This is a genomic window from Halobacterium yunchengense (assembly GCF_037031165.1).
Taxonomy (GTDB): Archaea; Halobacteriota; Halobacteria; order Halobacteriales; family Halobacteriaceae; genus Halobacterium; species Halobacterium yunchengense.
Window position 1 is genome coordinate 278,391 of sequence record NZ_JAYEZL010000001.1, and the last position, 109,790, is coordinate 388,180.

118 protein-coding genes (1 of these 118 only partly in view) are annotated in these 109,790 nt (G+C 72.2%); 60 read left to right on the forward strand and 58 right to left on the reverse strand.

All coding sequences use genetic code 11. From position 1 onward, the window contains the following. The first annotated feature begins 36 nt into the window (after positions 1-36). Positions 37-369: an uS10/mL48 family ribosomal protein gene (locus U5911_RS01340; RefSeq protein ID WP_336034624.1), complete on the forward strand. Its 333-nt coding sequence runs from the start codon at positions 37-39 to the stop codon at positions 367-369. A 111-nt stretch (positions 370-480) separates the two neighbouring features. Here U5911_RS01340 and U5911_RS01345 read toward each other — a convergent pair whose 3' ends face one another. Next, on the reverse strand, positions 481-747 hold the full coding sequence (locus U5911_RS01345) for a DUF7513 family protein (protein ID WP_336034625.1): 267 nt from the start codon (positions 745-747) through the stop codon (positions 481-483). Further along, on the reverse strand, positions 744-2,300 hold the full coding sequence (locus U5911_RS01350; RefSeq protein ID WP_336034627.1) for a Na+/H+ antiporter NhaC family protein: 1,557 nt from the start codon (positions 2,298-2,300) through the stop codon (positions 744-746). The genes U5911_RS01345 and U5911_RS01350 overlap by 4 nt, the downstream gene beginning before the upstream one ends. Before the next feature lie 227 nt (positions 2,301-2,527). Between U5911_RS01350 and U5911_RS01355 the strand changes: the two genes are divergently transcribed. Continuing rightward, positions 2,528-3,805 carry an amidohydrolase gene (locus U5911_RS01355; RefSeq protein ID WP_336034628.1) on the forward strand — a complete coding sequence of 426 codons (1,278 nt, stop codon included), beginning with the start codon at positions 2,528-2,530 and terminating at the stop codon, positions 3,803-3,805. 200 nt (positions 3,806-4,005) lie between these two features. Continuing rightward, entirely contained in the window at positions 4,006-4,575 is a 570-nt protein-coding gene (locus U5911_RS01360) for a plastocyanin/azurin family copper-binding protein (protein ID WP_336034630.1), read from the forward strand. A 265-nt stretch (positions 4,576-4,840) separates the two neighbouring features. On the opposite strand, the gene U5911_RS01365 is transcribed toward U5911_RS01360, so the two are convergent. Then, positions 4,841-6,211, reverse strand: coding sequence for a geranylgeranyl reductase family protein (locus U5911_RS01365; RefSeq protein WP_336034632.1), 1,371 nt, complete (start codon positions 6,209-6,211; stop codon positions 4,841-4,843). Between the two features lie 160 nt (positions 6,212-6,371). On the opposite strand from U5911_RS01365, the gene U5911_RS01370 reads away from it, so the two are divergent. After that, a complete protein-coding gene (locus U5911_RS01370) occupies positions 6,372-6,704 on the forward strand; it encodes a 2Fe-2S iron-sulfur cluster-binding protein (protein ID WP_336034634.1) in 333 nt (110 codons plus the stop codon). A gap of 64 nt (positions 6,705-6,768) precedes the next feature. Here the strand turns inward: U5911_RS01370 and U5911_RS01375 are convergent, their stop codons facing one another. Continuing rightward, positions 6,769-7,899, reverse strand: a complete 1,131-nt coding sequence (locus U5911_RS01375; protein ID WP_336034636.1) for an MBL fold metallo-hydrolase — start codon at positions 7,897-7,899, stop codon at positions 6,769-6,771. 60 nt (positions 7,900-7,959) lie between these two features. Between U5911_RS01375 and U5911_RS01380 the strand changes: the two genes are divergently transcribed. Beyond that, the gene (locus tag U5911_RS01380; protein ID WP_336034638.1) at positions 7,960-8,583 is read left to right on the forward strand and encodes a rubrerythrin family protein; all 624 of its coding nucleotides are present in this window, start codon (positions 7,960-7,962) and stop codon (positions 8,581-8,583) included. 44 nt (positions 8,584-8,627) lie between these two features. Here the strand turns inward: U5911_RS01380 and U5911_RS01385 are convergent, their stop codons facing one another. After that, positions 8,628-9,596: an NDP-sugar synthase gene (locus U5911_RS01385; RefSeq protein ID WP_336034640.1), complete on the reverse strand. Its 969-nt coding sequence runs from the start codon at positions 9,594-9,596 to the stop codon at positions 8,628-8,630. A 58-nt stretch (positions 9,597-9,654) separates the two neighbouring features. Here U5911_RS01385 and U5911_RS01390 point away from each other — a divergent pair, with 58 nt between their 5' ends. Continuing rightward, a complete protein-coding gene (locus U5911_RS01390) occupies positions 9,655-9,948 on the forward strand; it encodes a transcriptional regulator (protein ID WP_336034642.1) in 294 nt (97 codons plus the stop codon). A 45-nt stretch (positions 9,949-9,993) separates the two neighbouring features. On the opposite strand, the gene U5911_RS01395 is transcribed toward U5911_RS01390, so the two are convergent. From U5911_RS01395 to U5911_RS01420, 6 genes are all read right to left on the reverse strand, one after another. Further along, on the reverse strand, positions 9,994-10,416 hold the full coding sequence (locus tag U5911_RS01395; RefSeq protein WP_336034644.1) for a Rieske (2Fe-2S) protein: 423 nt from the start codon (positions 10,414-10,416) through the stop codon (positions 9,994-9,996). Between the two features lie 125 nt (positions 10,417-10,541). Continuing rightward, on the reverse strand, positions 10,542-11,396 hold the full coding sequence (locus U5911_RS01400; protein ID WP_336034646.1) for an aminotransferase class IV: 855 nt from the start codon (positions 11,394-11,396) through the stop codon (positions 10,542-10,544). Next, positions 11,381-12,001 carry an anthranilate synthase component II gene (locus U5911_RS01405; protein ID WP_336034648.1) on the reverse strand — a complete coding sequence of 207 codons (621 nt, stop codon included), beginning with the start codon at positions 11,999-12,001 and terminating at the stop codon, positions 11,381-11,383. Before U5911_RS01405 ends, U5911_RS01400 begins: the two co-directional genes overlap by 16 nt. Continuing rightward, the gene (pabB, locus tag U5911_RS01410; protein ID WP_336034650.1) at positions 11,998-13,488 is read right to left on the reverse strand and encodes an aminodeoxychorismate synthase, component I; all 1,491 of its coding nucleotides are present in this window, start codon (positions 13,486-13,488) and stop codon (positions 11,998-12,000) included. Before pabB ends, U5911_RS01405 begins: the two co-directional genes overlap by 4 nt. A gap of 48 nt (positions 13,489-13,536) precedes the next feature. Continuing rightward, positions 13,537-14,202 carry a helix-hairpin-helix domain-containing protein gene (locus tag U5911_RS01415; protein ID WP_336034652.1) on the reverse strand — a complete coding sequence of 222 codons (666 nt, stop codon included), beginning with the start codon at positions 14,200-14,202 and terminating at the stop codon, positions 13,537-13,539. Positions 14,203-14,340: 138 nt separating this feature from the next. Continuing rightward, entirely contained in the window at positions 14,341-15,144 is an 804-nt protein-coding gene (locus U5911_RS01420) for a shikimate dehydrogenase (protein WP_336034654.1), read from the reverse strand. Positions 15,145-15,222: 78 nt separating this feature from the next. On the opposite strand from U5911_RS01420, the gene U5911_RS01425 reads away from it, so the two are divergent. The 5 genes from U5911_RS01425 to U5911_RS01445 all read left to right on the forward strand — a co-directional run bounded on the left by U5911_RS01425 (position 15,223) and on the right by U5911_RS01445 (position 19,502). Beyond that, complete coding sequence (locus U5911_RS01425; RefSeq protein WP_336034655.1) at positions 15,223-16,176, forward strand: calcium/sodium antiporter; 954 nt, start codon at positions 15,223-15,225, stop codon at positions 16,174-16,176. A gap of 88 nt (positions 16,177-16,264) precedes the next feature. Continuing rightward, a complete protein-coding gene (locus tag U5911_RS01430) occupies positions 16,265-17,626 on the forward strand; it encodes a D-aminoacyl-tRNA deacylase (RefSeq protein WP_336034657.1) in 1,362 nt (453 codons plus the stop codon). A 27-nt stretch (positions 17,627-17,653) separates the two neighbouring features. Beyond that, entirely contained in the window at positions 17,654-18,820 is a 1,167-nt protein-coding gene (gene ftsZ / locus U5911_RS01435; RefSeq protein WP_336034658.1) for a cell division protein FtsZ, read from the forward strand. A 70-nt stretch (positions 18,821-18,890) separates the two neighbouring features. Beyond that, positions 18,891-19,064, forward strand: coding sequence for a protein translocase SEC61 complex subunit gamma (locus tag U5911_RS01440; protein WP_336034659.1), 174 nt, complete (start codon positions 18,891-18,893; stop codon positions 19,062-19,064). Beyond that, on the forward strand, positions 19,065-19,502 hold the full coding sequence (locus U5911_RS01445; protein ID WP_336034661.1) for a transcription elongation factor Spt5: 438 nt from the start codon (positions 19,065-19,067) through the stop codon (positions 19,500-19,502). Between the two features lie 28 nt (positions 19,503-19,530). Here U5911_RS01445 and U5911_RS01450 read toward each other — a convergent pair whose 3' ends face one another. The 3 genes from U5911_RS01450 to U5911_RS01460 form a co-directional block, all read right to left on the reverse strand. Then, positions 19,531-20,256, reverse strand: coding sequence for a fumarylacetoacetate hydrolase family protein (locus U5911_RS01450; protein WP_336034663.1), 726 nt, complete (start codon positions 20,254-20,256; stop codon positions 19,531-19,533). A gap of 58 nt (positions 20,257-20,314) precedes the next feature. Next, positions 20,315-20,656, reverse strand: a complete 342-nt coding sequence (locus tag U5911_RS01455) for a DUF7565 family protein (protein WP_336034665.1) — start codon at positions 20,654-20,656, stop codon at positions 20,315-20,317. A gap of 335 nt (positions 20,657-20,991) precedes the next feature. After that, the gene (locus tag U5911_RS01460) at positions 20,992-22,149 is read right to left on the reverse strand and encodes an acyl-CoA dehydrogenase family protein (RefSeq protein WP_336034667.1); all 1,158 of its coding nucleotides are present in this window, start codon (positions 22,147-22,149) and stop codon (positions 20,992-20,994) included. A gap of 116 nt (positions 22,150-22,265) precedes the next feature. On the opposite strand from U5911_RS01460, the gene U5911_RS01465 reads away from it, so the two are divergent. Further along, entirely contained in the window at positions 22,266-23,021 is a 756-nt protein-coding gene (locus tag U5911_RS01465) for a PHP-associated domain-containing protein (protein WP_336034668.1), read from the forward strand. Here U5911_RS01465 and U5911_RS01470 read toward each other — a convergent pair. After that, the gene (locus U5911_RS01470) at positions 23,018-23,521 is read right to left on the reverse strand and encodes a metal-dependent hydrolase (RefSeq protein ID WP_336034670.1); all 504 of its coding nucleotides are present in this window, start codon (positions 23,519-23,521) and stop codon (positions 23,018-23,020) included. The genes U5911_RS01465 and U5911_RS01470 overlap by 4 nt on opposite strands. A 175-nt stretch (positions 23,522-23,696) precedes the next feature. After that, positions 23,697-24,215 (reverse strand): CinA family protein, encoded by a 519-nt coding sequence (locus U5911_RS01475; RefSeq protein ID WP_336034672.1) that lies wholly within the window; start codon positions 24,213-24,215, stop codon positions 23,697-23,699. Between the two features lie 87 nt (positions 24,216-24,302). Here U5911_RS01475 and U5911_RS01480 point away from each other — a divergent pair, with 87 nt between their 5' ends. Beyond that, entirely contained in the window at positions 24,303-25,409 is a 1,107-nt protein-coding gene (locus U5911_RS01480; RefSeq protein WP_336034673.1) for a pyridoxal phosphate-dependent aminotransferase, read from the forward strand. Between the two features lie 46 nt (positions 25,410-25,455). Here U5911_RS01480 and U5911_RS01485 read toward each other — a convergent pair whose 3' ends face one another. Beyond that, positions 25,456-25,650 carry a hypothetical protein gene (locus tag U5911_RS01485; protein ID WP_336034675.1) on the reverse strand — a complete coding sequence of 65 codons (195 nt, stop codon included), beginning with the start codon at positions 25,648-25,650 and terminating at the stop codon, positions 25,456-25,458. Positions 25,651-25,789: 139 nt separating this feature from the next. Between U5911_RS01485 and U5911_RS01490 the strand changes: the two genes are divergently transcribed. Further along, complete coding sequence (locus tag U5911_RS01490) at positions 25,790-26,821, forward strand: ArsA family ATPase (RefSeq protein ID WP_336034677.1); 1,032 nt, start codon at positions 25,790-25,792, stop codon at positions 26,819-26,821. On the opposite strand, the gene U5911_RS01495 is transcribed toward U5911_RS01490, so the two are convergent. Genes U5911_RS01495 through U5911_RS01505 form a run of 3 tightly spaced genes read right to left on the reverse strand, consistent with a single transcriptional unit; the run spans position 26,822 to position 29,481 of the window. After that, entirely contained in the window at positions 26,822-27,640 is an 819-nt protein-coding gene (locus U5911_RS01495) for an SDR family oxidoreductase (RefSeq protein ID WP_336034679.1), read from the reverse strand. A 25-nt stretch (positions 27,641-27,665) separates the two neighbouring features. Further along, positions 27,666-28,520: an endonuclease V gene (locus U5911_RS01500; protein ID WP_336034681.1), complete on the reverse strand. Its 855-nt coding sequence runs from the start codon at positions 28,518-28,520 to the stop codon at positions 27,666-27,668. 1 nt (position 28,521) lies between these two features. Then, positions 28,522-29,481, reverse strand: a complete 960-nt coding sequence (locus U5911_RS01505; protein WP_336034683.1) for a rhomboid family intramembrane serine protease — start codon at positions 29,479-29,481, stop codon at positions 28,522-28,524. A gap of 193 nt (positions 29,482-29,674) precedes the next feature. Here U5911_RS01505 and U5911_RS01510 point away from each other — a divergent pair, with 193 nt between their 5' ends. Genes U5911_RS01510 through U5911_RS01520 form a run of 3 tightly spaced genes read left to right on the forward strand, consistent with a single transcriptional unit; the run spans position 29,675 to position 32,332 of the window. Further along, complete coding sequence (locus tag U5911_RS01510) at positions 29,675-30,109, forward strand: DUF5788 family protein (RefSeq protein WP_336034685.1); 435 nt, start codon at positions 29,675-29,677, stop codon at positions 30,107-30,109. Positions 30,110-30,146: 37 nt separating this feature from the next. After that, a complete protein-coding gene (polX, locus tag U5911_RS01515) occupies positions 30,147-31,898 on the forward strand; it encodes a DNA polymerase/3'-5' exonuclease PolX (RefSeq protein ID WP_336034687.1) in 1,752 nt (583 codons plus the stop codon). Further along, on the forward strand, positions 31,895-32,332 hold the full coding sequence (locus U5911_RS01520) for a Mut7-C RNAse domain-containing protein (protein ID WP_336034689.1): 438 nt from the start codon (positions 31,895-31,897) through the stop codon (positions 32,330-32,332). Before polX ends, U5911_RS01520 begins: the two co-directional genes overlap by 4 nt. A 23-nt stretch (positions 32,333-32,355) precedes the next feature. Here the strand turns inward: U5911_RS01520 and U5911_RS01525 are convergent, their stop codons facing one another. After that, entirely contained in the window at positions 32,356-33,327 is a 972-nt protein-coding gene (locus U5911_RS01525; RefSeq protein ID WP_336034691.1) for a cell division protein CdpA domain-containing protein, read from the reverse strand. Between the two features lie 293 nt (positions 33,328-33,620). Here U5911_RS01525 and U5911_RS01530 point away from each other — a divergent pair, with 293 nt between their 5' ends. Then, positions 33,621-33,908, forward strand: coding sequence for a DUF5789 family protein (locus U5911_RS01530; protein WP_336034693.1), 288 nt, complete (start codon positions 33,621-33,623; stop codon positions 33,906-33,908). Between the two features lie 89 nt (positions 33,909-33,997). Then, positions 33,998-35,815: a methyl-accepting chemotaxis protein gene (locus tag U5911_RS01535; RefSeq protein WP_336034695.1), complete on the forward strand. Its 1,818-nt coding sequence runs from the start codon at positions 33,998-34,000 to the stop codon at positions 35,813-35,815. A gap of 133 nt (positions 35,816-35,948) precedes the next feature. Here the strand turns inward: U5911_RS01535 and U5911_RS01540 are convergent, their stop codons facing one another. The 4 genes from U5911_RS01540 to nreA form a co-directional block, all read right to left on the reverse strand. Further along, positions 35,949-36,341 carry a hypothetical protein gene (locus U5911_RS01540; protein WP_336034698.1) on the reverse strand — a complete coding sequence of 131 codons (393 nt, stop codon included), beginning with the start codon at positions 36,339-36,341 and terminating at the stop codon, positions 35,949-35,951. Between the two features lie 46 nt (positions 36,342-36,387). Further along, positions 36,388-37,179: a CPBP family intramembrane glutamic endopeptidase gene (locus tag U5911_RS01545; RefSeq protein WP_336034700.1), complete on the reverse strand. Its 792-nt coding sequence runs from the start codon at positions 37,177-37,179 to the stop codon at positions 36,388-36,390. A gap of 160 nt (positions 37,180-37,339) precedes the next feature. Then, a complete protein-coding gene (locus tag U5911_RS01550; protein WP_336034702.1) occupies positions 37,340-37,558 on the reverse strand; it encodes a hypothetical protein in 219 nt (72 codons plus the stop codon). A gap of 30 nt (positions 37,559-37,588) precedes the next feature. Beyond that, positions 37,589-38,854, reverse strand: a complete 1,266-nt coding sequence (gene nreA / locus U5911_RS01555; protein ID WP_336034704.1) for a DNA repair protein NreA — start codon at positions 38,852-38,854, stop codon at positions 37,589-37,591. Between the two features lie 320 nt (positions 38,855-39,174). Here nreA and U5911_RS01560 point away from each other — a divergent pair, with 320 nt between their 5' ends. Then, a complete protein-coding gene (locus tag U5911_RS01560) occupies positions 39,175-39,315 on the forward strand; it encodes a hypothetical protein (protein ID WP_336034706.1) in 141 nt (46 codons plus the stop codon). 3 nt (positions 39,316-39,318) lie between these two features. Here the strand turns inward: U5911_RS01560 and U5911_RS01565 are convergent, their stop codons facing one another. Further along, entirely contained in the window at positions 39,319-41,802 is a 2,484-nt protein-coding gene (locus U5911_RS01565; RefSeq protein WP_336034708.1) for a DNA topoisomerase I, read from the reverse strand. A gap of 218 nt (positions 41,803-42,020) precedes the next feature. Between U5911_RS01565 and U5911_RS01570 the strand changes: the two genes are divergently transcribed. Beyond that, on the forward strand, positions 42,021-42,377 hold the full coding sequence (locus U5911_RS01570; protein ID WP_336034710.1) for a DUF7994 family protein: 357 nt from the start codon (positions 42,021-42,023) through the stop codon (positions 42,375-42,377). A gap of 3 nt (positions 42,378-42,380) precedes the next feature. On the opposite strand, the gene U5911_RS01575 is transcribed toward U5911_RS01570, so the two are convergent. Both U5911_RS01575 and gatB read right to left on the reverse strand, forming a co-directional pair. Continuing rightward, complete coding sequence (locus U5911_RS01575; RefSeq protein WP_418771517.1) at positions 42,381-42,788, reverse strand: GNAT family N-acetyltransferase; 408 nt, start codon at positions 42,786-42,788, stop codon at positions 42,381-42,383. Positions 42,789-42,804: 16 nt separating this feature from the next. Beyond that, positions 42,805-44,286: an Asp-tRNA(Asn)/Glu-tRNA(Gln) amidotransferase subunit GatB gene (gene gatB / locus U5911_RS01580; protein ID WP_336034714.1), complete on the reverse strand. Its 1,482-nt coding sequence runs from the start codon at positions 44,284-44,286 to the stop codon at positions 42,805-42,807. Positions 44,287-44,409: 123 nt separating this feature from the next. Here gatB and U5911_RS01585 point away from each other — a divergent pair, with 123 nt between their 5' ends. The 3 genes from U5911_RS01585 to U5911_RS01595 are packed head-to-tail and all read left to right on the forward strand — an operon-like array spanning position 44,410 to position 49,342. Continuing rightward, positions 44,410-44,700, forward strand: coding sequence for a DUF7518 family protein (locus tag U5911_RS01585; protein ID WP_336034716.1), 291 nt, complete (start codon positions 44,410-44,412; stop codon positions 44,698-44,700). A gap of 31 nt (positions 44,701-44,731) precedes the next feature. Then, complete coding sequence (smc, locus tag U5911_RS01590) at positions 44,732-48,304, forward strand: chromosome segregation protein SMC (RefSeq protein ID WP_336034717.1); 3,573 nt, start codon at positions 44,732-44,734, stop codon at positions 48,302-48,304. A gap of 12 nt (positions 48,305-48,316) precedes the next feature. Then, positions 48,317-49,342, forward strand: a complete 1,026-nt coding sequence (locus tag U5911_RS01595; RefSeq protein WP_336034718.1) for a ScpA family protein — start codon at positions 48,317-48,319, stop codon at positions 49,340-49,342. Here the strand turns inward: U5911_RS01595 and U5911_RS01600 are convergent. The 3 genes from U5911_RS01600 to U5911_RS01610 all read right to left on the reverse strand — a co-directional run bounded on the left by U5911_RS01600 (position 49,339) and on the right by U5911_RS01610 (position 51,868). Further along, positions 49,339-50,055, reverse strand: coding sequence for a DUF7504 family protein (locus U5911_RS01600; protein WP_336034720.1), 717 nt, complete (start codon positions 50,053-50,055; stop codon positions 49,339-49,341). The genes U5911_RS01595 and U5911_RS01600 overlap by 4 nt on opposite strands. A 117-nt stretch (positions 50,056-50,172) precedes the next feature. Beyond that, positions 50,173-51,027 carry an S-methyl-5'-thioadenosine phosphorylase gene (mtnP, locus tag U5911_RS01605; protein ID WP_336034722.1) on the reverse strand — a complete coding sequence of 285 codons (855 nt, stop codon included), beginning with the start codon at positions 51,025-51,027 and terminating at the stop codon, positions 50,173-50,175. Between the two features lie 139 nt (positions 51,028-51,166). Next, complete coding sequence (locus U5911_RS01610; protein ID WP_336034724.1) at positions 51,167-51,868, reverse strand: phosphoribosyltransferase; 702 nt, start codon at positions 51,866-51,868, stop codon at positions 51,167-51,169. 104 nt (positions 51,869-51,972) lie between these two features. On the opposite strand from U5911_RS01610, the gene U5911_RS01615 reads away from it, so the two are divergent. After that, positions 51,973-52,839 carry a universal stress protein gene (locus tag U5911_RS01615; RefSeq protein WP_336034726.1) on the forward strand — a complete coding sequence of 289 codons (867 nt, stop codon included), beginning with the start codon at positions 51,973-51,975 and terminating at the stop codon, positions 52,837-52,839. A gap of 57 nt (positions 52,840-52,896) precedes the next feature. Continuing rightward, positions 52,897-53,805, forward strand: a complete 909-nt coding sequence (locus tag U5911_RS01620) for a PhzF family phenazine biosynthesis protein (RefSeq protein ID WP_336034728.1) — start codon at positions 52,897-52,899, stop codon at positions 53,803-53,805. Between the two features lie 53 nt (positions 53,806-53,858). Here U5911_RS01620 and U5911_RS01625 read toward each other — a convergent pair whose 3' ends face one another. Beyond that, positions 53,859-54,461: a hypothetical protein gene (locus U5911_RS01625; protein WP_336034730.1), complete on the reverse strand. Its 603-nt coding sequence runs from the start codon at positions 54,459-54,461 to the stop codon at positions 53,859-53,861. Positions 54,462-54,615: 154 nt separating this feature from the next. Between U5911_RS01625 and ppsA the strand changes: the two genes are divergently transcribed. The 6 genes from ppsA (at position 54,616) to metG (ending at position 62,816) form a co-directional block, all read left to right on the forward strand. After that, positions 54,616-56,865 carry a pyruvate, water dikinase gene (gene ppsA, locus U5911_RS01630; protein ID WP_336034732.1) on the forward strand — a complete coding sequence of 750 codons (2,250 nt, stop codon included), beginning with the start codon at positions 54,616-54,618 and terminating at the stop codon, positions 56,863-56,865. A 136-nt stretch (positions 56,866-57,001) separates the two neighbouring features. Continuing rightward, positions 57,002-58,240 carry a M48 family metallopeptidase gene (locus tag U5911_RS01635; RefSeq protein ID WP_336034734.1) on the forward strand — a complete coding sequence of 413 codons (1,239 nt, stop codon included), beginning with the start codon at positions 57,002-57,004 and terminating at the stop codon, positions 58,238-58,240. Positions 58,241-58,285: 45 nt separating this feature from the next. Beyond that, entirely contained in the window at positions 58,286-59,356 is a 1,071-nt protein-coding gene (mfnA, locus tag U5911_RS01640; RefSeq protein WP_336034736.1) for a tyrosine decarboxylase MfnA, read from the forward strand. Between the two features lie 25 nt (positions 59,357-59,381). Next, positions 59,382-59,954, forward strand: coding sequence for a VTT domain-containing protein (locus U5911_RS01645; protein WP_336034738.1), 573 nt, complete (start codon positions 59,382-59,384; stop codon positions 59,952-59,954). 45 nt (positions 59,955-59,999) lie between these two features. Next, the gene (locus U5911_RS01650) at positions 60,000-60,695 is read left to right on the forward strand and encodes a LiaF transmembrane domain-containing protein (RefSeq protein WP_336034740.1); all 696 of its coding nucleotides are present in this window, start codon (positions 60,000-60,002) and stop codon (positions 60,693-60,695) included. Positions 60,696-60,764: 69 nt separating this feature from the next. After that, the gene (gene metG / locus U5911_RS01655) at positions 60,765-62,816 is read left to right on the forward strand and encodes a methionine--tRNA ligase (RefSeq protein ID WP_336034741.1); all 2,052 of its coding nucleotides are present in this window, start codon (positions 60,765-60,767) and stop codon (positions 62,814-62,816) included. Positions 62,817-63,107: 291 nt separating this feature from the next. On the opposite strand, the gene U5911_RS01660 is transcribed toward metG, so the two are convergent. Then, a complete protein-coding gene (locus tag U5911_RS01660; RefSeq protein WP_336034743.1) occupies positions 63,108-63,398 on the reverse strand; it encodes a GYD domain-containing protein in 291 nt (96 codons plus the stop codon). A gap of 104 nt (positions 63,399-63,502) precedes the next feature. Here U5911_RS01660 and pyk point away from each other — a divergent pair, with 104 nt between their 5' ends. The 5 genes from pyk to U5911_RS01685 all read left to right on the forward strand — a co-directional run bounded on the left by pyk (position 63,503) and on the right by U5911_RS01685 (position 67,969). Beyond that, positions 63,503-65,236: a pyruvate kinase gene (pyk, locus tag U5911_RS01665; protein WP_336034746.1), complete on the forward strand. Its 1,734-nt coding sequence runs from the start codon at positions 63,503-63,505 to the stop codon at positions 65,234-65,236. A 66-nt stretch (positions 65,237-65,302) separates the two neighbouring features. Next, a complete protein-coding gene (locus tag U5911_RS01670; protein ID WP_336034748.1) occupies positions 65,303-65,482 on the forward strand; it encodes a DUF7312 domain-containing protein in 180 nt (59 codons plus the stop codon). A gap of 73 nt (positions 65,483-65,555) precedes the next feature. Beyond that, positions 65,556-66,077, forward strand: coding sequence for an NfeD family protein (locus tag U5911_RS01675; protein WP_336034750.1), 522 nt, complete (start codon positions 65,556-65,558; stop codon positions 66,075-66,077). A gap of 61 nt (positions 66,078-66,138) precedes the next feature. Beyond that, a complete protein-coding gene (locus U5911_RS01680) occupies positions 66,139-67,275 on the forward strand; it encodes an SPFH domain-containing protein (RefSeq protein WP_336034752.1) in 1,137 nt (378 codons plus the stop codon). An 82-nt stretch (positions 67,276-67,357) separates the two neighbouring features. Then, entirely contained in the window at positions 67,358-67,969 is a 612-nt protein-coding gene (locus U5911_RS01685; protein ID WP_336034754.1) for a winged helix-turn-helix transcriptional regulator, read from the forward strand. 282 nt (positions 67,970-68,251) lie between these two features. Here U5911_RS01685 and U5911_RS01690 read toward each other — a convergent pair whose 3' ends face one another. Continuing rightward, complete coding sequence (locus U5911_RS01690; protein ID WP_336034756.1) at positions 68,252-68,491, reverse strand: DUF7123 family protein; 240 nt, start codon at positions 68,489-68,491, stop codon at positions 68,252-68,254. 278 nt (positions 68,492-68,769) lie between these two features. On the opposite strand from U5911_RS01690, the gene U5911_RS01695 reads away from it, so the two are divergent. Continuing rightward, complete coding sequence (locus U5911_RS01695; protein ID WP_336034759.1) at positions 68,770-70,611, forward strand: flippase-like domain-containing protein; 1,842 nt, start codon at positions 68,770-68,772, stop codon at positions 70,609-70,611. A gap of 47 nt (positions 70,612-70,658) precedes the next feature. Here the strand turns inward: U5911_RS01695 and U5911_RS01700 are convergent, their stop codons facing one another. Together U5911_RS01700 and U5911_RS01705 are read right to left on the reverse strand one after the other, a co-directional pair. Next, positions 70,659-71,159, reverse strand: a complete 501-nt coding sequence (locus tag U5911_RS01700) for an inosine/xanthosine triphosphatase (RefSeq protein WP_336034761.1) — start codon at positions 71,157-71,159, stop codon at positions 70,659-70,661. A 25-nt stretch (positions 71,160-71,184) separates the two neighbouring features. Next, positions 71,185-71,895 (reverse strand): cobalamin-binding protein, encoded by a 711-nt coding sequence (locus U5911_RS01705; protein ID WP_336034763.1) that lies wholly within the window; start codon positions 71,893-71,895, stop codon positions 71,185-71,187. Positions 71,896-72,076: 181 nt separating this feature from the next. Between U5911_RS01705 and U5911_RS01710 the strand changes: the two genes are divergently transcribed. From U5911_RS01710 to U5911_RS01720, 3 genes are all read left to right on the forward strand, one after another. Beyond that, positions 72,077-73,030 carry a transcription initiation factor IIB gene (locus U5911_RS01710; RefSeq protein ID WP_336034765.1) on the forward strand — a complete coding sequence of 318 codons (954 nt, stop codon included), beginning with the start codon at positions 72,077-72,079 and terminating at the stop codon, positions 73,028-73,030. A gap of 36 nt (positions 73,031-73,066) precedes the next feature. Further along, positions 73,067-73,765 carry a type I 3-dehydroquinate dehydratase gene (locus U5911_RS01715; RefSeq protein WP_336034767.1) on the forward strand — a complete coding sequence of 233 codons (699 nt, stop codon included), beginning with the start codon at positions 73,067-73,069 and terminating at the stop codon, positions 73,763-73,765. A gap of 79 nt (positions 73,766-73,844) precedes the next feature. Then, on the forward strand, positions 73,845-74,318 hold the full coding sequence (locus U5911_RS01720) for a zinc ribbon domain-containing protein (RefSeq protein ID WP_336034769.1): 474 nt from the start codon (positions 73,845-73,847) through the stop codon (positions 74,316-74,318). A 107-nt stretch (positions 74,319-74,425) separates the two neighbouring features. On the opposite strand, the gene U5911_RS01725 is transcribed toward U5911_RS01720, so the two are convergent. Then, entirely contained in the window at positions 74,426-75,592 is a 1,167-nt protein-coding gene (locus U5911_RS01725; protein ID WP_336034771.1) for a 3-dehydroquinate synthase II, read from the reverse strand. Between the two features lie 161 nt (positions 75,593-75,753). Here U5911_RS01725 and U5911_RS01730 point away from each other — a divergent pair, with 161 nt between their 5' ends. From U5911_RS01730 to U5911_RS01740, 3 genes are all read left to right on the forward strand, one after another. Beyond that, positions 75,754-76,290 carry a hypothetical protein gene (locus U5911_RS01730; protein ID WP_336034773.1) on the forward strand — a complete coding sequence of 179 codons (537 nt, stop codon included), beginning with the start codon at positions 75,754-75,756 and terminating at the stop codon, positions 76,288-76,290. Continuing rightward, positions 76,287-78,170 carry a S9 family peptidase gene (locus tag U5911_RS01735; protein WP_336034775.1) on the forward strand — a complete coding sequence of 628 codons (1,884 nt, stop codon included), beginning with the start codon at positions 76,287-76,289 and terminating at the stop codon, positions 78,168-78,170. The genes U5911_RS01730 and U5911_RS01735 overlap by 4 nt, the downstream gene beginning before the upstream one ends. Positions 78,171-78,259: 89 nt before the next feature. Then, positions 78,260-78,562, forward strand: a complete 303-nt coding sequence (locus U5911_RS01740; protein WP_336034777.1) for a hypothetical protein — start codon at positions 78,260-78,262, stop codon at positions 78,560-78,562. A gap of 41 nt (positions 78,563-78,603) precedes the next feature. Here the strand turns inward: U5911_RS01740 and U5911_RS01745 are convergent, their stop codons facing one another. Genes U5911_RS01745 through trpC form a run of 4 tightly spaced genes read right to left on the reverse strand, consistent with a single transcriptional unit; the run spans position 78,604 to position 82,333 of the window. After that, positions 78,604-79,398: a 2-amino-3,7-dideoxy-D-threo-hept-6-ulosonate synthase gene (locus U5911_RS01745; RefSeq protein ID WP_336034778.1), complete on the reverse strand. Its 795-nt coding sequence runs from the start codon at positions 79,396-79,398 to the stop codon at positions 78,604-78,606. Positions 79,399-79,422: 24 nt separating this feature from the next. Continuing rightward, positions 79,423-80,280, reverse strand: coding sequence for a tryptophan synthase subunit alpha (gene trpA, locus U5911_RS01750; RefSeq protein ID WP_336034779.1), 858 nt, complete (start codon positions 80,278-80,280; stop codon positions 79,423-79,425). Next, positions 80,277-81,581 (reverse strand): tryptophan synthase subunit beta, encoded by a 1,305-nt coding sequence (trpB, locus tag U5911_RS01755; protein WP_336034780.1) that lies wholly within the window; start codon positions 81,579-81,581, stop codon positions 80,277-80,279. Before trpB ends, trpA begins: the two co-directional genes overlap by 4 nt. Continuing rightward, positions 81,578-82,333, reverse strand: coding sequence for an indole-3-glycerol phosphate synthase (gene trpC, locus U5911_RS01760; protein WP_336034781.1), 756 nt, complete (start codon positions 82,331-82,333; stop codon positions 81,578-81,580). The genes trpB and trpC overlap by 4 nt, the downstream gene beginning before the upstream one ends. 119 nt (positions 82,334-82,452) lie before the next feature. Here trpC and U5911_RS01765 point away from each other — a divergent pair, with 119 nt between their 5' ends. Then, positions 82,453-82,908, forward strand: a complete 456-nt coding sequence (locus tag U5911_RS01765) for an MGMT family protein (protein WP_336034782.1) — start codon at positions 82,453-82,455, stop codon at positions 82,906-82,908. 24 nt (positions 82,909-82,932) lie between these two features. Here the strand turns inward: U5911_RS01765 and U5911_RS01770 are convergent, their stop codons facing one another. Then, entirely contained in the window at positions 82,933-83,607 is a 675-nt protein-coding gene (locus tag U5911_RS01770; RefSeq protein WP_336034783.1) for a CPBP family intramembrane glutamic endopeptidase, read from the reverse strand. Positions 83,608-83,752: 145 nt separating this feature from the next. Here U5911_RS01770 and U5911_RS01775 point away from each other — a divergent pair, with 145 nt between their 5' ends. Then, positions 83,753-84,181 carry a hypothetical protein gene (locus U5911_RS01775; protein ID WP_336034784.1) on the forward strand — a complete coding sequence of 143 codons (429 nt, stop codon included), beginning with the start codon at positions 83,753-83,755 and terminating at the stop codon, positions 84,179-84,181. A 208-nt stretch (positions 84,182-84,389) separates the two neighbouring features. Here U5911_RS01775 and lonB read toward each other — a convergent pair whose 3' ends face one another. Next, positions 84,390-86,606, reverse strand: a complete 2,217-nt coding sequence (gene lonB / locus U5911_RS01780; RefSeq protein WP_336034785.1) for an ATP-dependent protease LonB — start codon at positions 86,604-86,606, stop codon at positions 84,390-84,392. Positions 86,607-86,822: 216 nt separating this feature from the next. Between lonB and U5911_RS01785 the strand changes: the two genes are divergently transcribed. Both U5911_RS01785 and U5911_RS01790 read left to right on the forward strand, forming a co-directional pair. After that, complete coding sequence (locus U5911_RS01785; protein ID WP_336034787.1) at positions 86,823-87,356, forward strand: nicotinamide-nucleotide adenylyltransferase; 534 nt, start codon at positions 86,823-86,825, stop codon at positions 87,354-87,356. A gap of 62 nt (positions 87,357-87,418) precedes the next feature. After that, positions 87,419-88,180 (forward strand): SAM hydrolase/SAM-dependent halogenase family protein, encoded by a 762-nt coding sequence (locus U5911_RS01790; protein WP_336034789.1) that lies wholly within the window; start codon positions 87,419-87,421, stop codon positions 88,178-88,180. 15 nt (positions 88,181-88,195) lie between these two features. On the opposite strand, the gene U5911_RS01795 is transcribed toward U5911_RS01790, so the two are convergent. Both U5911_RS01795 and thsA read right to left on the reverse strand, forming a co-directional pair. After that, positions 88,196-89,542 carry an APC family permease gene (locus U5911_RS01795; protein ID WP_336034791.1) on the reverse strand — a complete coding sequence of 449 codons (1,347 nt, stop codon included), beginning with the start codon at positions 89,540-89,542 and terminating at the stop codon, positions 88,196-88,198. Between the two features lie 92 nt (positions 89,543-89,634). Beyond that, positions 89,635-91,203, reverse strand: coding sequence for a thermosome subunit alpha (gene thsA, locus U5911_RS01800; protein WP_336034793.1), 1,569 nt, complete (start codon positions 91,201-91,203; stop codon positions 89,635-89,637). Positions 91,204-91,362: 159 nt separating this feature from the next. Here thsA and U5911_RS01805 point away from each other — a divergent pair, with 159 nt between their 5' ends. Further along, complete coding sequence (locus tag U5911_RS01805) at positions 91,363-92,181, forward strand: amidohydrolase family protein (RefSeq protein ID WP_336034795.1); 819 nt, start codon at positions 91,363-91,365, stop codon at positions 92,179-92,181. An 84-nt stretch (positions 92,182-92,265) separates the two neighbouring features. Here the strand turns inward: U5911_RS01805 and U5911_RS01810 are convergent, their stop codons facing one another. Then, positions 92,266-93,195, reverse strand: a complete 930-nt coding sequence (locus U5911_RS01810) for a glycosyltransferase family 2 protein (protein ID WP_336034797.1) — start codon at positions 93,193-93,195, stop codon at positions 92,266-92,268. 119 nt (positions 93,196-93,314) lie between these two features. Further along, the gene (locus tag U5911_RS01815) at positions 93,315-94,019 is read right to left on the reverse strand and encodes a class I SAM-dependent methyltransferase (RefSeq protein WP_336034799.1); all 705 of its coding nucleotides are present in this window, start codon (positions 94,017-94,019) and stop codon (positions 93,315-93,317) included. A gap of 133 nt (positions 94,020-94,152) precedes the next feature. On the opposite strand from U5911_RS01815, the gene U5911_RS01820 reads away from it, so the two are divergent. After that, entirely contained in the window at positions 94,153-94,287 is a 135-nt protein-coding gene (locus U5911_RS01820; protein WP_336034801.1) for a hypothetical protein, read from the forward strand. Positions 94,288-94,303: 16 nt separating this feature from the next. Here the strand turns inward: U5911_RS01820 and U5911_RS01825 are convergent, their stop codons facing one another. Further along, positions 94,304-94,702, reverse strand: a complete 399-nt coding sequence (locus U5911_RS01825; protein WP_336034803.1) for a PPOX class F420-dependent oxidoreductase — start codon at positions 94,700-94,702, stop codon at positions 94,304-94,306. 130 nt (positions 94,703-94,832) lie between these two features. Here U5911_RS01825 and U5911_RS01830 point away from each other — a divergent pair, with 130 nt between their 5' ends. Together U5911_RS01830 and U5911_RS01835 are read left to right on the forward strand one after the other, a co-directional pair. Beyond that, positions 94,833-95,132 carry a MarR family transcriptional regulator gene (locus U5911_RS01830; protein ID WP_336034804.1) on the forward strand — a complete coding sequence of 100 codons (300 nt, stop codon included), beginning with the start codon at positions 94,833-94,835 and terminating at the stop codon, positions 95,130-95,132. 59 nt (positions 95,133-95,191) lie between these two features. Further along, positions 95,192-96,001 carry an MBL fold metallo-hydrolase gene (locus U5911_RS01835; RefSeq protein ID WP_336034805.1) on the forward strand — a complete coding sequence of 270 codons (810 nt, stop codon included), beginning with the start codon at positions 95,192-95,194 and terminating at the stop codon, positions 95,999-96,001. Between the two features lie 80 nt (positions 96,002-96,081). Here U5911_RS01835 and U5911_RS01840 read toward each other — a convergent pair whose 3' ends face one another. Then, positions 96,082-96,294, reverse strand: coding sequence for a hypothetical protein (locus tag U5911_RS01840; protein WP_336034807.1), 213 nt, complete (start codon positions 96,292-96,294; stop codon positions 96,082-96,084). Positions 96,295-96,432: 138 nt separating this feature from the next. Between U5911_RS01840 and U5911_RS01845 the strand changes: the two genes are divergently transcribed. The 4 genes from U5911_RS01845 to U5911_RS01860 all read left to right on the forward strand — a co-directional run bounded on the left by U5911_RS01845 (position 96,433) and on the right by U5911_RS01860 (position 98,929). Beyond that, positions 96,433-96,885: a hypothetical protein gene (locus U5911_RS01845; protein ID WP_336034809.1), complete on the forward strand. Its 453-nt coding sequence runs from the start codon at positions 96,433-96,435 to the stop codon at positions 96,883-96,885. A gap of 131 nt (positions 96,886-97,016) precedes the next feature. Then, entirely contained in the window at positions 97,017-97,649 is a 633-nt protein-coding gene (locus tag U5911_RS01850; RefSeq protein ID WP_336034810.1) for a helix-turn-helix domain-containing protein, read from the forward strand. Positions 97,650-97,706: 57 nt separating this feature from the next. Continuing rightward, positions 97,707-98,408, forward strand: a complete 702-nt coding sequence (locus U5911_RS01855) for a YkgJ family cysteine cluster protein (RefSeq protein ID WP_336034811.1) — start codon at positions 97,707-97,709, stop codon at positions 98,406-98,408. Positions 98,409-98,530: 122 nt separating this feature from the next. Further along, the gene (locus tag U5911_RS01860) at positions 98,531-98,929 is read left to right on the forward strand and encodes a TRAM domain-containing protein (RefSeq protein ID WP_336034813.1); all 399 of its coding nucleotides are present in this window, start codon (positions 98,531-98,533) and stop codon (positions 98,927-98,929) included. 84 nt (positions 98,930-99,013) lie between these two features. Here U5911_RS01860 and U5911_RS01865 read toward each other — a convergent pair whose 3' ends face one another. Together U5911_RS01865 and U5911_RS01870 are read right to left on the reverse strand one after the other, a co-directional pair. Then, positions 99,014-100,708, reverse strand: coding sequence for a radical SAM protein (locus U5911_RS01865; RefSeq protein WP_336034814.1), 1,695 nt, complete (start codon positions 100,706-100,708; stop codon positions 99,014-99,016). A 58-nt stretch (positions 100,709-100,766) separates the two neighbouring features. Beyond that, complete coding sequence (locus U5911_RS01870) at positions 100,767-101,987, reverse strand: glycosyltransferase family 87 protein (protein ID WP_336034817.1); 1,221 nt, start codon at positions 101,985-101,987, stop codon at positions 100,767-100,769. A gap of 139 nt (positions 101,988-102,126) precedes the next feature. Between U5911_RS01870 and U5911_RS01875 the strand changes: the two genes are divergently transcribed. Both U5911_RS01875 and U5911_RS01880 read left to right on the forward strand, forming a co-directional pair. Further along, a complete protein-coding gene (locus tag U5911_RS01875; protein ID WP_336034818.1) occupies positions 102,127-102,285 on the forward strand; it encodes a DUF7559 family protein in 159 nt (52 codons plus the stop codon). Further along, positions 102,282-102,806: an Hsp20/alpha crystallin family protein gene (locus U5911_RS01880; protein WP_336034820.1), complete on the forward strand. Its 525-nt coding sequence runs from the start codon at positions 102,282-102,284 to the stop codon at positions 102,804-102,806. Before U5911_RS01875 ends, U5911_RS01880 begins: the two co-directional genes overlap by 4 nt. A gap of 12 nt (positions 102,807-102,818) precedes the next feature. Here U5911_RS01880 and U5911_RS01885 read toward each other — a convergent pair whose 3' ends face one another. Next, the gene (locus U5911_RS01885; protein ID WP_336034821.1) at positions 102,819-104,021 is read right to left on the reverse strand and encodes an NAD(P)/FAD-dependent oxidoreductase; all 1,203 of its coding nucleotides are present in this window, start codon (positions 104,019-104,021) and stop codon (positions 102,819-102,821) included. 148 nt (positions 104,022-104,169) lie between these two features. Between U5911_RS01885 and U5911_RS01890 the strand changes: the two genes are divergently transcribed. After that, positions 104,170-104,340 (forward strand): hypothetical protein, encoded by a 171-nt coding sequence (locus U5911_RS01890; RefSeq protein WP_336034822.1) that lies wholly within the window; start codon positions 104,170-104,172, stop codon positions 104,338-104,340. Between the two features lie 36 nt (positions 104,341-104,376). On the opposite strand, the gene U5911_RS01895 is transcribed toward U5911_RS01890, so the two are convergent. From U5911_RS01895 to U5911_RS01915, 5 genes are all read right to left on the reverse strand, one after another. Next, positions 104,377-105,165, reverse strand: a complete 789-nt coding sequence (locus U5911_RS01895; protein WP_336034823.1) for a DUF7388 family protein — start codon at positions 105,163-105,165, stop codon at positions 104,377-104,379. 147 nt (positions 105,166-105,312) lie between these two features. Further along, the gene (locus tag U5911_RS01900) at positions 105,313-105,906 is read right to left on the reverse strand and encodes an NUDIX hydrolase (protein WP_336034824.1); all 594 of its coding nucleotides are present in this window, start codon (positions 105,904-105,906) and stop codon (positions 105,313-105,315) included. 56 nt (positions 105,907-105,962) lie between these two features. Then, complete coding sequence (locus U5911_RS01905; protein ID WP_336034826.1) at positions 105,963-106,409, reverse strand: DUF7109 family protein; 447 nt, start codon at positions 106,407-106,409, stop codon at positions 105,963-105,965. Next, complete coding sequence (locus U5911_RS01910; protein WP_336034827.1) at positions 106,406-107,563, reverse strand: glycosyltransferase family protein; 1,158 nt, start codon at positions 107,561-107,563, stop codon at positions 106,406-106,408. Before U5911_RS01910 ends, U5911_RS01905 begins: the two co-directional genes overlap by 4 nt. A gap of 27 nt (positions 107,564-107,590) precedes the next feature. Then, the gene (locus tag U5911_RS01915) at positions 107,591-108,790 is read right to left on the reverse strand and encodes an MFS transporter (RefSeq protein ID WP_336034829.1); all 1,200 of its coding nucleotides are present in this window, start codon (positions 108,788-108,790) and stop codon (positions 107,591-107,593) included. Between the two features lie 129 nt (positions 108,791-108,919). On the opposite strand from U5911_RS01915, the gene U5911_RS01920 reads away from it, so the two are divergent. Then, entirely contained in the window at positions 108,920-109,087 is a 168-nt protein-coding gene (locus tag U5911_RS01920; protein ID WP_336034831.1) for an HVO_0758 family zinc finger protein, read from the forward strand. An 88-nt stretch (positions 109,088-109,175) separates the two neighbouring features. Here the strand turns inward: U5911_RS01920 and U5911_RS01925 are convergent, their stop codons facing one another. Next, positions 109,176-109,790, reverse strand: the 3' portion of a protein-coding gene (locus tag U5911_RS01925) for an aldo/keto reductase (RefSeq protein ID WP_336034833.1). 474 nt of this gene lie beyond the right edge of the window; 615 of the gene's 1,089 nt are visible here — the last part of the coding sequence; the start codon falls outside the window, past its right edge; its stop codon occupies positions 109,176-109,178.

The following is a 109,790-nucleotide window of genomic DNA, read 5'->3' on the forward strand; positions in this document are numbered from 1 at the left end:
CACGGTGGAACGCGTCACTACGCACAGCACCCAGCCATGACCTTCGTGACCAAACTCTCCCTGGAGAGCGGCGACCGCGCCGCCCTCGACGGCGTCGTCTCCGACATCAAGGAGACGTGCCGACGCAAGGGCGCGGAGCTGAAGGGGCCACACTCGGACACGCCCGCCGAGTACGCGGTCCCGCTGTACGCCCGCCTCGGCGGCGAGCAGACCGCCAGGACGGGGACGTGGGAGTACACCGTCTACCGGCGCCGCCTCGAACTGCACGGCCACGACGACCTCGCGCGCTCCATCATGGAGCGGGAGTTCCCTGACAGCGTCCGCGTCGAGGCCGAACTCGAGCAGGTCAAGCCGCTGGGCTCCTCGTAGCGGCCGTCGAGCCGACGGAGGGTTCTCTCCCGCCGGTCGCTGACCGCGTCGCTGCCGCTGCTCGTTCTCGCGGCGACCGCGCGAAAAAGTATGGTCGCGTCGGCGACGGCGCTAGTACGCGCTCTCGCCGACGGTCTCCAGGTACTCGGCTTTGCCGACGTGTGCGTCCTCGTCGAAGCTCGTCACGCGCAACAGCACGCGCTTGTCGACGAGGCCGTCGGGCGCGTCGACGAGGCGCAGCTTCGAGTCGCCGATGCGCGCCACCGGCGTGCCGTCCTCGACGCCCGTGACGAAGACGGAGACCTCCTCGTCGACGTCGAAGCTCGGTTTGTTCGTGCGGAACGTCCAGCCCTTCGTGTACTTGCTGATGAGACTCATAGGCGTTCGACCTCCTCGCTCTCGCGGTCGCTGGTGTACTCGAGTCCGAAGCCGGTCAGCGCCGCCAGCAGGAACACGGCGACGAGGAGCCAGCCGTGGAACACGAACGGCACGACGTCGGCGGGGTTGACGACCATCGACTGGTCGAACCACTCGTACTCACCGGGGAGGTCCTGGATGACCGCGTACCCGACGAGCACGCCGCCCGACCACGGGAAGATGTAGCCGAGCGCGGACGTGTTCGCGTCGAGGATGTTCGCGCGCCGGTAGCCGTTGATGTTGAAGCGCTCGCCGAGCCGCGCGATGTACGGCCCGATGGCGATCTCTGCGGCGGTGTTGATGGTGATCATCGCGTTCACGAGCGCGGTGCCGAACACCATCGTGGTCTCGGCGCGGCGGACGCTCGTCGCGACGGACTCCAGCAGCCAGTCCTGCAGCGCCTGGAAGCCGCCGCCCCGGATCATCACCTGCGCACCGGCGACGATGAGCAACACGAGCACGATGAGCGGGAAGAACCCGGCGGCGCCCGCGTAGAGGCTGCCGCCGACGCCCGTCGACCCCGCGTCGACGAGTTCGACGAACGGCAGCCCGGACAGCGACTGGGCGATGGCGAGCTCCTCGCTCGCCTGGAAGACGACCATGTCCGAGACCGACGCCAGCCCGAACGTGAGGTTGAAGATGGCGGCGACGATGATGCCCCAGGAGATGGCCTCGACGATGTGTCGTCCGGCGACCGCGGTGCCGATGACGACGAGCATCGAGAGCAGGTGCAGGAGGCCGGCGGGCTGGCTGTTCTCGACGAAGATCTCCTGTGCCTGCCCGGGCACGTCCAGCCCGGTCATCGCGGACCCAGCGACGACGTACGCGGCGAACGCGATGACGGCCGCCAGTATCGCGTACTTGAACCGGGACGCGACGACGCCGCCGATGTCGGAGTCCTGCGTGACCGCGGACACGATGGTCGTGTCGCTGACGGGCGCGAGGTTGTCCCCGAAGACGGCCCCCGAGAGGATGGCCCCGAACAGCAACACGGGGTTCGCGCCGAGCAGCACGCCGGCCGGGAAGAACAGCGTCGTGAACGCGACGGTCGTCCCGTAGCCGGTGCCGATGCCGGTCGCGAGCAGCGCCGCGAGGATGAACGTCGCGGCCGGGAACAGCGACGCGCCGAGCCCGGCGGCGTTCGCCGCCCACACGAGGCCGTCGACGAACCCGCCGACCTGTATCGTCTCGGCGAACATCCCCGCCCACAGCCACGCGACGACCGCGGTGGCGGCGACCCGGCGGGTCATCCCCTCGAAGATTGTGTTCGCGTAGCTCTTCCACGACCCCTTGACGAAGAGCATCCCGACGATGAGCGCCACGAGCATGCCCGCGACGAGCCCCGTGGTGTCGCCGATGCGCAGGAGACCGCTCTGCACGATGGCCCACACCACGAAGAACGCCAGCGGGAAGCCGCTCATCCACTTGCCGCCGTGGAACTCGATGCTCGGCGCCTCGCCGCCGGCGCCGAAGTCGTCGGCGATGTCTTCGGTTTCGTCGTCTCCGCCACTCATGTTACCACGTATCGTCCCTCTTTTTACTGGTATAAATAAGTTGGCGGCGAGCGGCTCCAGAAGGTGACGGCGGACGGGTCCGCCCAGGCGGTGACGGTGACGCCCTCGCTGCCGGCGGTGACAGCGGGCGGTCCCCGTCCGCACGGTGACGGTGGCGTCTTCGCTGCCGGCGGTGACGGCGGACGGCTCCGGACACCTTTATCCGTGCTGGCGGCCCGAGTCCGCGTATGGACACGCGGACCGACCACCTCGTCGACCTGCGGCGCGACCTCCACCGCCACCCGGAGCCGGCGTGGTGTGAGTTCTACACGACGGCGCGCGTCGTCGAGGAGTGCGAGCGGATCGGCGTCGACGACCTGTCCGTCGGCCGGGACGCCGTCGACCCGGACGCGCGGATGGCGGTGCCGGACGACGAGACCCTCGAGGAGTGGCGCCAGCGGGCGCGCGAGGCGGGCGCCGACGAGGACGTCCTGGCGCGCACGGAAGGCGGCTGTACGGGCGCCGTCGCCGTCCTCGAGCGCGGCGACGGGCCGACGGTCGCCCTGCGCGTGGACGTCGACGCGCTCCAGATCACGGAGGCAGACGGCGACGACCACCACCCCGCTCGCGAGGGGTTCCGCTCCGAGCACGAGGGGTTCATGCACGCCTGCGGCCACGACGGCCACGCCACCATCGGCGTCGGCGTCCTGGAAGCGGTCGCCGACAGCGACTTCTCCGGGACGCTGAAGGTCGTCTTCCAGCCGGCCGAGGAGCGCGTCGGCGGCGGGAAGGCGGTCGCGGAGAGCGGTCACCTCGACGACGTCGACTACCTGTACGCCGTCCACCTCGGCCTCGACCACCCATCGGGGGAGGTGGTGGCGGGCGTCGACGTCTTCCTCGCGGTGAGCCACGTGCTCGCGGAGTTCGCGGGCGAGTCCGCGCACGCCGGCGCCCACCCCGAGCAGGGCCGCAACGCCGTGCAGGCGATGGCGACGGCGATCCAGAACCTCTACGCGATCCCCCGCCACGACGGCGGCGCGACGCGCGTGAACGCGGGGCGCGCGGGCGGCGGCACCGCGACGAACGTCGTCCCCGAGGACGCGTTCGTCGAGGGCGAGGTGCGCGGCGAGACCACCGAGCTCATGGAGTACATGAAGGAGAAGGCCCACCGCGTGCTGCGGTCCGCGGCCGAGATGCACGACTGCGAGGTCGCCGTCTCCACGGAGGGCGAGGCGCCGAGCGCGACCAGCGACCAGGCGCTCGTGGACGTGTTCGCGCGCGAGGCGGGGGGCGTCGACGGCGTCGACCGCGTGGTCGAACGGGACGCCCTCGGCGGCAGCGAGGACGCCACGTACCTGATGCGTCGCGTCCAGGAGAGCGGCGGGGAGGCCTGTTACGTCTGCGTCGGCACCGACCACCCCGGCGGCCACCACACGCCGACGTTCGACGTCGACGAGGACTCCCTGTGGGTCGGCATCGACGGGCTCTCGCGGTCTGTGCTGTCGGTCGCGGCCGAACGGCCGTAGCGTCACCAACACAAGCGCGCCGAACGGCCGTCGCGCCTCACCGGGACGCGGCCGCCCAGCCGTCGCGTGGACGCCCAACAGTCGCTTGGACGCCCAGCAGTCCCCTGGACGCCCGGCCGTCGCGTGGACGCTCCCGTCCGGTTCCGGCGACGCCGGAACCACCACAATCCCCTTGTAGATAGTTGGCGAACAGATGTTACATGGACGACACGCTGACTCGTCGCGGATTCCTCGCAGCGGCGGCCACGGCCGGCGGCCTGGCGGCGGCGGACGACGCGGCCGCCCAGGCGGACACGGTCACCATCGACATGACCGACGACCTCGTGTTCGACCCGGACGAGGAGGCCGTCGCACCCGGCACGACGGTCGTCTGGGAGAACGTCGGCAACGTCGGTCACTCGGTCACCGCCTACGAGGACGACATCCCCGAGGACGCGGAGTTCTTCGCGAGCGGCGGCCTGGAGTCGGAGTCGGCCGCGCGGAACGCCTACCCCGAACAGGGCGACGTCGTCGGCGGCGATTCCTACGAGCACACCTTCGACGTCGAGGGCACGTACGAGTACTTCTGCATCCCCCACGAGTCCGTCGGGATGGTCGCGACCCTCGAGGTCACGACCGACCCCGGCGAGGACGGCGGGTTCGTGTCCATCGTGCCCGCGCAGGCACAGCGGCTGGCGGTCTGGGCGGTGGCGGCGCTCGTCGGCGTCCTCGCGCTGGCGTGGGCGCTCCTGAAGTACGGCGGCGAGTACGGCGAGTCGGGCAACGAGTGAGCAGAGAACCCGGGGCCCGTCGGAACGGGGCCACCGGAACGGGAAAGTCGGAGGGGGGTGGGCGCAGCGACCGCCCCGTCGCTGCCGCCCACGCGACTGCAGCGGGAACGCCCACAAAAACGTTTCCGGGCGAGTATCAGCACCGAGAATCGCGGCACGCGGCGACAGCACGCGGCGACAGCACACGGCGACAGCACACGGCGGCGACGCGCGTCGAGCTGCCAGTACTTGCGGTCCGCGCCGGCCGCGGCCCGCGTCGACGGAGTCAGTACTTCGGGTCCGCGCCGGTGACGGCGTAGACGTCCTCCATGATGTCGTCGCGGCGGGCCTGCCAGTCGGCGAGGGCGTCCGGGCTCGAGGGGTAGTCCTCGTAGTGGTCGAGGAGTCGGTCGGCCTGCTGTTTGGTCTTGTAGAAGTTCCAGATGTTCGACCAGTAGCCGAACGACTTCAGCGCCGTGACGAGCTTCAGCCGGAGGCCGAACTGCGCGCTGCCGCCGTAGAGGGCCTCGGCGAGCTTCTCCCCGGGGAGCGCCGCGAGCAGCCCCATCAGGTCGTCGACGTCCACCGCGGTCGAGAGGACGTTGTAGACGTCGAGGGCGGCGTACCGCGCGCCGTAGTGGTCCATCACGCGCTCGTTGTACGCCCAGAGCGCGTCCTCGGAGACGTCGCCGGCCTCGATGGCCTCGATGGCCTGCTCGCCGGCGTACTTCCCCGCGTACGCCGCGCCCGCGATGCCGCCGCCCGTGGTGGGGTTGACGTGGCCGGCGGCGTCGCCGACCGCGACGAACCCGGGCGCGGTCGCGGAGTCGTACGGCCTGCGCGTCGGCAGCGCCGCGCCGAGCTTGTCCCGCACCTCGGCGCCCTCGAACTCCGGCCGGTGCCGGAGGTCCCGCTTCAGGTCGTCGACGAGCTGCATCGGCTCCTCGTTCATCTGGAAGCCCAGGCCCGCGTTGATCTCCGTGCTCGTCCGCGGGAAGTACCAGAGGTAGCCGGCCGCGCGCTCGGTCGGCTTGAACACGAGCGCGTCGTCCCACTCGACCGGCTCCGGGACCTCCACGATCTCGCGGTACGCCGAGCAGAACTGCGAGTACGAGACGTTGGTGTCGAACGTGGCGCCCGAGAGGTCGGCCTTGTCCTGGAGGATGGAGAGCGCGCCCGCCGCGTCCACGACGACGTCCGCCTGGAACTCGTGGACGTCGCCGTTGCGCTTCCCCGTGATGCCGGTGACCGTGCCGTCGTCGGCCTGCAGGACGTCCTGGACGACGACGCCGTAGTGGAAGTCCGCGCCCGCGTCGCCGGCGCCGTCGATGATGCAGCGGCCGTACTCCCAGCGGTCGATGACCGCCAGCTCGCCGGGCACCGGGATCTCGAGGACGGTGTCCTCCTGGGGAATCTCGAAGCGACCGTGGTCGACGCCCGTGTTCGTGAACGCCGGCTCCAGCCGGGACTTCGGGATGGCCTCCGGGAACGCGTCCGCGCCCTTCAGCGCGTCCCCGCAGGCGATGTGGCCCGCCTCCGCCTCGGACTTCCGGTCGACGACGGCGACGTCGTAGCCGGCGTCCGCCACCGTCGCGGCGGTGTAACAGCCCGCCGTGCCGGCCCCGACGACGGCGACGTCGTACTCGTGGGTGGTCATACACCCGGGTTCGCACCCGCGAGGAAAACTCTTTATGCACCGTTCCGTCGCCCGCTCGGCGACAGGTCCCGCGCCCGGGGCCCGCTCCGCCGCTATCTGTCGGCTCGCCGGGGACAGCGCGGAGTAAAGAGTTTTCCCGGCGCCCGAACAACCCCGAGCCATGACCGACTACACCGTCGAGTTCGTCGGCACCGGCGACGAGATCGAGGTGGCCGACACGCAGACGATCCTGAAGGCGTGCCTGGAGGCGGGCATCGCCCAGGAGTACTCCTGCCGCGTCGGCATGTGCCTGGCGTGCTCCGCGGAGATCGTCGAGGGCGAGGTCACCCAGCCGGCGGCCCGCGGCCTCACCGACGAGGAGGCCGAGGAGTACGCGCTCACGTGCATGGCCCGCCCCCAGTCGGACCTGAAACTCGACCGCGGGAAGTACCCGCCGAGCATCGAGGCCGACGTCGACGCCACCGCCGAGCAGGCGGCGGCCGACGACGACTGACGGCCGCGAACGCGCCCCGTCGCTCTACTCCGCCGCCGACCACTGGCGGTCGCCGTGCGTCGCTCTACTCCGCCGACGACACCGCGCAGTTGTTCGGACCGCGCTCCAGTTCCAGCGTGTCCTCGTCGACGGCGCGCTCGCCGAGGTTGACCGCGACGACCGCCTCGAAGTTCGCGGGCCGCGGCGGCAGGTCCGTGGTGAGCCGGTCGACGAACGCGTCCCGGTCGAGGGCCGCGAGGTCGAGTCGCTCGCGGACGTCGCCGAGCGACCGCGCGAACCCGCCGTCCGGTCCGCCGCGGTCGGTGTCGGCCTCGACGTGCCCGGGGAGCACGCGCGTCCCTTCGGGGAACGCGAACACGACGTCGTGCAGCGAGTCGTACTGGCGGGCGGCGAGGTCGCGGGCGCGGTCCGCGTCCTCCAGGTCGGGGCGGCCGACGCCGTCCAGGAACAGGCAGTCCGCCGTGAGGAGGTCCCCACCCCACTCGAGGACGACGAGCTCCGTGGTGTGGCCGGGCGCGCGGTGGACGCGGACGTCGCGGTCGCCGACCGCGAGGGCGTCGCCGTCCGCGACCAGGGTCGCGTCGTAGCCGAGGCCGCGGTCGGCGGCGCCCTCGGGGAGCACGCGCTCCGCACCGGTCTCGTCGGCGAGCGCCCGGACGCCCGAGACGTGGTCGGCGTGGACGTGCGTGTCGACGGCGGCCGCGACGGCGAGACCGCGCTCCTCGGCCGCGGCGGCGTACGCGCCGGTCGCCGCCGCGAGCGGGTCGACGACCGCGGCGTCGCCGCCGTCGTGGAGGAGGTACGAGAGACACCCCGACGACGGGCGTTCGAACTGCAGGACGCCGTCGCCGAGGTCGTGGACGACAACGAGGTCCGCCCACGCGTCCATGCCGCCCTCGAGGTTGACGGCGTCCACGCCCGCCTCGCGGAGCGCCGCGGCGACCTCGTCGCTCGCCTCGCCGACCGCGCACACGGCGACGACCGGTTCCTCGAGGTCCTCGGGCACGAGGTCGGCGGGGTCGCCGCCGACGCCCGCCGCCACGAACTCGGCGTAGGGGACCTGGCGCGCGGTCACGCCCGGGCCGTCGACGTGCCACGCCTCGAACTCGTCGCGGTCGCGGACGTCCAGCACGGAGACGCGGCCCTCGCGGACGCGGTCGTACAGCTCTCGCGGAGCGACGGATGGCGCCGACATGCCGCCGACTACGCGGGCCGCGGGCAAAAACTCACGTCCACCGCGCGCCAAGCCGGTCGCATGGACGCCGACGACTTCCCGGCGCGCGTCGAGACCGAGCGACAGACGGAACTGGACCGGCTCGGCTCCTCGAAGCGCCTCGTCGCGCTCACCGCCGCGACCCTCGACGACGAGACGGTGCTGTGCACCGCGGCCGCCAGCGAGGCCGCCGCGGCGAGCGTCTTCGCGGACTGGGCGGCCGACGCCGACGGCGACGCCGCCGACGCGTTCGCGGCGATGGCCGACACCGAACGCGACCACTACGGGCGCGTCGCGGGCGAACTCGGCGCGGACGTCGACGCCGAGGAGGGCGCCGTCCACGAGTTCCTCCGCGACCTCGACGCGACCGTCGAGCGCGCGGGCGGCGTCGTCGGGCGCGGCCTCGTCGCGGACCGCACGCTCACGCAGTTCGTGAGCTACTTCGTGAACCAGGCCGACGAGGCCCGGGCCGACCTCTTCCGCGACCTGACCGCCGAGACGGCCGCCGACACCGAGCGCGCCGTCGACCTGCTCGCCGCGGCGGCGGACAGCGACGAGGACTGGGAGCGCGCGCTCGAGGCCGCGGTCGGCGCCGTCGACGCCGCCTACGAGGAGTACGTCGACGCCCTCGAGGCCGTCGGCGTCGACGCGAAGTCCGTCTGCTGAGGGCGGCCTCGCTGGCGGCTGCTACCTGCCCCTGGACGCGGCCGCTACTTGCCGTTCGAGATGGTCGTGTGCGCGCCGATGAGCGCGCCCGAGAAGTCGATGTTCTCCAGGCGGGTCTGCTCGTCGATGATGGAGTCCCGGACGTCGCAGTCCCGCAGCGTCGCGTCCGGGAAGACGACGGTGTTGTCGACGCTGGAGTTCACGAGCTCCGCGTTCCCCATGACGTGGACGTTCTCGCCGATGGTGGTGTTCTCGACGGTGGCGTCGTCGCTGACGAGGTTCTCGCCGCCGAGCTTCCAGCGCACCGCCTCGAGGTACGACTCCGGCGTGCCGATGTCGAACCACGCGCCCTCGAACGTGAACGCGTACACCGACTGGCGGGCCTGGAGCCACTGCACGAACCAGCCCGGCTCGTCGGGGTTGCCGTCCTCGGCGAGGTAGGTCTCGATGTCGTCGACGACCTCACGGGGGTACGCGTAGCACGCGATGGAGACGAGCGTGCTCCGCGGGTCGTCGGGTTTCTCCTGGAAGTCGACGACCTCGTCGCCCTCGAGCTCGACGAGGCCGTAGGACTTCGCGCGCTCGAGGCTGCCGACGTCGTAGGCGGCGATGGTCGGCGCGTCCCGCTCGGCGAAGAAGTCCACGAACTCCGCGATGTCGAAGGAGATGAGGTTGTCGCCGGCGACCACGACCAGGTCGTCGTCGACGTCCTCGCGGTCGACGAGCTGGGCGAGCGCGCCCATCACGCCGAACTTCTCGTTCTCCGCGGTGGTGTCCTCCACCGTGAGCGTGGGCTTCTCGAACTCGCTGTCCGCGAGGTACGCCTCGAAGTCGTCGGCGAACCGCTCGTTCGTGGAGACGTACACCTCGTCGATGCGGTCGTCCGCCTCGAGGTCCGCGAAGATCTCGTCGACGACGGTCGACTCCCCGACCGGGAGGAACATCTTCGGCCGGTGTTTCGTGATCGGCCAGAGGCGCGTCGCGTACCCGCCGGCGAGGACGACGGCTTTCATGCACGGACGGTTCTTCGCGTCCGATAAGTCCTTTTTCATCCAGCCTGAGGCTTCGAGTATGGACGACCAGACGACGCGCCGACGGATGCTGGACGCGCTCCGCGACCGCCCGGACACGCCCAGCGGCCTCGCGGAGGCGTTCGGCGTGTCCCGCGGCACCGCCCTGACCCACGTCCGCCACCTCTCGGAGACCCTCGACGGCACCGACGAGCAACTGCTCGTGAAGCCCCCGGAGTGCCGCGAGTGCGGTTTCAGCGACTTCGACGACCCCGTGAACGTGCCGTCGCGGTGCCCCGAGTGCAAAAGCGAGAGCGTCGAGGAGCCAGCGTTCACCGTCGAACCCGTCGAGTAGCAGCGGCGTCGTCCGACCGGAGACAGCGACGTCGCCGTCCCGCCGTCAGAAGCCGAGGCGAGCGCCCGGGTCCGTCGAGAGGTCGGCGGGGTCGCCGGCGTCGGCGCCCGTCCGCACGAACTCGTAGTCGTCGTCGACGAGGTAGACGTCGCCGTCCCTGACGTCGACGGCGACGGGGTCGAGTTCCGCGCCCTCGCAGGGGCCGTGCGTGCAGACGCCCGTGTCCGCCTCGAACGTCGCGGCGTGCTTCCGGCAGACGACGTCGCCGTTCCGCAGCGGCGCGCCGTCGCCGGTGTCGAGTTTCACGTCCGTCCAGTGCATGCAGTAGTTCAGGAACGACGACACCGTCCCGTCCGAGAGCGACAGGAGAATCGCCTCCCGGTGCTCGCCCGCGTCGTCGGCGACCGTGTACAGGAACGTGTCGTCGGCCGGCACCTCGTCGACGGCGGCGATGCGCTCGGCTCCCATCGCCGCCGAGTATCCGGTCCGCGGCTTTCAGCGTATCGGAACCGGGCGGCGGCCGCGAGTCGGCGACGGCGAGACGACGGTGGGAGTGTCCCGCTCGACGGTCGCCTCGAGGTCGCTCGAGACGGTCAGTAGTGACGCCCCTCGACTTCCTCCGCGAACGCGCGCGCGAGTCGCGCGCCGACCTTGCACGTCGAGTACGTGGTGTCGTCGTAGGCGGCGACCGGACGGACCTCCCACGTGGTGTTCGTGAGGAAGACCTCGTCGGCGCTCCGGAGGTCGGCGGGCGCGTAGTGGCCCTCCTCGACGGGGACGCCGAGGTCGTCGGCGAGTTCGAGGACCGCCCAGCGCGTGACCCCGGGGAGGACGTCGAGGTCGAGACTCGGCGTGTGCACGACGCCGTCGTCGACGAAGAAGACGTTGCTCGTGGCGCCCTCGGTGACGCGGCCGCGGCTGTCGAGCAGGACCGCCTCGTCGGCGTCGCCGGCGTCGATGCGCGCGAGCACGCCGTTGAGGTAGTTGTGGGTCTTCGCCGTGGCGGGGACGGCCTCGTGGCGCACGCGCTCGACGTCGACGGTCGCCGCGGTCGCGGGCTCGTCCCAGACGCGCTCGCCGTCCACGCCGCCCCGGGGGAGCGGTTCGGTGACGACGACGACCGTCGGGTCGACGTCGTCGCTCGGCGCGAGTTTGCCGGGCTGGACGCCGCGCGTGACCGCGAGACGGATGTAGGCGTCCGCGAGGTCGTTCGCGGCGAGCGTGCCGTGGACGCGCCCCCGGAGCTTGCTCTCCGTGAGCCCGTGGTCGAGGGAGAGGGCCTCGCAGGTGGCGCGCAGCCGCTTGTAGTGGGCCGCCCACGCGAACACCTGGCCGCCGTACGCGCGCAGCGTCTCGAAGGCGGCGTCCCCGTACTGGAAGCCGCGGTCGCGGACGCTCACCGACGCGTCCTCCGCTGCCACCAGGTCGCCGTCTACGTTGTACAGCATGTGTCGATGAACCCTCGCAGGAGTCGGTCGCCGGTCGGCGTGAGGATGCTCTCCGGGTGGAACTGGACGCCCGCGTGCGGTCGGCTGCGGTGCCGGACCGCCATCACCACTGACTCGCCGGGGTCGTCGCCGGCGCCGCTGTCGCCCGCGCCGCCGCGGTCCTCGACGGTCCAGGCGGTCGGCACCAGCGAGTCCGGCAGCTCGCGCTCCGGGACCGCAAGCGAATGGTAGCGGCCGGCGCGGATGCGCTCGGGGAGCCCGGCGAAGACGCCCTCGCCGTCGTGGCGGACCACCGAGGGCTTGCCGTGGACGACCGACGGCGCGTGCTCGACGGTGGCGCCGTTCGCCGCGCACAGCGCCTGGTGGCCGAGGCAGACGCCGAGCGTCGGGTACTCGAGGTCGCGGAAGACGGGGACGGAGACGCCCGCGTCGGCCGGCGTGCCCGGTCCCGGCGAGACGACGACGCCGTCCGGGTCGAGCGCGCGGACGCCGTCGACGTCGACCTCGTCGTTCCGGCGAACGACGACGTCGACGTGCTCGCCGACTGACTGCACGAGGTTGTACGCGAACGAGTCGTAGTTGTCCACGACGAGCAGTTCCGTCACGGGTCTCCCTCCGCGGCGGCGTCGCCGACCGCGAGTTCGTCGTCGGCGCCGAGCGCGTCGTCGACGGCGTTCACGAGCGCGCGGGCCTTGTCGAGGGTCTCCTCGTACTCCGCACCGGGGTCGGAGTCGTGGACGACGCCGGCGCCGACGCGCAGGTGGTACTCCTCGCGGTGGCGGACGAGCGTCCGGATGACGATGTTGAGCGTGGCGTCGCCGTCGAACCCGACGGCCGCCATGCTCCCCGTGTAGGGGCCACGCCGGGTGGCCTCCACCTCGTCGATGATCTCCATCGTCCGTGGCTTGGGCGCACCGGTGATAGTTCCACCGGGGAACACGGCGCCGACGACGTCGGCGAGCGAGCAGTCCGCGCGGCGGCGCGCCGTGACGTCGCTGACGAGGTGCATCACCTCGCTGTACCGGTCGACGCGGCGGTACTCGGCGACCTCGACGCTGCCGTACTCCGCGACCTTCCCGAGGTCGTTGCGCTCGAGGTCGACGAGCATCGCGTGCTCGGCGCGCTCTTTCTCGTCGCTCGTCAGGTCCGCCTCCAGGTCGTCGTCGGCGGCCGCGGTGTCCCCGCGGGGTCGCGTGCCGGCGATCGGCTCCGTGCGGAGGTCGCGGCCGCGGACCTCCAGGAGGAGCTCCGGGCTGGCGGACACGAGGTCGACGCCCGGGAACTCCACGAGCCCCGAGTACGGCGCCGGGTTCGCCTCGCGGAGCGCCGCGTACGCGTCGACGGGGTGGACGCTCGCCGGCGCCTCGAGGCGCTGGCTGACGTTCGCCTGGAACGTGTCGCCGTCCCTGACGTACTCCTTGACGGTGCGGACGCGGTCCTCGAACGCCGACCGACCGCACGCGCTCTCGAAGCGCGCGCGGTCGTCGGTCGGCGGCGCGCCCACGCCCGGGTCGCCGTCGCGGACGCGCGCCGCGAGCCCGCGGACGGCCGCCTCGCCGGCGTCGAACGCGTCGTCCGCGCTGTCGTGGTCGGCGATGGCGACGTTCGCGACGACCCGGAGGTCCTCGCCCGGTTCGAACGGCTCGCGCCACGCCGCGACCACGGGGTAGACGCCGAGCTGGAGGCGCGGCAGGCCGCGGTCGTCGACGGCGTCGCTCGGCAGGGCCTCGAGTTCCCGGGCGACGTCGTAGGACAGCCAGCCGAACAGCCCGCCGGGGTGGGGGACGTCGCAGCCCGCGCGGACCACCTCTGCGCCCGTCTCGTCGTCGAGCACGTCGAGGGCGCCCGACTCCTCGGGGCCGACGGCACGGAGGGCGGTCGGCGCGACGCCGAAGTACCCCCAGCCGTCGCTCCCGCCGGTCGTCTCGTAGTAGAACGACGGGTCGTCGCCGCGAGCGCGGCGGTACGCCGCGAACGGGTCCTCGACCGGCTGCCGGCCCTCGACGACGACGCGCGCCCCGTCGGCGGCCTCGCCCGCGGCTGTCAGGACGTCCGCGCGGTCCGTCGCCAGGCGGAGCGTGCGCTCACCCATGCGTCGCTGGTGCGCCCCGCCCGGCCGCGTCCGGACGTCGTGGAGCCATCAGTTCCGGTCCCGGGCGGACTCCACCCAGCGACCGACGCGCTTCGCGGACAGGTCCGTCGCCTCGGCGACCTCCTCGGGGTCCGCCGCCGCGAGGTCGGCGACGGTCTCGACGCCCGCGTCGGCCAGGCGCTCGGCGTACGCCGGCCCGATGCCCTTCACGCTGCTGACCGGTTCGGCCTCGCCGCCCGAGGGTTCCGCGTCCGCCTCGTCGTCCTCGCCGCCGGACGGTTCGGCCTCCGCGTCGGCTTCCCCGTCCTCGCCGCCGGACGGTTCCGCGGCCGTCTCGTCGTCCTCGCCGCCGGTCACGGCTGCCTCGGCGGGTTCTGCGGCGCGCGTCGGGTCCTCGGCGTGGTCCTCGTCGACGAGCGACTCCGTCGACGCGGCCGCGTCCGTCTCCGCGGCGACCGGGTCCTCCTCGCCCGCGTCCTCGTCGGCGGGCGCGTCCGCTTCCGCTGCGGCCGCGTCCGCCTCCGCGGCGCCCGAGTCCGCCTCGTCAGTCGCCTCGGTTCCGGCCTCGTCGTCGCCGCCGGTGTCCGCGTCCTCGACGGCGCGCTCGGAGTCGGCCGACGGTTCGCGCTCGACCGTCACGTCGACGCCGCTGCCCCGGGACTCGCCGTCTCCGTCCGCGCCGAGCAGCGACTTGAGTTTCGAGAGCAGTCCCATCGTCAGGCTATATCCCCCGCCCGTACTTAAACGTGCCCGCGGCGAGACGGCCGTCGCGGGTCACCCGGGCTCCTCGCGCTCCCTGGTCACTCGGCCGCGTGGCGCCCCGCAGTCACAGCCGCTCGCGCAACACCGCAGTCACAGCCGCTCGCGCAGCGCCGCGTTCATCGCGGCGACCGGCGCGTCCAGCCCCGTCCACAGCTCGAACGCCTCGACCCCCTGGAACAGCAGCATCCACGCGCCGTCGATGGTCGTCGCGCCGGCGTCGGCGGCGTCCCGGAGGAGGCGCGTCTCCAGGGGCGCGTACACCGCGTCCAGCACCGCGAGGTCCGCGTGGAGCGCGGTCGCCGGCACGGGCGACTCGTCCGCCTCCATGCCGACGCTGGTCGCGTTCACGAGGACGTCGGCGTCCGGGACGAGGTCCGGGAGCGCGTCGAGGCCGTGGGCGGACGCCGCGTCGCCGACGTCCGCCGCCAGCGCCGCCGCGGTCTCGACGGTCCGGTTCGCCACGCTGACCGACGCGCCGGCGTCCGCGAGCGCGAACGCCGCCGCGCGCCCGGCGCCGCCGGCCCCCACGACGACCGCGTCCCGGTCGGCGAGCGCGACGTCGTGGTGGCTGAACGACCGTCGCACGCCCGCCGCGTCCGTGTTGTGTCCCGTCGGCGCGTCCCCGGCGAAGTCGACCGTGTTCACGGCGCCGACGCGCGCCGCGAGGTCGTCCGGCTCCACCAGCGACAGCACGTCCTGCTTGAACGGGATGGTGACGTTGAGGCCGGCGACGCCGAGCGCGTCCGCGCCGTGGACGGCCGCCGCGAGGTCGTCCGGCGACGGCTCGAAGGTCACGTACCGCGCGTCCAGGCCCAGTTCCGCGTACGCCGCCTCGTGCATCGGCGGCGACAGCGAGTGCTCGACCGGGTTCCCGAGGAGACCGAATACCTGCACGCGCCGACCGAGGGGCCGCGAGCTTATAACTGATTGCGACACCGAACGGTTTTTGCCCGGGCGCGATTTCCCGGCGGTATGGCCGGCACACTCGCCGTCGACGCCACGGTCCTGGTCGTCGGCATCCTCCTGCTCTACGTCGGCGCGGAGCTGCTCGTCTCCGCCGCCTCCGCGCTCGCGCTCTCCCACGGCGTCCGCGCCGCGACGGTCGGCGTCACCGTCGTCGCGTTCGCCACCACGGCGCCGGAGCTGTTCGTCAGCTCCATCGGGGCGCTCACGGCCTCCGACGGCATCGCGCTCGGGAACATCGTCGGGTCGAACATCGCGAACATCGGGCTCGTGCTCGGCGCGTCAGCGCTCGTCCGCCCGATGGAAGTCGACGACGCGACGCTGTACCAGCACGGCCCGTTCATGTTCGCGGCCGCCGTCGCGCTCGTCGCCCTCGGCCTCGACGGCAGCATCGGCACCCTCGACGGCCTCGCGCTGCTCGCGCTGCTCGCCGCGTTCACCGGCTACCTCTACTACAAGGCGAGGGAGGGCGACGCCGCGCTCCCCGAGGAGATGGAAGTCGACGACGCCTCGATGACCGCCGGCGCCCGCGAGTACCTCACGCTGGCCGCGGCCATCGTCCTCCTGCTCGCCGGGTCGCGGGCGCTCATCGACGGCGGGCGCGGCGTCCTCCTCGCGTGGGGGTTCGGCGACCTCTTCATCGGCCTCACCATCATCGCGTTCGGCACGTCCGTCCCCGAGCTGGCGACGTCGCTGGTGAGCGCGTACCGCGGCGAGTCCGGGTTCTCCGTCGGGAACGTCGTCGGGTCGAACATCTACAACGTCCTCGCGGTCATCGGCGTCGTCGCCGTCGCGGTCCCCATCTCCGTCGAGCAGTCCACCGTCAGCTACGAGTTCCCCGTGCTGCTCGCGTTCACCGTCGCCGCGCTCGCCATCATGGCGCTCGGCGACCGCATCACGCGCGTCGAGGGCGTCGGCCTCCTCGCGGGCTACGTCGGCTTCCTCTACTTCCTCCTGCCGTAGCCCGGCGTCGCGGCGCGCCGTCGCTCGCCGACCGGCGAACCGGGCCGGGAACGGCAGTCGTTTTACCGGCGACTCCCTACGCCCGGCCGTGATCGGAATCGTCGTGAGCGAGGCCGACGAGGCGTCCGCCCACATCGGCGAGCTCCTCCTCGACGTCGGCGACTTCCGGCGGGTGGGCGACGGCGTCTACCGGACCGAGGGGTTCGAGCTCCGGGAGTTCGGCGAGCGCCACATCGACATCGAGGACCCGGCGGCGGCGTTCGACGACCCCGGGTTCGTCGTCGTCGTGTCGCGGCACGCCGGCGACACCGGCCCGCTGCTGACCGCCCACCACACGGGGAACTTCGGCGACGCCGAGTACGGCGGCGAGGACCGCTCGCTCGCCGAGGCGTGCCCGAACGCCCACAAGCGCGTCGTCGCGGCGCTCGCCGAGCACGCGCCCGAGGGCTACCAGGTCGGCATGGAGTGCACGCACCACGGCCCGACCGAGGTGAGCGCGCCGTCGATGTTCGTGGAGGTCGGGAGCGCCGCGGAGCAGTGGCGCGACCCCGAGGGGGCGCGAGCGGTCGCGGAGGCAGTCCTCGACCTCCGCGGCGTCGACCCCCACACGGAGCGGTCGCTGGTGGCGTTCGGCGGCGGGCACTACGCGCCCCGGCCGACGCGCATCGTCGAGGAGACCGACTGGGCGGTCGGCCACGTCGCCGCCGACTGGTGTCTCGAGGACCTCGGCGACCCGCGCGAGCACCGCGACGTCGTCGAGCGGGCGTTCGACGCGAGCGGCGCCGAACGCGCGGTCGTCGACGGCGACAGGCCCGCGGTGGAGGCGGTCGTCGACGACCTCGGCTACCGCGTCGTCAGCGAGACGTGGGTGCGCGAGACAGACGGCGTCGACCTCGGCCTCGTCGACAGCCTCGAGCGCCACGTCGCTACCGTGGACGACGGCCTCCGGTTCGGTGACGCCGCCGTCGGCGCCGACCCGGCCGAGTACGTCGTCGTCGCCCTCCCCGGGACGGTGCTCGACGCCGCGCACGCGGCGGACCCGGACGCCGCGGTCGCCGCCGCGAGCGAGACGGCGCTGGCGTACCGCACCGAGGAGAACGGCAACCGCCTCACCGGGACGGCGGCGTTCGCGGACGAGGCCGCCTACGAGTCCTTCTGCGACCTGCTCGCCGACGTCCTCCGCGAGGACTACGACGACGTGGCCCGCGAGGACGGCAGACTGACGGCGCGACGCGAGGCGTTCGACCCGGTCGCCGCCACGGAACTCGGCGTCCCGGAGGGCCCGAAGTTCGGCCGCCTGGCGTCCGGCCGGTCGGTCGAGGTCGACGGCCACGAGGTGCGGCCGTCGGACGTCGCGAAGACCGAGACGGTGACGGTTTCGCTGGGGCTCCGCGAGCGGGCGCGTGAGCGCGTGCGACGCCCGTCCGACGCCGAGGGGAAAGGTAATTAAGCCTCACACGCTACCCGTTACGCAACAATGGACTCGATTGTACAGGACGCCATCGACGAAGCCGAGGGCGAGGACTCGGCTTCGGACTCGGGTGACGTCCAGTCGACGGGGGCGTCCCCGGGGTCGAGCGTCCCCACGGGCGAGATGACCGACGACGAACTCGAGGACGTCCTCCAGGAGCTCCAGACGAACATCACGGTGGTCGGCTGCGGGGGCGCCGGCTCGAACACCGTCAACCGCATGTCCGAGGAGGGCATCCACGGGGCGTCGCTGGTCGCCGCGAACACGGACGTCCAGCACCTCGTGGAGATCGACGCCGACACGAAGATCCTCATGGGCCAGCAGAAGACCCAGGGCCGCGGCGCGGGGTCGCTCCCCCAGGTCGGCGAGGAGGCCGCCCTGGAGTCCCAGGACGAGATCCGGGACTCCATCGACGGCTCGGACATGGTGTTCGTCACCGCCGGGCTCGGCGGCGGCACCGGCACCGGCTCGGCGCCCGTCGTCGCGAAGGCCGCCCGCGAGGCCGGCGCGCTCACCATCGCCATCGTCACCACGCCGTTCACCGCCGAGGGCGAGGTCCGGCGCACGAACGCCGAGGCGGGCCTCGAGCGGCTCCGCGACGTCGCCGACACGGTCATCGTCGTCCCGAACGACCGCCTGCTGGACTCGGTCGGGAAGCTCCCCGTCCGCGAGGCGTTCAAGGTCTCCGACGAGGTGCTGATGCGCTCGGTGAAGGGCATCACGGAGCTCATCACGAAACCCGGGCTCGTCAACCTCGACTTCGCCGACGTCCGCACCGTCATGGAGAAGGGCGGCGTCGCGATGATCGGCCTCGGGGAGGCGGACTCCGACGCGAAGGCCGCCGACTCCGTGAAGTCGGCGCTGCGCTCGCCGCTGCTCGACGTCGACATCTCCTCGGCGAACTCCGCGCTCGTGAACGTCACCGGCGGCCCCGACATGTCCATCGAGGAGGCCGAGGGCGTCGTCGAACAGCTCTACGACCGCATCGACCCCGACGCCCGCATCATCTGGGGCACCAGCATCGACGAGGACCTCGACGGCGAGATGCGCACGATGGTCGTCGTCACCGGCGTCGACTCCCCCCAGATCTACGGTCGCAACGAGGCCGCCCAGCCCGAACCCGAGCCGGACGGCGGCAACAGCGACATCGAGGACATCGACTACGTCGAGTAGCGGGCCGTCGGCCCGGCGCCGACCGTCCAGCATCAATAGATAAAAGAGCGCTCGCCGATTCTACTCGGGCATGGACGTTCCCCTAGAGCTTTCCGCGTACACGCGCGTGCTCCGCCTCGCCAGCACGCCGTCCTGGGAGGAGTTCTCCCAGATCGCGAAGATCGCCGGTGCGGGCATCCTGCTGGTCGGCCTGCTCGGCTTCATGATCTTCCTCCTGATGGAGGGCGTCACGTCGGTGATATAGATGGGTATCTACGCCGTCAAGACGACCGCCAGCCAGGAGCAGACCGTCGCGAGCATGATCGCGAACCGCGAGGAGGACGAGATCCACGCGGTGCTCGCGCCGGACGCGCTCACCAGCTACGTGATGGTGGAGGCCGACGACTCCGCGGTCATCGAGCGCGTGATGGACGAGATTCCGCACGCCCGCAGCCTCGTGCCCGGCGAGTCCGGCATCGGCGAGGTCGAGCACTTCCTCTCCCCGAAGCCGGACGTCGAGGGCATCGCGGAGGGCGACATCGTCGAGCTCATCGCCGGCCCGTTCAAGGGCGAGAAAGCCCAGGTGCAGCGCATCGACGAGGGCAAAGACCAGGTCACCGTCGAGCTGTACGAGGCGACGGTCCCGATTCCCGTGACGGTGCGCGGCGACCAGATCCGCGTGCTCGACAGCGAGGAGCGCTGAGGAGTTTTCGACGTCCCGTTCCCGTCGCTCACTCGGTCTGCGGTTCCACGATCGTGTTCTCGAGGGTGCCGACGCCCTCGTAGGTGATCTCGACGGTGTCGCCGGGTTCGACGAGCCCCGGGTTCGCGGGGCTGCCGAACGCGACGACGTCGCCCGGCCGGAGGATGAACCGCTCGGAGAGGAACGAGACGACCTCGGAGGGGTCGAACAGCATCTGTGCCGTGTTCGCCTCCTGGCGGCGGTCGCCACCGACGTCGGTGTGCATGTCGATGCCCGTCGGGTCGACGTCCGTCTCGATCCAGGGGCCGAGCGGGCCGGAGGCGTCGAAGGCCTTCCGCGCGGTGCGGCCGGGCTGGTCGAGCGCGTCCAGGTCGTTCAGGACGGTGAAGCCCCGGAGGACGTCCGGGACGTCGGCCGCGGCGACGTCGCGGCATCGCTCGCCGACGACGGCGGCGAGCTCGCCCGCGTACGTGAGTTCGTCCGTCCACGACGGGTACGGAATCTCGGCGCCGTGGCCGACCACCGACACCGGTGGTTTCACGAAGAAGTCGGGCTGGTCGGGGCGGTCGTAGTCCATCTGGTCGAGGGTCGCGGCGTAGTTCCGGCCGACGCAGTACACCGCCGAGGGCTCGCAGGGCGGCGCGAGGTGGCCGTCCTCGCCGACCGCGTACTCAGTGCCGTCCGCGACGACGACGCCGTCGCGGTACTCGCCGTCGACGACGCCGTCGCCGGTCCGGAGTCGCGCGAGTCGCATACGTGGCCGTCGCGGCCGCTGGCCAAGTCGATTACGGACTCCACGCGGCGGAGACGGTTCAGCTGGTGGTGGCGGGCGCGACGTCGCTGGCGTCGACAGCGTCGGGGGTGTCCTCGCCGAGGAGGTCCGCGAGGACGTCCGGGTCGAGGGCGTCGCCGACCTCCTCGAGGACGCGCTCGCGTTCGCGGATCGCGGCGGCGTCGCCGTCGTAGAAGCGGACGTACTCGGCGCGAGTGTGCTCGTCGAGGCCGTGCTCGATGGCGAAGTAGCCCTCGGGGACGGACTCGCCGCAGACCTCGCACTCGTGGGGGTCGTGGTCGGCGACCTGGTGGGCGAGCAGCGCCTCGACGCGCTCGAACGTGGACCCACAGCCGACGATTGCACACTCCCACCCGGTCATGGGCGCGTATACCCCGAGCGTGCAGATAAAGTTTGTGTCGGTATTCCGGGAACTGAACCGCCGCCGTCGGCCAGATGTCAGCCGCCCGTCAGACGAATTCTCGATACTGACACCGACTTAGGCCGCCGTTAACGCCCGCGATTCCTGGCCCGAGAGCGCGTCCAGCCGACGCCCGGAGCCGGACCTACGCCCCTTCAGTGTCCCCGAACGCAGCGCGTTCCGGCGAACGACCCGCTACTGCTCGCCAGACTGCCGGAACTCGGAGAGCTCCGACGACTGGCTCGGTTCACTCGCCAGACTGCCGGAACTCGGAGAGCTCCGACGACTGGCTCGGTTCACTCGCCAGACTGCCGGTAGATGAGGTTCCGCTGGATCTCGTTGGCGCCCTCGTAGACGACCGGGATGCGGACGTCCCGGTAGACGCGCGCGATGCGGCGGTCCGCGAGGACCGAGCGGCCGCCGTGGAACTGCATGCCGCGCTCGGCGTTCTGGACGGCGACCTCCGTGGACTTCGTCTTCGCCATCGCCGCCCAGAGGCCGGGGTTGTCGTAGTGTTTCACCTTCTCGGCGGCGCGGTAGTTCAGCGCGCGCGCCGCCTCGAACTCCGTCCGCATGTCCGCGAGGCCGTGCTGGACCGCCTGGAAGTCCGCGACGTGGCGGCCGAACTCCTCGCGCTCGTGGACGAACGCCCAGGCCTCCTCGAGGGCCGCCGCGGCGAGCCCGAGGCCGTGGCCGCCGACGACGACGCGGCCGTGGTTGAAGAAGTCCGCGAGCATCATGAAGCCGGCTCCCTCGCTGCCGATCAGGTTCTCCCCGGGGACGCGGCAGTCGTCGAGGACGACGTGGGCCTGCTTGGACGCGCGCATCCCCATCTTCTCGGGGATGTGCTCGGCGTCGTAGCCGTCGGCGTCCGTCGGCACGGCGAACAGCGAGTAGTTCATGTAGCGGTCGTCGGTGTCGCCGGTCTTCGCGTACACCGTCACCCAGTCGGCCTCCACGCCGTTCCCGATCCAGTACTTCTCGCCGTTGAGCACGTACCCGTCGCCGTCCTCCTCGGCGGTCGTCTGCATGCCGGCGAGGTCCGAGCCGACGTCGGGTTCGGAGACCGCGAGGCCCGTGAGCTGGTCGTTCTCGGCGACCGGCCGGAGGAACCGCTCCTTCTGGTCGTCGGTGCCGTACTGCTCGAGGATCTCGGCGCCGAAGCTCGCGAGCTGGAGGGTCAACGCGATGCCGGCGTCCGCGCGGTAGAACTCCTCCGCGACCGCGAGAATCTGGGCGAGGTCGAGGCCGCGGCCGCCGTACTCCTCGCCGACGTCCTGCGCGACGAGCCCGGCGTCCATCCCGGCCTCCAGCACCTCCCAGGGGTACTCGCCGGACCGGAAGTACGCCTCGGCGTTCGGGGCGATGTGCTCGGCTGCGAACTCGCGGGCCTCCCGCTTGACGCCGCGGGCGTGCTCGGGGACCACGTCCTCGGACAGCAACTCGAGGCTCATACGGGAGCGTGGGGACGCGGACGGATAAGCGCCGCCGAACGCCCGACCGCGCGGGCGGAGTTTACTCGGCGGTCGAACCGTAAACCGCTAAACCTCGGCCCGCCAAGCGTGCGCTCGTGCCGACGACACGGGTCGACCTCCACGTGAAGGTGCTCGACGACCGGGTGGTCCGCCGCGCGAAGGCCGCTGGCGTCGACGTGCTCGTGTACGCGCCGCACTTCACGCGGCTGCCCGACGTCCGGGAGCGCGCGGCGGCGTTCTCCGACGACGACCTGCTGGTGGTGCCCGCGCGGGAGGTGTTCACGGGGTCGTGGCGGGACCGCAAGCACGTGCTCGCGGTCGGCCTCGACGACCCGGTGCCGGACTTCGTGACCCTGGACGGCGCGTTCGCCGAGTTCCGCCGACAGGACGCCGCGGTGCTCGCGCCCCACCCGGGGTTCCTGAACGTCAGCCTCGACGCCGCGGACGTCGAGCGGTTCCGCGACGACCTCGACGCGGTGGAGACGTACAACCCGAAGCTTCTGGGGTACCACGCCGAGCGCTCGCGGTCGCTCGCGGACGCCTACGACGTCCCGGCGTTCGCGTCCTCGTACGCGCACCGCCGCGAGACGGTCGGCGGCGTCTGGACGGAGTTCGACGCCGCCGTCGACGACGAGGCCGACCTGGTGGACGCCCTGAAATCGGGCGTCGACCGCCGGACGTACGTCGGCCGGTCGCCGCGCCACCGGACGCGCGCGCTCGTGGAGAAACTCCACCTCGCCTACGAGAACACCTGGGAGAAGGTCGACCGGATTCTGCTGTCCGGGATGGAGCCCACCCACCCCCGCCACATCGCGTACGGCGGCGACTTCGACGACGTCGCCGTCTACTAGACGAGGCCGACGGCGACGCCGAGGACGTTCCGGACGGCGTCTGTCGGGAGGTACTGGGGGGCGACGTGGACGGCGGCGGCGAGCACCGCGAGTTCGAGCAGCGTGATGGCGACGGTGACGGTGCTTGCGTACTTCGAGACGGTGGTGACGCCGACGGGGAGGCCGTACTCGCGGTCGGACAGCGGGTAGAACAGCGCGATGCCGCGCTTGCTCCCGACGACGTCGAGGACGTAGTGGGTGGCGACGCCGATCCAGACGTACTGGAGGTTCCCGAAGTACGCCGGGAAGACGTACAGCAGCGCGAGCACGGGGAGGTTGTGGAGGGTCTTGCGGTGCTTCCCGAAGTCGGTGTCGACGTCGGGGAACAGCGCGCCGAGCACGACCGGGATGAGGACGGCGGCGACGGTCTCGATGGTCTCGACGCCGCCGGAGGGGTAGAGGACGTAGCCGAGACCGATGGCGAGCAGGATGCCGTTGAGGACGTGGTCGCCCTTGTTCATCGGCGGAACCCAGCACCCCGGGTCACGTCACGGTTTTGGTCCCCGACGGGGAGCGGGTGGCGTGACGCACGCGCGGCCGGACGGCGGGCGTGGCGCACGAACGCTCGAACGACTAGCGTCGCGCACGCGCGGCCGAACGACGGGCGCGGCGCACGGCCGAACGACGGTCGGACTCTCAGTCGCCGCGTGCGGCCAGCTCCTCGCGGAGCTTCCGGAGCGCGCGCCGCGCGATCTGTTCTTTGACGGCGCGGCGGCCGCCGTCGAACTCGCGGCGCTCGACCGTCGCGTAGCTCGCTCCCGTCCCCCAGTCGCCGGCGTACGCGACGCCGACGAAGACGGTGCCGACGGGCTTCTCGTCGGTGCCGCCGGACGGCCCGGCGATGCCCGTGGTGGCGACGCCCCACGTGGTCCCGGCGACGTCCCTGGCGGCGCGTGCCATCTGCCGCGCGACCGGTTCGCTGACCGCGCCGTGTTCGTCCAGGGCCTCCCGGGAGACGCCGAGTTCGAGTTTCGCGTCGTACGTGTACGTCACCAGCGACCGGTCGAAGTAGTCGCTGGAGCCCGGGACGTCGGTGAGCAGCGACCCGACGAGCCCGCCCGTGCAGGACTCGGCGGTGGCGACGGTGTGGCCGGCCGCGGCCAGTTCGTCGTTCAGCACTTCCTCGATGGGCGGGTCGGCGGCGTACTCGCGCATACGCGCCGCTACCGCGCCGCCACGCATGAAGGTGGTGGCGTCGTCGGCGACGAAAGACACTCCCGGCCGGCGCGCGAACCGGCCCGCATGGAGTACGAGGAGCCGCTGTTCTTCCGCGTGATGGAGTACGCGGCCGGCGCGGACCGGGACGTCGTCGACATGGTCTCGGGGAACCCCGACTGGGGGTCGCCGCCGGCGCTCGCGGCGGGCCTCCGCGACTACGCCGACGCGGGCGGCGAGGCCTTCCAGTACCCACCGAGCGAGGGGCTGCGGGCGCTCCGCGAGGAGATCGCGGCGCGCCGCGGCGTCGACCGCGAGCAGGTCGTCGTGACGAACGGCGCGGGCGAGGCGAACTACCTCGCGATGGGGCGCGCGCTCGAGCGCGACGCCGGCAGCGAGGTCGTGATGGCCGACCCCGTCTATCCCTACTACCCGGGGAAGGTCGACATGCTGGGCGGCGAGCAGGTGTTCGTGGAAGCGGACGCCGACGGCGGCCTCGACCCGGGGGACGTCCGCGACGCCGCGAGCGAGGACACCGCGTGCATCGTGGCGACGACGCCGAACAACCCGACGGGCGCGGTGTACGGCGAGGCGACGATGCGCGAACTCGTCGCGGTCGCCGAGGAGTACGACGCGCTCCTGGTCAGCGACGAGGTGTACGACCACTTCGACTTCTCCGGGCGGTTCACGTCCGCGCTCGCGTTCGACTCGCCGAACCGCGTGGTGGTGAACTCCTTCTCGAAGTCGCTGGCCGTCACGGGGTTCCGCGTGGGGTACTGCGTCGCGCCCGAGGCGCACGTCGACGCGATGAAGTCCCGGCACATGCTCACGAACGTCGCCACGACGCGGCCGGGACAGGCGGCGGTGCTGCACGCGCTCCGGAACACCGGCCCGGACTACTACCGGGAGAACCGCGAGCGGCTGGCGGCCCGCGTGGCGACGTTCACGGACGCCCTCGACGACGCCGGCGCGGAGTACACGGAGCCGGACGGCGGCTTCTACGTGCTCGCGCGGTTCCCGGACTTCCCGGGGACCCTGGCGAACACCTTCGAGCTCGTCGACGAGGCCGGCGTCGCCGGCATGCCGGGCTCGGGGTTCGGGCGCAGCCGCGGGGACTGGCTGCGGTTCGCGCTCGTGACGCCGCGCGTCGAGGAGGCCGCCGAGCGCCTCGCGGACTACTTCGCCGGGCGGTAGCTCGGCGGGGCCAGGCGCCGCCACGAGTCGCGGGGTCGGCGGCCCGTCAGTAGCCGCCGGCGTCGGAGAAACACCGGCCGCAGCGGTGGGCGTCGAAGTCCTCGACGGCGCGCTCGACGCGCACCGCCCGGATCTGGTCGTGGGAGACGCCCTTCGTGGCGCCGCACTTCGAACGGCTGTGGGGGTTCTCCACGCCCTTCTTGTGTACCGTTCGAGTGCGTTCGTTCAGCACGCCCTCCATGCGTGTCACTCACAGGCGCCCCCGGGTTAACTGCTCTGGCCAACCACTTCGGGATGCGCGCGGCGTGGCGACCAGCGAGTTCCCAGATTCGGCCGCCGCGACCGACGGATTCACCCCGCTGGGACGCCGAAGGACCCGCATGGACGACATCGAGGTCGAGGCCGTCGACTCCCTCGACCCCGGCGTGGCGACCGGCACCGCGGAGTACGTGCTGTACGGCGGGAAGGGCGGCGTCGGGAAGACGACGATGGCGGCGGCGACCGCGCTGGCGTCAGCGAACGAGGGCACGGCGACCCTGGTCGTCTCCACGGACCCCGCGCACTCGCTGTCCGACACGCTGGAGTTCGACGTGCCGGGCCGTCCCGCGAGGGTCCGCGACGACGTGCCGCTGTGGGCGGTCGAGATCGACCCCGACGACGCGCTCTCGCAGGCGGGGGTGTTCGGCCAGGACGGCGGGTTCGCGGGCGGCCTCGACGAACTGCTCGGCGGCGCGGCGGGCGGCGCGGGCGGCGATCCGGCGATGCTGCCGGGCGCCGACGAGGCCGCCGCGATGCAGCTGCTGCTGGAGTACATGGACGACGAGCGCTTCGACCGCGTCGTCGTCGACACCGCGCCGACCGGCCACACGCTCCGCCTGCTCGAGCTCCCCGAGGTGATGGACTCGCTGGTCGGCCGCCTCGTGCAGTTCCGCGAGCGACTCGGCGGCGTGCTGGACGGCCTCACGGGGATGGTCGGCGGCGACGACCAGCACTCCGAGGCGGGGCTCGGCGACCTCGACGACGTGAGAGAACGCGTCGAGCGCCTGCGCGCGGTGCTCACGGACCCGACGCGGACGGACTTCCGCGTCGTGCTCGTGCCCGAGGAGATGAGCGTCCTCGAGGCCCAGCGGCTCGCGGCCCGCCTCGACGAGTTCGGCGTGCCCGTCGGCACCGTCGTCGTGAACCGCGTGATGGAGCCGCTGGCGGACGTCGCCGACGTCCCCGCGGAGGCGTTCGTCGAGCCGAACCACGAGGACTGCGCGTTCTGCGCGCGCCGCTGGGACGTCCAGCAGCGGGCGCTCGCGCGAGCACAGGACCTCTTCCGCGAGTACGACGTCAAGCGCGTCCCCCTGCTCGCCGAGGAGGTCCGCGGCGAGCGGCCGCTGCGCGTCGTCGCCGCCTGCCTCGACTAGCTACCCGCTGAACCGGCGGGCCAGCGCGTACCCGGCGTCCAGCCAGCGCTCGGGGAGGAACCGCGCCATGACGCCGACCTTCCCCGCGCGGCCGACCGGGTACCGCGCCCTCGGGTCGGGGCTGACCGCGGCCTCGGTGATCACCTCCGCGACCGCCTCGGGGGACACCGCGCCGAACCCGTTCACGGCGCTGGCGTCCTCGAAGAACGCGTACAGGGACTCGTAGGCGCCGCTGTGGTCGAGGCCGTCGACCTCGTCCTCGGCGCGCTCCTGGAAGGACGTCTCCACGGGCCCGGGTTCCACGACCGCGACGTCGACGCCGTACTCGTCGACCTCGCCGCGGAGCGCGTCGCTCATCCCCTCGAGCGCGAACTTCGAGCCGTTGTACGCGCCCATGCCGGGCGTCGCGACGCGGCCGGCGACGCTGGAGACGTTCACGATGGTGCCGTCCTCGCGCTCGCGCATGTGGGGGAGCGCGGCGCGGATCAGCCGGTGGGGGCCGTAGACGTTCACGTCGAACTGCCGGTGGAGTTCCCGGGTCGGCACGTCCTCCAGCGGCCCGAGCTGGGCGTAGCCCGCGTTGTTCACGAGGCAGTCCAGGCGGCCGTGCTCGTCGACCACGCCGTCGACGACGTTCTTGCACTGCGCGGGCTTCGTCACGTCGAGTGCCGCGGTCTCGCAGCCGGCGTCCGCGAGCGCCTGCACGTCGTCGGTGTCGCGCGCGGTGGCGACGACCGTCCACTCCTCGGCGAGCAGCGAGCGCGCCGTCGCGGCGCCGATGCCCGACGAACACCCGGTGATGAGCGCGACCTTCTCCATGCACGTGGCGTCGCGCGCGCCGCAGTTAAAGGGTCGAGTCGTCGAGCGACGACCGGCGGTCCCGCTTCAGGTCGTCGGCCATCGCGTCCGCGAGCCGCGTCGGCGCCGGGAGCTTGTAGCCCGTGCAGGTCGCCTCAACGACGTCGACGGTCGTCTCCGCGCCGACGCGGTGGCCGGGACTCACGAGTAGCGGGTTCACGTGCCGTCGCTCCGGGTTCGGGTACTGCCGGGACTGGAAGGCGTGCCCGATGACCGTGCCGTCCGGCGCGTCCACGCTGTCGTCGGCCTCGACGGGGACGCGCGCGCCCTCCGGGAGAGGGGCCTCGAGGGGGTCGCGTGGCGTCCCGCAGAGGAGGTTCTTCGCGACGCCGACCGCCGGCACGTCGAAGAGCACGCCGACGTGCGTCGCGATGCCGGCCTGCCGGAAGTGGATGCGGCCGCTGCCGTCCAGCACCAGGACGTCCGGCTCGACGGCCAGCGACTCGAGTGCGTCGACGATGGCGCCGCCCTCGCGGAACGCCAGCAGGCCGGGGACGTACGGCAGGTCGAGGTCGGCGCGGCCGGCCGCGCGCTCGACGACGACGCCGTCACGGACCGCGACCGCGGCGCTCACCGAGTCGTCGTCGCCGACGAACGCCTGGTCGACGCCCACCACGACCGGCGCGTCGCCGTCGGCGCCGTCCAGCGTCGCCTGCTGGCCGGGTTCGGTCGTCGCGTCGCCGGTCGCGTCCACCGGCGTCTCGTCGAGCGCGAGCGCCGCTACGTCGAAGCCGTGGTCGTCCGCGAACGCGGCGTCGGCGGCGATGTCGCGCTGCAGGGCCTCCATCTCCGCCCGCGACCGGCCGGGGTCCGGGAGGTACTCCGGGCGGACGACGTCCATGTCAGGGGCCGCGGCGCCGCCCCGGGCCGCCGGGGCCGCCCGGACCGCCGCCGCCGAACTTGAGCTGGCGGGGCGCGCGCTCGCCCTCGCGTTTCAGCTTCGCGCCGTACAGCAGGCCGATGCCGAGCCCGGCGAGGTGCGCGAGCTGCGCGACGCCGCCCGCGCCGATGCCGCCGACGGAGGAGACGAAGATGCTGTAGCCGGCGAACAGCAGCGTCGCGAGCCACAGCGGCATCGGCAACACGAAGTAGAGGTAGATGCGGAGGTTCGGGTTCAGCACCGTCAGCACGCCCATGAGCGCGGCGATGGCGCCGCTCGCGCCGAGCACCGCCGAGCCCGTCGCGCCCGTCAGCGGCTCCCCGTACCACGCTGGGTGCGTGAGGAGCGCGGCGCCGACCTGCGCGAGGCCGGCGAGCGCGCCCGCGGCGACGAACAGCCCGACGAGCTTCGCGGAGCCGATGCGCTTCTCGACCACCGGCCCGAAGAAGTACAGCACGATGCTGTTCAGGACGATGTGGCCGAAGCCGCCGTGCGCGAACACCGAGGTCACCCACGTCCAGACCGCCAGCGGCTCGTGCGTGTTGATGGTGAAGAGGTCGAACCACTGCTGGCTGTAGGCCGGGAAGCCGAGCGCGGGCGCGACGAGGTACTGCAGGAGGAACGTCAGCCACATCAGCGCGAGCAGCGTGAACGCGACGTTCCCGCGGAAGTACCCGAAGAAACCGCCCGGACCGGTGTCCACGGGCACCTTGTCGGCGAGGCCGCTCGACCCCGCGCGTCCAGTCTGGTCGACGCTGTCGTCGAACCCGCTGTCGAAGACGCCGCCGGGGTCGTTCCAGTTCTCCAGGCCCGGACAGTCGTGGTTCTCCGGGAGCCTGTGTTTCGAGCAGTACGTGCCGCCGCAGAGCCGACACTGGTACGGCATCGACTCCTGCTCGCCACACCGGTCACACTTCGCCATTGACGTGGGCTTGGGGAGGCCCGTGGTTATCAGTTTGGGTCGCCGACGGACCGGCCGGAACGCGGCGTCAGCGGTCGACGGCCGCGTTCGGGCACGGACTGCGGCGACGCGGTCGAGGAGGCGCGGACCCGCGACGACGAACGCCGACCGCGACAGCCGGGGGGCTTTTGCGGGTGCCGCCGGTAGGTCGCGTATGCGCGAGTTCGAGCGGAAGCGGCTCCTGGAGCGCGTCGACCGGGAGGCCGCGACGGTGGGGGCGTCCATCCCGGAGACCATCGAGGTGCAGGGCGAGGAGCTCGACCTGCAGTCGTTCGTCTTCGAGGTGAAACGCGCCGACAGCGTGCCGGCGGACCGCCACGAGGAGGTCGAACGCGCGAAGAAGCTGCTGCGCCGCGAGCGCATCGAGCGCCGCGAGCGACTCGAGGACGGCGACGTCACGCGCGAGGCGGGCGAGGAACTCGCGGACGCCATCGTCGGCATCGACCGCGCGCTGAACGCCCTGGAGTCGCTGGGGCCGACGGACATCGAGGCCGAGATCGAGGCCCGGGAGCGCGCGGACTCGAAGCGGTGGTTCTCGTTCCTGAAGGAGGCCCTCGGCCACGACAACGACGAGGGGATCAGGCGATGACGGGCGGCGCGCGCCGGGCGTCCCGGGAGGGCCGGCGATGAGCCGGAACAACGAGGTGGCGGCCGTCCTCGAGGAGTACGCGGACCTCCTGGAGGCCCGGGGCGTCGACTACAAGCCGAACTCGTACCGGCGCGCGGCGTCGAACGTCCGGGACTACCCGGAGGCCGTCGAGGACCTCGCCGCCGAGGGCGAGGACGCCGTCCAGCGCATCGACGCGGTCGGCGAGTCCATCGCGTCGAAGATCGCGGAGTACCTCGAGACCGGCGAGATCGCGGAGCTGGAGGCGGAACGCGAGGAGCTCCCCGTGGAGATGGCGGAGCTGACCGCCGTAGAGGGCGTCGGCCCGAAGACCGTCAAGAAGCTCTACGACGCGCTCGGCGTGCGGACTCTCGACGACCTCGAGGAGGCCGCCGAGGCCGGCGAGGTCCGCGAGGTCTCGGGGTTCGGCCCGAAGACCGAGCAGAACATCCTCGACCACCTCTCGTTCGCGCGGGAGGCCCAGGAGCGAGAGCTCCTCGGCGACGCCCGGCCGGTCGCCGAGGACGTGCGGTCGTTCCTCGCTGGCGTCGACGGCGTCGAGCACGTCGAGATCGCGGGGTCGACGCGGCGCTGGCTGGCGACCATCGGCGACGTCGACGTGCTCGCGGCCAGCGACGCCGGTGAGGCCGTCGGGAAGGCGCTCGCGGACTGGGACCGCGTCGACGAGACCACGGACCTCGGCCCGACGAAGACGAGCGTCCGCATGCGCGACCTCCGCGTCGACCTCCGGGTCGTCGTCGACGAGGAGTTCGGGTCGGCGCTCCAGTACTTCACGGGCAGCAAGGCCCACAACGTCACGCTGCGCACCTACGCCATCGAGCAGGGCAAGAAGGTCAACGAGTACGGCGTCTTCGACGTCTCCGACGTCGACGACCCGGACTCGGGCCAGCGCGTCGGCGAACTGCTCGCCAGCGAGACCGAGGCGGACGTCTACGAGGCGCTCGGCCTGCCGTGGATCCCGCCGGAGCTCCGCGAGGACCGCGGCGAGGTCGCGGCCGCCGCCGACGACGCCCTCCCCGACCTCGTCGACGTCGGGGACGTGCGCGGGGACCTGCACGCGCACACCGAGTGGTCGGACGGCGAGCTCTCCGTCCGCGAGCTCGTGGCGGCCGCCGCGGAGTTCGGCCACGACTACCTCTGCGTCTCCGACCACGCCGAGGGCCCGGGCGTGTTCGGCGACAACGGCCTCTCCGACGACGGCCTCCGCGAGCAGGCCGACGAGGTCGCGGCCGCGCGCGAGGACGCCGACATCGAGGTGTTCCACGGCGTCGAGGCGAACGTCGCCGCGGACGGGACCGTCGCGGCGACCAGCGACGACGTGCTCGCCGACCTCGACCTCGTGGTCGCCAGCCCGCACACCGCCCTCGGCGACGACGGCGGCGACCAGACCGACCGCCTCGTCCGCGCGGTCGAACACCCGCACGTCGACGTCCTCGGCCACCCCTCCGGGCGCCTCATCAACGACCGCCCCGCGATGGAGTTCGACCCGGCGGCGCTCGGCGAGGCCGCCGCGGCCGCCGGCACCGCGCTCGAGGTCAACAGCAACCCACGGCGGCTCGACCTCTGGGGGAGCGCCGTGCAGGCCGCCGTCGACGCGGGCGCGACGGTCGCCGTGAACACGGACGCGCACTCGGCCCGCGAGTTCGAGTTCGTCGAGTACGGCGTCCACACCGCGCGCCGCGGCTGGGCCGAGGCCGGCGACGTGCTGAACGCCCGCGACGCCGACGGCGTCCGCGAGTTCGTGTCGTGAAGCTCCTGGTGGACGCGATGCTCGGCGACGTCGCGCGCCTCCTCCGGATGTGCGGCCACGACGCCGCCTACGCGCTCGACCGCGGCGTCGAGTCCGACGAGGAACTCCGCGACCTCGCCGCGCGCGAGGCGCGCACGCTCGTCACGCGCGACCGCCGGCTCGCCGCCAGCGTCGACGGCGCCGTTCTCGTCGACGCGACGGACGCCGACGGACAGCTCCGCGACCTGGCCGCCGCGGGCGTCGACCTCACGCTCGCGCCGGGCGAGCGCTGCGGGGCGTGCAACGGCCGGCTGGAGCGCGCGGACGCCGACGCGGACGTCCCGGCGTACGTCAGCGACGACGCCGACCCACTCTGGCGGTGCGCCGACTGCGGCCAGTACTTCTGGTGTGGGAGTCACTGGCGGGACGTCGAACGCCGGCTGGCGGACCGCTGACCGCGACGGAGAACAGCGAGCAGTTACTGGTCGTTGCGCTCCCACCACTCGCAGGCTTCCATGTCGGCCATCTCCTCCTCGTAGAGCCCGCAGTACGGCTGCATGCCGTCGCCCGTGTCCGTGTACTCGAAGTGCGTGCAGTTCCCGCAGTACTTATCGGGCGTCGGGCCGCCCGCGGACGGCCGCTCGTCGTCCAGCGGCGACGTGATGTCCCGGGACGCCGCGCCGCCGTCCGAGACGGACGCGGTCGGCCCCGACCCTCCGGAACGCGACCCCGACCCTCCGGAACGCGAACCCCCGGAACGCGACGTCGACCGCGAGGACGTCGTCTCCGACGTCGACCGCGTGGCCGGTTCGGGCTCGCTGGCGTTCGCGCGCGTCTCCTGGTCGGGGTCCTCGACGCCGCCGAACACGCCGACGCCGCCGAAGCTCCCGGACGCGAGCTTCTCGCGAGCGCTCGCGACGTCGTCGGCGGGCACCTCGACGGTGTGGGTCTCGCCGTCTTTCGTCACCGTCAGCGTCACCGTGCCGCCCGGGTCGTTGCGCGTCTTGAACGTCGCCACCGCCGTGAACAGACACCAGAACGTCACGATGACGCCCGCCGCGTACACGAGGATGAACGCCAGCGTCGACGTCGTCGGCACGCCGTCCGACCCCGGCACGTACAGGTAGGGGTAGGTCGCGCGGAACAGCATCACGCCGAGGATGCTCAGGCCCGCGCCGACCGCGGCCGCCGCGCGCTGCAGGCGGTTCGCCGGCAGCACCGTGAAGATGCCGACGAACACCGCCGGGACGCCCAGTCCCGCGAGGATGCCCGCGATCTCCCGGCTCTCGTACTGCCCGAACCCGTTGTTGATGAGGACGCCGGTCCCGCCCGCGAGGATGCCGCCGACCACGAGCAGCGCGCCCGCCGCGAACAGGCCGGTCCCCAGGTAGACGCGCTGCTGGCTGGCCTCGCCGGCGCGCCGGTCGTAGGTCTCCCCCAGGCTAGTCATGGGAGCCGCTTGCACGTCCAGGGTAAAAACAGTACGTCAGACGTTCCACCGTCTGGCGACCGGCTCGCCGCGCGAGTAAGCCGAGCCTACTCGCAAACCGTGGCTCGCACGAACCGCGGCGCGGAGCGCCCACGCGGGTCGCGGCTCGCTACGCTCGCCGCTCCCTCGTACCGTGGCCTCGCTTCGCTCGGCCACGCTGCTCACGGCTCGCTACGCTCGCCGCTCGCACGAACCGCGGCGCGGACCGCCGCGTGTTCGAAAGCTTGAATCCGCGCCCCCACCAAGCCCCGCGCATGGCTGACGACAACGACGACGAAGAGGAGGCGCCCGCCGTCGAGCTCGGCGACGGCGAACCCGTCGAGGGGGCGCCCCTGCCGCGCGTCTCGGCGCGATTCACGTGGGCCCAGCAGAAGAGCGAGGTCGTCCGCAAGGAGGGCGACACGGTCGTCCGCACGCCGGACGGCCCACGGACCCTCGAGTCCATCCTCGAGGACGTCGACGTGCCGTACTTCGAGACGCGCCGGGAGTTCGAGGACGCCGTCCGCGACGCCATCGGCACCGGCCCCGTCCCCACCGAGTAACGGCGTCGCTCCCGCCGACGCGGCCGCGTTCTCCAAGCTTCTGGGAATCACCGCCCCTCCCTTTCTGTCGAGTCCGCGAAGCCGGGGGCATGACGCAGTCGACGTACGAGCGCCTCCTCTGGCGGTCCATCGAGCTCGTCGGCGCCGACGGGTCCATCGAGCGGAAGATGCTCACCGCGGTCGGCCTGCAGTTCCTCGGCGCGGCCGCGATGGCGGCGTTCGCGCTGTTCGCGTCCGGGACGCTGCAGGTCGCTGGCGTCGCCGCGACGCTCGCCCTGTCCGTGGTGGCGTTCTACAACACGTACCTGGTCGCCGAACGCGACTTCGTGGCGCCGCTGGTGGGACTGGACGACGCCGCGTCGGCCATCGCCGCCGGCGAGTTCGAGGACGTCAGCGTGCCGGACAGCGACCGGAGCGACGAGATCGCGAGCCTCGTGGCGTCCTTCGAGGCGATGCAGGCGAACCTCGCGGCGGCGGCCCGACAGGCGGACGCGCTCGCCCGCCAGGACTTCGACGACCCGGCGCTCGACGCGGACGTCCCGGGCGCGTTCGGCGCGAGCCTCGCGGCGATGGCCGACAGCCTCGAGTCGTACACGCGCGAGCTCGAGGCGAAGACCGACGAACTGGCGGCCCAGTCCGCGCAGCTACAGCGGCTCGTCGAGGAGCTCTCGGCGGCGACCGAGGCCGCCCGGAACGGCGACCTGACGGCGTCCGTGGACGCGGACGCCCTCGACGTCGGCGCGGAGTACCGCGAGGTCGCGGCGGACTTCGACGCGCTCGTCGGGACCCTGGCGGACACGGTCGCCGACATCCAGGCGTTCGGCGAGGCCGTCCTGGACGCGTCGGAGGCGACCGACGAGCGCGTCGCGGACGTCGCCGACCGCAGCGCCGCCGTCAGCGGCTCCGTGAACGAGATCGCGGCCGGCGCCGCCCAGCAGACCGAGCGGTTGAACGACATCGCGGCGGAGATGGACACCCTGTCGGCGTCCGTCGAGGAGATCGCGGCGGAGGCCGACACGGTCGCGGACACCGCGCAGGCGGCCGCGGACCGCGGCGAGGCCGGTCAGGAGGCCGTCGAGGCGACCATCGCGGAGCTGCGGGACCTCCGCGAGCAGAGCGAGGCGGTCGCGGAGACGGTGGCGTCGCTCGCCGAGGCGGTCGACCGCATCGACGGCATCACGGCCGTCATCGAGGACATCGCCGAGGAGACGAACATGCTCGCGCTGAACGCGAGCATCGAGGCGGCGCGCACGGGCGGCGACGGCGACGGGTTCGCGGTGGTCGCCGACGAAGTGAAGAGCCTCGCCGCGGAGACCAGCGACCAGGCCGGCGACATCTCCGAGCTCGTCGCCGCGGTCACCGAGCAGGCCGACGAGGCGGCCGCGGCCATCGACGACGTCAACGACGAGGTCGACCGGAAGATCGAGAACGCGGAGGGGGTGTTGCGGGACTTCGAGGCAATCGTCGACGAGGTCGCGGACGTCAACGTCGCCGTCCAGGAGATCTCGACGGCGACCGACCAGGGCGCGGCGTCCACGACGGAGGTCGCGCGCATGGTCGACGAGGTCGGCAGCGTCAGCGAGGAGACCGCGGCGGAGGCGGAGACGGTCGCCGACGCGGCCGATGACCAGACCGCGGCCGCCGACGACGTCGCCGGCCAGATGTCGGCGCTCGCGGACCGGACCGCGGCGCTGGCGGCGATGCTCGACGAGTTCGAGGTGCCCGAAGGCGCCGGGACCGAGGGCGGCTTCGACGCCGACGGCGGTCCCGCCGACGGCCCGACCGATCGGGGCGGAGACACTCCCGTCGTCGGCGCCGAGGACGCGACTGCGGCCGTCGACGCCGCCGGTCGGTCGAGCGCGGCGACGGACGGCGGCGCGGCCGACGAGTTCGACTGGCGGTCGTGAGCGGCGACGGTACGGTCGACGCGTTCGACTGGCGGTCGTGAGCGGCGGCGCGGCCGAGGGCCGGCTTCCGTCGTGAACGGCGGCGCGGTCGAAAGAGAGCGTCTGGTCCTGAGCGACGCCGCAGACGCGCCGGTTACGGGTCGGCGCGCCGCTCGGCCTCGAGGCGCTGGCAGCCGAGCGCCAGCGAGTCGGGGACGTCGGCCGCCCAGTCGTGGAGCGCCTCGAAGACGACGGCGACCTCCTCGAACCGCGGTCCGCGGGACGCGACGAGCGGGTCGACGTCCCACGCCACGAACTCGAGGTCCGCGAGCAGCGGCAGGTGGTGGTGGTAGAGGAGGGCGCGCAGCGAGTCCGGGTCGTCCGGGAGCCGGGGGTTCGCGGCGCTCGCCGGGAGGGCGACGGTGTCGTCGGGGGACTCGTCGAGGAGCGCGACGATCAGCTGTCGCCGCGGTTCGGAGGCCACCGCCCGGAACACGTCGTCCCAGCGGTCGACGACCTTCCCGGCGTCGCGTGAGGAGGCAGCCATACCCCGTAACGTAATTCGATTTTCAAAAGTGTTGTCCCTGGCCGGGTCACGGCACCGCCAAAAGCGCCGTCGCGGACTCCGGGCCGAACGCCACGACCACCCACATCAGGGCGAACAGCGTCGCGTTGTAGAGGCCGTGCGTGAGCGCCGGGACGACGATGTTCCCCGTCTGCTCGTAGATGTAGCCGAACGCGATGCTCGGCACGAACAGGATGCCGATGGTGACCGCCGCGGCCGAGAGGCTCCCGGACAGCGCGAAGATGTGCAGCGGCGCGAACGCCATCGACGCCAGCAGGATGGCGGGCCACGCCGAGAACCGCTCCCGGAGGCGGCGCTGGAGGACGCCCCGGAACAGCAGCTCCTCCCCGGGACCGATGAGCAGGAGGTTCAGCGGGATCATGTAGGGGATGATCTCGGGGTTCTCGAGGGCGGTCGTCGCGCCGGTGTTCGACGCGGCCTCCGTGGACGTGACCGCGAGCACGGCGCTGATGGCGTACAGCGCGGCGAACGCCCCGACGTACGCGCCGACCACGTACTTCAGGTCCGAGCGGTCCGGCACCGACGCGGGGACGTAGTCCCAGCCGACGCCCCGGTACCGGACGTACAGCCACGCCGTCAGCGGGAACGCGATGCCCTGCAGCGACACCAGGCTGAGGCCGAGCAACGCCACGTCCCCCAGTTCGCTCCCCGTCGCGGCGACGTACGCGTTCGCGACGACGACCCCCACTGGGATGGCGAGCGCGAACCCGAGGACCGCGAGCCCGAACGCCACGACGACCGCGCGCAGCTTCGACCCGCCGACCGACCCGGTGTCCGCACCCGCTGACTCAGTGCTCATGCCCGACTGGTTCGGTACGCGCGTCGAAAAAGCCCGGGGCCGCGGCGGCGCGTGCGGCGACGCGCCTGTCTACTACGTGCAGCGACGGGTCACTGCGTCTGCGGGACGGTCCCCTCGCGCGTGCGGGACGGGCCCGCTGCGCGTCCGCCGACGCGCCCGGCTACTGGTCGTCGCGCTCCCGGCGCTCCTCGCGGAGCGCCGACACCTGTCCTTCGAGGTTGGCGACGCGTTCCTCGAGGTCGTCCGAGGACCCGCCGCGCAGGAACTGGAGGACGGCGACGACGAGGACGAGGGGAATCGCCAGCGACACGAGGATCAGGAAGACGACCGCGAGTTCCATGCCGCCGGGCAGACCGCCGACGAAGGCTGGAGGGACCATGCGCTCGCCTACGCCGGCCACGCCGAAAAGCTATTCGAACGCCGAGAGGTCGGTCTGGACGCCCGCGACCATCGTGGACTTCCGGCGGAGCGCGGCCAGCGACACCGGCAGGTGGTCGCCGATCTCGCGGACGGCGCCGTGGAACGTCTCCGCCTCGCCGGGGTCGCCGTCGAAGGCGTTCCGCACGCTCTCCCGGACCTGCCAGACGCCGACGGGCGCCCAGTAGTCGTCGCTGACCTCGCGCAGCACGAGCGCCTTCGCCTGCCGGCCGACGTCGTCGAGGTGTTCGAGGACGCCGAGTCTGGCGGCGTAGTACGCGCCCGCCGTCTCGTCGACGTAGCCCGTCCGGCCCTCGTAGCCCTCGCTGGCGGACGCCATCCAGACGTCGCCCCCCGGGTCGGGGTTCCAGATGCTGCCCGGCGCCTTCATCTCGACGAGTTCGTACTCCCAGCGGCCGGGCGCGAGCACCACCCAGTACCGGTTGCCCATGTACTCGTTGACGTGGACGGTGACGCGGTCGACGCTCGGGTTGTCCCGGATCTTCCCGCGGAGGTACTGGCCGACGGTGTCGTCGACGGCCGTGATCGACCACCGCGTCGGGACGAGGCGGCGGTGCTGGGCCTGCCCGAGCGCGCCCACGGAGAGCACGCGGTTGACGTCGTAGACGTCGAAGCCGCGCCGGTAGAGGTACGTCATCGCGCCCTCGGCCGCCCAGTCGTCGTCCTCGAGGGTCTTCTCGACGTACCGCGGCACGTGGGGGTTCTCCGCGAGGGCGGCCGACTCGGCGGTCGCGTTCGGGCCGGAGGGCGCGTTCGCGACGGGGTTCGTGTACTCCGAGGCGTCGAACTCCGGGGTGTCCGACAGCCCGATCTCGACGTCGACCGGCCGGTCGGCCATCGCGACCTCGCGCTGCGTGCCGACGAAGCCGTCCCAGACGTCGTGGACGTTCACGCTCGCCGACCGCCGCGAGTTCAGCAGGCCCGTGCGGTACTGGAGGACGTTGTCGATGTCGAGGCCGCGGCTGTACCACTCGCCGCTGGTCGCGAACTCCTCGGGGTCGGCGTCGCCGGCGACCGGCGAGAGGATGCCCGCCGAGACGTTCGGGTACGACGACCGCCCGACGAACACGGACGGCGCGGTCGCGCCGTAGAGGGTGTCCCCCTGGACGGCGGACTGGACGCCGGACTCGACGTCGTCGAGGTACTCCAGGATCTCGTAGGACTTCTCGCCCGCGAGGCGCCGCCGCTCGGCGTCCTCGTCCGGCTGGAGCCCCTCGATGTAGTCGTCGAGTCGCACGCCCAGTTCTTGGGAGGGCGTCCACTTACCCGCTTCGCCGGCAGCGACCGCGGCCGGACGCCCCGCGGCGGCCCGGGAGCCCCGTCCGGAGACCGCCCGGGAAACGCGCCAGACCGACCGTCCGACCGTCAGTCGAATCGCTCGCCCAGCACCGTCGATCGAATCGCTCGTCCGAGACCGTCGATCGAATCGCTCGCCCAGCACCGTCGGTCGAGTCGCTCGCCCAGCACCGTCGGTCGAGTCGCTCGTCCGAGACCGTGGCGTGCGGGACGCGGACAGCCGCAATCTATATACTGCGCCGGAGTGTGGTACTAGTTAACATGCCAGTCGTGGAGCGGCTGCGCGAACGGTTCCGGGACGCCGGTCCGCCGCAGGTAGAGTGCGGGCTCTGCGCTGCGCGGTACGAGCGCCGCCCGCCGAACTGTCCGGCCTGCGGCAGCACGGAGTTCAGGGACGCCTGACCCCTAGTCCGCCTGCGCCTGCCACTCGCGGACGTTCTCCTCGCTGACGCCCGAGACCTCCTCCGCGAGCCGTTCGGCGTCGGCCTCCGCGAGCTCGCCGACCGTCTCCACGCCCGCGTCCGCCAGCTTCTCCGCGGTCGCCGGCCCGATGCCGTCCAGGGCCTCCAGGCCGCGCTCGCGCTGGCGCTGCTGGTACTCCTCGTAGTTGCAGATGGGGCAGCCGAGCTCCCAGGGCTCGCCGTCGCCGTCGTGGACGACCAGCTCGGGCAGGTCGTGCTCGTCGCAGTACTCGTCGGTCACCTCGATGTCGCCGCGGCGCGGCAGCGGCAGCGAGTACTCGCAGTCCGGGTACCGCGTACAGCCCACCAGCCGGCTCCCCGTCTGGAGCTGCTTGATAGCGAGCTCGCCGCCGTGTTCCTCGCCGCACTCCGGGCACGCGCCGATGACGCGGTCCTCGCTCTCATCGGCCGCCTCGGCCGCGCACAGCGGACAGCCGTGCACGAACGTGTCCCGGCCGGCGAGCATCTTCACCTCGTGGAGGCCGTGCTCCTCGCAGGTCTCGTCCAGCACCAGCGGCTCGCCGGTCGAGGGCAGCGGGAGCGTGAACCGGCAGTCCGGGTAGCCGTCGCAGCCCACGAAGTACGACCCCGTCCGCGACCGCCGCACCAGCAGCGTGTCCCCGCACTCCGGACACGGCCCCAGGGTCTTGTCCGCCTTCAGCGAGTCCCGGAGGTGGTCGCCGATCTCCTCGCGGGACTCGGTGAGCTCGTCGAACACGCGGTCGAGGTACTCCCTGGACTCCGCGGTCACCTCCTCGAGGGTCTTCCCGCCGTCCGCGATGGCGGTCATGTCCGCCTCCAGTTCGCTGGTCATCTGCTCGCTCACCACGAGGTCCGCGTAGTCCTCGGCGGCCTCCACCACCGCCTTCGCGAGCGTCGTCGGCCGCGGCGGGTCGCCCTCGATGTAGCCCCGGTCGTAGAGCTTCTCGATGGTGTTGTGGCGCGTGCTCTTCGTGCCGATGCCGAGGTCCTCCATGGTCTCGATGAGGCGGCTCTGGCCGTACCGGCGCGGCGGCTGGGTCTCCTTGGCCTCCAGGCGCGCGTCCGTCACCGCGAGCACCTCGCCCTCGTCGACGTCCGGCACGTAGTTCTCGCTCGTGTTGAAGTACGGGTAGACCGCGTGGTAGCCCGCCTCCACGAGGCGCTTGCCGTTCGCTTTCACGGACGCGCCGTCGGCGCCCGCGACCACGCGCAGGTGCTCCCAGACGGCGGGCTCCGCGAGCGTCGCGAAGAACCGCCGCACCACGAGCTCGTAGATCTCCCACTCGTCCTCGGAGAGCTTGTTGCGGTCCGGGAAGTCCGGCGTCGGGTGGATCGGCGGGTGGTCGGTCGTCTCCTCGTCGCCCGCCGTCGGCGACAGCCGGTCTGCCTCCAGCAGCGACTCGGCGTCGTCCCCGAACACCGTGTTCGTGAACTCCGAGAGCAACTCGCGCTCGTCGAGGTCGTCCGGGTAGACGGTGTTGTCAGTCCGCGGGTACGTGATGTAGCCCGCCGTGTAGAGGTCCTCCGCGATGCTCATCGCGCGCCCCGCCGAGTACCCCAGCGAGCCGGCGGCGCGGATGAACTGCGTCGTGTTGAACGGCGCCGGCGGGTCGTCGGTGCGCGTGCGCCGCGTCACCGACCGCACGACCGCCTCGCCCGCGTTCCGCAGCGTCTCGAAGGCCGCCTCCGCGTCGGCCTCCGCCCAGACGCGCTCGGCCTCGGTGCCGTCCTCGCCCTCGTAGAAGTACTGGGCCTCGAAGGTCGTGTCGTCCTTCCGGAGGTCCGCGAACAGCTCCCAGTAGTCGTCGGGCTCGAACGCCTCGATCTCGCGTTCCTTGTCGACGATGAGCTTCAGCGTCGGCGACTGCACGCGGCCGACGGAGATGAAGTCCTCGCCCATCTGGCGCGCGGACAGCGACAGGAACCGCGTCAGCGCCGCGCCCCACACGAGGTCGATGATCTGGCGGGCCTCGCCCGCGGCCGCGAGGTCGAAGTCGATGTCGTCGGGGTCCGCGAACGCGGACGTCACCTCGTTGTCCGTGATCGAGGAGAAGCGCACGCGCTCGACGGGAACGTCCTCGTTGACCTCGCGGACGAGCTCGTAGGCCTCCTTCCCGATGAGCTCGCCCTCGCGGTCGTAGTCGGTGGCGATGACGACGCTGTCGGCCTCGCGGGCGAGCCGCTGGAGCGCGTTCACGATGTCCTCCTGGGTCGGCTCCTTCACGACGTCGGCGTGGACGAGCTCGGCGGGCTCGACGTCCCGCCAGTCCGAGTACTCCGGCGGGAAGTCCATCCCGACGACGTGCCCGGACAGCCCGATGCAGCGGCGGTTCCCCCACTCGTAGACGTTCACGCCCGCGGTCTGTGTCGTACTCGCGCCACCCTCGGAGAGGATGTCGGCGATGCGTCGCGCGGCGTTGTTCTTCTCGGTGACGATGAGTTCCACGGTGTCCCTCCACCTCTCGGGTGGTCGTTGGGAGCGCTACGCCACAGCCGCGGGTAAAGATTTCGGGACCGAAAAACCGGAAGCAAGCGGCGGGACAAGGCGCGTGCCGGCGCGCTCGCACTCGCACGCTCGCCGCCGCGCACGCCCGACGACCACCGGTCACCCGTGGCGACCGCGTCCAGCAACCCCTAAGCCCGTCGCCGGGGAACACCGACGCGATGGACCGACGCTCGCTCACGCAGTGGCTCGGCGCCGCCCTGTTCGCGTTCACCGTCGCCGCCGTCGCCGTCGTCGGCGTGCCGCCGCCCGGCATCGCCGTCCAGATGCTGTTGCTCGCCGCCGCCGGCGCGCTGTTCTTCGCCGGCGGCGTCACCGACAGCGTCCGCTGGGGGCTGCTGGTCGGCCTCGGGAACGTCGCGCTCGGCGCGTCGCTGCTCCTCAGTGCCGCCCTCGACTACGACGACGGCGCCGGCGGCCTCGCGTACACCGCCGCCGTCGTCGTCGGCGGCCTCGCGCTCGCCGCAATCGGCGTCGGCTACGTCGTCGAACACGACGCCTTCGACACCGACGTGTAGCGCTCACTCGACGCGGTAGAACATCCCCTTCGACGCCGGCCGCGTCTCCTCGAACCCCCACTGCTCGTAGAAGCCGTCAACGTCCGCCAGCAGGTTCACGTACGCGCCGCCGGGAGCGTGCTCGTCGAGGTAGTCGACGACGGCGTCCATCAACCGGGAGCCGAGGCCCTGCCGCTGGTGGTCTGGGTGGACGACCGTGTCGCAGACGTGGTAGACGGACCCGCCGTCGCCGACGACGCGCGCCATCCCCACCACCTCGCCGGTCTCCGTGTCCACGACCGTCACGCCGTACAGCGAGTTCCGGAGGCCGCGCTCGACGCCCTCGCGGGGCCGCTCGGCCATGTCCGCCGCGTCGCGGAGTGCCAGGAACCGCCGGGGCGTCGGCAGCTCCTCGCGGAGTTCGTAGCGCACGACCACTGTCGGGGCCTCACCCCAGTTCCTCGCGCAGGAGCTCGTTCACCTGGCCGGGGTCGGCGCTCCCGCCGGTCCTGGCCATCACCTGGCCGACGAGGAAGTTCAGCGCGCCGTCCTCGCCGCTGTGGTAGTCCTCGACGGCCTCGGGGTTCTCCTCGACGGCCGCCTCGACGGCCGCCTGCACCTCGCCGCCCGTGGTCTTCCCGAGGCCCTCGCGCTCGACGACCTCGTCCGGCTCGCGGCCCTCGTCGAGCATCGCCCGGAGCACGACCTCCTCGGCGTTCTTCGCGGTGATCTCGTCCTCCGCGACGAGCTCGATGAGGCGCTCGAACTCGCCGAAGCGGTCCGCGACGTCCGCGACGTCGAGGTCGCGGTAGTTCAGCTCGCCGAGGATGTTGTCGGCGACCCACGTCGCCGCCAGTCCCGGGTCGTACTGCTCGGCCATCGCCTCGAAGAGGTCCGCGACCTCCTTCCGGGACGTCAGCTTCGAGGCGGTCTCCGCGCCGAGGTCGTACTCCTCGCGGAAGCGCTCGCGGCGCGCGTCCGGCAGCTCCGGGATGGGGACGCGCTCCTTCCAGTCCGAGACCTCCAGGGGCGGGATGTCCGCCTCCCGGAAGTACCGGTAGTCCTTCTCCGCCTCCTTCGAGCGCATCGACACCGTGATGCCGCGGGCCTCGTCCCAGTGGCGGGTCTCCTGTTCGACCTCGCGGCCGCGCTGGATCTGGTTGCGCTGGCGCGTGATCTCGTACGAGAGGGCCTTCTCGGCGGCCCGGTGGCTGGAGATGTTCTTCACCTCCGTGCGGTTCGCGGACTCCAGGGTCTCCTCGCCGAGGTCGCCGTCGTCATCGAACGCGGCGGCGTCGACCATCGAGATGTTCGCGTCGACGCGCAGGCTGCCGTCGCGCTCCGCGTCGAAGACGCCGAGGTACTCGAGGACGTCGGTGAGCTTCGCGAGGAACGCCCGCACCTCGTCGGCGCTCCGGAAGTCCGGGTCGGTGACGACCTCCATCAGCGGCGTGCCGGCGCGGTTGTAGTCGACGAGCGTGTAGTCCGCGGTGTCGATGCTGCCGCCGACGTGCCTGAGGCTGCCCGGGTCCTCCTCGAGGTGCGCGCGCTCGATGCCGATGGTGCGGCGCTCGTCGCCGACGGTCACGTCGAGTTCGCCGTCCTGGCAGACGGGCGCGTCGTACTGCGTGATCTGGAAGCCCTTCGGGAGGTCGGGGTAGAAGTAGTTCTTCCGGTGGAAGCGCGTGCGCTCGGGGATGTCCGCGTCGATGGCCTTCCCGAGTTTCACGGCGGCCTCGACGGCGGCCTCGTTCAGCACGGGGAGCGCGCCGGGCAGCCCCAGGCAGACCGGACACGTGTGCGTGTTCGGCTCCGCGTCCGCGGTGTCGGTCGAACACCCACAGAAGATCTTGGTGTCCGTCTCCAGTTGCACGTGGACCTCGAGGCCGATGACCGCCGCGAGGTCCCGCTCCTGCGCTTGCTGGCTCATTGCCTCCGGGTTCGGGCGGCGTCGCCGAAAGCATTACGTCTGGCCGTCCGCGTGGCCGACCCCGGCGAGCGTCTGACGCCCGTCCGACCCACACTTATACGGTTCGCGTCCCCTTCACGAGGTATGACCGAGGACAGCGAGCGCGTCGACGAACTCGAACAGCGCGTCGACGAACTGGAGGCGACCGTGCGCGGACTCACCGAGGAGCTCGTGGACGCCAGCGAGCGCATCCGAACGCTGGAGGCCGAACTCGACCAGAGCCCGAGCACCGAGGAGCTCCGCGAGGCCCGCGAGGAGGCCGAGCCGGCCGCGGCAGACGAGAGCGAGGCGGAGGGAGCCGAAGCGCCTAAACGTGCGGACGGCGAGGCTGGCGACAACGAGGAGTCGGACCTCGACGACATCATCGTCGCGTAGGCCGGCTCGCCGCCAACCGACCCACCGCTCCATGTACATCGACGAACTCGTCCTCGAGAACTTCAAGAGTTTCGCGGGCACGACGAGGATCCCGTTCTACGAGGACTTCACCACCATCAGCGGGCCGAACGGCTCGGGGAAGTCGAACATCATCGACGCGGTGCTGTTCGCGCTCGGGCTGGCCCGCACGTCGGGCATGCGGGCGGAGAAGCTCACCGACCTCATCTACAACCCCAGCCACGAGGGCGACGGCGAGGCCGCCGGCCCGAAGGAGGCCAGCGTGGAGGTCGTGCTGAACAACGAGGACGACACGCTCTCGCGCTCGCAGGTGGAGGCGGCCGCCGGCTCGGAGAAGGTCGGCGACGTCGACACCATCACCGTGAAGCGCCGCGTGAAGCGCACCGACGACAACTACTACTCGTACTACTACCTGAACGGCCGGTCGGTGAACCTCGCGGACATCCGCGACCTGCTCGCGCAGGCGGGCGTCGCGCCCGAGGGGTACAACGTCGTGATGCAGGGTGACGTCACCGGCATCATCAACATGACGGCCGGGGAGCGCCGCGAGATCATCGACGAGATCGCGGGCGTCGCGGAGTTCGACGCGAAAAAAGAGGACGCCTACGAGGAGCTGGCGGTCGTCGAGGAGCGCATCGGCGAGGCCGACCTCCGCATCGAGGAGAAGCGCGAGCGCCTCGAGCAACTCGAGGACGAGCGCGAGACCGCCCTCGAGTACCAGGGGCTGCGCGACGAGAAACAGGAGTACGAGAGCTACGCGAAGGCCGCCGAACTCGAGGAGAAACGCGAGGACCTCGCGGCGACGCGGTCGGACATCGCCGAGCGCGAGGCGGAACTCGACGAACTCCAGGAGGAGCTCGACGAGCGCCGCGGCACCGTGTTGCGCCTCGAGGAGGACCTCGAGGACCTGAACGCGGAGATCGAGCGGAAGGGCGAGGACGAACAGCTCGCCATCAAGCGCGAGATGGAGGAGATCAAAGGCGACATCTCGCGGCTCGAGGACAAGGTCGAGGCCTGCGAGGACCGCATCGAGGACGCGGAGACCGAGCGCCGCGAGGCGTTCGTGGAGATCGACCGGAAACAAGAACAGATCGAGGACCTCGAGGGCGAGATCAGGGAGCTCAAAGTCGAGAAGGCGTCGGTGAAGGCGGACGTCCAGGACAAGCACAGCGAGCTCACGGACGTCGAGGCCGAGATCGAGTCCGTGGACACGGAGTTCGACGAGCTGAAGGCCGAGCTCGCCGAGAAGAAGGAGGCACTCGAGGCGGCCAAAAGCGAGCGCAACGACCTCCAGCGCGAGCAGGACCGCCTGCTGGACGAGGCCAAGCGCCGGTCGAAGGCCGTCGAGGAGGCGAAGGCGGACCTCGAGGAGGCACGCGAGCGCCTGCCGGAGCTCGACGCGACCCTCGAGGACCTCGAGGACGAGCTCGCGAAGGCGAAGCGGAACCGCGAGCAGATCGTCGACGTCGTCGAGGACCTCAAGCGGGAGAAACGCGAGCGCCAGCAGGACCTCGACGACGTCGAGGACGACCTCTCGGCCGCCCAGGAGGAGTACGCGCGCCTGGAGGCGAAGGCCGACGAGTCCGGCGACAGCTCCTACGGGAAGGCCGTCTCCACCATCCTGAACGGCGACGTCGGCGGCGTCCACGGCACGGTCGCCCAGCTCGGCGGCGTCAGCGAGCAGTACGCGACCGCCTGCGAGACGGCCGCGGGCGGCCGGATGGCGAACGTGGTGGTGGACGACGACGGCGTCGGCCAGCGCTGCATCGAGTACCTCAAGCAGCGCAACGCGGGGCGCGCGACCTTCCTCCCCATCACGAAGATGCGGAACCGGTCGCTGCCGAGCGCGCCCGGGCTGCCGGGCGTGGTGGACTTCGCGTACAACCTCGTGGACTTCGACGAGCAGTACGCGCCCGTGTTCTCGTACGTGCTCGGGGACACGCTCGTCGTCGAGGACATGGAGACCGCCCGAGACCTGATGGGCGACTACCGGCTCGTGACGCTGTCCGGGGAGCTCGTCGAGAAGTCCGGCGCGATGACGGGCGGCAGCCGGTCGGGCTCGCGGTACTCGTTCTCGAAGTCCGGGAAGGGCCAGCTGGAGCGGGTCGCCGAGCGCATCCAGCGCCTCGAGGACGAGCGCAGGGAGATCCGCGCGGACGTCCAGGAGATCGAGGGCCGCCTCGAGGACGCCCGCGACCGCCGGCAGGACGCCAGCGAGCAGGTCCAGTCCATCCAGAACGACCTCGAGCAGGCCGAACGCGAGCGGGAGTCCGTCGAGGACCGCATCGAGGACCTGGAGGCCGACATCGAGGAGCTGCAGGCCGAGCGCGGGGACGTCGACGAGGAGATGCAGGCGATCGAGGACGACATCGGCGAGAAGCAAGACGAGATCGCCGACCTGGAGGCCGACATCGAGGAGCTAGAACGGGAGCTGGCGGACTCCCGGATCCCCGAGCTCACCGCCGAGAAGGAGGGGATCGAGGCCGAGATCGCGGACCTCGAGGACCGCGTGGACGACCTGGACGGCGAGCTGAACAGCCTCCAGCTGGAGAAGGAGTACGCCGAGGACGCCGTCGAGGACCTCCACGACGACATCGAGGCCGCGCAGAACGAGAAGGCCGAGCAGGAACAGCGCATCGGCGAACTCGAAAAGCAGATCGAGGCGAAACGCGGGGAGCTCGCCGAGAAGGAGGCGGCAGTCGCCGAGCTCGAGGACGAGCTCGCGGACCTCAAGGCCGACCGCGAGGACCTCAAGGACGACCTCCGGGAGGCGAAGGGGGCGCGCGACGAGAAGGCCGGCGAGGTCGAGCAGGTCGAGAACCGCCTGAAGAGCCTGCGGAGGGCGGAGTCGCGGCTGAGCGAGGAGGTCGCGGACCTCGAGGAGGCGGTCGGGGACTACGACCCCGAGGAGATCCCGGACCTCGAGGAGGTCGAGGCGAACGTCGCGCGCCTCGAACGCCAGATGGAGGCCCTCGAGCCGGTGAACATGCTCGCCATCGACGAGTACGACGACGTCGAGGACGACCTCGAGGACCTCGAGGACAAGCGGGCGACGCTCGTGGAGGAGCGCGACGGCATCCAGGACCGCATCGACCACTACGACGAGCAGAAGAAGTCGACGTTCATGGAGGCGTTCGACGCCATCAACGAGCAGTTCCAGCGCATCTTCTCGCGGCTCTCGGCGGGGTCGGGCGAGCTCGAACTGGAGGACCCCGAGGACCCCTTCGAGGGCGGGCTGACGATGAAGGCCCAGCCGGCGGACAAGCCCGTCCAGCGCCTGGACGCGATGAGCGGCGGGGAGAAGTCACTGACCGCGCTGTCGTTCATCTTCGGCATCCAGCGGCACAACCCGGCGCCGTTCTACGCGCTGGACGAGGTGGACGCGTTCCTGGACGCGGTGAACGCCGACCGCGTCGGCGAACTCGTCGACGAGCTCGCCGGGGACGCGCAGTTCGTCGTGGTGAGCCACCGCTCGGCGATGCTGGACCGCTCGGAGCGCGCCATCGGCGTGACGATGCAGGAGGACAACCGCAGCGTCGTGACGGGCATCGACCTCTCCGCGCAGGGGGCGGTCGCCGATGACTAGGGGTGGTCTGCGGTGAGCGACGGTCGGGACGACGTCCCCCTGGACATCACGGGCCGCGAGGACCGGAAGCGCGACCGCGAGAACGGGACCGACAGCGAGGGCGCGCCGGACGGCGGGCTCGCCCTGAGCGACGACGACAGCGGGGGAGCGGCCGCGGACGCCGGCGGGAGCGAGACGCCGGACTCCGCCGCGGAACTGATCGCGGAGTCGCCCGCCGACCCCGAGCCGAACCCCGAGGACGAGGTCGAGCCGGTCGAGTTGCTGGTGCAGCTGGCGAAGAGCGGCGAGATCGAGCCGTGGGACATCGACATCGTCGCCGTGACGGACAAGTTCCTGGAGGCGCTCGACGAGGCGGACCTGCGGACGTCTGGCCGCGCGCTGTTCTACGCGAGCGTCCTCCTGCGCATGAAAAGCGACGCGCTGCTCGAGGACGACGACGAGGAGGAGCCCGACGAGGACGAGTTCGACGACCGGCTGCCGTGGGAGGCGCCGCCGCCGGACGCGGACCCGGACGGCCGGCCGGCCTACGACCCCGTGGACGCCCTGGAGGCGGAGATGGACCGCCGCCTGGAGCGCAAGCACGCTCGCGGCAACCCGGAGACGCTGGACGAACTGGTCAGGGACCTCCGCGAGGCCGAGCGCGGGTCGTGGTGGAAGGAGTCACGGAGCTACGACACCAGCGACTCGCCGAAGGGGTTCCGGCGCGGCGTCCAGGAGCTCGACTACCGGTCCGGCGACGAGTTCCGGATGGACGACGAGCCGACCGCCGACGAGGCGCTCGGGAACGCCCACGAGGAGGACATCGAGGCGACGATCGCGGACGTCCGCGAGGTGCTGGACGAGCAGTACGGCGGGGGACGCACGGAGGTGCTGTACGAGGAGGTCGCGGACGCCGGCGGGTCGCGCGTGGAGACGTTCCTCGCGTTGCTGTTCCTCGCGCACCGCGGCGCCGTCGTCCTCGAGCAGGACGACCTGTTCGGCGACCTCTGGGTCTGCGAGAACGCGGCCGCGACGCCGGAGCCGGTCGCCGTCGACTAGAACTCGAACCAGTCGGTGACGCGGCCGGACTCGTGGAGGCGCCAGCGCTGGCGCCTCGTGCCGTCCCCGCCGGTGTCGACGCGGAGAGTCGCGCCGAACAGCGGTTCCAGCGTCGCGAGCCGGTCGTCGTCGGCGGCCGCGGACACGTGGAAGTGCCCCATGCCGCCGGCGTTCCGGACCGTGCTCGTGAGCAGGTGGAGGAACCGGAACAGGCCCTCCTCGGTGGCTTCGCCGGCGTCGACGGCGTCGAGGAACGGGTCGAGGCCGTCGACGCAGAGCCGGACCGCGCCGGGGCTGTCGGCGGTGCCGGCGACGCGGTCGAGCGCGTCGGTCGTCGCGGCGAGCACCGCCGGGAAGTCCGCGAACTCGGGGACGCGCTCGTACCAGTCGCCGGCGTCGGACAGCGAGGGGCCGGTCGCGTCGCCGCTCGGGGTCACAGCGGCCGCCGAGCGCGTGCCGGTGGCGGGCGTGGCGTCGACGACGCCGAGCGTCGAGGCGTCCGTGCGCCGCGGCCGGTGGCGGTCGAGGACGGTCGAGACGTCCGCGGCCGTCGAGAGGAAGACGTGGCTGCGGTCGAGTTCGGGCGCGCCGAGCAACCGCTCGCAGGCCGGGCCGCGGCCGGCGGCGTCGCTGACGACGAGGACGTTACACCCGTCGCGTTTCAGCGCCGCCAGCTCCTTCGAGAACGCCTCGACGTCCGCGTGCTCGGCCATAGTACGGGATAACCAACGAGCGAATAGTATTTACATTTTTGGACTGCGGGTGCGAATCTTACCGCGTCCGCCGCTCTCCGAGACGACCTTCGCGACGGGCCGCGTTCACTCGGTGCGTTACAGGTAGTCGCCGACGAGCGCGTCGACGCGCTCGCGGGTCGCCTCGGGGATGGCCTCGGTCGGCGTGTTCACGGTGCCCTCGAGCGCGGTGGAGCAGTCGCAGTCGCGCTCGTCGGGCATCGTCTCGATGGCGCGCTCGACCGTCCGCTTGATGGCGGTCTCGTTCTCCGCGGCGTTCGCCAGGACCTCCTCGAGGGTGACCTCGCTGTCCTGGTTCCAGACGTCGTAGTCGGTGACGCCGGCCACGGTCGCGTAACACATCTCGGCTTCCCGCGCGAGCTTCGCCTCCGGGACGGCGGTCATGCCGACGAGGTCCCAGCCCTGGGACCGGTAGAACTCCGACTCCGCGCGCGTCGAGTACTGCGGCCCCTCGATGCAGACGTACGTCCCGCCCGCCTGCGTCCTCGCGTCGGTCGCCTCGCTGGCGGCCTCGTGGAGGTGCTCGACCATGTGCGGGCAGTACGGGTCCGCGAACGGCTGGTGGACGACGATGCCGTCCCCGAAGAACGTCGAGTCGCGGTGTTTCGTCCGGTCGAAGAGCTGGTCGGGCACCACGAGCGTCTGCGGCGGCAGGTCCTCCTTCAGGCTGCCGACGGCGTTCGACGCGAGAATCCGCTCGACGCCGAGTTCCTTGAACGCGTAGACGTTCGCCTTGTACGGGAGGTTCGTGGGCGAGCGCTGGTGGTCGGGGCCGTGCCGCGGCAGGAACGCCACCTCGGTGCCCGTGTCGCCGAACTCGCCGACCGTGACCGGCGCGCTCGGGTCGCCGTACGGCGTGGACACGTCGACCTCGCGGACGTCGTTCAGCGGGAGCGCCTCGTAGATGCCGGAGCCGCCGATGAAACCGATCATGGGCGCAGTTGCACGGCGGACGCACCTAAACGAACCGATGCGGCGGGAGCGGCCGGACCGACCACGCCACCGAACCGACCACCCAGAACACCTGCAGCGAACTGACCGCAGGACGGGTTCCCGGTCGGAGCGCCGGGCGTCAGGCGTCGACGCGCAGCTTCCACTCGTCGTCGCCGGCCTTCACGAGGACGTCCCGTCGCACCATCTCGTCGAGCACCTCGTCGAGGCGGTCCGGCTGGGCGATCTCCATCTCGATGCGGCCGACGTCGTGGTACGCCGACAGGAGGTGCTGGAGCTCCTCGCGCGTGTACGGGCCGTCGCCGTCCTTCTCCATGACGCCGGAGACGAGGTCGATCATGTCCTCGATGAAGTTCCAGGGGTAGACCACCCACGTCCACTCCTCGAGGTACTCGCCGACGTAGTCCGGGTCGAACTCGCTCGTGCCGAGCAGCTGCAGGGTCGCGGTGCGGATCTCGTTGGCGTCGCGCTCGCTGACGTACTCGTGGGCGCGCTCGATGGAGCCGCCGGTGTCCGCGATGTCGTCGATGACGAGCACGTCCTTGTCCCGCACGGAGCCCTCCGGCATCGGGTAGCGGACCTCGGGCTCGCCGGACTTCTCGGCGGTGCCGACGTAGTGTTCCATCTTGAGGCTCGTGAGGTCGTCCAGCCCGAGGAAGTCACAGAGACACCGGCCGGCGAACCAGCCGCCGCGCGCCAGCGCCACCACGACGTCCGGCTCGAACTCGGAGGCCTTGACGTCGTCGCTGACGTCGCGGCAGAGACTGTAGATGTACTCCCAGTTGGTGATAGTGCAGTTGAAGTCGTCCGGGAGGTCGCTCATTGCGTACTGGGACTCTCGGGCGTCGCTACTTGAAGGTTTACAGGCGTCGCCCGCCCGCCGCGAGCGGGACCACCGTTTTGTAACAGGTCCGCGTCTGTGTTGGCATGTTCGACGCGATGCTGTTCCCGACGGACGGGAGCGACGGCGCGGACGCGGCGCTGGACTTCGTGCTCGACGTCGCCGCCGCGCACGGCTCGACGGTCCACGTCGTGAGCGTCGCCGACACCTCCCGGAGCGCGGTCGAGCAGCAGTCAGACGTGGTGGGCGTGCTCGAGGACAACGCGCGGCGCGTCGTGAAGGCCGCGGCGCGGCGAGCGCGCGACCGCGGCGTCGCGGTCGAGACCGCGGTGGAGCGCGGCGACCCCCACCGGGTCGTCTGCGACTACGCGGTGTCGGCGGGCGTGGACGTCGTGGTGATGCCGACGCGCGGGCGCCGCGGCCTCGAGCGCTTCCTGCTCGGGAGCACGACCGAGCGCGTCGTCAGGCGGTCGGACGTGCCCGTCCTGACGGTCCAGCCCGACGACGGCGCCGACTACCCGTTCGAGACCGTGCTGGTGGCGACGGACGGCAGCGGCTGCGCCGACGCAGCGGCCGAGCGCGGCGTCGCCGTCGCGGACGCCGAGGACGCGGCGCTGCACCTGGTGTCGGTCGTGGACATGGCGAGCCTCGGCGCGGACATGCGCAGCGACGTCGCGGTGTCGAGCCTCGAGGAGCGAGCGGAGGCGGTCCTCGACGAGTGCGCGGCCGACGCGAGCGACGCCGGCGTCGAACCGGCGGCCACCGAGGTCGTGTTCGGGACGTCGATCCACCGCGCGATCCTCCAGTACGTCGAGGACAACGACGTCGACCTCCTCGTCGTCGGGACGCACGGCCGCACCGGCTTCGACCGGTACGTCCTCGGCAGCGTCGCGGAGTACCTCGTCCGCACCTCGCCGGTGCCGGTGTTGACCGTCAGGGCGCCCGAGGACTGACGCCGGGCGCGGCCCGGGAGGAAAACACGCAACACGGAGGACCGCCAACCGGGTGGCATGACCGAGACGCGGGCGCTGCTCGTCGACGCGTTCACGAGCGAGCCGACGGCGGGGAACGCGGCGGGCGTGGTGCCGGACGCCGACGACCTCACGGACGACCAGATGCAGGCGATCGCGGCGGAGCTCGGCGCGAGCGAGACCGCGTTCGTCCGCGAGAGCGCGGACGCCGACCGCCGCGTGCGGTACTTCACGCCGACGACCGAGGTGGATCTCTGCGGCCACGCGACGATCGCGAGCCACGCGCACCTGTTCGCGGACGGCCGCGTCGACGCGGGCGACCACACGCTCGCGACGAACGTCGGGGTCCTGGACGTCGAGGTGGAGGCCGACGGGACCGTGTGGCTGACCCAGAACGCCCCGTCGGTGCGCGAGGTCGACGTCGGCTACGAGCGCGTCGCCGCGGCCACCGGCCTCGACCTGGAGGCGCTCCGCGGCGCGAGCGACGACCTGCCGCTCGCGGTGGCGTCGACGGGGCTGCCGTTCCTCGTGGTCCCGGTGACCTACCTCTCGGACCTCGGCGCCGCGGGGCCGGACTTCGACGCCGTGGACGCGCTCGCCGACGACGTCGACGCGGCCGGCGTCTACGCGTTCTCGTTCGACACGCTCGACGGCGACGCGACGCTGCACGGTCGCGCGTGGGTGCCGGGCGCCGGCATCGACGAGGACCCCGTGACCGGGACGGCGAGCGGCGCCGCGGCCGCCTACCTCACGCACTACGCCGCGTTCGGCGGCGACATCGCCGACGAACTCGTCTTCGAACAGGGCCACTTCGTCGACCGGCCGGGCCGCGTGCGCGTCCGGCCGAACGGCGGCGACGCGCCCGCTGTCGGCGGCACCGCCGTGGAGACCCTCGACGGCACGCTGCGGGTGCCGGCGCCCGCGGACGAGGACATCCTCGAGGCCTGAACAGCGCCGCGAGGCACACCGCCCGGGGGCGCGACCGCCGCGCCGGAGCGCGACTACCGGTCGCCGTCCGAGCGGTCGGCGTCCGGGCTCGCCGGTTCGAAGCCGTCGCTGGACTGGAAGCCGTCGCTGGACTCGTCCGCGGCGCCGGTCGTAGTCGACCCGCTCCCGGTGCCAGACGTCGATCCGCTCCCGGTGTCAGACGTCGACCTGCTCCCGGTGCCGGACGTCGACCTGCCCGTGGACGCGCTCGACGCGGACTGCGAGAAGTCGTAGGGTTCGTCCTCGCGGAGCTTCCGGAGTTCGCGGTTCGCCGACTGGAGTTCCGTCTGCATGTCCGAGAGCCGGTCGTCGACGAGGCTGACGATGTCGCTTTTCACGCGCTGCGTGTCGAAGGTGTCAGCGAGCGCCTCCTCGTGGGCGGCGGTCAGCGTCTTGTACAGCGCCCACGACTGGCCGAACCGGTAGACGGCGACGCCGACGACGGCGAGCGCGACGCCCGGCGCGAGCGCCGTGAGCAGGGCGGACGTCGTCTCCGCCTCGAGCGCCGGGCGACTGAGGTAGGCGCCCGCGGCGACGAACCCCAGCGCGATCAGTGCGAACAGCGTCGTGGCGAGGAAGTACTTGGCCGAGTGGACGGCCGCGCGTTTCGCGTCCATGGGCACGGCGACGTAATCCGGCGAGTAAAATCCTCCGCCAGGCCCCGCGGCCGCTCCCCGCCGCGAAGTTGTACTCGGAACCGAGTTCAGAAATTCTTGCGCGAGAGCCTGTCGCAATCTTCTTATGCGGCTTGCTGGTGTATTCACCTGCCACATGGCTGTACGCTGGCTGGAGGACATACGGGCCGACGACATCGACAGCGTCGGCGGCAAGGGCGCGTCGCTCGGCGAACTCACGGACGCCGGGCTGCCGGTCCCCCCGGGGTTCGTCGTGACCGCCGGGACGTACCGCTCGTTCATCGAGAACGCGGACATCGACGACGACCTCTTCGACGCGGTCGACGTCGACCCCGAGGACTCCGGGGCGCTCGCCGACGCCGAGGCCGCGGCGGAAGACCTCATCCTCGAGACCGACCTCCCCGAGGAGATCCGCGAGGACATCCTGTCCTCGTACGACGCCCTCGACGACGGCGAGGCGTTCGTCGCGGTGCGGTCGTCGGCGACCGCCGAGGACCTGCCGGACGCCAGCTTCGCCGGCCAACAGGAGACGTTCCTGAACGTCACGCGCGAGGACCTCGTCGACCGCGTGAAGCGCTGCTGGGCCTCGCTGTTCACCCAGCGCGCCATCTACTACCGCGAGGAACAGGGCTTCGACCACCGGAAGGTCGACATCGCCGTGGTCGTCCAGAAGATGGTCGACGCCGAGAAGTCCGGCGTGATGTTCACGAGCCACCCCTCCACGGGCGCCCACGAGGCCATCATCGAGGCCGCGTGGGGGCTCGGCGAAGCCGTCGTCTCCGGGGCCGTCTCCCCGGACAACTACCACGTCGACCGCGACTCCGGCGCGGTCGAGGAGGTCTCCGTCGCGGACAAGAAGGTGATGCACGTCCGGGACCCCGAGACCGGCGAGACCGTCGAACGCGAGGTCCCCGCCGAGAAGCGCGAACAGCGCGTGCTCTCCGACGACGAGATCCAGGAGCTGGTCGCCATCGGCGAGCGCGTCGAGGACCACTACGGCGAGCCCCAGGACGTCGAGTGGGCGATGGCCGACGGCGACGTCTACATGCTGCAGTCCCGCCCCATCACCACCATCAACGACGACGAAGACATGACCGAACCCAGCGACGACACCGGCGAGGAGCTCGTGCACGGACTCGGCGCCAGCCCCGGCATCGCGTCCGGTCCCGCGCGCGTCGTCACCAAGCTCGACCAGCTCGACAAGGTCGGCGAGGGCGACATCATCGTCACCGAGATGACGACGCCGGACATGGTGCCGGCGATGAAGCGCGCCGCCGGCATCGTCACCGACGAGGGCGGCATGACCAGCCACGCCGCCATCGTCTCCCGGGAGCTCGGCTGCCCCGCGGTCGTCGGCGCGTCCGACGCCACCGACGTGCTCGACGACGACCAGATCGTCACCATCGACGGCGACCGCGGCAGCGTCACCGAGGGCCGCGCCGAGACCGAGACGGAACGCGACCCCGTCGAGGAAGCCCGGCCGACCACGCCCGTGAAGCCGATGACCGCCACCGAGGTGAAGGTCAACGTCTCCATCCCGGAGGCCGCCGAGCGCGCCGCCGCGACGGGCGCCGACGGCGTCGGCCTGCTCCGCATGGAGCACATGATCCTCTCGACGAACAAGACCCCCGAGCGGTACATCGCCGACCACGGCGAGGACGCCTACGTCGACGAGCTCGTGCAGGGCGTCCGCACGGTCGCCGAGGAGTTCTACCCGCGCCCCGTGCGCGTCCGCACGCTCGACGCCCCCACCGACGAGTTCCGCCAGCTCGAGGGCGGCAACGACGAGCCCCACGAGCACAACCCGATGCTCGGCTACCGCGGCATCCGCCGCAGCCTCGACCGCCCGGACGTCTTCGCCCACGAGCTCGCGGCGTTCGAGGAGCTGTTCGAGATGGGCTACGACAACGTCGAGGTCATGCTCCCGCTCGTCAACGACGCCGACGACGTCCGCCGCGCACGCGACCTCATGGCGGACGCCGGCATCGACACCGAGAAGCGGACGTGGGGCGTGATGATCGAGACGCCCGCCGCCGCGCTCTCCATCGACGAGATGGCCGCCGAGGGCATCGACTTCGCGTCCTTCGGCACGAACGACCTCACGCAGTACACGCTCGCCGTCGACCGCAACAACGAGAACGTCGCCGACCGCTTCGACGAACTCCACCCCGCCGTCCTCGACCTCATCGAGTACACCATCGAGTCCTGCCGCGAGCACGACGTCGACACCAGCATCTGCGGGCAGGCCGGCTCCAAGCCCGACATGGTCGACTTCCTCGTCGAGACCGGCGTCTCCTCCATCTCCGCGAACATCGACGCCGTCCGCGACGTCCAGCACGAGGTCAAGCGCGTCGAACAGCGCCTGATCCTCGACGACGTCCGGTAAACGCACTGTCTGCTCTGGGCGGCCCGCAGCGCCGCGCGCCGCTCGGCTCGCGGACGCTTGCGGTCCGCGTGCTCGGCTGCGGCGGCGCGTCCGTTCGACCACAAGTCGTTTCACCGGATTGGCCGTACTGGCGGGCATGCTCGCGTACCACGCCGCGTTCCTGCTGTTGGTCGCGGGGTCGACGCTGTTCTTCGTCGCGCTCGCCGCGCTGAACGTCCGGCACGCCGACCGCGCGGTCCGCGAGCGCTCGGAGTGGCTCGCGGACACCCTCGGCGTCGACGACCCGGAGGAACTGCTGGACTACCACCGCATCACGACCGCCGCGTCGCAGCTGGAGAGCGTCGTCGTGCTCTCCGTCGTCCTGCTCGTCCTCTACACGGGGCTGTTCGGTGACGCCGTCGCGGCCGTCCACGAGACGGTCGCGAACGACCTCCTCGCGGGCGTCGCGGTCATCGTCGGCGCGACGCTCGCGTTCCAGGCGGTGAGCGTCCCCTTCGACGCGTTCGACACGTTCGCCGTCGAGGACGCGTTCGGGTTCAACGAGCAGTCGCCGCGGCTGTTCGTCCGCGACACGCTCGTCTCCGCGGCGTTCGCCACCGCGCTCGTCGCCGCGCTCGCCGCGGCGGTGCTGTTGACCGTCCAGCGGTTCCCCGAGTGGTGGTGGGTCGCCGCCACCGGCGTCGTCGCCGCGTTCCTCCTCGCCACGCAGGTCATCGTGCCCCGCGTGTTCCTCCCGCTGTTCTACGACTTCGAGCCCGTCGAGGACAGCGGCCTCCGGGACGCCGTCGAGGACGTCTTCGAGCGCGCCGGCTTCACGTGCGACGACGTCTACGTGATGAACGCGAGTTCCCGCTCCGGCCACTCGAACGCGTTCTTCACCGGGTTCGGGCGCACGAAACGCGTCGTCCTCTTCGACACGCTCGTCGACCAGCTCGAGGACGACGAACTCCAGAGCGTGCTCGCGCACGAACTCGCCCACTGGAAGGAGGGCCACGTCTGGCAGGGGCTCGCCGTCAGCGTCCTCCAGGTCGCCGTGCTGCTGTTCGTCGCGCAGTTCCTGCTCGACACCGCGTGGCTGTACGCGATGTTCGGCGCGCCAGCGACGCCCGCGGCCGGCCTCCTGCTCGCCGCGCTCTGGGTCGAACCGCTCAGTCAGTTCACGAGCCCGCTGTCGAACAGGCTCTGGCTCGCCAACGAGCGCGATGCCGACGCGTTCGCCGTCGACGTGATGGGCGACGGCCGCCCGCTCGCCGGCGCGCTCGCGACGCTCACCAGCGAGAACCTCGGCAACCCCTTCCCGCACTCGCTGTACGAGGCGTTCCACTACCGGCACCCGCCGGTGCCCGAACGCGTCCGCTACCTCACCGAGGACTGACCCGAGAACGGAACCGCTAAACGCCTCGTTCGTTTTCTGGAGCGTATGACGCGCGCGGAGCAACGCCCGGCCCCGCAGGACTTCGACCGCGTGCTCTCCTCGATGTGCACGGAACCGCACCCCGCCGCCAGGGAGGCCGCCGTCGAGTTCCTCGCCGACAACCCCGGCGACCCCGCGACCTACCCGACCGTCGCCGAACTCGAACGCGAGGCCGTCGCGGCGCTCGGCGACGTCGTCGGCCTCGAGGACCCCCACGGTTACGTGGGGTCCGGCGGCACCGAGGCGAACGTCCAGGCCGTCAGGGCCGCCCGCGACCTCGCAGACGGCGACGTGAACGTCGTCGCCCCCGAGAGCGCGCACTTCAGCTTCCGGAAGGCCGCCGACGTCCTCGACGTCGAACTCCGCCTCGCAGCCACGGACGACGACCACCGCGCGGACGTCGACGCCGTCGCCGACCGCGTCGACGGCGACACCGCGCTCGTCGTCGGCGTCGCCGGCACCACCGAGTACGGCCGCGTCGACCCCGTCCCGGCGCTCGCGGACGTCGCCGCCGACGCCGGCGCGCGCCTGCACGTCGACGCCGCGTGGGGCGGCTTCGTGCTCCCGTTCACCGACCACGACTGGAGCTTCGCGGACGCCGACGTGGACACGATGACCATCGACCCCCACAAGATGGGGCAGGCGCCGGTCCCAGCGGGCGGCTTCCTCGCCCGGGACCCGGAGACGCTGGACGCCCTCGCCGTCGACACCCCCTACCTCGAATCCGACGCGCAGCCGACGCTGGGCGGCACGCGCTCGGGCGCCGGCGTCGCCGGCGCACGCGCCGCCCTCGAGGCGCTCTGGCCCGACGGCTACCGCGACCAGTACGAGCGCTCGCAGGCGAACGCCGAGTTCCTCGCCGCCGAACTCCGCGACCGCGGCTACGACGTCGTCGACCCCGTGTTGCCGCTAGTCGCCGCGGACGTCCCCGACCGGGAACTCGAGGCGGTCCGCGAGGACGGCTGGCGGGTCTCCACCACCGCCGGCGGCGACCTCCGCGTCGTCTGCATGCCCCACGTCACCAGGGAGATGCTCGCGTCGTTCCTCGAAGCGCTCTCGGAAGCCGGTAGCGTTTAATCCGCGGCGACCCACCCACCAGACAGTGTACCCGCCTCCCGGACTCGCGGCCTCCATCGACCTCGGCGCCGTCGAGGCAGCGGTGCGTGCGGCGACCGGCTGGCCGGGCCTCGGCATCATCTTCGTCTACTCGTTCCTCATCGCGTTCGTGCTGCCGCTGCCCAGCGAGGTGGTGCTGTGTCCCGCGGGCTACGTCTGCGCGAGCGCCGCCGAACTCGCGCTCGGCCTCCCTCCCGCCGCCACCGTCGGCGTCGTCGTCGCGGTCAGCGGCGTCGGCAAGGCGCTCGGCAGCGTCATCGCGCTGTACGTCGGCCACGGCGCCAGCCACTCCGGCGTCGTCGTCGACGCCGTCCGACGCCTCGGGTTCGACCCCGTCGAGTGGTCGAAACGACGCATGGTCGCGCTCGTCCGCAGGTACGGCTACGTCGGCATGGCCATCGGCCTCTCCGTCCCCGGGTTCCCGGACACCCTCTCCATCTACGTGTTCTCCGTCATCGAGAAGAACTACACGCGGTTCGCCGCCGCCGCGTTCGCCGGGAGCGTCGGCCGACTCGCGGTCACCATCGCGGTCATCGAGGGCGCGATCGCGTTCGCGTGACCGGCGACGCGAACAATTAAGAGAGCCGACACGCATGCCGCAGACGTGCTCCGCGTGCGCTCCAGTCGCCTGACAACCGGCCTGCTCATCGTGCTCGTCGGCGTCCTCCTGTTGCTGTCCACCACCGACGCCGCACCGACCGAGTCCCTCTGGGACTTCCTCCCGTCAGTGTTCGTCGCGCTCGGCCTGTGGGCGCTCGTCCGCAGTCGATTCCGCAACCTCACCGGCCCGGCGATGGTCGTCGCCGTCGCCACCACCTACCAGGCGAAGAACCTCGGCTACGTCACCGACCAGCAGCTCGGCACGTGGTGGCCGCTGTTCGTCGTGCTGTTCGGCGTCCTCTACACCGTCGGGAAGTCCCGGCGACGGCGCGCCGGCGGCGGCTCGACCGCCGAGGTGCGAGGCGGGGACGTCTCTCTGGTCAGCCTGTTCTCCGGCTCGCAGCGCCGCGTCACCGGCGCCGGCTTCCGGGGCGGCGACGTCCTCGTCGCGTTCGGCGGCGCGGAACTCGACCTCCGGGACGCCGACCGCCCGAGCGAGCCGGCGACCGTCGACTGCCTCGTCCTGTTCGGCGGCGCGGAGCTCCGCGTCCCCGAGGACTGGAACGTCGAACTCGACGTCCTCTCGCTGTTCGGCGGCGCGGAGGACGAGCGGCCGCGCGGCGTCGCCGCGGCCGACGGCGACGTCGACCTCGTCGTCACCGGACTCGCGCTGTTCGGCGGCGTCGGCGTCGACCGCTGACCGGCCGGAACCCGGAAGGACGCGACGCAACCAGCGGGCTTTAGGCCCGCGCCGGCAGAACGAGAGAACATGACCCACGAGGACTTCCCCACCGACGACCCGGCGGTGGTCACCGCGGGGTTGCCGTACGCGAACGGCGACCTCCACGTCGGCCACCTGCGCAGCTACGTCAACGCCGACGTCTTCACGCGCGGCCTCCGGAAACTCGGCCAGCAGGCGGTCTACGTCTGCGGCAGCGACATGCACGGCACGCCCATCGCGGTCGAAGCCGCCAAGGAGGGCGTCAGCCCCGAGGAGTTCGCGCTCCGCCACCACGAACAGTACCAGGAGACGTTCCCCGAGTTCAACGTCGACTTCGACCAGTACGGCCACACGCACGACGAGACGAACACCGAGCTCACGAGGGAGTTCGTGCGCGCCTGGGAGGCGAACGGCTACGTCCACGAGAAGGAGATCGACGTCGCCTACGACCCCGAGGCCGACCAGTGGCTCCCCGACCGGTTCGTCGAGGGGACGTGCCCGTACTGCGGCGAGCACGCGCGCGGCGACGAGTGCGACGAGGGCTGCCAGCGCCACCTCGAACCCGGCGAGATCGAGGACCCGGTCTCGACCATCACCGGCAACCCCGCCGAGTACCGCAAGCGCGAACACAAGTTCCTGCGGCTCTCGGACCTCCAGGAACACCTCCAGGGGTTCATCAACCGCATGGAGGGGACGAGCAACGCCAAACACCAGCCCCTGGAGTGGATCGAGGGCGACCTCCAGGACCTCTGTATCACGCGGGACATGGACTGGGGCATCGACTACCCGGGCGAGGGCGCGGAGGACCTCGTCCTCTACGTCTGGGTGGACGCGCCCATCGAGTACGTCTCCGCGACGAAGCAGTACTGCGAGCGGACGGGCGACTTCGACTGGGAGTCCGTCTGGAAGGACGGCGACGGCGAGGTCGTCCACGTCATCGGCCGGGACATCATCCAGCACCACACCGTCTACTGGCCGGCGATGCTGGAGGCGGCGGACTACGCGGAGCCGCGGGCGGTCTGCGCGGTCGGGTTCGTGAACATCGACGGGAAGGGCCTGTCGACGTCGAAGAACCGCGCCATCTGGGCCCGGGAGTACCTCGACGAGGGGCTGCACCCGGACCTGCTGCGGTACTACATGGCGACCGCCAGCGGGTTCGAGCGCGACGTGAACTTCTCCTGGGAGCGGTTCGCGCAGCGCGTGAACAGCGAGCTCGCGGACGTCGTGGGGAACTTCGTCTACCGCGCGCTGCTGTTCGCGAGCCGGAACTTCGGCGGGACGCCGGACGCGGCGGTCTCCGACGAGGTGGAGACGGAGATCGCGCAGGCGATGGACGACTACGAGGACGCGCTGAACGACTACGACCTCCGGTCGGCGGGCGAGCGCGCGGTGGCGCTCGCGCGGTTCGGCAACGAGTACATCCAGCACAACGAGCCCTGGAAGCTCGACGACGACGAGGCGGCGCCGGTCATCCGGGACTGCGTGCAGCTAGTGAAGGCGGTCGCCGTCCTCCTGCAGCCGTTCACGCCGGAGAAGGCCGACGAGGCCTACCGCCAGCTCGGCGAGCCCGACACCGCGGCGGACGCCACCGTCGGGGACTGCCTGCAGGCGCCGCCGGCGGAGTTCGGGGAGCCCGAGGAGCTGTTCGAGAAGGTCGAGGACGAGCGCGTCGCGGAACTGGACGAGGCGCTCCAGGCGAAGATCGAAGCAGCCAGTAGCGACGAGGGCGACGACGGGGACGTGAGCGAGGAATCCGACGTCGAGCTGGAACCGCTCGCCGACGAACGAGTCAGCTTCGAGGACTTCCAGGAGCTGGACATCCGCGTGGGCGAGGTCGTCGCCGCGGAGGGAATCGAGGGCGCGGACGACCTCGCGCGCCTCGAGGTCGACATCGGCCACGAGGTCCGCCAGGTGGTCGCGGGCATCAAGCAGCTCCACGACCTCGACGCCCTCCCGGGGACGCGCGTGGTCGTGGTCGCGAACCTCGAGCAGGCCGAGCTGTTCGGCGTGGAGTCGAACGGGATGGTTCTCGCCGCGGGCGAGGACGCCGACCTCCTGACGACCCACGGGGACAGCGAGCCGGGCACGAAGGTCAAGTAGGGCTGGCAGGCGGCAGACGGCGCCGGTGCGTGGTGCCGCCGTTCCGCATCCGAACGCACCGGACGATTTCTACGTCACGCGCCGGGATGGTCCCGGCTTGTTATTTGAATCTACGCGGGCACAGCAGTCGGCGAACCGAGGAGCCGACGAGCGAGCATCCGTGGCCCGAGCGGTTCGGAGAACCCGAGGGCCACGGTTCAGCGCGCGACCGGAGGGAGGACGAAGCGCTTTTCCACCGGGTTTGTGCAAGCGAGGGCGGCCGCAGGCCGCCCGAGCGCAACAAAAAGTGGCTCAGGGGCGTTCCTCGACGAGTTCGCCGAGGTCGTCGACGTGCATGGCCTCCATGGTCTGCATCTCGATGCCGTAGCGTTCGGCGGCGATGGAGGCTTCGAGGGCCGCTTCGCGGGAGTCGGCGTCGAACAGCAGGAGGACGTCGCGTTCGCCGAGGAGGACGTAGGCGTCGCGGAGCTGGCAGTCCCGCGTCCTGAGGTCCTGTCGGAGGTCGCCCCAGATCGAGGCGAGCTCCTGGGCGTTCTGGAACTCCCCGGTTTCGACGTTCGCGAAGGCGGCGTAGGTAGGCATACGTTCGCTTGGCCGCGGACGCCCAAAAACCCCTGTGGCCGTCGTAGTACTCGGTTCCGAGTGAACACGTACGCTTTTGCGTCGGGATTCCGTACGCGGCGACGATGAGGAACGCGAAGATCGTCTGCACGCTCGGCCCGGCGACCGACGGCGAGTCGTCGGTGCGAGCGCTCGTGGACGCCGGAATGTCGGTGGCGCGCATCAACGCCAGCCACGGGTCGCTCGCGGACCGCCGCGACCTGGTGGCGACCGCGCGCCGCGTGGACGAGGCGACCGAACAGCCGGTCGCGGTGATGCTGGACACGCAGGGCCCGGAGGTGCGGACCGCGGAGACCGACGAGCCGGTCCACCTGGCGACGGGCAGCGTCGTGGAGTTCGTGCCGGGCGGCGAGACGACGGGCGAACGCGTGGGGCTGTCGACGAGCGTCGCGGCGGCGGAGCCCGGCGACCGCGTGCTGCTGGACGACGGCCGCATCGAGACGGTCGTCGAGCGCGTCGAGGGCGACGTCGTGGTCGCGCGCGTGGAGTCCGGCGGCGACCTCGGCGGCCGGAAGGGCGTCAACGTCCCGGGCGTGGCGCTGGACCTCGACGTCGTCACGGAGAAGGACCGCCGCGACCTCGAGCTGGCGGCCGAGGCGGGCGTCGACTACGTGGCGGCGAGTTTCGTGCGGGACGCCGACGACGTCCTCGAGGTCGAGCGCGTGCTCGAGTCCCTCGGCGCGGACGTCCCCGTGGTCGCGAAGATCGAGCGCGCGGGCGCCGTCGACAACCTCGAGGGCATCGTCGAGGCCGCAGACGGCGTGATGGTGGCGCGCGGCGACCTCGGCGTCGAGTGCCCGATGGAGGACGTGCCGATGATCCAGAAGCGCATCATCCGGCGCTGCCGGGACGAGGGCGTCCCGGTCATCACGGCGACGGAGATGCTGGACTCGATGGTGCACGCGCGCCGGCCGACGCGCGCGGAGGCCAGCGACGTCGCGAACGCCGTCCTGGACGGCACTGACGCCGTCATGCTGTCCGCGGAGACGGCGGTCGGCGAGAACCCGACGCGCGTCGTGGAGACGATGGACCGCATCGTGCGCGAGGTCGAGGCCAGCGGCGAGTACGAGGAACTCCAGGAGCAGCGCGTGCCGGAGGCGGACGGCTCCGCGAAGACCGACGCGCTCGCGCGGTCCGCCCGCTACCTCGCGCGGGACATCGACGCCAGCGCCGTCGTCGTCGCCTCGGAGTCCGGGTACACGGCCCGGAAGGCCGCGAAGTTCCGGCCGCGGGTCCCCGTGGTCTGCGCGACGCCGTCTCACCGCGTGCGCCGCCAGCTCGGCCTGCACTGGGGCGTCCACGCGGAGTACGCGGAGGTCGCGGAGGGGGACGCGACGACCGTCGTCGAGCGCGCCGTCCAGGCGGCCGTCGACTCCGGCGCCGTGGACAGCGGGGACACGGTCGTGGTGCTCGTCGGGATGATGACGGAACTGGAGGGCGCGAGCACGACGAACACGCTGAAAGTCCACGTCGCCGCGGAGACGCTCGCTGTCGGCCAGTCGGTCGTCAGCGGGCGCGTCACCGGGCCGGTGGCGTTCCTCGACGACGGCGACCTCTCCGGGGTGCCCGAGGGCGGCGTCGTCGTGCTCGGGCCGGGCTTCGACGCCGAGTTCAGCGGCGACCTCTCGCGGCTCGGCGGCGTCGTCAGCGCGCAGTCCGGGATGACCGGCTACCCGGCGATGGTCGCGCGCGAACTCGGCGTCCCGATGGTCGGCGACGCGCGCCTCGAGGACGTGGCGGCCGGCGACCTCGTCACCGTCGACGGCGAACGCGGCGTGGTGTACGCCGGCGAGTCCTGACCCGGACGGCCGGCGGCCGTCGCGGGAATCCGCGCGTTTTTCCGCGCCGCCCGCGTACCCGGTCGTATGTCGGACGACGAGGCGGACGGGCGCGAGTGGCGCTACGAGCTCGACGAGGTCGGCCCGGACGCCGAACCCGACGAGCGCGCCATCGAACCCGGGTCGCCGAGCGCCGAGAACGTCGCGTTCTTCCTGCTGGGCGTCGCCGTGATGGTCGGCGTCCTCGGACTGTTGCTGTTCGGCTAGGCCGGGGTCCGGGCCGCCGCGGCGGGCCGACGGGCGGGTAACGGTTTTCCCGGCGCCCTCCTAACTGAGTGGTATGGTCGAAGTGTTCGGGCAGTCCCTGTCGTTCCTGCTGGTGGTCGTCGGGACAGCGCTGTGCATCATGGAGGCGCTGGCGCCCGGCGCGCACCTCATCGTCATCGGCGTCGCCCTCCTCGTCGCCGGCCTCGTCGGGCTGTTCGTGCCGGCTGCGGCGACGCCGTTCGTGCTCGCCGGCCTCGTGCTGGCGGTGGGGCTGGCGGCGCTGTGGACGTACCGCAACTACGACTTCTACCAGGGGACCGGCCGGGGACAGACGCGGGACGCCGACGACCTCCGGGGCGAGCGCGGCTACGTCACGGAGACGGTGACCGAGCGGTCGGGCCGCGTGAAACTGCAGTCCGGGGGCTTCGATCCGACGTACGGCGCGCGCACCATCTCCGGCACCATCGAGGAGGGGACGGACGTCGTCGTCGTGGACCCGGGCGGCGGCAACATCCTCACCGTCGAGGCGGTGGACGGCCAAGACGACATCGACCGCGAACTCGACCGCGAGCGCACGGACGCCGACGGCGCCTGACCGCGTCGCAGCGGCCGCGAGTCGTACCAACACTTATTGTCCGCGTGCCGAACGTTCACGCATGGAGTTCACCCCGCTAGCGGCGAGCGGCACAGTCATCACGGCCGTCGGGCTGTTGTTGCTGTTGTTGCTCGCTGTCGTCGTCTACGAGACGGTCGAGATCGTGGACGCCTACGAGAAGAAGGCCCTGACCGTGTTCGGGGAGTACCGCGGCCTCCTCGAACCCGGCATCAACATCGTGCCGCCGTTCGTGGCGCGCACGTACCCCTTCGACATGCGCACGCAGACCATCGACGTCCCGCGCCAGGAGGCCATCACGCGGGACAACTCGCCGGTGACGGCGGACGCGGTCGTCTACATCCGCGTGCGGGACGCCAAGCGCGCGTTCCTCGAGGTCGACGACTACAAGACCGCGGTGTCGAACCTCGCGCAGACGACGCTGCGCGCGGTGCTCGGCGACATGGAGCTCGACGACACGCTGAACAAGCGCCAGCAGATCAACTCCCGCATCCGCACGGAGCTCGACGAGCCGACCGACGAGTGGGGCATCCGCGTCGAGAGCGTGGAGGTCCGCGAAGTGAACCCCAGCCAGGACGTCCAGCAGGCGATGGAACAGCAGACGTCCGCCGAGCGCAAGCGCCGCGCGATGATCCTGGAGGCCCAGGGCGAACGGCAGTCCGCCATCGAGAAGGCCCAGGGTGACAAGCAGTCGAACATCATCCGCGCGCAGGGCGAGAAGCAGTCCCAGATCCTGGAGGCCCAGGGGGACGCCATCTCCACGGTGCTGCGCGCGAAGTCCGCGGAGTCGATGGGCGAGCGCGCCATCGTCGACAAGGGCATGGAGACCCTGGAGTCCATCGGGCAGGCGGAGTCGACGACGTACGTGCTCCCCCAGGAGATCTCGAGCCTGCTCGGCCGGTACAGCAAGCACCTCACGGGCAGCGACGTCGCGGAGGACGCCGAGAAGCTCACCACCCAGGACTTCGACGCGGAGACCCGCGAGCTGCTGGGCCTGGACGACATCGACGAGATCATCAACCAGATCAGCGAGGAGGCGGACGTCGACCCCTCGGAGATCGAAGAGCAGGCCCAGGCGGTCAAGGAGGGCGAGGACGCCGGCCTGCGGTCGACCGACGAGGTCATCAGCGAGATGGACCAGGAGTTCGAGGACGGCGACGACGGGGAAAGCAAGTCGTAACCAGTTTAACGACCGCTTACAACGAGCTGGCGGCGAACAGGCACCGAATGCTTTTGCCGTCCCGCCGCCTAGGGTGGCCTGAATGGGCATCGACGAGGACAAGCGCGCGACCCTCCGCCGGTTCGCCGCGGTGGGCGCCGCGAGCCCGCTGACGCGGCTCGCTGACGGCGACGAGGACGACGGGGACGCCGGCGGGAGCGACGTCCGCGACGCCATCACCGGCTACGTGACGACGACGCCGGGCGCGCACTTCTCGAAGCTCCGCGACGACCTGCAGCTCGGCACCGGGGAGACCCAACACCACCTCCGCCGGCTGCTCGAGGAGGGCGCCGTGGAGAGCGCTCGCGACGGCGACTACCGGCGGTTCTACCCGGCCGGCCGCTTCTCCGCGTTCGAGCAGCGCGCGCTGGGCTACCTCCGCCGGGACACCCCACGGGGGATGGTCGTGAACCTGCTCGCGGACCCGGACGCGACCGCTGGCGACCTCGCGGAGCGCCTCGACGTCTCGCCGGCGACGGTCAGCAAGTACGCCGCCCAGCTGGAGGAGGCTGGCGTGCTGTCGCGGGCGGACGGCTACGCGATCCAGCAGCCGGAGACGCTGATCACGCTGCTCGTGCGGTACGCGGACTCCTTCGACGCGCAGACCGCGGAGTTCGCCAGCGGGGCTGCGGACCTGCTCTCCTACGAGCCCTGACCGACGGACCCACTCTCCTGCGAACCCCCACCGCCTGACCGCCTGGTCCGAGGAGCCCTGACCGCCTGACCGCCGGGTCCGAAAAGCCCTGACCGCCTGGTTCGACCGGCTAGCGGTTCCCGGGCGTCGCTACGGGAGACGGGAACCCACTCGAAGCGGACAGACACTGGTCGTCCGGCGGGGCCGGACGGAGAACGCGAGGCGCCGGTCGGTCGCGGGCTGCGGCGACCGCGGCTGGCGCGGCTGGATGACGGGGCCGCGCCTGACGTGTCGCTGCAGTCGTCAGGCGTCGACCTTCCAGGTGGTCGACGAGGAGTACCCCCAGCGTTCGACGTCGACGTCGAACTCGCCGTCCTCGATGGCTGGCATGTTCGCGCCGACCTCCTTCGCGGAGAGGTCGAGTTCGTCGCCGATGAGCCGCGACTTGAAGTAGGTCCGGTCGTCGGCGTGCTCGCGGAGGTACTCGAGGATGCGGCGCTGCTTGGGGGTGAGTGCCTGGCTCGACGCGGCGGTCGCGCTCATATCTCTGGATTGGTCGGCACCCCCAAGAGGGGTTTGGTACGTGCGGTAAATCGCCCGCAGTCTTGCGGTTTCTCCGCTGCCGACGGGCGCCTGGGTCGACTGGGCGCGCGGAGTTGGTAGGCGCGGTGAACGCGCGTCGACCGCGAGGCTGTCAGTGCCACACACCGACCGCGAGTGCGCGCGGTCAGGCACACCGGCCGCGAGCGGGGTCCGCGCGGCGGCCCTCGGACGCGGGAAGACAGAAAGTTCATACGCGGGCCAGCCCGATTTCCGCACCGATGACGGATCCGGGCGTCGAGGTGACTGTCGTCCTCCCCGCGTACAACGAGGCGGAGACCATCGAGACGACGGTCCGCACGACGCTCGAACGGCTCGGGGAGTTCCTCCCCGCGGGCAGCTACGAGGTCGTCGTCGCGGAGGACGGCTGCGAGGACGAGACGCCCGAGATCGCCGCGCGGCTGGCCGCCGAGGACGACCGCGTGCGGCACTTCCACAGCGACGAGCGCCTGGGCCGTGGCGGCGCGCTGAACGCGGCGTTCCGGGACGCGCGCGGCGACACGCTCGTGTACTTCGACACGGACCTCGCGACGGACCTCCGCCACCTCGAGGAGCTCGTCGAGAGCGTCCGGAGCGGCGAGTACGACCTGGCGACCGGGTCGCGGTGGATCCCCGGCCAGCAGGCCGACCGGCCGATGAAACGCGGCATCCCCTCCAGGGGGTTCAACCTCGCCGTGCGCGGGCTGCTCGGGTCGCGGCTGCGCGACCACCAGTGCGGCTTCAAGGCGTTCGACCGCGAGGCGTTCGAGGCGCTGGCCGAGGACGTCGCGGACGAGCACTGGTTCTGGGACACGGAGATGCTGGTGCGCGCGCAGCGCCGCGGCCTCGACGTCAAGGAGTTCCCCGTGGAGTGGACGCCCCGGGAGGACTCGAAGGTCGACCTGGTGCGGGACGTCTTCGGGATGGGCAGCCAGATCCTGCGGTGCTTCTGGGAGTTCAACGTCAGCCCGTACGCGAACCGCCGCACCGGCACGGTCGTCGGCGTCCTGCTGTCCGTGGTGGCGTTCGCGCTGATGTTCGTGTACATCGACGTCGGCGCGTTCGTGGACGCGGTGGGGAACGCCGACCCCGCGCTCGTGCTGGCGGGCGCGGCCGTCTACGTGCTGTCCTGGCCGCTGCGCGGGCTGCGGTACCGGGACATCCTCGCGGAGCTCGGCTACCGGGAGGACGCGTGGTTCATGACGGGCGCGGTGTTCATCAGCCAGACGGGGAACCTCGTGATCCCGGCGCGCGCCGGCGACGCCATCCGCGCGTACGTCGTGAAGGCGCGCCGGAACATCCCGTACACGACGGGGTTCGCGTCGCTGACCGTCGAGCGCGTCTACGACCTCCTGACCATCACCGTGCTGGCGGGCGGCGTGCTCGTCGTGCTCGCGGCGTTCGCGCCGGAGACGGTCGCCGAGCTCGCGTCGACGGCCGCCGGCGAGGGGTTGAGCGGCCAGGAGTCCCGCGCCGTCCAGCAGGCGGTCGTGGTGGCGTCCGCGGTGGGCGTGCTCGCAGTCGGCGCCGTCGCGGCGATCGTGTGGTCGGCGCGCTCGGACTCGAACTACGTCCGCCGGGTCGTGGAGTGGGCGAGCGACGACTCCTACGTGGAGTACGTGGCGTCGGTCTTCGAGCAGTTCGTCGGCGACGTGCAACGCGGCGCGGCGGACGCCCGCGCGTTCGCGCGCATCGGCGGGACGAGCGTCGTCATCTGGACCATCGACGTCGCGACGGCGCTGCTCGTGTTCCTGGCGTTCGGCCTGGACGTCCAGCCGGTGAGCCTGCTCGCCGTCGGGTTCTTCGCGGTGAGCGTCGGCAACCTCGCGAAGGTCATCCCGGGGCCGCCGGGCGGCGTCGGCATCTACGAGGCGGCGTTCGCGGCCATCGTGTCGACGCTGCTGCCGGTGTCGTTCGGGCTGGCGCTCGGCGTCGCCATCGTCGACCACATCGTGAAGAACGTCGTCACCGTGGCGGGCGGCGCGCTCTCGATGACGTGGCTGAACGTCTCCCTGACCGAGGCCGTCGACGGCACCGACGCCGACCTGGGCTCGGAGCCGGACGCGGTCGCGCCCGAGGAGTGAGTCGGCGGCCGCGACGGCGCCCAGAGTGTGCCCGACGGCGCCCGGCGTCAGTAGTAGTCGGTGAGGAACGGGCCGAGCGCGCCCGCGACCGCCGTCCGGAGCGCCTCGGTGCGGTCGGTGACGCCGCCCGTGAGCACGCCCGCCGCGCCCCGGTTCTCCGCGACGCCGGAGGTGTCCAGCAGGTCGTCCATCACGGGCCCGAGTTCCGCGCCGTCGCGGAGCCGGTCGGCGACGCGGTCGGGGAGTCGCATGCGCGGACCGGCGCCGACCTCCCAGCGGTCGCCGTCCGTGGCGGCCGCCCACATGACGAGGAACAGGCCCGTCGGGCCGGGCGCGACGCCGCCCTCCAGTCCGACGCCGAGGTCGTACGCGCCGGCCGCGAGCGCGCGCTCCGCGCGGTTGCGCGCGCCCTCGACGGTCTCGTCGTCCCCCCACGGCTGCTCGGGGACGCCGCTCTCGACCGGGACGGGCTCGACGGTCGCGTCCGGGAGCGCGGCCGCGACCGCGTCGCGTTTCACCGGGTTGCCGGAGCCGACGGCGACTCGCATACCAGTCCCCGGGCGGCGCCGGCCCTTAGTCGCCGCGGATCCGGTCGGCGAGCAGTTCCAGGCCGTCGAGCAGTCTGGGGCTCGGCTGGTTCAGGAGGCTGTCGTCGACGACGTGCACGTCGGCGTCGAGGCCCCAGCGGTCGGCCGGGTCGGCGTCGACGCGGTCGCCCTTCCCGCAGACGTGGACGACGGCGTGGTCGGGGTCGGCTCCGCGGACCTCGCCGGCGTCGACCTCGCGGGAGCGCTCGCCGGCGTCGACGAAGGGGTAGCGGCCGCCCGCCGCGGCGACGACGTCCGGCACCCAGTTCCCGGCAGCCATCGGTGGGTCGTCCCACTCCTCGCAGTAGACGACCGGGCCGTCGGCCGGCGCCCGCTCGCGGACGGTGGCGACGCGCTCGCGGCTCGCGGCCTCGAGGTCCGCGCCGGCGTCCGGCAGTCCGACCGCGTCGCCGACCGCGGCGAACGACGCGAGCACCGCCTCGAGCGTGCCGGGTTCGTGGTGGGCGACGTCGAATCCGCGGTCGCGGAGGGCGTCGCGGACGTCGCGCTGGAGGGGGTCGCTGGTGAGGACGACGTCGGGGTCGCGGTCGGCGACGGCGTCGTAGTCGGGGTTCAGCCAGCCGCCGACCTTGTGCGCGTCGGCGTCGTCGTGGTGGGTGACGCCGACCAGGCGGTCCGCGCCGCCGAGCGCGGCGACGGTCGCGGTGGCGCTGGGCGCCAGCGAGACGACTCGCATGGCCGCGGCTTGGAGTGGGGGCGGCATAACGAGTCGGGTCGCGCCGCGCGGGCGGCGCGGACACCGGTCGCCGCCTGTGATTCCCTGACACGTGCTGCGCTCGGGAACGAAACCGTTAAGTGAGAATTGAGTAAACGAATGTCCCACGACTCATCCGGGTTCTCCGGGGGATTTCATCCAAATGACAGATACGCGCATGCGCTCCCGAGAGCAGGAGCGCACGGACGAACAGGAGACCGTCGACGGCTGCCCCGAGTGCGGCGGCCTCGTCGTCGACGACGAGGAGCACGGCGAGTCGGTGTGCGCCGACTGCGGGCTCGTCGTCGAGGAGGACGGCATCGACCGCGGCCCCGAGTGGCGCGCCTTCGACGCCAAGGAGAAAGACCAGAAGAGCCGCGTCGGCGCGCCGACGACGAACACGATGCACGACAAGGGGCTGTCGACGAACATCGACTGGCGGGACAAGGACGCCTACGGCAACAGCCTCTCGTCGAACCAGCGCCAGAAGATGCAGCGGCTCCGCAAGTGGAACGAGCGCTTCCGCACGCGGGACGCCAAAGAGCGCAACCTCAAGCAGGCCCTCGGCGAGATCGACCGCATGGCGTCCGCCCTCGGCCTCCCCGACAACGTCCGCGAGACGGCGTCCGTCATCTACCGCCGCGCGCTCGAGGACGACCTGCTGCCCGGCCGGTCCATCGAGGGCGTCGCCACCTCCTGCGTGTACGCCGCCGCGCGCCAGGCCGGCGTCCCACGCTCGCTGGACGAGATCGCCGACGTCTCGCGCGTCGAGAAGGCCGAGGTCGCGCGCACGTACCGGTACGTCGTCCGCGAGCTCGGCCTCGAGGTCGCGCCCGCCGACCCCGAGAGCTACGTGCCGCGGTTCGCCTCGGACCTCGGGCTGAGCGACGAGGCGTCCCACCGCGCCCGCGAACTCCTCAAGACCGCCAAGGACAAGGGCGTCCACTCCGGGAAGTCGCCGGTCGGCCTCGCCGCCGCCGCGGTGTACGCCGCCGCGCTCCTGACGAACGAGAAGACCACGCAGGCGAAGGTCTCGGAGGTCGCGGACATCTCCGAGGTCACCATCCGGAACCGCTACCACGAGCTGCTGGAAGCCGAGGACACGATTCCCGTCTAGCGAAGGCTTTTCTCCGTCGGCCGTCACCGACGCGGTATGGACTTCGAGGAGTTCGTGCTCGCGGCCGTCGTCACCGACCTCGACGACGAGCCCGCGGCGCGCGAGCACGCCGACGCCGTCGAGTTCCGCATGGACCTCGCTGCCGACCCGCTGGGAGCGCTCGACGACTACGACGGCGACCTCCCCGTCGTCGCGACCAACCGCGCCGCGTGGGAGGGCGGCGAGGCCGACGGCGACGACCGGATCGACGCGCTCGCCGAGGCCGCGCGCACCGACGCCGTCGCCGCCATCGACGTCGAACTCGCCGCGCTCGTCGGCGACGGGAACGGGGACACAGCGGGCCCGAGCGGCGAGGGCGCCGAGGCGCTCGCGGCGGCGCGCGCAAGCGACACCGCGACGATCGTCTCCAGCCACGACTTCGAGGCGACGCCGTCGATGGGCGAGATGGCGGAGACGCTCGCCGAGGCGTGCTCGCTCGGGGACGTCGGGAAACTCGCGGTGACGGCCCACGACCACGGCGACGCCCTCGACGTGCTGCGGGTCACCCACGAGTTCACCGCGGTCGACGCGCACGTCGCGACGATGGCGATGGGCGAGGTCGGCCGGCACACGCGCGCCGTCGCGCCGCTGTACGGCTCCCGGGTCGGGTACGCGCCCGTCGACCCCGAGCGGGCGACCGCGCCCGGGCAGTACGACGCGGCGACGCTGCGCGCGCTCGTCGACGACCTGGTGTGACTCGCGGCGGGCCGAGACGCGACAGCCGCGTCGGGCGTTCGGTGGCTTTAGGAGCGCCGAGCACGGAACTCGGGTAACCGTGGTCAATCGACGCGGCGTCATCGCGGCGGTACTCGGCTTCGTCTACCCGGGGCTCGGGCACGTCTACCTGCGGAAGTGGCTGCGGGCGCTGTCGTGGTTCGTGCTCGCGCTCGCGACGGCGGCGCTGGTCGTCCCGGACTCGGCCTACCAGGCGTTCGAGGCCGACGGCTTCGACGGCCTGATGGCCGCCAGCGAGAGCTTCGGGACGAACGTGACGCTGAGCCTGCTCGCCATCAGGCTGTTGAACGTCGCGGACGCGTACGTCGTCGCCGTCCGCGAGGCCCGCGAGCAGGTCGCGGAGGCCATCCCCACGCCCGGCGAGGCGGTCCGCGACGCCGCCGGCGGCGACGAGAGCGGGGACGCACAGCCGGCGTCGTGTCCGGCCTGCGGGAAGGAGCTGGACCCCGACCTCGACTTCTGTCCGTGGTGCACCACGGAACTCGACGGCGACGGCGACGCGGACGCCACATAAGCGAGACGGCAGGGACGCGGACGCCGAGTCGGCGAGACGCCCGCGACGCGGACGCCACGTAGGCGAGACGGCGGGGACGCAGAGCCCCGTAGGGAGAGTGGCGAGGGTTACTGCTCGATGATGCGCTCCTCGATGGCCTCGCCGAAGTGCCGGGCGCCCTCCTCGAGGTAGACGAGGAGGTCGTCGCCGACGGAGAGGTCGGTGACGGCGACGCGGCCCTCGGCGGTGGCGACCTTGATGGTCTCGGCGTTCTGGAGGAGCGTCTCGATGCGGTCGCCGTCCGCGGTCTCGGCCTCGACGCGGAACATCGGGCGCTTCTCGATCTTCGCGCGGCCGACGACCGCGCTGCGCGTGCGGCCCTCGCGGTCGACGACCTGGACCTCGTCGCCGGACTGGAGCTCCGCGAGGTACTTCGTGCCGCCGTCGGGCGTGCGGACGTACGCGTGGACGGCGCCGGCGTTCACGCGGAACGGCCGGGACGCCACGTACGGCGACTCCGCGGTCTCGGCGTGGACGAAGAACAGCCCCCTGCTCATCGAGCCGACGAGCATCCCCTCGTCGTCCGCCATCAGGCTGCCCGTGTCGACGCAGACGCGGTCGGCGCTGCCCGCCTCCTCGATGGCCGTGACCTCCGCCCACGAGAGGTCGAGTCGCTCGCGGTCGGCGGCGTCCCGGACGTTGACGGTGCGGCGGATCTCGTCGGGGTCGTCGCTGTCCAGCAGGACGGCGTCCGCGCCGACCTCCAGCGTCTCGAAGGCGGTCTCGGCCTCCTCGGCGGACTCTACGCCGGCGACGAGCGCGGTCTCCTCGCCGATGCGCGCGATGAGGTTCTCCAGCGGGATGATCGTCCAGTCCTCGCCGACCACGAGGGTGTACTCGGCGTCCCGCGCCGTCTCCTCGGCGAACGCCTCGTAGCGCTCGTCGAGGATGCGGACGTAGCCGGCCTCGGCGTTCCCGCGGCGGATCGTCGAGAGGTCCGCGCTCCCGGAGAAGTCCTCGGGGAGGTCGACGGTGCCGTCGCCCTCGCCGTCCTTCCCGACGACGTACGCGTCCGGCTCGTTCGCGTCGCCGTCGTCGACCTCCTCGATGACGTCGCCGTCGTCCGAGCGGAACGCCGCGACGTTCACGCTGCCGAGCTCGCGCACGCGCTCGACGTCGCGGTCGTCGACGAGCACCCAGTCGACGCCCGCCTCCAGTCCCGCCGTAATTCGTCGCTTCCGGGTCTCCCAGTCGCCGACCGCGTCGTCGGCCTTCAGCCAGACGGACCGTGTCATTGCCGGAGCGACGCGGCACGCGGCCTAAAACGTACCGGAGGCCCGCGTTCTTGCAGGACCGCTTCGCGGCCGAGGGCGTGACTGGGAGCGGCCGACCGCGAGACTGTTTGTCTCGATACCCCAACACCTATTGTGTTGGCCTCGTCTAGCCAACACCAGCGATGCCGTCCCCCGACCTCTCCAGACCGGACACCGACCTGCTCGAAGCGCTCGCGTCCCGCGGCGAGATACCGCTCGCCGTCGACGACGGCCACGTCGCCTCGAACGGCGTCGACGCCGACACGCCTGCCGGCCGCCTCCAGTTCGAAGTCTACCCCGTCGAGGACTACGGCAACCGCCACGAGCGCCACGACCCGGCGAACGACGTCCACGTCCACCAGTGGTTCTTCGACGGCTACAGCGTCGCCGTCGTCCACGACACCGACGCCGACGACCACGCGCTCGTCGTGCGCGAGCAGACGCCCGACGAGCGCGCGACGGAACTGGCCGACCACGGCGTCCCGGAGCGCCGCGCCGAACTCGTCGCGCTCCGCGAGCAGGGCCTGTCGTACAGCGACATCGTCGAAGCCACGGGCGACGACGGCCCGAACCACCGCGGCGACGTCTCCAAGCAACTGCAGGCGTTCAACCGCGACCTCGGCCAGGCGAAGTGGCTCGTTCGGAACGCCGACACGCTGGACCTCGGGGGCGGCCGATGACTGGCCGCGACGCCGCGGGGCGAGACGAGCGAGACGACGCCGTCGCGATAGCGACGCTCCCCGAACTCCGCCAGCCCACCGTCTCGCCGGACGGCGACCGCGTGGCGTTCTACTGGGACCGGACGGGCCGCAACGAAATCCACGTACTCGACCTCGCGTCCGGCGGCGTCGCGCAGTGGACGGACGGCGACGCGCCCGCGAGCAACGTCTGGCCGCTGGCGTGGACCGCGGACGGCCAGCGCGTGCTCTACCACCACGACGACAGCGACGGCGCAGAACGGCGCGACGTGTACGCCGTCGACGCCGGCGGCGACACCGAGCCGGTCGTCCAGACGGACGGCACGACCACCGTCCGGGCAGTGGGAGACGACGGCGAGACGCTGCTCGTGCGGTCGAACCACGGCGGCGGCATGGACGCCTACGTCGCCCACACCGCCAGCGGCGACCTCGCGCAGGTGACTGACACCGACTTCCCGGTCTGGCGGCCGATTCTGTCCGCGAGCGGCGACCGCGTCGCCTACCCGGGCAACGACACCGACGACCCCTCGAACCGCGACGTGGTGGTCTGTGACACTGACGGCAGCTACCGGCGCACCCTCGACGTCGGCGAGCGCGGGTCAACCACCGCGCCGAAAGACTGGAGCGCGGACGGCGACCGCCTCCTCGTCGCGGACGACGCGACGGGCGTCGCGCGCTGTGGCGTCTACGACCTCGTCGCCGACGAAGTGTCGTGGTTCGGCGACAACGACTACGTGGAGGACCCGCAGTGCTTCTTGCCGGACGGCGAGCGGTTCGTCGCCGCGCGGAAGCGAGACGCGCTCACGGTCCCGGTCGTCTACGACGTCGCGAGGGGCGAGGGGCGCGAACTCGACGTGTCCGACGGCGTCGCGCACTTCGGCCGGCGCGCGAACCGCGTCGTCGACGACGACCGCGTCCTGCTCGCGCACGCGACGCCGACCCGGCGCCCCGAACTGCTCGTCTACGACCTCGCGACTGACGACCACGAGCGCGTGCTCGACCGCGACTACGGGCCGTTCGAGCCCGCGGACTTCGTCGAACCCGCTTTCGAGTACGTCGCGTCGGACGGCGTCCCGGAGACGCCGGCGCGAGCAGTCGACCACGACAGCGACGAGACGCTCGACGTCGGGACGCTGTTCTACGACCCCGGCCGGCGGCCGGCGCCGCTGGTTGTCTACCCCCACGGCGGCCCGCACATCGCGGACCGCCGCGAGTTCGACGCGCGCGCCCAGTTCCTCTGTCGGCGCGGCTACGCCGTCCTCCAGGTGAACTACCGCGGTTCCAGCGGCCGCGGCCGGGACTTCCAGCGGGCGCTGTACGGCGACTGGGGCGGCGCCGAACAGGGCGACGTCGCCACCGCCGTCGAGGGCGTCCTCGACGAACACGACTGGCTGGACGCCGACCGCGTCTGCGTCTACGGCGGCTCCTTCGGCGGCTACTCGGCGCTCTGGCAGCTCGTCCAGTACCCCGACCTGTACGCCGCCGGCGCCGCAATCGTCCCGATGACGGACCTCCCAGACATGTACGAGCACACGGTTCCGCAGTTCCGGTCGGGCTTCCTGCAGACGCACCTCGGCACGCCGGCCGAGCATCCAGACCTGTACGAGCAGCGCAGTCCCGTCACGCACGCCGGAAACGTCGACGCGCCGCTGTTGCTCGTGCACGGCGAGAACGACCCGCGCGTGCCGGTCTCGCAGTCGCGGCGGATGCGCGACGCGCTGGCCGACGCCGGCCGCGATGTCGGGGAGGGCGGCGGCGTCGAGTACCACGAACTCGCGGACAGCGGGCACTTCGGCGCCAGCGAGGGCGACCTGCCGCGGCCGCTCGCCCTGCTCGACGACTTCCTCGAACGCCGACTCTGAATCGCCAACGGGCCTCCCCGCGCCGCCGCACCGCCGCGGGGCGTGCCGGAACGCCACGATTTATGCCCGTGAACCACCGTCTGACTGGCATGGCAACGCGTGACTCGGGACGCATCATGGGCGACCGCGTCCCCTTCGGGCTGGACGCCGCGGAGTCGCTGTCCTGGGCCCTCGGGTCGGAGGTCGTCGCGGCGAAACCGGAGTGCGCGCGCCTCGAGCGAACCGACGGCAGCGGGTCGCTGGCGGCGTTCCGCGCGACCGAGCACACGGTCGTCGTGCGCGTGCGGACCGCCGTCGGCCGCGAGAAGTTCTACGGGCTCGCGGCGGCGGACTTCCGGGACGCGCTCGCGGACGCCGGCGCGCGCTGGCGGGTCGTCGACGCGGACTGCTGAGGGAGACGGCTGCGAGAAGCGAGTCCAGGGCGGAACGGCGGTCAGGCCTCGATGGGGAGGCCGGTCGCCCGGAGCGCCTCGTCGGCGGTGGCGTCGTCGTGGACGACTGCGGCGATGGCGGTGGTCATCGCCGCCGGGTCGTCGTGCTGGAAGACGGTGCGACCCATGGAGACGCCGGCCGCGCCCGCGTCCATCGCGCCGCGGACGTTCTGGAGGGTGGCGCGGTCGCCCTCGGGGCTGCCGCCGGCGATGATGACTGGCTTGCTCGTGGACTCGGTGACGCGCTCGAAGCTCCCGCTGTCGCCCGAGTAGGCGGTCTTGACGACGTCGGCGCCGACCTCCTCGGCGAGGCGGACGGCGTGCCCGAGGTTCTCGGCGTCGTGCTCGTCGACGCCCGGTCCCCTGGCGTACGCCATCGCGAGCACGGGCATGCCGAGGCGGTCGGCGTCGTCCGCGACCTCAGCGAGCTGCGTGATCTGGTCGGGCTCGTGGTCGCTGCCGACGTTGATGTGGAAGGAGACGGCGTCGGCGCCGGCGCGGACGGCCTCCTCGACGGTGCCGGTGAGGCGCTTGTCGTTGGCGTCCGGGCCGATGGTCGTGGAGGCGTTCAGGTGGACGACGTAGCCGGCGTCGTTCTTGTTGTCGTGGACGCGGGGCGCGATGCCCTTCTGCGTGAGGACGGCGTCCGCGCCGTTGCTGGTGACGGCGTCGATGGTGGACTCGATGTCGACGAGGCCGTCTACCGCGCCGAGCGTGATGCCGTGGTCCATCGGGATGGTGACGAATCGGCCATCCCGGCCGATGCGGTCGAGTCGCGCTGTCTTCCCTGGTGTCATTGTCAGTGAGTAGCAAACGGGTGGCTATTTGCGTTCCGGTTCGGGCAGGCCCTTCCGCGCGCCCGCCTTCAGTTCGGCGGCGAGCGCCTCGAGGCGGTCCGCGACGTCCGCGGTGGGCAGGTCGTCCGCGACGCCCTCGGCGACGACGTCCACGTACGCGCTGCCGACGATGACGCCGTCGGCGCCGCTGGCGACGACCTCGCGGGCCTGCTCGCCCGTCGAGATGCCGAACCCGACGGCCTTCGGCACGTCCGCGTCGCGGAGGCGCGCGAGGGCGTCCGGCGTGTCGTCGCTGACGTCGTCGCGGGCGCCCGTCGTCCCGAGCCGGCCCTGGACGTAGACGAAGCCCGTCGTCCGGTCGAGCATGCGCTCGAGGCGCTCGGGCGTCGTCGTCGGCGCGACGATGAACACGAGGTCGAGGCCGTGCTCGCGGCACGCCTCGTACAGCGGGCCGGACTCGTCGACCGGGAGGTCCGGCACGACGAACCCCGAGACGCCCGCCTCGGCGGCCGCAGCGACGAACTCCGCCGGTCCGGGTTCGTCGCCGTACCGGAACAGGAGGTTGTAGTACGTCATGCAGACGACCGGGACGTCGACGTCCAGGTCGCGGACGAGGTCGAGGTAGTCGTCGGGGGTCATGCCGGCGTCGAGGGCGCGCTTGATGGCGTTCTGGATGGTCGTCCCCTCCGCCACCGGCTCGGAGAACGGCAGGCCGAGTTCCACGACGTCGGTGCCGCCGTCGACGAGCGCCTCGACGTACGCCTTCGTCGCCTCGGCGCTCGGGTCGCCCGCCGCGACGTACGAGACGAGCGCCGGCCCGTCCTCGAACGCCGCAGCGAGTCGGGAGCGGCCCCGGGCGTCCGCCGTCTCGGGGTCGCTCACTCCTCGAACACCTCCATGGAGGGCGACCCCTCGATGTCGCGCGCCGCGGACTCCTCGACGACGGTGTCGAGGTCCTTGTCGCCGCGGCCGGAGACGTTCACGACGACCGGCCCGTCGCCGTCGTACTCTTCGAGGTACGCGACGGCGTGGCTGGACTCCAGGGCCGGGATGATGCCCTCCGCCCGGGAGAGCCGGTGGAACGCCTCGAGCGCGGCGTCGTCGTCGACGTTCACGGGCGTCACGCGCCCCTCGTCGACGAGGTGCGAGAGCTCCGGACCGACGCCCGCGTAGTCCAGGCCCGCCGAGACGGAGTGCGATTCCACGATCTGGCCCTCCTCGGTCTGGAGGAGTTTCGTGCGCGCGCCGTGCAGCACGCCCTCCGTCCCCGTCGAGAGGCTCGCCGAGTTCGGCGCGTACCCCTCCTCGGCGTCCACGCCCAGGCTGGAGCCGCCCGCTTCGACGGCGAGCAGGTCGACGTCGGGCGCTGGCTCGTGGCTCCCCTCGGGCGCTCCCGGGAGACGCGCGCTCCCCGTGAACGACGAGAACGCGCCCATCGTGTTCGACCCGCCGCCCGCGCACGCGAGCACGGCCTCCGGCAGGCGGCCGAGGCGCTCGGTGGTCTGGGCGCGGACCTCCTCGCTGATGACCGACTGGAAGTCCCGCACCATCGCCGGGAACGGGTGCGGTCCCACGACGCTGCCGATGACGTAGTGGGTGTCCTCGACGTTCGTCGCCCAGTCCCGCATCGTCTCGTTGATCGCTTCCTTCAGCGTGCCGGAGCCGACGTCCACGGGGTTGACCTCGGCGTCGTGGATGCGCATCCGGAAGACGTTCGGGCGCTGGCGGTTCACGTCCGTCCGCCCCATGTAGATCTCGCAGGGGACGTCGAGGTGTGCGCACGCCATCGCGGTCGCGGTGCCGTGCTGGCCGGCGCCGGTCTCCGCGACGATGCGTTCCTTGCCCATGTACTTCGCGAGCAGCACCTGACCGAGCGCGTTGTTGAGCTTGTGCGCGCCGCCGTGCAGGAGGTCCTCGCGCTTGAGGTAGACCTCGGTGTCGTAGCGCTCGCTGAGGTTCTCGGCGTGGGACAGCGGCGTCGGCCGGCCGCCGAACTCCCGGATTCGCCGCCGGAAGTCGTCGACGAACCCGTCCTCGTTCTCGAGGACGTAGCGCTCGTAGGCGTCGGCCAGCTCCTCGACCGCCGGCATCAGCACCTCGGGGACGTACTGGCCGCCGTAGTCGCCGAACTTCCCCGCTCGCGTCTCCCGTTCGTCGGTCGCAGCGTCGTTCGTTCCGCTCATGCGTTCACCAGTGTCCGCGTGTTCTCGGCTACGTCGCCGTCCATGATGGCGCTTCCGACGAGCAGGCCGTCCGCGCCCGCCGCGCGCATCCGCCGGGCGTCGGCGGGCGTCGAGACGCCGCTCTCGGCGAGCAGCGTCACATCCCCGGGCGCGTGCGGCGCCACGGCCTCGAACGTCGAGAGGTCGACGTCGAGCGCCGCGAGGTCGCGGTTGTTCACGCCGATTATCTCGGCGCCGGCGTCGACCGCGCGCCGGAGTTCCTCGCGGTCGTGGACCTCGACGAGCGCCTGGAAGCCGCGGTCGCGCGCGGCGTCGAGCATCCCGTCGAGGTCGTCGCCGAGGAACCGCGCGATGAGCAACACGACGTCGGCCTCGACGGCGTCGAGGTGGGGCTCCTCGAGCAGGAAGTCCTTCCGGAGGACGGGGACGTCGACGGCGTCGCGGACCGCCGCGAGCGCGTCCGTGCTGCCGCCGAAGTGCTCGGGCTCGGTGAGCACGGACAGCGCGGCGGCGCCGCCGTCGGCCATCTGCTCGGCGAGCGCGACGGGGTCGTCGCGTCGCTCGCCGTCGGTCGTGGGACTCGTCGGTTTCACTTCGGCGATCAGTGGGACGCGGCCGTCGGCCGCGGCGGCCGCGAGCGCGTCCGGCAGCGACCGCGGCGTCACGGAGACGGTTCGCTCCGGCGGGTCGCGCTCGCGGGCGGCCTCGAGGATGGACCGCACCGGCGGCGCCAGCGATTCACTCTCGTGCATTGTTGTACATCGATGCACTACTCTGTACATAAGGCTTGCGTCGGGAGGCGCGGAGCGTCTCCGGACGCGCGAGCGGCGAGTGGACAACACAGAAGGCCGCCGACGCCGACCCCACACGCATGGACGCAGCCGGCATCTACGCGCGGCAGTCGGACGCGCTCGGGCGGTACGTGCAACTCGGCGTGGCGGGCGACCGCGTCGTCAGCGTCTCCTTCCCGGAGACCGCGCCCGAGAACGCGGACAGCGACCACCCGCTGCTGGACCGCGTGGACGGCTACCTCGCGGGCGCGGAGGACGACCTCGCCGACGTGCCGGTCGGGCTCACGGTCCCGACCGACCAGCGCGCCGTCCTCGAAGCCGTGCGGAAGGTCCCGTACGGCGAGGAGGTCTCGCTGGAGCGCGTGCTCGCGATGGCGGCCGGCCTCGACCCGGACCGCGAGGAGGACGTCGAGACGGCGCGCGCCGCGCTCGCGGAGAACCCCGTGCCGCTGTTCGTGCCCGACCACCGCGTCCGCGACGGCCCGAGCGGCGCGCCCCGGGACGTCGCCGCGTTCCTCCGCGACCTCGAATCCTGAGTCAGTCGCGGCCGCGAGCGCGAGTCAGTCGCGGGCGTGGAGCGCGAACTCCGCGGCGTTCACGACGTAGTGGGCGACGACCGCGGCGAGGAGACTCCCCGTCAGCACGTACGCCGCGGCGAGCGCGAACCCGAGCGCGGTCGTCACCGCCACGCCGACGGCGCCCTGGGCGGTGTGCGCGGCGCCGAAGGCGACGCTGGACGCCGCGGCGAGCAGCCACGGCGACGCGCCGAACCCGGCCGCGAACGCGCCCACGAGGACGCCGCGGAAGAGCAGTTCCTCGACGCCCGCCACGACCGGCAGCGCCACGCCGAACAGCACCAGCCAGCCCGCGGCGTCCGCGGGCGTCAGCGCCGCGCGCAGGTCCTCGTCGTAGCCGAGGCCCGCCTCGTCGAGCACGCGCATCGCCGCCTCGTTGCCGGCCGCGAGCAGGACGCCGACCGCAGCGCCGACGGCGGCGTGCCGCCAGGACGCCCCGATACGGAACGCGTCGACGGGGATCCGCGCCGTCCACGCCGCCGCCAGCACGAGCAGCCCGACCGCCGCCTGGGAGCTCGAGACCTGCACGAGCAGCGACCTCGGCGTGAGCCCGTCGGCGTCCCGGGACTCGAGGACGCCGCGGGACGCCCACGTCAGCGCCACGACCGCGGCGGTCAACAGCACGGCGAACGCGGCGAACGGCAGCCAGTGTGGCGCCATCACGAGCAGCCACGGCCACCGCGCGTAGAAAAGCTTCGGCGTCGCGTCACCCGGGGAGAACGCCGCCGTCGCGAGTGACCGCGTTTCCGCCGATCGCCGCGACGACGCCCCAACGCATATCACGGTTCTTGTCAGACTAACAGATATGTCCCGCTCTATCGGTGGTCTCTCACTCACCGCCCGGGACGCGGCCTCCGCCGCTGTCGGCGCAGCACACGCCGTGTTCGTGTTCGCGCTGTACGACTCGCTCGGCTTCACCACCGCGTACTTCCACACCGCGCTCCGGGCGGCGTTCACCGTGTGGACCGCGGTGGGCGCGCTGCTCCTCGGGACCGCAGTCGGGTGGTGCTGGTTCCGTCACCGCCTCGCCCTCCCGGCGGTCACTACGGCCGGCGTGCTCGCGTGGAGTCTCGTAGAGACGCTCCCGTACGCGCCACGGTTTAGCGAAGTCGGGTACACCGCGGTCGGGCTGACGCCGTTCACGCTCTACCGGTGGGGCTGGCTCGTCGTGCTCGCGGCCGCCGCAGTCGCGGCCGGTGTGGAGTGCGCTGTCCGGAGGCGACTGCTGGCGTAGCGGTCGTTCGAGAACAGTCACCGCGAGCGCAGCGAGCGGGCCGACGAACCCCCCGGACGGGAGTGAGGACGGCTTTTTAGCGTAGCTTCGTGCCAGCGAGTGAGCGGCGTGTGAACGCCGCGAACGAGCGTGGTCCGAGAGACGCCTCCGGCGTCTCTCGTCATCTGGAAAGAGCGCTGCGCGCTCTTTCCGCGACAGCAAAACGGTACTACTGCGGGCTCGGACTGCCGGCGCCGGTGCCGGAGTCGACCTTGCCCTCGAGGGCCTTCCCGGTGAGGGCCTTCAGGCGCTCGACCAGCGAGTCCTTCTCGGGCTCGCCGACGAGCGCGACGTCCAGCACCTCGCTGATGTGCGAGACCGGGATGATCTCGATCTGGTCCTCGTACTCGTCCTCGATCATCACGTCCTGCTCGTTCGCCTCGGGGATGATGACGCGGTCGCAGCCCGCCTTCGCGGCGGCCTCGATCTTGTGCGTGACGCCGCCGACCGGCAGCACGTCGCCGCGCACCGAGAGGCTGCCCGTCATCGCGAGGTCCTGGGCGACGGGGATGTTCTCCAGCGCGCTGATGACCGCGGTGGCGACCGTGATCGAGGCGGAGTCGCCGTCGACGCCGCTCTCGCCCGTCTGCACGAACTGGATGTGGATGTCCTTCTCGGAGAGGTTCTCGTCGCTGTACTTCTTGATGATGGCGGAGACGTTGTCCACGGCCTCCTCGGCCATCTCCTGGAGCTGGCCGGTCGAGTAGACGCGGCCCTCCTCCTGGCTGAGCGCGGGCGTGATCTCGGCCATCACGGGCAGCATGATGCCGGAGTCGCCGCCCATCACCGCGAGACCGTTCACGCGGCCGACGGCCTCGCCGTCCGAGACCTTCAGCTCGTAGTCCTTGCGGCGCTCGATGTAGTTGTCCACGAACTGCTGTTCGATGGACCGCGAGCGCTTCTTCGCCTCCAGGACGTCGTCGCGGCGGGTCTGCTCGTGGCCGCGCGAGCTCGCGATGTCGCCCGCGACGCGGACGAGCCCGCCGAGGTCGCGGAGCTTCAGCGTGAGGTGGCCCTTGCGGCCGGCGCGGCGCTTCGCCTCGAGGATGATCTCGCGGACGGCGTCGTCGGCGAAGTGCGGGAGCTGGCCGTCCTTCTCGACCTCCTGGGCGACGAACCGCGCGTACTTCCGGCGCATCTCCGGGGTGTCCTCGATGGTGTCCTCCATGTACACCTCGTAGCCGTACCCCCGGATCCGGGAGCGCAGCGCCGGGTGCATGTTCTCCATCGCGTCCATGTTCCCGGCGGCGACCATGATGAAGTCACACGGCACGGGCTCGGTCTGCACCATCGCGCCCGAGGAGCGCTCGGACTGGCCGGTGATGGAGAACTCGCCCTCCTGAATGGCCGTCATGAGCTTCTGCTGGCTGCGCACGTCGAGCGTGTTGATCTCGTCGATGAACAGCACGCCCTTGTGCGCCTTCTGGATGGCGCCGGCCTCGACGCGCTCGTGGCTCGGCGTCCCCATGCCGCCGGACTGGAAGGGGTCGTGGCGGACGTCGCCGAGCAGCGCGCCGGCGTGGGCGCCGGTCGCGTCCTCGAACGGCGCGACCTGGCTGTCGGCGTTGTTGATGAGGAGCTTCGGCACCATCGCGTCGCCGCCGCGGTCGGTGTAGCGGAACGCGAGGTAGATGACGCCGGCCGCGAGCACGCCCAGGAGGGGCTGGCGCGCCATCAGGAACGCGTAGCCGACGACCAGCAGGATGATGATCCACATGAGGAACGACCGCATCTGGTTGCGCTTGCGGGCTTCCTCCTTGTGGGCTTCCACGATCTGTTCGCCCTTGCCGGCGGGGACCGTCCGGACCTTCGGTTCGTTGGAGTCGTCAGGGTTGTTGTAGACCAGGACGTCCTGGAGGTTCTCCTGCGGGAGGAGGTGGCTCATCGCCTTCGCGAGCATCGACTTCCCCGTCCCGGGGGAGCCGATCATCATCACGTGGCGGTGCTGTTTGGCCGCGCGGAGGATGATGTCGCGGGCCTCGGACTGGCCGATGACCTGGTCGACCAGTCGCTCGGGCACCTCGATGGCGGACGTGTCCTCGATCTCGAGGCCGCCAAGCAGGTCGTCCTCGGCGTCGTCCTCGTTGATGGTGACGTCACCCTCCACGCCGACCTCGCTGCCGAGGTCCTCGACGCCCTCGGCGATGTCCGAGTCGCCGTCGCCGGACTCGGCGCCGTCGGCGCCGGTCGCGCCGCTGCCGGCGTCCTCCGGCCGGTCTGCGTCCTCCGGCCGGTCTGCGTCCTCCAGCCGGTCTGCGTCCTCCGGCCGGTCGGCCTCGGAGCCCTGGGACTGCTCGGCCGTCGACCGGTCGGTCCCGTGGGCCTCGGACCGCTCGCCGTCGGGGTCCTCGCGTGGGGGTTCGTCCTTCGTCGATTCGTTGCTCATAGAAGTTGTTTCGACAGTCGAAACGAGGGCCGGCCGACTGATATACTTTCTCCCTCGGAACGGCACCGAGTCTGCCATTTTCGGGCGCGAGACGGGCTCAGGCCCGGTTCCAGCGTTCGGGGGCGGTCCGCCGGCTTCGCGGCCGCGGGCCGAGCCGGCGGACCCCGCCGAACTCGCCATTCTTATGGTCGCTGACCGGGATTCGAGACGTGAGGAATGACCCGGGGGTTCTACATCGGCCGCTTCCAGCCGTACCACAACGGCCACCACCGCGTCGTCGAGCAGATCGCCACCGAGGTCGACGAACTCGTCGTCGGCATCGGGAGCGCTGGCGACTCCCACACCGCCCGGAACCCGTTCACGGCGGGCGAACGAATCATGATGATCACGAAGTCCCTCGTGGACTTCGACCTCGTGACGTACGCGGTCCCCATCGAGGACCTCGACCGGAACGCGGTCTGGGTGAGCCACGTGCAGTCGATGAGCCCGAACTTCGAGGTCGCGTACTCGAACAACCCGCTCGTCATCCGGCTGTTCAACGAGGCGGGCATCGAGGTGCGTCAGTCCCCGATGTTCGACCGCGAGGTCCTCGAGGGCACGGAGATCCGCCGCCGGATGCAACACGACGCCGACTGGGAGCGCCTCGTGCCGGAGGCGGTCGCGGACGTCGTCGGCGAGATCGACGGCATCGAGCGCATCCAGAAGGTCAGCGACTCGGACTCGAACGGCGACGACCCGAACCCCGAGTAGCGGCCAGTTCTCGACGCCCGCCACGGACAGCAGTTTTCAACGACGGCGACGAACGACCGCCCATGATAACGCTGAGTTCCGACTTCGGGTCGCCGTACCCGGCGGCGATGAAGGGCGTCGTGTTGCAGTCGAGGGACGCACAGCTCGTCGACGTCGCCCACGACTTCCCGCGGCAGGACGTGCGCGCGGCGGCGTTCTGGCTGCGCGAGGTGCTGCCGTACTTCCCGCCGGCGGTCCACCTCGTCGTCGTCGACCCCGGCGTCGGCACCGAGCGCGAGGCCGTCGTCGTGCGGGCCGGCCGGCACGCGGTCGTCGCGCCGGACAACGGCGTCGCGATCCCGGCGGCGCGGGAACTCGCGGGCGACGGCGACGTCGAGGTGTTCGCGATCGACGTCGAGGACCCGGCGAGTTCGACGTTCCACGGCCGGGACGTGTTCGCTCCCGCCGCCGCCGACGTCCACGAGCGCGGCGTCGAGGCGTTCCACGAGTACCCGGGCTACGAGCGCCGCGACGACTACGAGACCGTCGAGTTCCCCGACCCGGACCTCGCGGGGGACGTGCTCCGGGGGGAGGTGCTGGTCGTCGACGGCTTCGGGAACGCCGTCACGAACCTCCCCGGGCGCGTGCTCGAGGACCGCATGGGAGAGTTCGTGCGCGTGAACGGGAACGCGGTCGCGGCGCGGCGCACGTACGCCGACGTCGACCCCGGGCAGTGGCTGGTGACCGTCGGCAGTCACGGGAACGTCGAACTCGCGGTGAACCGCGGCCGCGGCGACGACGCGTTCGGCGTCGACCCCGGGAGTCCGGTGGAACTCCGGTGGTAGGCGGCGCCGCGGCGGTCAGCCCCGGGACTCGAGGGCGTCCCCGACGTCGCCGAGTTCCCGCTCGAGCGCCTCGCGCTCGAAGTACAGGAGTTCGACGCCGAGGACGAACGCGCCGACGGCCAGCACCATCCAGAACGTCCCGGGTTCGCGCGTGTAGAGGTTCCACAGCATCAGCGGCGCGAACCCGAGCGCGCCGACCGCGCCGACCGCGGGCGGCAGCGGGTGGACGCCGGCGTCGTCGCGCTCGCGGAACGCGAGGGCGCTCGTCGCGCCGAACACGACGATGAACGACAGTGACGCGAAGGAGGTGATGGCGCCGAGGCTGCCGTAGACCGCGAACGCCGCGGTGAGCGCGCCGAGGACGACCACCGTGCGCTCGGGGACGCCGTCGGCGTCGCCGTCCCCGATCCGGTCCGGCAGGAGGTCCCCGCGGACGAGGCGCTCCGCGAAGTGCGACGCGGAGAACAGCGTCGCGTTGATGGCGCTGCCCGTGGAGAACAGCGCGGACACCGAGACGACCGCGAAGCCGAGCCCGGAGAGGCCGACCACGGACAGCATCGCGGAGGCGGCGTCCGCGAGCGCGACGTGCGGGTGGGACTCCAGCGCGTCGGGCGCGAGCGCGACGGTGACGACGGCGACGAGGACGTAGACGACGACGGCCGTCGGGATCGCGACGTAGACCGCGCGCCGGATGGTACGCACGCTGTCCGCGACGCTGCCCTGGTCGTAGAACAGCAGCTGCCAGCCCTGGAACGCGACGAACGAGATGGCCGCCCCGACGACGGGGCCGGGCGTCGTGAGCTGGCCGAGCCCGTAGGACAGCCCGGTGTCGGTGAAGCCCGTGGCGTACGCGACGCCGAACAGGCCGAACGCGAGGAGGACGGCGACCTTCGCGGCGACGAGGACGTTCTCGGCGGCGCCCGTGGTCCGCGCGCCGAGGAGGTTCAGCGCGACGAACAGCGCCACGGCGACGACGGAGACGGCGGGTCGCAGCGGCACGCCGGCGTACGAGGCGGGGACCGCCGAGAAGCCGAGCGCGAACTCCGCGAACGCGTACGCGTACATCGCCATCGACCCGACGTACCCGAACAGCAGCGTCCAGCCCACCATCCCCGCCAGCGTGGTGTCGCCGACGGCCTGCTGGACGAACGAGACGGAGCCGCCCCGGCCGTCCCCCATCGCGTTCAGCCCGTTGTACGAGTAGCCCGCGCAGAGCGCGACGGCGCCGGCGAGCGCGAACGCGAACCACGTCGCCGGGCCCGTGACCTGCGCGACGACGCCGAGGACGGCGTAGATGCCGCCGCCGATCATGCCGCCGAGCGCGATGGACACGCACTCGGTGAGGCCGAGCTGCTCGCCCATCCACCGGGGAGCCAGGACGCGGCGCCGGCTAAGGGTTGTGGCCGTCCGACAGAACAGCGGAGTCGGTTGTGGAGCGACGGCCCGGAGGGCGGCTACTCGGCGGCGACGACGTCGTCGATGCGGACGATCATCGTCGCGGCCTCGGTGGCGGCCTCGACGGCCTCCCGCTTCACGGCGGCGGGGTCGAAGACGCCGGCCTCGACGGGGTCGCCGAGGACGCCGCGGTCGTCGGCGAGGAGGACGCCGGCCGGCCCGGACTCGACGGCCGCGTGGAGGTCGGCCATGGCGTCCACGGGGTCCATGCCGGCGTTCGCTGCGAGCGTCCGCGGCAGCACGTCGAGCGCGTCCGCGAACGCCTCGGCGGCGAGCTGTGCGCGGCCGTGGACGCCGGCGGCGCCGTCGCGGACGGCGGCGGCGGCCGCGAGTTCGGCGTAGCCGGCGCCTGGCACGACGCCGCCCTCTGCGGCCGCGGCGACCACGTCGACGGCGTCGCCGAGCGCGCGCTCGAGCTCCGCGACGACGTGTTCGGTGCCGCCGCGCGCGAACACCGTGACCGCCGGCGCGTCGGCGCGCTCGACGAACGTCGCGGCGTCCTCGCCGAACCGCTCGACGCGCACCTCGTCGGCGCGCCCGAGGTCGTCGGCGTCGACGTCGAAGGCGTCCCGGGAGAGCCGCGCGCCCGTCGCGGTGCGGACGGCGTCCGCGTCGTCGCCGTCGACCTTCTCGTAGACCACCACGCCGCGGTCGGCGAGCGCCGCGGCGACCCTGTCGTCGACGGCCTTCGTGCAGAACACGACATCCGCGCCCGTGTCGGCGACCGCGTCCGCCAGCCGGCGGAGTTCGGCCTCCTGGGCGTCCATCGCCGCGTCGAGCTGGGCGACGTCGGTGACGTCGTAGGCGACGTCGACTTCGGTCTCGCGGCCCTCGAGTTTCGCGTCGAACACGAGCACGTCCGCGTCCTCGACGCGCACCGCGGCGTCGTGGCCGAGGGGTTCCTCGGAGACGACGACGCCGTCGACGAGGCTGGTCGCGCCGGAGGAGGCGCCGACCTGCGTGCGGACGTGGACGTCGTCGCGGTGGACGCCGTCGTCGTCGGTGACGCGGCGGACCGCCGAGACCACGATGTCGGCGAGGGCGTCGGCGCTCACGTCGCCGGTCCCCTTCCCGGTCATGCTGGAGCGCGCGACGTCGCGCAGCCGGTCGTCGTCGACGTCGCCGTCCGTGGTCACGTCGTCGACGGCGTCGAGCGCGAGGTCGCGGGCCGCGGCGTACCCCTCGACGATGGCCGTCGGGTGGACGTCCTGTTCGAGGAGGTCCTCGGCGCGCGCGAGCAGCTGGCCGGCGAACACGGCGGCGGTGGTCGTGCCGTCGCCGACCTCGTCCTCCTGGGTGCGCGCGACGTCGACGAGCATCTTCGCCGCGGGGTGGTCGACGTCCATCTCCTCGAGCAGCGTCACGCCGTCGTTGGTGATGACGACGTTCCCGGAGGAGTCGACGAGCAGCTTGTCCATGCCGCGTGGGCCGAGCGTCGTGCGGACGGCCTCCGCGACGGCCTTCCCGGCGGCGATGTTCCAGCGCTGGGCGTCGTGGCCCCGGGTTCGGGTGCCGTCGCCGACGATGAACATCGGTCCCGCCGTCGTGCGTACTGCGTTTGCTGCCATAGTCAGCGAACCGATACGCTGGCGGTTCTATATGTAGTTTTCGAGAGCGCGGAGCGCGGAACGGCCCGACAGTCGAGCGCCGACGGCGCCGCCGGTCGACCGCCGCCAGCGCGAACGACCCACCGTCAGAGCGAAATACCAGGCCGGACACCTACGCGTATGCTCGAACTGGAGCACGGGTTCCGCGTCGTGGACGCCCACGCCCGCCTCCACGCCGGCCCCGGCCGCCCAGCCAGGGGCCGCACCATCGACGGCGAGGACCTCGAACGCGAGATGCACCAGGCCGGGGTCGTGCGCTCGGTGGTCTTCCCCGGCCCGCAGAAGGGCGAACAGGGCTACCTCCGCGCGAACAACGCCGTCGCGCGGCAGGCCGTCCAGCGGCCGTTCATCGCGTTCGCGCGCATCGACGGGCCCCGCGACCCCGGGGAGTCGGCGACCTCCCGCCTGAAGAACCTCCGGTCGAACCGCTCGGACTGGCAGACCTCGCCCGAGGACATCGAGCAGTACGCCTACGACGACCGCTTCCACGGCTTCAAGCTCGACCCGGCGCGCGACGGCCTGCCCGACGAGGACGTCCTCGACGTGCTCGACGACGTCGGTCTCCCCGTGCTCGTCCACGGCGGCCGGGGGTTCACGCCGTCGACGCTCGAGGCCACCCTGCTCGACCGCGAGTTCCCCGTCGTGCTCGCGCACTTCGGCGGCCACCCACTCGACAGGGACCTGATGCACGAGGCCATCGGGCTGCTCGACGCGTTCGACGACCTCTACCTCGACACCGCCGCCGTCCGCTACCGGGAGCTCCTGGAGCGCGCCATCGTCGAACACCCCGACCGCGTGCTGTTCGGCAGCGGCGCGCCCGTCGTCCACCCGAACGTCGCCGTCATGGAGATCCTCACGCTGGACGTCACCGAGGACGCCATGACGAAGGTGTTCGGGAAGAACCCGGTTCGCGTCATCCCCGGACTGGACCGGGAGTAGTCCGCGCGGCCGGCCGCGGCACTCCGCGCCGTAGTCCGAGCGGCCCACCGACGCAGCCGCGCCGCAGTCGCGGCGGACGCCCGCCTACTCCGCGTCGCAGTCGTGGCGCACCATCGTGCGGTCCATGCGCGCGCTCACGCCGTTCGGGTTCCGGCGCGGCGTCCGGTCGGCCATCCGCGCCGACATCCCGTCCTGGCTGCCCGCCCAGAGGTTCGGCACGACGGCCCGCCCCGCGGCCGCCCACTCCGTGGGCTTCGCGTCGCCGCGGACGACGTCGGCGCCGACGGACAGCGCCTCGCCGCCGGCGTGCCGGAGGATGCGCGCGACGACGCGCGCGCTCACGCCGTAGTTCTTCACGAGCCGGTAGGCCAGCGACCGGTACTTCAGTCCCCACGCCGACTCCTCGGCGTCCTCGGGGAGCCGGTGGCGGATGTCGTCTCGCTCCTCGCGGACGACCACGGCGTCGGCGCCCCACGCCACGCTGCGGTCCATCCCCGCGAGCCGGTGGGCGGCGTCCCGCGCGGCGCCCGTCTGGAGGTACTCGTCGAAGCCGTCGAGGGCCTCCAGGGCGTCCCGCGCGAACGCCACGTTCCCGCCGTCGAAGTACGTGACCTCGCGGCCGCAGATCCGGGCCCGTTCGACGGACTCCGTCGTCATCCCGCCCTCCACGCGCCGGTGGACGGGGCCCGTGACGGCGTCCGCGCCGTCCGCGAGCGCGTCCCCGACGGCCGTCAGCCAGCGCTCCTCGACCCGGGAGTCCTGGCCGACGAACGCCACCACGTCGCCGGTGGACGCAGCGATGCCGGCGTTCCGGGACGCGTTCAGGTTGCGCTCGGAGACCTCGAGGAGGACGTCCGCGGCGTCGTGGTCCCGCACCATCCCCGACGTGCCGTCCACTGACGGCCCGTTCACGACGACCACCTCGGCGTCGGGTGCGTGGGCCGCGAGCGCGTCGAGGGACGCGGCGAGCACGTCGCGGCCGTTGAGCGTCGGCACCACTACCGAGAGGTCCATAGCGTACAGCAGCCTGCCCGCCTGTAAAAACGTCCCGGGTTCTCAGACCGGAGCAGTGACCGCGCGTTCCGGAGCAGTGACCGCGCGTTCACACGGCGGTCGGCGCGACACCGGCACCGTCAGACGCGCGCGTCCCAGTACGAGACCGTCGCCAGCGACCGGCCGACGCCAGTCGCACCGAGCGTCTCGTCCGCCCGCCGGACCGGCCCCGCGACCCAGTCCGGCACCGCCCGGTAGAAGCCGTACGGCACCACGAAGTCGTGCTCGGCGTTCGCCAGCTGGAGGCCGGCGTCCGAGACGATGCGGCGGGCCTCGCTGTCGCCGTACAGCCGCGAGCCCATCGGGAGCAGCCAGTTGTACAGCGACCGCGCGCTGAACCGGTTGAACGTGTCGAAGAAGACCTGGTCGCGGGAGACGCGCGCCATCTCCGTCAGGAACTCCACGGGCGTGTCCGCGAGGTGGAAGAATCGCATCGCGAACACCGCGTCGAAGTGGTCGTCCGGGAACGGCAGCCGCGCCGCGTCCCCGCGCATGAACGACAGGGTGTCCGCGACGTCCGCGCGGTGGGCCTTCTCGCGGCCCTCCTGGAGCATCGGCCCGGAGATGTCCAGTCCGGTGACGTCCGCGCCGCGCTCCGCGAGCAGCACCGTGAACCGGCCGGTGCCGCAGGCGATCTCCAGCACGCGCTTGTCCTCGACCGGCCCCAGCGCGTCGAGGACGGCCGCTTTCTCCCGGCGGTCGATGAGCCGGCCGCCGCGGGAGAACCGCTTCTCGTCGTACTCCTCGGCGACCTCGGAGGCCTGGTACCACTCCTGTCCCTTCACGCTTCTCGCCTGGACTTCGTGCGTGGGTGGTTAAAACCGTACTGGAACCGGGCAGGCGTCCGTCCTGTGGGCCAGCGGCCGTCCCACCGGCGGCCGCGGAACCGCTATCCGTCCGGCCGTCGAATCGTGTCGTATGCCAACGTGTCACGGCTGCGGCGGCGAGTTCGAGGCCGCCGACCTCGTCCACCACGAGCGCGACGGCGTCCACGTCGTCCACTGCCCGGACTGCGGCTGCACGCTCGGCTCGTACAACGAGCACCGGCGGTAGCGACCGCGCGGCCGCGTCAGCCGAACACGCGCGTCGGCTCGATGCGCACCAGCACGCGCTCGCCGTCCTCCTCGCCGTGGTAGGGGTACTCGTCCTCGCCGAGGTAGTGCCGGGCCAGCGAGTCGATGTGCTCGACGGCGCCCTCCGTGGTCAGTTCGACGACCTCGCCCTGGAAGCCGACGTACCGGTAGGGGTCGTCGGGGTCGAGGATGCAGCCGCCGACGCGGTCGTCCGCACGGAGGTTGCGCTCCTTCCGGCGGCCGCGCGCGGTGTTCACGAGGAGGTGGCCGGCGTCCTCGTCGTAGCCCACCCAGACCGGCGTCACGTGCGGGACGCCGTCGGGCGTCAGCGTGCCGAGGCTGAGGAACGACCGCTTCTCGAAGAGGTCGTGGTACTCGGGGGGAATCTCCGCCATGCCACAGCGTGGAACGGCCAGGGGCAAAACACGTCGGCCTCGGCGCCACCCCCAACGTCATTATACGATATTAGGAATTAAGACCCACGGGTAGACAACCTTTACCTGCCCCAGTATGTGACGCTGTTCCATGAGCACGTCCGCCACGGAGGGCCACTCACTCATCGAAGACGACGAAGCGTTCCGCGAGCGCCTCCGCGAACTCCCGCCGAGCGCGAAGCTCGTCGCGAAGGTACTTGAGATCGAGGCGCCGCTCTCCCAGGGCCGGCTCGCCGAGGAGTCGCTGCTCCCGGACCGCACCGTCCGCTACGCGCTCAACCGCCTCGACGACGCCGACCTCGTCGACTCCCGGTACAGCTTCCAGGACGCCCGCAAGCAGGTCTACTTCCTCGCCGACGAGCAGGCCGCGGCCGCGTCCGCCGACGACTGAACGCGTCTCCCCGCGCCGCCCCCTGAGCACTTTTCCCCGCGCCGCTCATCTCGACGCCCGTGCCCGACAGCGACCCGGCCGGCCGACCGTCCACTGACGCCCCCGCTCGCGTCCCGGTCCCGGTGGAGACGCGCGCCCCGGCGGGCGAGACGAACGCCTACGTCCTCGGCCGCGGCGAGCGCGTGCTCGTCGACCCCGCCGCGCGGACGGCCGCGCTCGACGACGCCGCCGCGGACGTCGCGCACGTCGCCGTGACCCACACGCACCCCGACCACGTCGGCGCCGTCGCCGACTACGCCGACCGGGCAGACGCCGCGGTCTGGGCGTTCGCGCCGTACGCGGACCGCTTCGCCGAGGCGACCGGCGTCGCGCCCGACCGCCGCTTCCGGCAGGGCGACGAACTCGGCGACAGCGGCGTCACGGTGGTGGCGACCCCGGGCCACGCCCCCGACCACGTCGCGTTCGTCGCGGACGGCCACGCCGTCACGGGCGACCTCGCGTTCGCTGCCTCGAGCGTCTACGTCGGCGCGCCGGACGGCGACCTGCGCGCGTACCTCGCGTCGCTGCGTCGCGTCTACGCGCGGGACTTCGACGCGCTCCACCCCGGCCACGGCGGCGTCGTCGAGTCCCCGCGAGCCCGCGTCCGCGAGCTGTACTTCCACCGCCTGGAGCGCGAGCGCCGCGTCCTCGCTGCCGTCGACGCCGGCTGCGGGACGGTCGACGCCGTCGTCGACCACGCCTACGACAGGGACCTCTCGGGCGTCCGCGACCTCGCCGGCCGCGCGGTGCGCGCCCACCTCGAGAAGCTCGCCGTCGAGGGGTCGGTGGCGTGGGACGGGACGCACGCGGAGCCAGCGAGACGGCCGTAGTGCGACGACCGACCGACGCGGCCAGCGGAGCGAGCCCCACCGACGCGAGTGCGTGCGACCGGCGGCCGCTCCGGTCGGCGTCAGTCCGCCAGCGCGCGGCGGCCCAGCGCCGTCACGAGCGCGAACACGAACCCGAACACGGCACCGAGTGCGAGCGCGCTGTGGGCCGCCGCGTCGGACAGCCACACCCGGGCGGCGGCGTACGCGAGCGCCGGGACGGCCGCGGTGACCGCGAACCGCAGTCGGTGACGGTCCCCGAGCCAATCCGCGCCGCGGTCGGAGCGACTACCCATGCGTGTCCGGGACGCGAGAACGCCCAAATAGGGTCGGGGGGCCTCGCAGGCCCTGCGACCGGGTCGCCCGGGGAGCAGTACCGCCCCGTGCAACACGTTGCACGAAGACCCAGGGGCGGCGGTGACCACGGTCCGCGCATGGACGTTCGCGCCCTCCTCCCGGCCGGAGTCCGCGACGACCCCGGACGCGGGCGGCTGTTCGCACTGCTCGTGCTCGCGCCGACGCTGCTCGGCGCCGCCCACCACGTCGACCACGTCGTGCGCGGCAACCACGTCGGCTGGCCACTGACCCCCCACGTCAACGCGTTCACGTACAGCCTCGCGATGTACCCGCTGGTCGGCGCCAGCCTCGCACTCACGTACGCGGACCGCGCCGGCGTCCGGTACTGGACCGCGTTCTTCGCGGCCAGCACGGGAGTGCTGGCGTTCCTGCACCTCGGCCCGTGGGCGGTCGAACCGCCGCGGGACGTCCTCGACCCCTACGCCGACCCGCTGTTCGGCTACCTCGCGTTCGCCGTCCTCCTCGGTCTGCTGGCCGTCCTGGTCCTCGCGGCCGGGTACGCCGGCCGCCTCTGGCTCGCGGACCGATGACCGCGGGGCGCGAGCGGGACGAACAGCGCCCGAGCGGCCCCGCCCCCGACCGATGCACAGGCCTTAGTGCGGGGGCGGCGTCGGTCCGGCGAGATGCCAGCGGTGACCGTTCGGCGCCCGGAGGACCGCCCGTGATACTCGCGCGACTCGACATCGAACTCCCGCCGGAGACCATGATCCGGGACGTTTCCACGGCGGAACCGGCCGCCACGTTCCGACTGCTGTCCGGCGTCCGCAGCGGCGACACCGCGGTCGAACTCGGCGAGGTCGTCGCCGACGACCCCGTCGCGGCCGGCGACCGCATCGCGGACCACGACGCGGTCCGCGACTACGAGTGGCTGGAGGTCGAGGCCGACCGCGCGCTCGGCAAGTACGAGACGACCGACACCGCCCTCTACGAGTTCGTCGCGGACGCCGACCTCCCGCCGGAGTACCCCGTCGTCGTCAGGGACGGCCGCTACGAGTTCGACTTCGTCGGGACGCGCGCGGAGTTCGAGGGGTTCCGCGCCGCCATCGAGGACGCCGGCCGCGACTACGAGCTGCTGTCGCTCGCCGACGGGACGCCCTCGGAGTCGCCGTTGTCGGACGCCCAGCGCGAGACGCTCGAGACCGCCGTCCGCGAGGGCTACTTCGAGGTGCCGCGGGCGTGCTCGCTCGCCGACGTCGCCGACGCGACGGGCGTCGAGAAGTCCACCGCGAGCCGGACGCTCCGCCGCGCGGTCGCGCAGGTGACCGCGCGGTTCCTCGCCGACCCCCGGGACTGAGCCGTCGCGGACCCCGCCAGCGAGGCGTTTTTCCGGCCCGGGCCCGACGTTCCGGGCGTGCAATCGCTGGAGGCCGAACTCGAGCGCGCTCGCGGTCTCGAGGTGTCCGCGCTGGCGGACGCCGTCGAGGCCATCGGCTTCGAGTGCACGCGCTGTGGCGCGTGCTGCAAGAGCGAGGCCGACGACCCCCACACCGCGACCGTGTTCCCGGACGAGGTCCGGGCGGTACAGGACGCCGCCGAGAGGGACAACCGACGCAGCGAAGCCGCGTCGAACTCCAGCTCACGGGGTTCCCTGGAGTGGCGGGACGTCGCGCGCCCGATGCCGTACGGCCTCGACGGGGACGGCACCGGCGAGACGTTCGAGTGGGCGCTCCAGACCGACGCCTGCGGGGACTGCGCGTTCTACCGGGAGGACGGGTCGGGGACCGGCGAGTGCACGGTCCACGACAGCCGGCCGCTGATCTGCGAGACGTACCCGTTCAGCGTCGCGCTCGGCGGCACCAGCCAGCCGATGGGCGAGGCGGTGGACGAGGAGGGGATGGTGCGCGCCCACGAGTGCGAGGGCCTCGGCCGCGACATCTCGCGGGCGGACGCGGAGTCGCTGGCGGCCGCGCTCAAGGAGCGCGCGGTCCGCGAACTCGAGGAGGCCATCGCCGTCCGCGACGGCTACGCGCCCGCCGACCCCGACCCGGGCGAGACGGTCGTCCACGACTCCGAGGGCGCGAAGCGGCCCGACGGGACGTCCTACGAGCGGTAGGCCGGGCCCGGACGTCACCCCCCACCGACGGCACGCCGAGACTGGCGGCGCCGACCGGCGGACTATCGCCGCCGCACCAATTGTTAAGTCACCTGGGTAACACGCACGAATGGAGGCTCGTCATGGAAATCTCTGACCAACTCCTCTGTCTGTTCAGCGCGGAAGTCACCGTCAAGGACGACGCCTACGTCGTCGAAGTCCCCCGGAGCGAGGTCGAGGCCGGCTCGGTCGACCCCGGGGACGTCTACCGCGTCGCGCTCATCTCCCAGGCCACCGCCGAACCCGACGACGAGTCGGAGTCGGCGAGCGAGCCGGCGTCCTCGGAGCCCCAGCCGCCCGTCGAGCAGGGCGAGATCAGGTACGTCGAGATCGAGGACATCGGCAAGCAGGGCGACGGCATCGCGCGCGTCGAGCGCGGCTACGTCATCATCGTGCCGGGCGCGGAGATCGGCGAACGCGTGAAAGTCGAGGTGACGGAGGTGAAGTCGAACTTCGCGGTCGGCGAGGTCATCGAGGAGTGACGCGACCGGCCCGGCCGCCTGCGCCAGCGAGCAGCGACACCGTCGCCGCGCGAACTGACCGCGTCGCCGCCTGAACCGACGCCGTCACCGCGTGAACTTCGCGAGGTCCGCGCCGTCGACGCTCGGCGCACCGTCGTGGGGCCGGTCGACGAGGATGTCGCCGGCCGTACTGCTGCCGATGCCGGGGATGGCGGTGAGCTCGTCCATCGTCGCCTCGTTGACGTCCAGGGGGTGCGGGACGCCCGTCACCGACCGGTAGCCGTGGTCGGTGACCGCGACGTCGATGGTCCGCCCGAGTTCGCGCTCGCCCGGAATCCCCACCAGCAGCGAGTACGTCCCCAGCTGCCGGCCGAACGTCTTCCCGTCCTGGTGGTACTCCAGCGTCACGTCCTCGAGGACGGTGCCGGGCGGCACGACCCGCTGCAGCATCGGGTTGTCCACGGTCTCCCGTACCTCCCGCTTGTACCGCTTGAACTGCTGCTTGTGGTCCTCGGCGAGCCGCGCGCCCGTCTCGGCCATGTCGGTGCCCTCGAAGGCCATCACCTGGCGGATGTTGATGCGGCGGAGCATCAGGCCCTCCTCGAGGACGCCCCGGAGGAACTGCTTGTTGTGCTCGAAGGTCTCCTCGCGTTCGCCCGCGAGCCCGTGCACGAGGTTGATGCCGGGCAGGAGCTTCGGCAGGCGGTCCGCGGCGTCCCCGCCCCACGAGGGCGCGTCCGCCGGGTCCTCGCCCGGCCGCCAGCCGCCGACCTCGTTGACGACGCGCACCGCCTCCAGGCACTCCTCGGCGGACACGAGGAGGTTGTTCTCCTCCTGCACGAGCGGGTCCGCGGACTCCAGGCCGAACGCCGCGGTGTCGCCGGCGGTGTTGTGCTCGGCGATGACCCGGATCGCCTCCCGCGACCGTTCGGGGTAGTCCACGATGGTCACGGGGTTCATGTTGTCGAGGTGCAGCGTCTCGAGGTCGGGGGCGACCTCGCGGATGCCGCCGTAGAGCCGCCGGATGGCGTCCGGGTTCGGCGCCTCGCCGTCGCCGCCGAACGCGAGGATGTCCGCCTGCCGGCCGAGCCGGAAGTGCCGGGCGCCGTGGTCGGAGAGGTTCCCGACCTCCCGGACGACGCTCTCGGCCGACCGGAAGGAGGGGTCGCCGTACATCGGCTCCGTGCAGAACGAACACCGGTACGCGCAGCCCCGCGAGGTCTCCATCTCGCAGATGAGGTAGTCCGGGTAGTTCGGGTGCTGTTCGACGACGAACGCGCCCTGTGCGGCCCACCGGTCGAGTTCGTCGTTGTCCCGGTAGCGGTCCTCGAACCCCTCCAGGCCGCTCGCCACGAGGTCGTAGGCGGCGGCCTCGACGTCCGCCATCGCGAGGAAGTCGAAGTCGAGGTCCGAGCGCTCCATCTCCTGGGCGCCGGCGTTCTCCTCGCCGACGCCGAACCGCACCGGCCCGCCCATCACGCTCGTTCCCTCCGCGACCCACGCCAGTTCGCGGACCTCGTCGGGTTCGGCCGGCGTCCCGCCGACGTACTTCCCGGGGACGGTCATCCCGCCGACGTACACGAAGAGGTCGGCGTCCGCGACGTCGCGGTACTTCGAGCGGTCCTCCCGGAGTTCGTCGATGGTGTGGTACGTGACCTGGTCGGCCGGGACGCCGGCGTCGACGAGCGCGCCCGCCGCGTACCGCGGATACGTGGAGATGTACGGCGGCACGCCGAAGTGCGCCGGCTCGTCGACGTAGCCGTCGACGAGCGTCACGTCCAGCTCCGCGGGGTCAGTCATACGACGGCGTTGGGCGTCGACGCGTAAGAACGTGACTACACGGACCGACCGCCGGGGGTCACGCGTCCGGGGCAGTCCGGCTTGCCGCGCGGTGCTGGGCGAGCAGACAGCCCGCGAGCACGAGCCAGACGCCGACGGTCGGCGGGAGGACGAACCCGAAGCCGGCGCTCGCGGCGGCGGTCAGCGGCTCCGCGGCGGCGGCAGGGAGCACGGCCGCCACGGTGGTGACGGAGGTCCAGGTCACGGGGACGTACACGAGCAGCGACCCGGCGAGCAGGAGGCGCCGCGGCAGTCCCTCGCGCAGGAGGTACAGCAGGGGGACGGTGGGGAAGACGGCGAGCGCGGCGTAGAACGGCTCGAGCGGGAGCAAGAGGAGCGTGGCGTGCAGCGTCCCGGCGAGCGCGACGAGGCGGCTGCGGTAGTCCGCGACGACGCGGTTCGCGCCGGCGAAGACGGGCGCGAGCACGGCGGCGCCGACCGGGAGCAGCCAGTCCGCCGGGAGGCCGGGCAGGGCGAACGCCAGCTGGCGGCGGACCGTCGAGTAGGGCGCTCCGGGGTCGGGGCCGCCCGCGAACGACGCGACGGCCGACTCGCTCGCGAGGACGTCCGTCACCCAGGTCGCGGACGCCCCGGGGCCGAAGACGACGAGGCCCGCCGCGAGGCCGAGGACGCCGGTCGCGGTCGCGGCGGCGACCGCGCGCCAGCGGCGCTGCCGGAGCAGCCAGACGCCGACGAGCGCGGGGAACACCTTCACGAGCGCGGCGAGCCCGAACAGGACGCCGCTCGCGCGGTCGCGGTCGGCCTCGAGGAAAAGCGCGCCCGCCGCGAGGGCGAGCGCGAGCGGGGGGTTCACCTGGCCGTTCACGAGGTTCACGCCGACCGGTCCGGCGAGGAACGCGAACGCGGCGACGAGCGCGCGGTCGGTCCGCGAGAGCGCGACGCCGCCGCGTTCGACCGCGCGCACGAGCAGGACTGCGAGCGCACCGAGCGCGGCGAGGTTGAGGGCGGTCTGGAGCGCGAACGCCGCGAGCGGACTGCCGAGCAGCGCGTGCGGGAAGAACGCGAGGGCGACCACCGGCGGGTACCGGAAGCCGGCCTCGCCGACGGGCGTGACGGCGTAGACGTCGGCGCCGCGGAGCGCGGCGCGCGCGGCGTGGTAGTAGACGTCGCTGGCGAGCGCGACCTGTTCGGGGTTCCGCAGCGGGAACAGCGCCGTGTTCGCGAGGCCGGCGAGCGCGCCGGCGGCGAGCACGAACCGCGGACCGCGACCCGGCGACATACGCGAGGCAGCGACGGCCCGGCACTTGCCTGTTCCGGACGCCGGCGCTCCGCGCGAGGCGGCCGGACGGGACTGCGCGCTCGCAGCCCGTCTCACCGGAGCCCGCCGCTTTATGACCGCGCCGGCCCAACGTGGGGGTATGCCCGCCACGGAGGAGCTGAAGTGCACGAGCGACGACTGCGAGCTCGACATGTTCGAGAACCACTACACGTACGACGTGGCCGACGACCTCGGCGTCGAGGACCTCCAGTGTCCGCTGTGCGGCGGGACCGACTCCCTGGAGCGCATCGAACTATGACGGTCCGCGAGTTCGCGGAAGCCGTCGGCGACGCGGTGTTCCGCCGGATGGGGCGTGCGACCTCGCGGTTCCAGGAGGAGACGCCGCTCCCGGTGGACGTCCTGGAGAGCGACGACGAGTACCTCGCGGTGTTCGACGCGCCGGGCGCGACCGCCAGCGACGTCCAGGTGAACTACGCCGGCGGCGCGGTCGAGGTCCGCATCGACCGGTTCCGGGAGTTCCGCGACGGCTTCGAGATGACGTTCCCCGGCCGCGGGCTCTCGCTGGACGGCCGCGTGACCCTCCCCGGCGACGCGGTGGTCGACGCCGAGGCAGCGCGCGCGGAACTGCGCGACGACGGCACGCTGTACGTCTTCCTGCCGAAGGCCGGGGACGCCGTGCGCGTCGAGGTCACGGAGGACGGCGGTGAGACCCGGGACCGCGGGTCCGCCGGCGAGGCCGGGAACCACGAGTCCGCCGGCGAGGACGGGAACCACGGGTCCGCCGGCGAGGACGGCTCTCGGGGCGGCCGCGGCGAGTAGCGGCCCGGCGGCTCACTCGACGGCCATCCCCTCGACGATCTCGAACGCCTCGTCGCCGTCGAACCGCGCCGGGGCGAATGCGTCGCGGACCGCCGCGAGCAGGTCGGGGTCGCGCGGGTCCGCGCCGAAGTCGCTGGCGAGGAGGTCCGCGGCGAGTTCGCCGGTCGCGGGCGCGCGCATGAAACCGTGGCCCTGCCAGCCGGCGGCGACGTAGACGCCGTCGGCGAGTTCGCCGAGCAGGGGGTCTCGGTCCGGCGTGGCGGTGCAGAGGCCCGCCCACGCGCGGTGGACGGACGGCTCGTAGCCCGGGAGCCGGTCCGCGAGGCGGTCGGCCGTCGCCGCGACGAACCAGTCGTCGCCGCCGCGGTCGTAGGTGTCCGGGTCGGCTTCGACGGGTTCCGTGCCGTCGCCCGCGAGCACGCCCTCGGGGTGGGGGCGCGCGTAGTAGCCCTCGGTGGCGTCGTAGAACGTCGGGAGGTCGCCGGCCGCCGTCGCGGTGAGCGCCTGCACGCGGTACGGCTTCAGCGGTACCGAGAGGCCGGCGTCGGCGAGCACGCGCTTCGTGTGCGCGCCGGCGGCGACCAGGACGGCGTCGTAGGTGTCGCCGTTCACGCGCGGCGGAGCGGTGGCGACACTCGCCGCGGCGTCCGTGCGGACGTCGACGCCGGCCGCGGCGGCGAGGTCGGCGACGGCGTGGGCGTACGCCGCGGTGTCTGCGACGCCGGCGTCCCGCGCGACGGCGGCCTCGACGACGTCGTCGGTGCGCAGCGCCGGGTGCTCGGCGTCCAGCGCGGCCGCGTCGAGGCGCTCGACGTCCCGGCCGTTCGCCCGCATCCCCTCGACCTGTTCGCGGACGGCGGCGGCCTTCCGGCCGGGTTCGGTGACGAACCAGACGTACGGCGACGGCTCGAACGCGAAGTCGCCGGTCCCGGAGAGCGCGCGGAACCGCGCGAGCGCGCGGTCCGCCACCGCCGCGTCGACTTCCTCGGCGAACGCGTCGTAGAGCACGCCCGCCGCGCGCCCGGTGCTCGCGGCGGCGACGTCGCCGCGCTCGTAGAGCGTCACGTCGGCGCCGCGCGCCGCGAGGTCGTGGGCGGCGGTGAGGCCGACCGCGCCGCCGCCGACCACGGCGACCGAGGCGTCTGTGCCGGTGGCAGCGACGGCGTCGGCGGTCCAGCCGCGGGTCCCGTCGTCGCTGTCGGGAGCGTCGTCCATACCGGCGGATGCACGCGGCGGGCCAAAACTGCCGCGACGGCGCGTGCGCCACGCTAGCGCGTCCGGGCGGGAGCGGGCCGCCGTCCGCCAGTTTCACTTTCACCCCGCACGGGTGGGGTTGAAGCGGGTCCCCGGCCACACTGGAAGTATGGCACTGCAGCACCGACGCCGCGCGCCGTCGGCGGTCGAGCGCGACGAACGCCGCATCGAGGTCTCGGCGATGACCGCCGCCGGCGTGGCCGCCTACGCGGACACGCACGGCGAGGACGCGTTCATCGAGCGCCGCGGCGGCAAGACGTTCCTCGTCACCGTCGAGTGACGCCCGCGGCGCGACCCGGGAGTGCGACGAGCCGGGTCAGTCCAGGAACGCGTCCAGGCCGGCGGCCGGGTAGGCGACGACGTGGTCGACGCCCGCCTCGCGCAGCGCGTCGACGCGCCCGGCGACCGTCTCCCGGTCGCCGACCAGCGCGAAGTCGCGGACGGCCTTCGACAGCACCTCGCGGGCGCGCCCCGTCGCGGCCGCGTCCGTCTCGGCGCCCTCCGGGAGCGCGCGCCGCACGGGGCCGCGGCGCGCGGTGTACTCGCCGACGGCGTCCAGTATCTCGTCCTCGTCGCCGCTGAGCACGGTCGGCGCGTACACCGCCACGTCGCCCTCGAAGCCGGCGGCGCGCATCGCCCGCACGTCGGTCTCCGTGGTCCGGGAGAGCAGTTCGAACTGCGTCGCGCCCGTCGCGAGCGCGGTGCGCTCGACGCCCTCGGTCCCCACCCACGCGTCCTCGTGGGCGGCCGTCGCGGCGCCGAGCCGCGGCGCGATGGCGCGGCCGGCCTCCCGTTCGGAGAGGTACGCGCCGTGCCCGGCGACGAACACGCGCCCGACGGCGTCGGGGAGCTCGCGCGCGAGCGAGTCGTCCCCGAGGGGGTCGAAGCCGTCCGCGCGCACCGGCGTCGTCACGCGGACGCCGCGGTCGGCGGCGAGGTCCGCGAGCAGGCCGAACGACGGCAGGTGCTCGCGGCCCTCGTAGTCGACGACCACGCTCCCGACGGCGCCGTGGACGTCCGGGACGCGCGCGAGGTCGTGCTCGCTGGGTTTCACTGCGACCGCGTCGACGCCCGCGACCGCGGCGCGGCTGTCGCTGCTCAGCACGACAGACCACCCCGGGCCGCGAGACGACGCTGTGACTCAGTACAAGAGCGGAACGCGATCCATCGTCTCTGCGACCATACAGGCACTCACTCCGCGCTCGGGGAAAAGCGTGTCGCCGCTCGCAGGATTCTCCGGGCGGCCGCCGCGTCAGCGCTCGGGGTCCATCTCCACGACCCCGGGGTCGCGGTCCGGCGGCGTCCACCCCACGCCGAGTTCGAGGAACTGCACGAGGATGCGGCCGGTCGCCCCCCAGACGGTGTAGCCGTCGACGTGGAAGAAGTGGACGACCGCCTCGCCGTAGCGCGGGTGGACGCGCTTTTCCACCTCGTAGTTGGCGGGGTCGGTGAGCGCCGCGACGGGGAGGACGGCGACCTCCTCGACCTCGCGCTCGTCGGGCACGAACTCGCGGTCCGGGACGCGCGCGACGAACGGCGTCACCGAGTACCGCGACGTCGTTCGGATGTCGTCGAGCTGGCCGACGAACGAGACGTCCTCGCGGCGAAGCCCGATCTCCTCGAACGCCTCGCGCGCCGCCGTGTCCCGGAGGTCGTCGTCGCTGGGCTCGCGGCCGCCCCCGGGGAAGCTCATCTGGCCGGGGTGCTCGCCGAGGTGGTCGGCGCGCTTCGTGAACACCAGCGCCGCGCCCGCGTCGCGCTCCACGACGGGCACCAGCACCGCGGCGTCGCGGTCCTCGTCGGTGACGCGCGTCGGCCGGTGCGCCGCCACCCGCGAGAGGTCCATGCGGGGACGGACGGCCGCGACGACCTTAACTCACGCGCCGTCGCCCAGTTTCCGGGTCAGTCCTCGGTGAGGGACGCGCGGACGTCGCCGAGGTCGACGGGCGCCCACGCCTCCGCGTCGTAGGTCACGTCCACGAGGTAGCGCGCGCGGTCGCTTCCGGGGTCGGCGTCCGCTGCCTCGTCCTCGAGGCGCGAGCGCACCGCCGACGCGAGGTCGTCCCGGGGGACGTCCCGGGGTTCGACGTCCATGATGTGCGGGAGGTCCGACGCGCGCTCGGGCAGTTCGGGGAACGCCACCGGCCCCGGGACGAGCACGCGCTCGTCGGCCGCCTCGACGGCCACGAGGGCGTACGCCCGGAGCGCCGCCGCCACGTCCTCGTCGGCGGCGTCCCGGTCGAAGTCCTCGCCGCGCTTGAACGCCAGTTCCGCGAGCGCGTCGTGCAGTTCCGCCCGGGTGAGGCCGCCGAAGAGGTCCACGACGCCCGCGAGTTCGTCGCCGTTCACGCGTCCCCGTCGCCCGGCGAGCGGCTTGAATCCTCCGCCACCGCGGCGCTCGCGGCGGCGCCGTCGACGGTCTCCGCGACGTCCGCGGCCGCCGCGTCGGCGACCGCCGCAGGGTCGAGGTCGGCGTCCGCCCACGCGGGCAGTCGCGTGTCGGGGCCCGGCGGCGCGATGGCGTCGGCGTACGCGTCCGTCTGGTCGCGCTCGCCGTCGGCGTCGTAGTCGAGGCCGTTGAACGCGGCGTCCGCGCCGTACGCGCGGACGAACCGGTCGGCGGCCTCGCGGTAGCGCTCCGCGAGCGCGCCGTAGTCGACGTCCACGCCGGCGTCCTCGACCGCCCTGAAGAGGGCGGCGCCGACGCCCTCGCTCATCTCCGAGAGGCCGGTCGGCCCGGAGACCGCGCGGTGGTCGTGCTCGTAGCGGCCGAGGTCGACCTGCGCGACGCCGTCGGCGCCGACCAGCCGGAACGCCTCCCCGAGCGTCCCGACCTCCAGGCCCCAGCGGCGCTGCACGCGCATCCGCCTCGCGACCGCGCCGGTGAGCGCGCACTCGCCGGCGAGCGCGTACCGGAACGCCCCCAGGAAGTCGACGACGTCGTGGTCGTGGGCGTCGCCGAGCGCGGCCACGAGCGGCTCGTAGAACAGCCGGAACAGCCGGCCGTAGAGGCGGTCGTTCTCCACGCGCGCGTAGTAGCCCTTCGAGACGTCGAACCCCGCCGCGAGCGGGAACAGGAGCTTCCGGACGTCGCGGGCCTCGTACGTCGTGGTGTCGGCGTCGTGGACGACGACGTAGTCGTGGCGGGCGGCGACGCCGAGCGCCAGCCAGACGTCCCGGCCCTTCCCGCGCTCGCCCGCGAGGCCGGCGTCCGCCAGCAGCGCCTCGACGCGCGGCCCGTCGCACCACAGCAGCGTGAGGGGGACGTCGAACTCGGCGAGCCACTCCCGGAAGTCGGGGACGCGCTCGGCGGGCGCGCGCAGCGCGACGACGACCGACGCCGGGTCGACGCGCTCCAGTTCGGAGAACACGCGCTCGGGCGCCAGCCCCGCGTACTCGCGGTCCGTCACCGGCACGACGACGGCCGCGCGCCCCGTCGGCGCGTCCGGGTCCGCGCCCCCGTAGTCGTGGAGCGTCGCGACCCGCTCCTGCGTGTAGTCCATACCCCCTCGTGGGGCCGCCGCCGGGAACTAGCTTGCGCCAGCGGGCAGGCGGCCGGCGCGGTACAGCGCGACGAGCGCGACCACGAGCGCGGCGAGGAACGCGCCGCCGACGCGGAACACGAGGTCGTAGGCGTACCCCCGGCCGAGCAGGGTGCCGACGAGGACGCTCCCCATCGCCTGCACGACCATCATCGACGCGCTGTAGCCGGCGTACGCGCTCGCGCGGTCGGCGTCCGGCAGGCTGTCCAGGAGGAACGTGTCGATGGCGGGGAAGAGGCTGTGGACGGCGTACCCGAGCACGACGGAGACGGCCGCGACGGCGACCACGCCGTCGACGGCGGTGAGCGCGAGCAGCGACGCCACGAACCCGCCGAGCACGGCGAGCATCAGGGGGACGTGGCGGAAGCGGTCCGCGAGCCGGCCCGTGTACCAGAACGCCGGCACGCCCGCGGCGAACACCACCGTCAGGAGGGTCTCGGCGGTGCCGCTCTGGATTCCCTTCGCCTCCGTGAGGTACTTGATGTAGAAGTTGAAGAAGCCGTTCCACACCAGGCCCGTCAGCCCGATGATGACGACGCCGAGGGCGACGACGCGGTACTGGCGGCGGATGGCGCCGAGGAGGTTGCGGTCGGCCGCGCCCGCGGACGGCAGGTCGGTGCGCCGCGCGAGCGCGAACGTCGCCGCGGTGACGACCAGCGCGCCCGCGGACAGCAGGTAGAACGGCGCGCGCCACGTGTACACCGAGAGGAGGACGCGGCCCACGAGGACCGGCGCGACGGCGGCCGCGAGCTGGCTGGCGGTGCCGTGCACGCCGATGACGCGGCCGACGCGCTCGGGGAACAGCTCGCTCACCAGGGGGTTCGCGGCGACGAAGTACGCCCCGGACGCGACGCCGACGAGGAGCGCGCCCGCCATCACGAACTCGATGCTCGGCGCCAGCGTGATGCCGAACGACGCGACGGCGAGCAGGCCGCCGGCGCCGAGGACGACGTGGTGGCGGTCGACGCGGGTCAGCAGCCAGCCGGTCGGCAGGCGGGGGAGCGCGCTCCCCAGCCACGCGAGCGTCGCCACCAGGCCGACGGCCGCGTCGCTGGCGAGGAAGTCCGCCTGCAGCGGCGCGACCAGCGGCGCGAACACGACGCGCCCGAAGTTCACGAGGAACACGAGCGCGCACAGCGACCCGAACAGGCGGACGCGCCGCGCGTCGCTGTCGGTGGCACGGGACACGACCACCGCTTCTCGGCCGCCGGGGTCAATTCTTGTGGTTCCGGGCGACGCTGCCAGCGGCCGCGTCGCCGGCCCAGCGCGACGGTTAGGCGGGGCTTACTAAAGCGACCACCCGTGGTAGGCGCTCACATGAACTCGGTTCGAAAGGCGCTCCGGACTGGGACGCTGCGGAAGGACACCTACGAGCGGCTCGTCTGCGAGGACTGCGGGCGGCCCCTGCGGACGGACGACCGCGGCGGCGTCGGCTGGCGGCGCAGCTGTCCGGACTGCGGCCGCACGTGGAAGCAGCTGCCGTAGCGACTCGAGGGCAGCAGCTACTGGACGACGGCGCCGCAGGTACCCGAAGACGGCGCCGCAGGTACCCGAAGACGGCGCCGTGCCGCAGTTACTCGAAGACCGCGTCGAAGGCGTCGGCGCCGAGCGGCTCGAACTCGCCCGCGCGGACGTTCTCGCGGACGTGCTCGGGGCTGGTGGTGCCGGCGAGCGCGCACGTCACGCCGGGCGCGCTCCGCGCGAAGTTCAGGCCGCGCTGCGCGAGCGTCTCCCCCGCGAGGCGCTCGTCGACCGCGTCCGGAATCCCGTCCAGCACGCGACCCTGCGCGAGACTCGCGGACGCGAACACGTTCAGGCCGGCCTCGTGGGCGTACCACAGCACGCTCTGGTCGCCCTCCGGTCCGGACTGGGCGTCGACGGTGAACGCGTCCGCCATGTAGACGTTGAACGGCACCTGGACCGCCCGCAGGTGCGTCGCCGTGTTCCCCACGGACTTCGCCGCCGAGCGCGCCCGCGAGATGACCTCGCCGAGGTCGAGGTAGTGGTCGTGGCCGCGCGGCACGCGGAACGCCTCCCAGGTCGCCACGCCGTAGTGCCCGACGTCGCCCGCCGCGACGCGGCGCTCCAGTCGTTCGAACGTCGCCTCCAGCTGGTCGTAGACCGCCTCGGCGGGCCGCGCGTCGAGTTGGGTCTCCGGGTTGTGGACGTAGTAGAGGTCCACCGCGTC

Coding starts and splice junctions, on each gene's coding strand:
- U5911_RS01340 (WP_336034624.1), top strand. CDS start 37: ATGACCTTCGTGACCAAACTCTCCCTGGAGAGCGGCGACCGCGCCGCC.
- U5911_RS01345 (WP_336034625.1), bottom strand. CDS start 747: ATGAGTCTCATCAGCAAGTACACGAAGGGCTGGACGTTCCGCACGAAC.
- U5911_RS01350 (WP_336034627.1), bottom strand. CDS start 2,300: ATGAGTGGCGGAGACGACGAAACCGAAGACATCGCCGACGACTTCGGC.
- U5911_RS01355 (WP_336034628.1), top strand. CDS start 2,528: ATGGACACGCGGACCGACCACCTCGTCGACCTGCGGCGCGACCTCCAC.
- U5911_RS01360 (WP_336034630.1), top strand. CDS start 4,006: ATGGACGACACGCTGACTCGTCGCGGATTCCTCGCAGCGGCGGCCACG.
- U5911_RS01365 (WP_336034632.1), bottom strand. CDS start 6,211: ATGACCACCCACGAGTACGACGTCGCCGTCGTCGGGGCCGGCACGGCG.
- U5911_RS01370 (WP_336034634.1), top strand. CDS start 6,372: ATGACCGACTACACCGTCGAGTTCGTCGGCACCGGCGACGAGATCGAG.
- U5911_RS01375 (WP_336034636.1), bottom strand. CDS start 7,899: ATGTCGGCGCCATCCGTCGCTCCGCGAGAGCTGTACGACCGCGTCCGC.
- U5911_RS01380 (WP_336034638.1), top strand. CDS start 7,960: ATGGACGCCGACGACTTCCCGGCGCGCGTCGAGACCGAGCGACAGACG.
- U5911_RS01385 (WP_336034640.1), bottom strand. CDS start 9,596: ATGAAAGCCGTCGTCCTCGCCGGCGGGTACGCGACGCGCCTCTGGCCG.
- U5911_RS01390 (WP_336034642.1), top strand. CDS start 9,655: ATGGACGACCAGACGACGCGCCGACGGATGCTGGACGCGCTCCGCGAC.
- U5911_RS01395 (WP_336034644.1), bottom strand. CDS start 10,416: ATGGGAGCCGAGCGCATCGCCGCCGTCGACGAGGTGCCGGCCGACGAC.
- U5911_RS01400 (WP_336034646.1), bottom strand. CDS start 11,396: ATGCTGTACAACGTAGACGGCGACCTGGTGGCAGCGGAGGACGCGTCG.
- pabB (WP_336034650.1), bottom strand. CDS start 13,488: ATGGGTGAGCGCACGCTCCGCCTGGCGACGGACCGCGCGGACGTCCTG.
- U5911_RS01415 (WP_336034652.1), bottom strand. CDS start 14,202: ATGGGACTGCTCTCGAAACTCAAGTCGCTGCTCGGCGCGGACGGAGAC.
- U5911_RS01425 (WP_336034655.1), top strand. CDS start 15,223: ATGGCCGGCACACTCGCCGTCGACGCCACGGTCCTGGTCGTCGGCATC.
- ftsZ (WP_336034658.1), top strand. CDS start 17,654: ATGGACTCGATTGTACAGGACGCCATCGACGAAGCCGAGGGCGAGGAC.
- U5911_RS01440 (WP_336034659.1), top strand. CDS start 18,891: ATGGACGTTCCCCTAGAGCTTTCCGCGTACACGCGCGTGCTCCGCCTC.
- U5911_RS01445 (WP_336034661.1), top strand. CDS start 19,065: ATGGGTATCTACGCCGTCAAGACGACCGCCAGCCAGGAGCAGACCGTC.
- U5911_RS01450 (WP_336034663.1), bottom strand. CDS start 20,256: ATGCGACTCGCGCGACTCCGGACCGGCGACGGCGTCGTCGACGGCGAG.
- U5911_RS01455 (WP_336034665.1), bottom strand. CDS start 20,656: ATGACCGGGTGGGAGTGTGCAATCGTCGGCTGTGGGTCCACGTTCGAG.
- U5911_RS01460 (WP_336034667.1), bottom strand. CDS start 22,149: ATGAGCCTCGAGTTGCTGTCCGAGGACGTGGTCCCCGAGCACGCCCGC.
- U5911_RS01470 (WP_336034670.1), bottom strand. CDS start 23,521: ATGAACAAGGGCGACCACGTCCTCAACGGCATCCTGCTCGCCATCGGT.
- U5911_RS01475 (WP_336034672.1), bottom strand. CDS start 24,215: ATGCGCGAGTACGCCGCCGACCCGCCCATCGAGGAAGTGCTGAACGAC.
- U5911_RS01480 (WP_336034673.1), top strand. CDS start 24,303: ATGGAGTACGAGGAGCCGCTGTTCTTCCGCGTGATGGAGTACGCGGCC.
- U5911_RS01485 (WP_336034675.1), bottom strand. CDS start 25,650: ATGGAGGGCGTGCTGAACGAACGCACTCGAACGGTACACAAGAAGGGC.
- U5911_RS01490 (WP_336034677.1), top strand. CDS start 25,790: ATGGACGACATCGAGGTCGAGGCCGTCGACTCCCTCGACCCCGGCGTG.
- U5911_RS01495 (WP_336034679.1), bottom strand. CDS start 27,640: ATGGAGAAGGTCGCGCTCATCACCGGGTGTTCGTCGGGCATCGGCGCC.
- U5911_RS01500 (WP_336034681.1), bottom strand. CDS start 28,520: ATGGACGTCGTCCGCCCGGAGTACCTCCCGGACCCCGGCCGGTCGCGG.
- U5911_RS01505 (WP_336034683.1), bottom strand. CDS start 29,481: ATGGCGAAGTGTGACCGGTGTGGCGAGCAGGAGTCGATGCCGTACCAG.
- U5911_RS01510 (WP_336034685.1), top strand. CDS start 29,675: ATGCGCGAGTTCGAGCGGAAGCGGCTCCTGGAGCGCGTCGACCGGGAG.
- polX (WP_336034687.1), top strand. CDS start 30,147: ATGAGCCGGAACAACGAGGTGGCGGCCGTCCTCGAGGAGTACGCGGAC.
- U5911_RS01525 (WP_336034691.1), bottom strand. CDS start 33,327: ATGACTAGCCTGGGGGAGACCTACGACCGGCGCGCCGGCGAGGCCAGC.
- U5911_RS01530 (WP_336034693.1), top strand. CDS start 33,621: ATGGCTGACGACAACGACGACGAAGAGGAGGCGCCCGCCGTCGAGCTC.
- U5911_RS01535 (WP_336034695.1), top strand. CDS start 33,998: ATGACGCAGTCGACGTACGAGCGCCTCCTCTGGCGGTCCATCGAGCTC.
- U5911_RS01540 (WP_336034698.1), bottom strand. CDS start 36,341: ATGGCTGCCTCCTCACGCGACGCCGGGAAGGTCGTCGACCGCTGGGAC.
- U5911_RS01545 (WP_336034700.1), bottom strand. CDS start 37,179: ATGAGCACTGAGTCAGCGGGTGCGGACACCGGGTCGGTCGGCGGGTCG.
- U5911_RS01550 (WP_336034702.1), bottom strand. CDS start 37,558: ATGGTCCCTCCAGCCTTCGTCGGCGGTCTGCCCGGCGGCATGGAACTC.
- U5911_RS01560 (WP_336034706.1), top strand. CDS start 39,175: ATGCCAGTCGTGGAGCGGCTGCGCGAACGGTTCCGGGACGCCGGTCCG.
- U5911_RS01570 (WP_336034710.1), top strand. CDS start 42,021: ATGGACCGACGCTCGCTCACGCAGTGGCTCGGCGCCGCCCTGTTCGCG.
- gatB (WP_336034714.1), bottom strand. CDS start 44,286: ATGAGCCAGCAAGCGCAGGAGCGGGACCTCGCGGCGGTCATCGGCCTC.
- U5911_RS01585 (WP_336034716.1), top strand. CDS start 44,410: ATGACCGAGGACAGCGAGCGCGTCGACGAACTCGAACAGCGCGTCGAC.
- smc (WP_336034717.1), top strand. CDS start 44,732: ATGTACATCGACGAACTCGTCCTCGAGAACTTCAAGAGTTTCGCGGGC.
- U5911_RS01600 (WP_336034720.1), bottom strand. CDS start 50,055: ATGGCCGAGCACGCGGACGTCGAGGCGTTCTCGAAGGAGCTGGCGGCG.
- mtnP (WP_336034722.1), bottom strand. CDS start 51,027: ATGATCGGTTTCATCGGCGGCTCCGGCATCTACGAGGCGCTCCCGCTG.
- U5911_RS01610 (WP_336034724.1), bottom strand. CDS start 51,868: ATGAGCGACCTCCCGGACGACTTCAACTGCACTATCACCAACTGGGAG.
- U5911_RS01615 (WP_336034726.1), top strand. CDS start 51,973: ATGTTCGACGCGATGCTGTTCCCGACGGACGGGAGCGACGGCGCGGAC.
- U5911_RS01620 (WP_336034728.1), top strand. CDS start 52,897: ATGACCGAGACGCGGGCGCTGCTCGTCGACGCGTTCACGAGCGAGCCG.
- U5911_RS01625 (WP_336034730.1), bottom strand. CDS start 54,461: ATGGACGCGAAACGCGCGGCCGTCCACTCGGCCAAGTACTTCCTCGCC.
- ppsA (WP_336034732.1), top strand. CDS start 54,616: ATGGCTGTACGCTGGCTGGAGGACATACGGGCCGACGACATCGACAGC.
- U5911_RS01635 (WP_336034734.1), top strand. CDS start 57,002: ATGCTCGCGTACCACGCCGCGTTCCTGCTGTTGGTCGCGGGGTCGACG.
- mfnA (WP_336034736.1), top strand. CDS start 58,286: ATGACGCGCGCGGAGCAACGCCCGGCCCCGCAGGACTTCGACCGCGTG.
- metG (WP_336034741.1), top strand. CDS start 60,765: ATGACCCACGAGGACTTCCCCACCGACGACCCGGCGGTGGTCACCGCG.
- U5911_RS01660 (WP_336034743.1), bottom strand. CDS start 63,398: ATGCCTACCTACGCCGCCTTCGCGAACGTCGAAACCGGGGAGTTCCAG.
- pyk (WP_336034746.1), top strand. CDS start 63,503: ATGAGGAACGCGAAGATCGTCTGCACGCTCGGCCCGGCGACCGACGGC.
- U5911_RS01670 (WP_336034748.1), top strand. CDS start 65,303: ATGTCGGACGACGAGGCGGACGGGCGCGAGTGGCGCTACGAGCTCGAC.
- U5911_RS01675 (WP_336034750.1), top strand. CDS start 65,556: ATGGTCGAAGTGTTCGGGCAGTCCCTGTCGTTCCTGCTGGTGGTCGTC.
- U5911_RS01680 (WP_336034752.1), top strand. CDS start 66,139: ATGGAGTTCACCCCGCTAGCGGCGAGCGGCACAGTCATCACGGCCGTC.
- U5911_RS01685 (WP_336034754.1), top strand. CDS start 67,358: ATGGGCATCGACGAGGACAAGCGCGCGACCCTCCGCCGGTTCGCCGCG.
- U5911_RS01690 (WP_336034756.1), bottom strand. CDS start 68,491: ATGAGCGCGACCGCCGCGTCGAGCCAGGCACTCACCCCCAAGCAGCGC.
- U5911_RS01695 (WP_336034759.1), top strand. CDS start 68,770: ATGACGGATCCGGGCGTCGAGGTGACTGTCGTCCTCCCCGCGTACAAC.
- U5911_RS01700 (WP_336034761.1), bottom strand. CDS start 71,159: ATGCGAGTCGCCGTCGGCTCCGGCAACCCGGTGAAACGCGACGCGGTC.
- U5911_RS01705 (WP_336034763.1), bottom strand. CDS start 71,895: ATGCGAGTCGTCTCGCTGGCGCCCAGCGCCACCGCGACCGTCGCCGCG.
- U5911_RS01710 (WP_336034765.1), top strand. CDS start 72,077: ATGACAGATACGCGCATGCGCTCCCGAGAGCAGGAGCGCACGGACGAA.
- U5911_RS01715 (WP_336034767.1), top strand. CDS start 73,067: ATGGACTTCGAGGAGTTCGTGCTCGCGGCCGTCGTCACCGACCTCGAC.
- U5911_RS01725 (WP_336034771.1), bottom strand. CDS start 75,592: ATGACACGGTCCGTCTGGCTGAAGGCCGACGACGCGGTCGGCGACTGG.
- U5911_RS01730 (WP_336034773.1), top strand. CDS start 75,754: ATGCCGTCCCCCGACCTCTCCAGACCGGACACCGACCTGCTCGAAGCG.
- U5911_RS01735 (WP_336034775.1), top strand. CDS start 76,287: ATGACTGGCCGCGACGCCGCGGGGCGAGACGAGCGAGACGACGCCGTC.
- U5911_RS01740 (WP_336034777.1), top strand. CDS start 78,260: ATGGCAACGCGTGACTCGGGACGCATCATGGGCGACCGCGTCCCCTTC.
- U5911_RS01745 (WP_336034778.1), bottom strand. CDS start 79,398: ATGACACCAGGGAAGACAGCGCGACTCGACCGCATCGGCCGGGATGGC.
- trpB (WP_336034780.1), bottom strand. CDS start 81,581: ATGAGCGGAACGAACGACGCTGCGACCGACGAACGGGAGACGCGAGCG.
- trpC (WP_336034781.1), bottom strand. CDS start 82,333: ATGCACGAGAGTGAATCGCTGGCGCCGCCGGTGCGGTCCATCCTCGAG.
- U5911_RS01765 (WP_336034782.1), top strand. CDS start 82,453: ATGGACGCAGCCGGCATCTACGCGCGGCAGTCGGACGCGCTCGGGCGG.
- U5911_RS01770 (WP_336034783.1), bottom strand. CDS start 83,607: ATGGCGCCACACTGGCTGCCGTTCGCCGCGTTCGCCGTGCTGTTGACC.
- U5911_RS01775 (WP_336034784.1), top strand. CDS start 83,753: ATGTCCCGCTCTATCGGTGGTCTCTCACTCACCGCCCGGGACGCGGCC.
- lonB (WP_336034785.1), bottom strand. CDS start 86,606: ATGAGCAACGAATCGACGAAGGACGAACCCCCACGCGAGGACCCCGAC.
- U5911_RS01785 (WP_336034787.1), top strand. CDS start 86,823: ATGACCCGGGGGTTCTACATCGGCCGCTTCCAGCCGTACCACAACGGC.
- U5911_RS01790 (WP_336034789.1), top strand. CDS start 87,419: ATGATAACGCTGAGTTCCGACTTCGGGTCGCCGTACCCGGCGGCGATG.
- U5911_RS01795 (WP_336034791.1), bottom strand. CDS start 89,542: ATGGGCGAGCAGCTCGGCCTCACCGAGTGCGTGTCCATCGCGCTCGGC.
- thsA (WP_336034793.1), bottom strand. CDS start 91,203: ATGGCAGCAAACGCAGTACGCACGACGGCGGGACCGATGTTCATCGTC.
- U5911_RS01805 (WP_336034795.1), top strand. CDS start 91,363: ATGCTCGAACTGGAGCACGGGTTCCGCGTCGTGGACGCCCACGCCCGC.
- U5911_RS01810 (WP_336034797.1), bottom strand. CDS start 93,195: ATGGACCTCTCGGTAGTGGTGCCGACGCTCAACGGCCGCGACGTGCTC.
- U5911_RS01820 (WP_336034801.1), top strand. CDS start 94,153: ATGCCAACGTGTCACGGCTGCGGCGGCGAGTTCGAGGCCGCCGACCTC.
- U5911_RS01825 (WP_336034803.1), bottom strand. CDS start 94,702: ATGGCGGAGATTCCCCCCGAGTACCACGACCTCTTCGAGAAGCGGTCG.
- U5911_RS01830 (WP_336034804.1), top strand. CDS start 94,833: ATGAGCACGTCCGCCACGGAGGGCCACTCACTCATCGAAGACGACGAA.
- U5911_RS01840 (WP_336034807.1), bottom strand. CDS start 96,294: ATGGGTAGTCGCTCCGACCGCGGCGCGGATTGGCTCGGGGACCGTCAC.
- U5911_RS01845 (WP_336034809.1), top strand. CDS start 96,433: ATGGACGTTCGCGCCCTCCTCCCGGCCGGAGTCCGCGACGACCCCGGA.
- U5911_RS01860 (WP_336034813.1), top strand. CDS start 98,531: ATGGAAATCTCTGACCAACTCCTCTGTCTGTTCAGCGCGGAAGTCACC.
- U5911_RS01865 (WP_336034814.1), bottom strand. CDS start 100,708: ATGACTGACCCCGCGGAGCTGGACGTGACGCTCGTCGACGGCTACGTC.
- U5911_RS01870 (WP_336034817.1), bottom strand. CDS start 101,987: ATGTCGCCGGGTCGCGGTCCGCGGTTCGTGCTCGCCGCCGGCGCGCTC.
- U5911_RS01875 (WP_336034818.1), top strand. CDS start 102,127: ATGCCCGCCACGGAGGAGCTGAAGTGCACGAGCGACGACTGCGAGCTC.
- U5911_RS01880 (WP_336034820.1), top strand. CDS start 102,282: ATGACGGTCCGCGAGTTCGCGGAAGCCGTCGGCGACGCGGTGTTCCGC.
- U5911_RS01885 (WP_336034821.1), bottom strand. CDS start 104,021: ATGGACGACGCTCCCGACAGCGACGACGGGACCCGCGGCTGGACCGCC.
- U5911_RS01890 (WP_336034822.1), top strand. CDS start 104,170: ATGGCACTGCAGCACCGACGCCGCGCGCCGTCGGCGGTCGAGCGCGAC.
- U5911_RS01900 (WP_336034824.1), bottom strand. CDS start 105,906: ATGGACCTCTCGCGGGTGGCGGCGCACCGGCCGACGCGCGTCACCGAC.
- U5911_RS01910 (WP_336034827.1), bottom strand. CDS start 107,563: ATGGACTACACGCAGGAGCGGGTCGCGACGCTCCACGACTACGGGGGC.
- U5911_RS01920 (WP_336034831.1), top strand. CDS start 108,920: ATGAACTCGGTTCGAAAGGCGCTCCGGACTGGGACGCTGCGGAAGGAC.